The sequence below is a fragment of the Streptomyces sp. NPDC060031 genome, from assembly GCF_042736805.1.
GTDB lineage: Bacteria > Actinomycetota > Actinomycetes > Streptomycetales > Streptomycetaceae > Streptomyces.
Window position 1 is genome coordinate 1 of record NZ_JBHWVM010000009.1, and the last position, 113,156, is coordinate 113,156.

Annotated in this window: 104 protein-coding genes and 2 riboswitches (1 of these 106 running past the window's edge); of the genes, 37 read left to right on the plus strand and 67 right to left on the minus strand. The window is 71.8% G+C overall.

All coding sequences use genetic code 11. The features are described 5' to 3' along the window. Window positions 1-91: 91 nt before the first annotated feature. The 4 genes from ACFWB8_RS05650 to ACFWB8_RS05665 all read right to left on the minus strand — a co-directional run bounded on the left by ACFWB8_RS05650 (window position 92) and on the right by ACFWB8_RS05665 (window position 3,062). Window positions 92-559, minus strand: a complete 468-nt coding sequence (locus ACFWB8_RS05650; RefSeq protein ID WP_385222942.1) for a GNAT family N-acetyltransferase — start codon at window positions 557-559, stop codon at window positions 92-94. Next, window positions 556-1,497, minus strand: coding sequence for an RluA family pseudouridine synthase (locus tag ACFWB8_RS05655; protein ID WP_385222945.1), 942 nt, complete (start codon window positions 1,495-1,497; stop codon window positions 556-558). The genes ACFWB8_RS05650 and ACFWB8_RS05655 overlap by 4 nt, the downstream gene beginning before the upstream one ends. Before the next feature lie 85 nt (window positions 1,498-1,582). Next, window positions 1,583-2,146 carry a signal peptidase II gene (gene lspA, locus ACFWB8_RS05660; RefSeq protein WP_385222948.1) on the minus strand — a complete coding sequence of 188 codons (564 nt, stop codon included), beginning with the start codon at window positions 2,144-2,146 and terminating at the stop codon, window positions 1,583-1,585. 97 nt (window positions 2,147-2,243) lie between these two features. Further along, window positions 2,244-3,062 (minus strand): TraR/DksA family transcriptional regulator, encoded by an 819-nt coding sequence (locus ACFWB8_RS05665; RefSeq protein WP_385222951.1) that lies wholly within the window; start codon window positions 3,060-3,062, stop codon window positions 2,244-2,246. A 562-nt stretch (window positions 3,063-3,624) separates the two neighbouring features. Here ACFWB8_RS05665 and ileS point away from each other — a divergent pair. After that, complete coding sequence (ileS, locus tag ACFWB8_RS05670; protein ID WP_385222954.1) at window positions 3,625-6,783, plus strand: isoleucine--tRNA ligase; 3,159 nt, start codon at window positions 3,625-3,627, stop codon at window positions 6,781-6,783. A 338-nt stretch (window positions 6,784-7,121) separates the two neighbouring features. Here ileS and ACFWB8_RS05675 read toward each other — a convergent pair whose 3' ends face one another. The 16 genes from ACFWB8_RS05675 to rsmH form a co-directional block, all read right to left on the minus strand. Beyond that, window positions 7,122-8,375, minus strand: a complete 1,254-nt coding sequence (locus tag ACFWB8_RS05675) for a DivIVA domain-containing protein (RefSeq protein ID WP_385222957.1) — start codon at window positions 8,373-8,375, stop codon at window positions 7,122-7,124. A gap of 82 nt (window positions 8,376-8,457) precedes the next feature. Next, on the minus strand, window positions 8,458-8,754 hold the full coding sequence (locus ACFWB8_RS05680) for a YggT family protein (protein WP_385222960.1): 297 nt from the start codon (window positions 8,752-8,754) through the stop codon (window positions 8,458-8,460). A 60-nt stretch (window positions 8,755-8,814) separates the two neighbouring features. Continuing rightward, entirely contained in the window at window positions 8,815-9,426 is a 612-nt protein-coding gene (locus tag ACFWB8_RS05685) for a cell division protein SepF (protein WP_365917363.1), read from the minus strand. A 151-nt stretch (window positions 9,427-9,577) separates the two neighbouring features. Beyond that, window positions 9,578-10,297, minus strand: coding sequence for a YggS family pyridoxal phosphate-dependent enzyme (locus tag ACFWB8_RS05690; protein WP_385222963.1), 720 nt, complete (start codon window positions 10,295-10,297; stop codon window positions 9,578-9,580). Window positions 10,298-10,300: 3 nt separating this feature from the next. Then, a complete protein-coding gene (pgeF, locus tag ACFWB8_RS05695) occupies window positions 10,301-11,032 on the minus strand; it encodes a peptidoglycan editing factor PgeF (RefSeq protein WP_385222965.1) in 732 nt (243 codons plus the stop codon). After that, complete coding sequence (ftsZ, locus tag ACFWB8_RS05700) at window positions 11,029-12,225, minus strand: cell division protein FtsZ (protein ID WP_385222968.1); 1,197 nt, start codon at window positions 12,223-12,225, stop codon at window positions 11,029-11,031. The genes pgeF and ftsZ overlap by 4 nt, the downstream gene beginning before the upstream one ends. A 279-nt stretch (window positions 12,226-12,504) precedes the next feature. Beyond that, window positions 12,505-13,353, minus strand: coding sequence for a cell division protein FtsQ/DivIB (locus tag ACFWB8_RS05705; RefSeq protein WP_385222971.1), 849 nt, complete (start codon window positions 13,351-13,353; stop codon window positions 12,505-12,507). Between the two features lie 32 nt (window positions 13,354-13,385). Beyond that, entirely contained in the window at window positions 13,386-14,480 is a 1,095-nt protein-coding gene (gene murG / locus ACFWB8_RS05710) for an undecaprenyldiphospho-muramoylpentapeptide beta-N-acetylglucosaminyltransferase (protein WP_385222973.1), read from the minus strand. A 6-nt stretch (window positions 14,481-14,486) separates the two neighbouring features. Continuing rightward, on the minus strand, window positions 14,487-15,857 hold the full coding sequence (ftsW, locus tag ACFWB8_RS05715) for a putative lipid II flippase FtsW (RefSeq protein WP_385223196.1): 1,371 nt from the start codon (window positions 15,855-15,857) through the stop codon (window positions 14,487-14,489). Between the two features lie 74 nt (window positions 15,858-15,931). Then, window positions 15,932-17,380 carry a UDP-N-acetylmuramoyl-L-alanine--D-glutamate ligase gene (gene murD, locus ACFWB8_RS05720; RefSeq protein WP_385222977.1) on the minus strand — a complete coding sequence of 483 codons (1,449 nt, stop codon included), beginning with the start codon at window positions 17,378-17,380 and terminating at the stop codon, window positions 15,932-15,934. Further along, window positions 17,362-18,432: a phospho-N-acetylmuramoyl-pentapeptide-transferase gene (gene mraY / locus ACFWB8_RS05725; protein WP_385222980.1), complete on the minus strand. Its 1,071-nt coding sequence runs from the start codon at window positions 18,430-18,432 to the stop codon at window positions 17,362-17,364. The genes murD and mraY overlap by 19 nt, the downstream gene beginning before the upstream one ends. Continuing rightward, window positions 18,429-19,853, minus strand: coding sequence for a UDP-N-acetylmuramoyl-tripeptide--D-alanyl-D-alanine ligase (gene murF, locus ACFWB8_RS05730; protein ID WP_385222984.1), 1,425 nt, complete (start codon window positions 19,851-19,853; stop codon window positions 18,429-18,431). The genes mraY and murF overlap by 4 nt, the downstream gene beginning before the upstream one ends. Beyond that, window positions 19,850-21,550 carry a UDP-N-acetylmuramoyl-L-alanyl-D-glutamate--2,6-diaminopimelate ligase gene (locus ACFWB8_RS05735; RefSeq protein ID WP_385222986.1) on the minus strand — a complete coding sequence of 567 codons (1,701 nt, stop codon included), beginning with the start codon at window positions 21,548-21,550 and terminating at the stop codon, window positions 19,850-19,852. Before ACFWB8_RS05735 ends, murF begins: the two co-directional genes overlap by 4 nt. 45 nt (window positions 21,551-21,595) lie before the next feature. Then, window positions 21,596-23,617 (minus strand): peptidoglycan D,D-transpeptidase FtsI family protein, encoded by a 2,022-nt coding sequence (locus ACFWB8_RS05740; RefSeq protein WP_385222988.1) that lies wholly within the window; start codon window positions 23,615-23,617, stop codon window positions 21,596-21,598. Between the two features lie 237 nt (window positions 23,618-23,854). Continuing rightward, complete coding sequence (locus tag ACFWB8_RS05745) at window positions 23,855-24,319, minus strand: hypothetical protein (protein WP_385222991.1); 465 nt, start codon at window positions 24,317-24,319, stop codon at window positions 23,855-23,857. Then, on the minus strand, window positions 24,316-25,245 hold the full coding sequence (gene rsmH / locus ACFWB8_RS05750) for a 16S rRNA (cytosine(1402)-N(4))-methyltransferase RsmH (RefSeq protein WP_385222993.1): 930 nt from the start codon (window positions 25,243-25,245) through the stop codon (window positions 24,316-24,318). Before rsmH ends, ACFWB8_RS05745 begins: the two co-directional genes overlap by 4 nt. Window positions 25,246-25,594: 349 nt before the next feature. Here rsmH and ACFWB8_RS05755 point away from each other — a divergent pair, with 349 nt between their 5' ends. From ACFWB8_RS05755 to ACFWB8_RS05770, 4 genes are all read left to right on the plus strand, one after another. Continuing rightward, window positions 25,595-26,146, plus strand: a complete 552-nt coding sequence (locus ACFWB8_RS05755) for a beta-class carbonic anhydrase (protein WP_385222996.1) — start codon at window positions 25,595-25,597, stop codon at window positions 26,144-26,146. Window positions 26,147-26,281: 135 nt separating this feature from the next. Further along, window positions 26,282-27,292: an AAA family ATPase gene (locus ACFWB8_RS05760; protein ID WP_385222999.1), complete on the plus strand. Its 1,011-nt coding sequence runs from the start codon at window positions 26,282-26,284 to the stop codon at window positions 27,290-27,292. Continuing rightward, on the plus strand, window positions 27,292-28,677 hold the full coding sequence (locus tag ACFWB8_RS05765; RefSeq protein ID WP_385223002.1) for a DUF58 domain-containing protein: 1,386 nt from the start codon (window positions 27,292-27,294) through the stop codon (window positions 28,675-28,677). The genes ACFWB8_RS05760 and ACFWB8_RS05765 overlap by 1 nt, the downstream gene beginning before the upstream one ends. Continuing rightward, the gene (locus ACFWB8_RS05770) at window positions 28,674-31,097 is read left to right on the plus strand and encodes a transglutaminaseTgpA domain-containing protein (protein WP_385223005.1); all 2,424 of its coding nucleotides are present in this window, start codon (window positions 28,674-28,676) and stop codon (window positions 31,095-31,097) included. Before ACFWB8_RS05765 ends, ACFWB8_RS05770 begins: the two co-directional genes overlap by 4 nt. 382 nt (window positions 31,098-31,479) lie before the next feature. On the opposite strand, the gene ACFWB8_RS05775 is transcribed toward ACFWB8_RS05770, so the two are convergent. Genes ACFWB8_RS05775 through ACFWB8_RS05785 form a run of 3 tightly spaced genes read right to left on the minus strand, consistent with a single transcriptional unit; the run spans window position 31,480 to window position 35,067 of the window. Continuing rightward, window positions 31,480-32,130: a TetR/AcrR family transcriptional regulator gene (locus ACFWB8_RS05775; protein ID WP_385223009.1), complete on the minus strand. Its 651-nt coding sequence runs from the start codon at window positions 32,128-32,130 to the stop codon at window positions 31,480-31,482. Window positions 32,131-32,159: 29 nt separating this feature from the next. Beyond that, window positions 32,160-34,247, minus strand: a complete 2,088-nt coding sequence (locus ACFWB8_RS05780) for a YhgE/Pip family protein (RefSeq protein WP_385223012.1) — start codon at window positions 34,245-34,247, stop codon at window positions 32,160-32,162. Further along, complete coding sequence (locus ACFWB8_RS05785; RefSeq protein ID WP_385223015.1) at window positions 34,219-35,067, minus strand: ATP-binding cassette domain-containing protein; 849 nt, start codon at window positions 35,065-35,067, stop codon at window positions 34,219-34,221. Before ACFWB8_RS05785 ends, ACFWB8_RS05780 begins: the two co-directional genes overlap by 29 nt. A 226-nt stretch (window positions 35,068-35,293) precedes the next feature. On the opposite strand from ACFWB8_RS05785, the gene ACFWB8_RS05790 reads away from it, so the two are divergent. The 5 genes from ACFWB8_RS05790 (at window position 35,294) to ACFWB8_RS05810 (ending at window position 39,467) form a co-directional block, all read left to right on the plus strand. Beyond that, window positions 35,294-35,803 (plus strand): SAV_6107 family HEPN domain-containing protein, encoded by a 510-nt coding sequence (locus tag ACFWB8_RS05790; protein WP_385223018.1) that lies wholly within the window; start codon window positions 35,294-35,296, stop codon window positions 35,801-35,803. A gap of 73 nt (window positions 35,804-35,876) precedes the next feature. Further along, entirely contained in the window at window positions 35,877-36,635 is a 759-nt protein-coding gene (locus ACFWB8_RS05795; protein WP_385223021.1) for a class I SAM-dependent methyltransferase, read from the plus strand. Window positions 36,636-36,895: 260 nt separating this feature from the next. Continuing rightward, window positions 36,896-37,297, plus strand: coding sequence for a DUF3040 domain-containing protein (locus tag ACFWB8_RS05800; protein WP_215015059.1), 402 nt, complete (start codon window positions 36,896-36,898; stop codon window positions 37,295-37,297). Window positions 37,298-37,374: 77 nt separating this feature from the next. Then, window positions 37,375-38,010, plus strand: a complete 636-nt coding sequence (locus ACFWB8_RS05805; protein WP_385223024.1) for a DUF4126 domain-containing protein — start codon at window positions 37,375-37,377, stop codon at window positions 38,008-38,010. Between the two features lie 32 nt (window positions 38,011-38,042). Beyond that, window positions 38,043-39,467 (plus strand): phytoene desaturase family protein, encoded by a 1,425-nt coding sequence (locus ACFWB8_RS05810; RefSeq protein ID WP_385223027.1) that lies wholly within the window; start codon window positions 38,043-38,045, stop codon window positions 39,465-39,467. Here the strand turns inward: ACFWB8_RS05810 and ACFWB8_RS05815 are convergent. The 5 genes from ACFWB8_RS05815 to ACFWB8_RS05835 form a co-directional block, all read right to left on the minus strand. After that, entirely contained in the window at window positions 39,461-40,399 is a 939-nt protein-coding gene (locus ACFWB8_RS05815; RefSeq protein ID WP_385223030.1) for a hypothetical protein, read from the minus strand. The genes ACFWB8_RS05810 and ACFWB8_RS05815 overlap by 7 nt on opposite strands. A 51-nt stretch (window positions 40,400-40,450) precedes the next feature. Then, complete coding sequence (gene metF, locus ACFWB8_RS05820; protein WP_385223033.1) at window positions 40,451-41,365, minus strand: methylenetetrahydrofolate reductase [NAD(P)H]; 915 nt, start codon at window positions 41,363-41,365, stop codon at window positions 40,451-40,453. A gap of 69 nt (window positions 41,366-41,434) precedes the next feature. Then, entirely contained in the window at window positions 41,435-42,085 is a 651-nt protein-coding gene (gene thiE / locus ACFWB8_RS05825) for a thiamine phosphate synthase (RefSeq protein ID WP_385223036.1), read from the minus strand. 116 nt (window positions 42,086-42,201) lie between these two features. Then, window positions 42,202-42,567 (minus strand): Rv2175c family DNA-binding protein, encoded by a 366-nt coding sequence (locus ACFWB8_RS05830; protein WP_385223039.1) that lies wholly within the window; start codon window positions 42,565-42,567, stop codon window positions 42,202-42,204. Window positions 42,568-42,681: 114 nt separating this feature from the next. Further along, complete coding sequence (locus tag ACFWB8_RS05835) at window positions 42,682-43,902, minus strand: NAD(P)/FAD-dependent oxidoreductase (RefSeq protein ID WP_385223042.1); 1,221 nt, start codon at window positions 43,900-43,902, stop codon at window positions 42,682-42,684. A gap of 79 nt (window positions 43,903-43,981) precedes the next feature. Then, window positions 43,982-44,094, plus strand: a riboswitch (TPP riboswitch). Between ACFWB8_RS05835 and thiO the strand changes: the two genes are divergently transcribed. The 6 genes from thiO (at window position 44,092) to ACFWB8_RS05865 (ending at window position 49,852) form a co-directional block, all read left to right on the plus strand. Then, on the plus strand, window positions 44,092-45,273 hold the full coding sequence (gene thiO / locus ACFWB8_RS05840) for a glycine oxidase ThiO (protein WP_385223045.1): 1,182 nt from the start codon (window positions 44,092-44,094) through the stop codon (window positions 45,271-45,273). Its footprint overlaps the riboswitch before it by 3 nt. Continuing rightward, on the plus strand, window positions 45,270-45,482 hold the full coding sequence (gene thiS / locus ACFWB8_RS05845) for a sulfur carrier protein ThiS (protein WP_385223049.1): 213 nt from the start codon (window positions 45,270-45,272) through the stop codon (window positions 45,480-45,482). The genes thiO and thiS overlap by 4 nt, the downstream gene beginning before the upstream one ends. Before the next feature lie 5 nt (window positions 45,483-45,487). After that, the gene (locus ACFWB8_RS05850) at window positions 45,488-46,282 is read left to right on the plus strand and encodes a thiazole synthase (RefSeq protein ID WP_385223052.1); all 795 of its coding nucleotides are present in this window, start codon (window positions 45,488-45,490) and stop codon (window positions 46,280-46,282) included. A gap of 216 nt (window positions 46,283-46,498) precedes the next feature. Then, window positions 46,499-48,415 carry a Stk1 family PASTA domain-containing Ser/Thr kinase gene (gene pknB / locus ACFWB8_RS05855; protein ID WP_385223055.1) on the plus strand — a complete coding sequence of 639 codons (1,917 nt, stop codon included), beginning with the start codon at window positions 46,499-46,501 and terminating at the stop codon, window positions 48,413-48,415. An 8-nt stretch (window positions 48,416-48,423) separates the two neighbouring features. Then, a complete protein-coding gene (locus tag ACFWB8_RS05860) occupies window positions 48,424-49,287 on the plus strand; it encodes a deoxyribonuclease IV (protein ID WP_385223198.1) in 864 nt (287 codons plus the stop codon). Window positions 49,288-49,363: 76 nt separating this feature from the next. After that, the gene (locus tag ACFWB8_RS05865) at window positions 49,364-49,852 is read left to right on the plus strand and encodes a DUF4396 domain-containing protein (RefSeq protein WP_385223058.1); all 489 of its coding nucleotides are present in this window, start codon (window positions 49,364-49,366) and stop codon (window positions 49,850-49,852) included. Between the two features lie 19 nt (window positions 49,853-49,871). Here the strand turns inward: ACFWB8_RS05865 and ACFWB8_RS05870 are convergent, their stop codons facing one another. After that, on the minus strand, window positions 49,872-50,504 hold the full coding sequence (locus ACFWB8_RS05870) for a sulfite oxidase-like oxidoreductase (protein WP_385223061.1): 633 nt from the start codon (window positions 50,502-50,504) through the stop codon (window positions 49,872-49,874). Window positions 50,505-50,677: 173 nt separating this feature from the next. Here ACFWB8_RS05870 and bfr point away from each other — a divergent pair, with 173 nt between their 5' ends. Continuing rightward, the gene (gene bfr, locus ACFWB8_RS05875) at window positions 50,678-51,154 is read left to right on the plus strand and encodes a bacterioferritin (RefSeq protein WP_112446344.1); all 477 of its coding nucleotides are present in this window, start codon (window positions 50,678-50,680) and stop codon (window positions 51,152-51,154) included. Between the two features lie 14 nt (window positions 51,155-51,168). Here the strand turns inward: bfr and ACFWB8_RS05880 are convergent, their stop codons facing one another. After that, complete coding sequence (locus tag ACFWB8_RS05880) at window positions 51,169-51,468, minus strand: bacterioferritin-associated ferredoxin (protein ID WP_385223065.1); 300 nt, start codon at window positions 51,466-51,468, stop codon at window positions 51,169-51,171. Window positions 51,469-51,595: 127 nt separating this feature from the next. Beyond that, complete coding sequence (locus ACFWB8_RS05885; RefSeq protein WP_385223068.1) at window positions 51,596-52,960, minus strand: class II 3-deoxy-7-phosphoheptulonate synthase; 1,365 nt, start codon at window positions 52,958-52,960, stop codon at window positions 51,596-51,598. Window positions 52,961-53,289: 329 nt separating this feature from the next. Between ACFWB8_RS05885 and ACFWB8_RS05890 the strand changes: the two genes are divergently transcribed. Next, on the plus strand, window positions 53,290-55,176 hold the full coding sequence (locus ACFWB8_RS05890) for an anthranilate synthase family protein (RefSeq protein ID WP_385223071.1): 1,887 nt from the start codon (window positions 53,290-53,292) through the stop codon (window positions 55,174-55,176). A 63-nt stretch (window positions 55,177-55,239) separates the two neighbouring features. On the opposite strand, the gene ACFWB8_RS05895 is transcribed toward ACFWB8_RS05890, so the two are convergent. The 5 genes from ACFWB8_RS05895 to ACFWB8_RS05915 all read right to left on the minus strand — a co-directional run bounded on the left by ACFWB8_RS05895 (window position 55,240) and on the right by ACFWB8_RS05915 (window position 60,199). Then, window positions 55,240-56,238, minus strand: coding sequence for a 2-hydroxyacid dehydrogenase (locus ACFWB8_RS05895; protein ID WP_385223200.1), 999 nt, complete (start codon window positions 56,236-56,238; stop codon window positions 55,240-55,242). Window positions 56,239-56,318: 80 nt separating this feature from the next. Beyond that, window positions 56,319-57,347: a 6-phosphofructokinase gene (locus ACFWB8_RS05900; protein WP_385223202.1), complete on the minus strand. Its 1,029-nt coding sequence runs from the start codon at window positions 57,345-57,347 to the stop codon at window positions 56,319-56,321. 132 nt (window positions 57,348-57,479) lie between these two features. Beyond that, on the minus strand, window positions 57,480-58,124 hold the full coding sequence (locus tag ACFWB8_RS05905; protein ID WP_385223204.1) for a response regulator: 645 nt from the start codon (window positions 58,122-58,124) through the stop codon (window positions 57,480-57,482). Window positions 58,125-58,183: 59 nt separating this feature from the next. Then, on the minus strand, window positions 58,184-59,392 hold the full coding sequence (gene macS, locus ACFWB8_RS05910; protein WP_385223074.1) for a MacS family sensor histidine kinase: 1,209 nt from the start codon (window positions 59,390-59,392) through the stop codon (window positions 58,184-58,186). 45 nt (window positions 59,393-59,437) lie between these two features. Next, window positions 59,438-60,199 (minus strand): lysophospholipid acyltransferase family protein, encoded by a 762-nt coding sequence (locus ACFWB8_RS05915; protein WP_385223206.1) that lies wholly within the window; start codon window positions 60,197-60,199, stop codon window positions 59,438-59,440. A gap of 167 nt (window positions 60,200-60,366) precedes the next feature. Here ACFWB8_RS05915 and ACFWB8_RS05920 point away from each other — a divergent pair, with 167 nt between their 5' ends. Continuing rightward, window positions 60,367-61,146 carry an alpha/beta hydrolase gene (locus ACFWB8_RS05920; protein ID WP_385223076.1) on the plus strand — a complete coding sequence of 260 codons (780 nt, stop codon included), beginning with the start codon at window positions 60,367-60,369 and terminating at the stop codon, window positions 61,144-61,146. Beyond that, window positions 61,139-61,690: a hypothetical protein gene (locus ACFWB8_RS05925; protein ID WP_385223078.1), complete on the plus strand. Its 552-nt coding sequence runs from the start codon at window positions 61,139-61,141 to the stop codon at window positions 61,688-61,690. Before ACFWB8_RS05920 ends, ACFWB8_RS05925 begins: the two co-directional genes overlap by 8 nt. Before the next feature lie 142 nt (window positions 61,691-61,832). On the opposite strand, the gene ACFWB8_RS05930 is transcribed toward ACFWB8_RS05925, so the two are convergent. The 6 genes from ACFWB8_RS05930 to ACFWB8_RS05955 form a co-directional block, all read right to left on the minus strand. Next, complete coding sequence (locus ACFWB8_RS05930) at window positions 61,833-62,579, minus strand: endonuclease/exonuclease/phosphatase family protein (RefSeq protein ID WP_385223080.1); 747 nt, start codon at window positions 62,577-62,579, stop codon at window positions 61,833-61,835. Between the two features lie 67 nt (window positions 62,580-62,646). After that, on the minus strand, window positions 62,647-63,588 hold the full coding sequence (locus tag ACFWB8_RS05935) for an ROK family glucokinase (RefSeq protein WP_385223082.1): 942 nt from the start codon (window positions 63,586-63,588) through the stop codon (window positions 62,647-62,649). A 61-nt stretch (window positions 63,589-63,649) separates the two neighbouring features. After that, the gene (locus ACFWB8_RS05940; protein WP_385223084.1) at window positions 63,650-64,117 is read right to left on the minus strand and encodes a DUF5304 domain-containing protein; all 468 of its coding nucleotides are present in this window, start codon (window positions 64,115-64,117) and stop codon (window positions 63,650-63,652) included. A gap of 76 nt (window positions 64,118-64,193) precedes the next feature. Further along, window positions 64,194-65,411, minus strand: a complete 1,218-nt coding sequence (locus ACFWB8_RS05945) for an ArsA family ATPase (protein WP_385223086.1) — start codon at window positions 65,409-65,411, stop codon at window positions 64,194-64,196. Between the two features lie 133 nt (window positions 65,412-65,544). Then, entirely contained in the window at window positions 65,545-65,988 is a 444-nt protein-coding gene (locus ACFWB8_RS05950) for an SRPBCC family protein (protein WP_385223088.1), read from the minus strand. A gap of 106 nt (window positions 65,989-66,094) precedes the next feature. Next, on the minus strand, window positions 66,095-66,877 hold the full coding sequence (locus ACFWB8_RS05955; RefSeq protein ID WP_385223090.1) for a metallophosphoesterase: 783 nt from the start codon (window positions 66,875-66,877) through the stop codon (window positions 66,095-66,097). A 228-nt stretch (window positions 66,878-67,105) separates the two neighbouring features. Between ACFWB8_RS05955 and ACFWB8_RS05960 the strand changes: the two genes are divergently transcribed. Further along, window positions 67,106-68,902, plus strand: coding sequence for an AMP-dependent synthetase/ligase (locus tag ACFWB8_RS05960; RefSeq protein ID WP_385223092.1), 1,797 nt, complete (start codon window positions 67,106-67,108; stop codon window positions 68,900-68,902). Between the two features lie 6 nt (window positions 68,903-68,908). Here ACFWB8_RS05960 and ACFWB8_RS05965 read toward each other — a convergent pair whose 3' ends face one another. The 7 genes from ACFWB8_RS05965 to ACFWB8_RS05995 all read right to left on the minus strand — a co-directional run bounded on the left by ACFWB8_RS05965 (window position 68,909) and on the right by ACFWB8_RS05995 (window position 77,241). Continuing rightward, complete coding sequence (locus tag ACFWB8_RS05965) at window positions 68,909-70,525, minus strand: GMC oxidoreductase (RefSeq protein WP_385223094.1); 1,617 nt, start codon at window positions 70,523-70,525, stop codon at window positions 68,909-68,911. A gap of 166 nt (window positions 70,526-70,691) precedes the next feature. Further along, window positions 70,692-71,834 carry a glycosyltransferase family 4 protein gene (locus ACFWB8_RS05970; protein WP_385223096.1) on the minus strand — a complete coding sequence of 381 codons (1,143 nt, stop codon included), beginning with the start codon at window positions 71,832-71,834 and terminating at the stop codon, window positions 70,692-70,694. Window positions 71,835-71,858: 24 nt separating this feature from the next. Next, on the minus strand, window positions 71,859-72,998 hold the full coding sequence (locus ACFWB8_RS05975) for a hypothetical protein (RefSeq protein ID WP_385223098.1): 1,140 nt from the start codon (window positions 72,996-72,998) through the stop codon (window positions 71,859-71,861). 24 nt (window positions 72,999-73,022) lie between these two features. After that, complete coding sequence (locus ACFWB8_RS05980; protein ID WP_385223100.1) at window positions 73,023-74,078, minus strand: NlpC/P60 family protein; 1,056 nt, start codon at window positions 74,076-74,078, stop codon at window positions 73,023-73,025. Window positions 74,079-74,322: 244 nt separating this feature from the next. Next, window positions 74,323-75,345 carry an NlpC/P60 family protein gene (locus tag ACFWB8_RS05985; protein WP_385223102.1) on the minus strand — a complete coding sequence of 341 codons (1,023 nt, stop codon included), beginning with the start codon at window positions 75,343-75,345 and terminating at the stop codon, window positions 74,323-74,325. Between the two features lie 252 nt (window positions 75,346-75,597). Next, on the minus strand, window positions 75,598-76,962 hold the full coding sequence (locus tag ACFWB8_RS05990) for an NYN domain-containing protein (RefSeq protein ID WP_385223208.1): 1,365 nt from the start codon (window positions 76,960-76,962) through the stop codon (window positions 75,598-75,600). A gap of 39 nt (window positions 76,963-77,001) precedes the next feature. Next, window positions 77,002-77,241: a hypothetical protein gene (locus tag ACFWB8_RS05995; RefSeq protein ID WP_215027827.1), complete on the minus strand. Its 240-nt coding sequence runs from the start codon at window positions 77,239-77,241 to the stop codon at window positions 77,002-77,004. A gap of 136 nt (window positions 77,242-77,377) precedes the next feature. On the opposite strand from ACFWB8_RS05995, the gene ACFWB8_RS06000 reads away from it, so the two are divergent. After that, entirely contained in the window at window positions 77,378-78,100 is a 723-nt protein-coding gene (locus ACFWB8_RS06000) for a rhomboid family intramembrane serine protease (RefSeq protein ID WP_385223104.1), read from the plus strand. Continuing rightward, on the plus strand, window positions 78,097-78,378 hold the full coding sequence (locus ACFWB8_RS06005; protein ID WP_365917310.1) for an Lrp/AsnC ligand binding domain-containing protein: 282 nt from the start codon (window positions 78,097-78,099) through the stop codon (window positions 78,376-78,378). Before ACFWB8_RS06000 ends, ACFWB8_RS06005 begins: the two co-directional genes overlap by 4 nt. A gap of 46 nt (window positions 78,379-78,424) precedes the next feature. On the opposite strand, the gene ACFWB8_RS06010 is transcribed toward ACFWB8_RS06005, so the two are convergent. The 6 genes from ACFWB8_RS06010 to ACFWB8_RS06035 all read right to left on the minus strand — a co-directional run bounded on the left by ACFWB8_RS06010 (window position 78,425) and on the right by ACFWB8_RS06035 (window position 85,634). After that, on the minus strand, window positions 78,425-79,807 hold the full coding sequence (locus tag ACFWB8_RS06010; protein ID WP_385223106.1) for an aminotransferase class V-fold PLP-dependent enzyme: 1,383 nt from the start codon (window positions 79,805-79,807) through the stop codon (window positions 78,425-78,427). A 216-nt stretch (window positions 79,808-80,023) separates the two neighbouring features. Next, window positions 80,024-80,141: riboswitch (SAM riboswitch) on the minus strand. Window positions 80,142-80,220: 79 nt separating this feature from the next. Beyond that, window positions 80,221-81,285, minus strand: coding sequence for an anthranilate phosphoribosyltransferase (trpD, locus tag ACFWB8_RS06015; RefSeq protein ID WP_385223108.1), 1,065 nt, complete (start codon window positions 81,283-81,285; stop codon window positions 80,221-80,223). A 165-nt stretch (window positions 81,286-81,450) separates the two neighbouring features. Continuing rightward, window positions 81,451-83,076, minus strand: coding sequence for a cytochrome bc complex cytochrome b subunit (locus tag ACFWB8_RS06020; RefSeq protein WP_385223110.1), 1,626 nt, complete (start codon window positions 83,074-83,076; stop codon window positions 81,451-81,453). Further along, a complete protein-coding gene (locus ACFWB8_RS06025) occupies window positions 83,073-84,131 on the minus strand; it encodes a Rieske 2Fe-2S domain-containing protein (protein WP_385223112.1) in 1,059 nt (352 codons plus the stop codon). The genes ACFWB8_RS06020 and ACFWB8_RS06025 overlap by 4 nt, the downstream gene beginning before the upstream one ends. After that, entirely contained in the window at window positions 84,128-84,937 is an 810-nt protein-coding gene (locus tag ACFWB8_RS06030) for a c-type cytochrome (RefSeq protein ID WP_385223114.1), read from the minus strand. Before ACFWB8_RS06030 ends, ACFWB8_RS06025 begins: the two co-directional genes overlap by 4 nt. Window positions 84,938-85,013: 76 nt before the next feature. Then, window positions 85,014-85,634 carry a heme-copper oxidase subunit III gene (locus ACFWB8_RS06035; protein WP_385223116.1) on the minus strand — a complete coding sequence of 207 codons (621 nt, stop codon included), beginning with the start codon at window positions 85,632-85,634 and terminating at the stop codon, window positions 85,014-85,016. A gap of 176 nt (window positions 85,635-85,810) precedes the next feature. Here ACFWB8_RS06035 and ACFWB8_RS06040 point away from each other — a divergent pair, with 176 nt between their 5' ends. Beyond that, window positions 85,811-86,215 carry a hypothetical protein gene (locus ACFWB8_RS06040; protein ID WP_385223118.1) on the plus strand — a complete coding sequence of 135 codons (405 nt, stop codon included), beginning with the start codon at window positions 85,811-85,813 and terminating at the stop codon, window positions 86,213-86,215. 144 nt (window positions 86,216-86,359) lie between these two features. Here ACFWB8_RS06040 and ACFWB8_RS06045 read toward each other — a convergent pair whose 3' ends face one another. The 4 genes from ACFWB8_RS06045 to coxB form a co-directional block, all read right to left on the minus strand. Then, window positions 86,360-87,604 carry an Ig-like domain-containing protein gene (locus tag ACFWB8_RS06045; protein WP_385223120.1) on the minus strand — a complete coding sequence of 415 codons (1,245 nt, stop codon included), beginning with the start codon at window positions 87,602-87,604 and terminating at the stop codon, window positions 86,360-86,362. Window positions 87,605-87,741: 137 nt separating this feature from the next. Further along, window positions 87,742-88,140: a cytochrome c oxidase subunit 4 gene (locus ACFWB8_RS06050; RefSeq protein ID WP_385223122.1), complete on the minus strand. Its 399-nt coding sequence runs from the start codon at window positions 88,138-88,140 to the stop codon at window positions 87,742-87,744. Further along, window positions 88,137-89,867, minus strand: a complete 1,731-nt coding sequence (gene ctaD, locus ACFWB8_RS06055; RefSeq protein ID WP_385223124.1) for a cytochrome c oxidase subunit I — start codon at window positions 89,865-89,867, stop codon at window positions 88,137-88,139. The genes ACFWB8_RS06050 and ctaD overlap by 4 nt, the downstream gene beginning before the upstream one ends. Then, a complete protein-coding gene (gene coxB / locus ACFWB8_RS06060; protein WP_385223126.1) occupies window positions 89,864-90,838 on the minus strand; it encodes a cytochrome c oxidase subunit II in 975 nt (324 codons plus the stop codon). Before coxB ends, ctaD begins: the two co-directional genes overlap by 4 nt. Before the next feature lie 283 nt (window positions 90,839-91,121). On the opposite strand from coxB, the gene ACFWB8_RS06065 reads away from it, so the two are divergent. Further along, the gene (locus ACFWB8_RS06065) at window positions 91,122-92,501 is read left to right on the plus strand and encodes a cysteine desulfurase/sulfurtransferase TusA family protein (RefSeq protein ID WP_385223128.1); all 1,380 of its coding nucleotides are present in this window, start codon (window positions 91,122-91,124) and stop codon (window positions 92,499-92,501) included. Window positions 92,502-92,545: 44 nt separating this feature from the next. Here ACFWB8_RS06065 and ACFWB8_RS06070 read toward each other — a convergent pair whose 3' ends face one another. Then, window positions 92,546-93,523, minus strand: a complete 978-nt coding sequence (locus tag ACFWB8_RS06070) for a carbohydrate kinase family protein (protein ID WP_385223130.1) — start codon at window positions 93,521-93,523, stop codon at window positions 92,546-92,548. 132 nt (window positions 93,524-93,655) lie between these two features. Here ACFWB8_RS06070 and ACFWB8_RS06075 point away from each other — a divergent pair, with 132 nt between their 5' ends. Both ACFWB8_RS06075 and ACFWB8_RS06080 read left to right on the plus strand, forming a co-directional pair. After that, window positions 93,656-93,871, plus strand: a complete 216-nt coding sequence (locus ACFWB8_RS06075; protein WP_385223132.1) for a hypothetical protein — start codon at window positions 93,656-93,658, stop codon at window positions 93,869-93,871. A gap of 84 nt (window positions 93,872-93,955) precedes the next feature. Beyond that, window positions 93,956-95,461, plus strand: a complete 1,506-nt coding sequence (locus ACFWB8_RS06080) for a hypothetical protein (RefSeq protein WP_385223134.1) — start codon at window positions 93,956-93,958, stop codon at window positions 95,459-95,461. Between the two features lie 93 nt (window positions 95,462-95,554). Here ACFWB8_RS06080 and erpA read toward each other — a convergent pair whose 3' ends face one another. Next, window positions 95,555-95,911, minus strand: a complete 357-nt coding sequence (gene erpA / locus ACFWB8_RS06085) for an iron-sulfur cluster insertion protein ErpA (RefSeq protein WP_214940913.1) — start codon at window positions 95,909-95,911, stop codon at window positions 95,555-95,557. 319 nt (window positions 95,912-96,230) lie between these two features. Here erpA and nadA point away from each other — a divergent pair, with 319 nt between their 5' ends. Both nadA and ACFWB8_RS06095 read left to right on the plus strand, forming a co-directional pair. Then, on the plus strand, window positions 96,231-97,418 hold the full coding sequence (gene nadA, locus ACFWB8_RS06090) for a quinolinate synthase NadA (protein ID WP_385223136.1): 1,188 nt from the start codon (window positions 96,231-96,233) through the stop codon (window positions 97,416-97,418). A gap of 118 nt (window positions 97,419-97,536) precedes the next feature. Then, window positions 97,537-98,178 (plus strand): hypothetical protein, encoded by a 642-nt coding sequence (locus ACFWB8_RS06095; RefSeq protein ID WP_385223138.1) that lies wholly within the window; start codon window positions 97,537-97,539, stop codon window positions 98,176-98,178. Between the two features lie 54 nt (window positions 98,179-98,232). Here the strand turns inward: ACFWB8_RS06095 and ACFWB8_RS06100 are convergent, their stop codons facing one another. From ACFWB8_RS06100 to ACFWB8_RS06110, 3 genes are all read right to left on the minus strand, one after another. Further along, window positions 98,233-101,346 (minus strand): efflux RND transporter permease subunit, encoded by a 3,114-nt coding sequence (locus tag ACFWB8_RS06100; protein WP_385223140.1) that lies wholly within the window; start codon window positions 101,344-101,346, stop codon window positions 98,233-98,235. A gap of 168 nt (window positions 101,347-101,514) precedes the next feature. Beyond that, window positions 101,515-102,216 carry a response regulator gene (locus tag ACFWB8_RS06105; protein WP_385223210.1) on the minus strand — a complete coding sequence of 234 codons (702 nt, stop codon included), beginning with the start codon at window positions 102,214-102,216 and terminating at the stop codon, window positions 101,515-101,517. A gap of 71 nt (window positions 102,217-102,287) precedes the next feature. After that, the gene (locus ACFWB8_RS06110; protein WP_385223142.1) at window positions 102,288-103,109 is read right to left on the minus strand and encodes an adenosylcobinamide-GDP ribazoletransferase; all 822 of its coding nucleotides are present in this window, start codon (window positions 103,107-103,109) and stop codon (window positions 102,288-102,290) included. A gap of 85 nt (window positions 103,110-103,194) precedes the next feature. On the opposite strand from ACFWB8_RS06110, the gene ACFWB8_RS06115 reads away from it, so the two are divergent. Further along, window positions 103,195-103,971 carry a hypothetical protein gene (locus ACFWB8_RS06115; protein ID WP_385223144.1) on the plus strand — a complete coding sequence of 259 codons (777 nt, stop codon included), beginning with the start codon at window positions 103,195-103,197 and terminating at the stop codon, window positions 103,969-103,971. Between the two features lie 55 nt (window positions 103,972-104,026). On the opposite strand, the gene ACFWB8_RS06120 is transcribed toward ACFWB8_RS06115, so the two are convergent. Continuing rightward, on the minus strand, window positions 104,027-104,305 hold the full coding sequence (locus ACFWB8_RS06120) for a hypothetical protein (RefSeq protein ID WP_385223146.1): 279 nt from the start codon (window positions 104,303-104,305) through the stop codon (window positions 104,027-104,029). 14 nt (window positions 104,306-104,319) lie between these two features. Beyond that, on the minus strand, window positions 104,320-105,114 hold the full coding sequence (locus ACFWB8_RS06125) for a PspA/IM30 family protein (protein ID WP_385223148.1): 795 nt from the start codon (window positions 105,112-105,114) through the stop codon (window positions 104,320-104,322). A gap of 209 nt (window positions 105,115-105,323) precedes the next feature. Between ACFWB8_RS06125 and ACFWB8_RS06130 the strand changes: the two genes are divergently transcribed. Continuing rightward, window positions 105,324-105,977, plus strand: coding sequence for a DUF3043 domain-containing protein (locus tag ACFWB8_RS06130; protein ID WP_385223212.1), 654 nt, complete (start codon window positions 105,324-105,326; stop codon window positions 105,975-105,977). Window positions 105,978-106,078: 101 nt separating this feature from the next. After that, window positions 106,079-106,786, plus strand: a complete 708-nt coding sequence (locus ACFWB8_RS06135) for a class I SAM-dependent methyltransferase (RefSeq protein WP_385223150.1) — start codon at window positions 106,079-106,081, stop codon at window positions 106,784-106,786. A 65-nt stretch (window positions 106,787-106,851) separates the two neighbouring features. Here ACFWB8_RS06135 and ACFWB8_RS06140 read toward each other — a convergent pair whose 3' ends face one another. Next, a complete protein-coding gene (locus ACFWB8_RS06140; protein ID WP_385223152.1) occupies window positions 106,852-107,064 on the minus strand; it encodes a hypothetical protein in 213 nt (70 codons plus the stop codon). A gap of 104 nt (window positions 107,065-107,168) precedes the next feature. Here ACFWB8_RS06140 and ACFWB8_RS06145 point away from each other — a divergent pair, with 104 nt between their 5' ends. The 5 genes from ACFWB8_RS06145 to ACFWB8_RS06165 form a co-directional block, all read left to right on the plus strand. Further along, a complete protein-coding gene (locus tag ACFWB8_RS06145) occupies window positions 107,169-108,374 on the plus strand; it encodes a bifunctional adenosylcobinamide kinase/adenosylcobinamide-phosphate guanylyltransferase (RefSeq protein WP_385223154.1) in 1,206 nt (401 codons plus the stop codon). A 90-nt stretch (window positions 108,375-108,464) separates the two neighbouring features. Then, complete coding sequence (cobT, locus tag ACFWB8_RS06150) at window positions 108,465-109,529, plus strand: nicotinate-nucleotide--dimethylbenzimidazole phosphoribosyltransferase (protein WP_385223156.1); 1,065 nt, start codon at window positions 108,465-108,467, stop codon at window positions 109,527-109,529. A gap of 86 nt (window positions 109,530-109,615) precedes the next feature. After that, window positions 109,616-111,484 carry a phosphatidylglycerol lysyltransferase domain-containing protein gene (locus ACFWB8_RS06155; RefSeq protein WP_385223158.1) on the plus strand — a complete coding sequence of 623 codons (1,869 nt, stop codon included), beginning with the start codon at window positions 109,616-109,618 and terminating at the stop codon, window positions 111,482-111,484. After that, the gene (locus ACFWB8_RS06160) at window positions 111,481-112,206 is read left to right on the plus strand and encodes a hypothetical protein (protein ID WP_385223160.1); all 726 of its coding nucleotides are present in this window, start codon (window positions 111,481-111,483) and stop codon (window positions 112,204-112,206) included. Before ACFWB8_RS06155 ends, ACFWB8_RS06160 begins: the two co-directional genes overlap by 4 nt. 29 nt (window positions 112,207-112,235) lie before the next feature. Then, a protein-coding gene (locus ACFWB8_RS06165) for a sensor histidine kinase (RefSeq protein ID WP_385223162.1) crosses the window boundary here: on the plus strand, window positions 112,236-113,156 show its 5' portion. Its footprint extends 309 nt past the window's final position; 921 of the gene's 1,230 nt are visible here — the first part of the coding sequence; it begins with the start codon at window positions 112,236-112,238; its stop codon lies off the right edge, out of view.

The following is a 113,156-nucleotide window of genomic DNA, read 5'->3' on the forward strand; positions in this document are numbered from 1 at the left end:
GGGCTGGATCTTGACTGATGCCGCCTCACAACCAGCCCCGCCGGCGTTTGAGGCGCGGGGTCCGGGGCGGAGCCCCGGGTGTCCGGCCGGGCTACGGCAGGGGGCGGCGCATGGCGCGGTGCGGGATGCCCGCGTCCTGGAACTCGGGGCCGTAGGCCACGTACCCCAGCCGCTCGTAGAAGCCGAGCGCATGCGTCTGCGCCCCCAGCTCGACCGCGCAAAGCCCCCGCTCCGCGGCCTCCGCCTCGAGCGCCCGGACCAGCGCGACCCCCACACCGAGCCCGCGCGCGGCCTTGCGTACCGCCAGCCGCCCCAGCGAGCCGACCGCGAGGTCGCCCGTCTTGCCCAGCGCAGCGGCCCCGTGCAGCAGCCGCCCCGTACCCAGCGCGACCCCGTCCGGCCCCACGGCCAGTACGTGCACCGCGCCCGCGTCGTACGCGTCGTACTCGATCGACGCCGGCACGGACTGCTCGACCACGAACACCTCGGTCCGCACCTCGAAGCAAGCCGCCGTGTCGGTCTCGCCGACAGCCACCCGGACCTCGACCGGCGAGGTCACTCGCTCTCCGCCCGGATCACGTCCAGCGCGCGCTGCAGGTCCGCCGGGTACGTGCTCTCGAACTCCACCCACTGCCCGTCCGACGGGTGCTCGAAGCCCAGCCGCACGGCGTGCAGCCACTGCCGGGTCAGCCCCAGCCGCTTCGCCACCGTCGGGTCGGCCCCGTACGTCAGGTCGCCGACGCAGGGGTGCCGGTGCGCGGCCATGTGCACGCGGATCTGGTGCGTGCGACCGGTCTCCAGCTTGATGTCCAGCAGCGAGGCGGCCCGGAAGGCCTCGATCAGGTCGTAGTGGGTGACGGAGGGCTTGCCCTCCTGGGTCACGGCCCACTTGTAGTCGGCGGTGGGGTGCCGCCCGATCGGCGCGTCGATCGTGCCGCTCATCGGGTCCGGGTGCCCCTGCACCAGCGCGTGGTAGCGCTTGTCCACGATCCGCTCGCGGAACTGGTTCTTCAGCGAGGTGTACGCGCGCTCCGACTTCGCGACCGCCATCAGACCGGAGGTCCCGACGTCGAGGCGGTGCACGATGCCCTGGCGTTCGGCCGCGCCGGAGGTGGAGATCCGGTAGCCGGCGGCGGCGAGGCCGCCGATCACGGTGGTGCCGGTCCAGCCGGGGCTCGGGTGGGCGGCGACGCCCACCGGCTTCATGATGACGACGATGTCGTCGTCGTCATGGACGATCTCCATGCCGGGCACGGGCTCGGCCACGATCTCGACGGGCCGCGGCGGCGCGGGCATCTCGACTTCGAGCCAGGCGCCACCGTGCACGCGCTCGGACTTCCCGACGACGCTGCCGTCGACCGCCACCTTCCCCGCGGCCGCGAGTTCGGCCGCCTTCGTCCGGGAGAAACCGAACATACGGGCGATGGCGGCGTCAACGCGCTCGCCCTCGAGGCCATCGGGAACGGGCAGGGTGCGGATCTCGGGAATCGTACTCACCTGTCGAGTATGCAGGACTCGGCCGACGGGCATTCCCGCGAGCGCCCCGCGCCCGGCCCGCGGCCGCCCTGCGGCAGCCCCGCGATCAGTCCTTGTGGACCGTGCCGTCCGGGTCCAGACCCTTGAACGACAGCAGGACGATCAGGATCCCGCCGCACACGATCGCCGAGTCAGCGAGGTTGAAGACCGCGAAGTGGGCGGGCGCGATGAAGTCGACCACCGCCCCGCGGAACACGCCCGGCGAGCGGAAGATCCGGTCGGTCAGGTTGCCCAGCGCACCACCCAGCAGCAGGCCCAGCGCGATGGCCCACGGCAGGCTGTACAGCTTGCGGGCCAGCCGGACGATCACCACGATCACGGTGGCCGCGATACAGGTGAAGATGATCGTGAAGGCCTCGCCGAAGCCGAAGGCGGCGCCCGGGTTGCGGACGAACTCGAACTTCAGGAGCGTCCCGGCGATCTCGATCGGCTGTTCGTGCTCCAGCTTCGCGACGACCAGCATCTTGCTGCCGAGGTCGAGCAGGTACGCGAGCACCGCCACGACGAGCAGGGCCACGATCCGCCGCCGCCCCTTGGGCTCGGCGGACGCGGGCTGGGCGTCGTCGTCCCCGACCTCCGGCGTACCGATGATGCGCTCCGCCTCTGTCACGTGAGTCCCTCGAACTAGCTCGAACCAGGCTGACGAGAGGAGAGTACGTCAGGGCGCGCGCCGCCCGCCCGGCCGCCCGCCCGCCCGCCCGCCCGCCTCAGTGCCGCCGCTCTTGCTTCTGTTTGCAGTCCACGCACAGCGTCGCCCGCGGGAAGGCCTGCATCCTGGCCTTGCCGATGGGCTTGCCGCAGTTCTCGCAGATGCCGTACGTGCCCGCCTCCAGCCGTTCCAGGGCCCGCTCGGTCTGCTCCAGCATCGAGGTGGCGTTCGCCGCGAGCGCCAGTTCGGACTCCCGGGTGATGTTCTTGGTGCCCGTGTCGGCCTGGTCGTCGCCCGCGCCGTCGCCCGAGTCCCTCATCAGGCCGGAGATGGCCACCTCGGAGGCGTCGAGCTCGGCGCGCAGCCGCAGCACCTCGCTCGTCAGCTCGCTGCGGGCCTCGTCGACCTCTCCTTGCGTCCACGGGTCCTCCCCGGGCCGTACGGCGAGCTCGCCGGGCGTTCGAGCGGCCGTGCCGCGCGCCTTGGGCAGCCCGCTGGTGGCGGCCGCGGCGGTTTTCCTGGCCGTGCCGGTGCTCTTCTTGGCGACCACTGTGCGGGCTCCCGTCTCTAGCGCGGCGTGCGCCGCCCCCTCGGCCCCGGCCGGCTTGGCCGTGGCCTTCTTCGCGGCCGTCTTCTTGACGGCGGTCGCCTTCTTGGCGGGCGCCTTCTTCGCGACGGCCTTCTTGGCGGGCGCCTTCTTGGCGGCCGCCTTCTTCGCAGGTGCCTTTGCGGGCGCCTTCACAGCAGCCTTCTTCGCGGGCGCCGTCCCGGCGGCAGCGGTGGCCTTCCCGGCCGGAGCCCTCTCCTCGGCCTCCGTCGCCTTCCCGGCGGCCTTCTTGGCAGTACTAGTACTCCCGGCGGTCTTCTTCGCCACCATGGCCGCGGCCCCTTCACATACTGTGATCTTTGCTCGCGAATCGTGCCGGAACGATAAATCGGCTCCAGCCCCGCGGCAACGGGGCACGCGTCCATCGAGGTCAACCTGCATCCGTTGTGCCCATCCGGAGCCCCGGTAATCCGCCCCTTGCGCCCCACGAGGCTCCGGACCGGCGCATCGGCCCATTCGGGTCACGCCGACGCCCTCCCCCGCCCCCGGCGCCACGCCCCGTAAACCGGTCTGCCGAGCACGCCCTGGGCCCGTACACTGGGCCCAGCGAAAGGCATGGACGGGGACGAGTAGCGTCGGACGCAGCCAGGAGCGACCCGGGGACGGTGAGAGCCCGGGGGCGAGCGCGATGTGAAGGATCACCCCTGAGCCGCCGGAAGAAAGCCGTACGGATCCCGCCCGGATCCCCGTACGGCGAGTAGAACCGGCTCGCACCCCAATGAGGGGGCCACCGGACCCGTCCGGAGGCCAAGGAGGGTGGTACCGCGGGAGCAGCCAAGCTCTCGTCCCTCCGGACGGAAGTGACACCCCGCCGGAGGAAGAGTTCAGCCTCATGACCACACCGCCCCAGTACCGCCCGGTACCCGCCCAGGTCGACCTGCCTGCCCTCGAGCACGCCGTCCTCGACTTCTGGCGCGAGAGCAAGACCTTCGCCAAGACCCTGGAGCAGTCCGAGGGCCGCCCCGAGTGGGTCTTCTACGAGGGCCCGCCCACCGCGAACGGCATGCCCGGCGCGCACCACATCGAGGCCCGGGTCTTCAAGGACGTCTTCCCCCGCTTCCGCACCATGCGCGGCTACCACGTGGCCCGCAAGGCCGGCTGGGACTGCCACGGCCTGCCCGTCGAGCTCGCCGTCGAGAAGGAGCTCGGCTTCAACGGCAAGCAGGACATCGAGGCGTACGGCATCGCCGAGTTCAACGCCAAGTGCCGCGAGTCCGTGACCCGCCACACCGACGCGTTCACCGAGCTCACGACCCGGATGGGCTACTGGGTCGACCTGGACGACGCGTACCGCACGATGGACCCCGACTACGTCGAGTCCGTGTGGTGGTCGCTCAAGGAGATCTTCAACAAGGGCCTGCTCACCCAGGACCACCGCGTCGCCCCCTGGTGCCCCCGCTGCGGCACCGGCCTCTCGGACCACGAGCTGGCCCAGGGCTACGAGACGGTCGTGGACCCCTCGGTCTTCGTCCGCTTCCCGCTGACCTCCGGCCCGCTCGCGGGCGAGGCGGCGCTGCTGGTCTGGACGACGACCCCCTGGACCCTGGTCTCCAACACCGCCGTCGCCGCGCACCCGGACGTCACCTACGTCGTCGCGCGCCGTGCCGGCGACGAGGACTCCGAGAAGCTCGTCGTCGCCCAGCCGCTGCTGGAGAAGGCCCTCGGCGAGGGCTGGGAGGCCACCGGCGAGTCCTTCACGGGCAAGGAGATGGAGCGCTGGACGTACGAGCGCCCCTTCGGCCTGGTCGAATTCCCGGCGCCCGCCCACTACGTCGTGAACGCCGAGTACGTCACGACCGAGGACGGCACCGGTCTGGTCCACCAGTCCCCCGCCTTCGGCGCCGACGACCTCGCGGTCTGCCGCGCGTACGGCCTGCCGGTCGTGAACCCGGTCCGCCCGGACGGCACCTTCGAGGAGGAGGTCCCGCTGGTCGGCGGCGTCTTCTTCAAGAAGGCCGACGAGAAGCTGACCGCCGACCTCGACGCGCGCGGCCTGCTCTTCAAGCACATCGCCTACGAGCACAGCTACCCGCACTGCTGGCGCTGCCACACGGCGCTGCTGTACTACGCGCAGCCGTCCTGGTACATCCGCACCACCGCCGTCAAGGACGCGATGCTGCGGGAGAACGAGAAGACGAACTGGTTCCCGGACTCGGTCAAGCAGGGCCGCTTCGGCGACTGGCTGAACAACAACATCGACTGGGCGCTGTCCCGCAACCGCTACTGGGGCACCCCGCTGCCGATCTGGCGCTGCGAGGAGAACCACCTCACCTGCGTCGGCTCCCGCGCCGAGCTGACCGAGCTGTCGGGCACCGACCAGTCGAACCTGGACCCGCACCGCCCGTACATCGACGACGTCACCTTCCCCTGTACGGCGGAGGGCTGCTCCCTGACCGCCGTCCGCGTGCCGGAGGTCATCGACGCCTGGTACGACTCGGGGTCGATGCCGTTCGCGCAGTGGGGCTACCCGTACAAGAACAAGGAGATCTTCGAGAAGCGCTACCCGGCGCAGTTCATCTCGGAGGCCATCGACCAGACGCGCGGGTGGTTCTACACCCTGATGGCGGTCGGCACCCTCGTCTTCGACAAGTCCTCCTACGAGAACGTGGTCTGCCTCGGCCACATCCTCGCCGAGGACGGCCGCAAGATGTCCAAGCACCTGGGCAACATCCTCCAGCCGATCCCGCTCATGGACCAGCACGGCGCGGACGCGGTGCGGTGGTTCATGGCGGCCGGCGGCTCCCCGTGGGCGGCGCGGCGCGTGGGCCACGGCACGATCCAGGAGGTGGTCCGCAAGACCCTCCTGACCTACTGGAACACGGTCGCCTTCCAGGCCCTGTACGCCCGTACGTCGAACTGGGCGCCGTCCGCCTCGGACCCGGCCCCGGCGGACCGCACGGTCCTGGACCGCTGGCTGCTCTCCGAACTCCACACCCTCACGGCCGAGGTCACGGAGGCGATGGAGGCGTACGACACCCAGCGCGCCGGCAAGCTGCTGTCCGCGTTCGTCGACGACCTCTCCAACTGGTACGTCCGCCGCTCGCGCCGCCGCTTCTGGCAGGGCGACGCCGCCGCGCTGCGCACCCTGCACGACGTGGTCGAGACGGTCACCCGGCTGATGGCCCCGCTGACCCCCTTCATCACGGAGCGGGTCTGGCAGGACATGATCGTCCCGGTCACCCCGGACGCGCCGGAGTCGGTGCACCTGTCGACGTGGCCGGTGGCGGACGCCGCGCTGGTGGACCCGGTCCTCTCGCAGCAGATGCTGCTGGTACGCCGCCTCGTGGAGCTGGGCCGGGCGACGCGTGCGGAGTCGGGCGTCAAGACCCGCCAGCCGCTGTCGCGGGCGCTGGTGGCGGTCTCGGGCTTCGAGACCCTCTCCCCGGAGCTGCACTCCCAGATCACGGAGGAGCTGAACGTCTCCTCCCTGGCCTCCCTGTCCGAGGTCGGCGGTTCACTGGTGGACACGACGGCCAAGGCGAACTTCCGCGCGCTGGGCAAGCGCTTCGGCAAGGGCGTGCAGGACGTCGCGAAGGCGGTGGCCGCGGCCGACGCGGCGGCCCTGTCGCTGGCCCTGCGGTCCGGCTCCGCCGAGGTCGAGGTGAACGGCTCGCCGGTCGCCCTGACCCCGGAGGAGGTCATCATCACGGAGACCCCGCGCGAGGGGTGGTCGGTGGCGTCCGACTCCGGCGCGACGGTGGCCCTGGACCTGGAGATCACCCCGGAGCTGCGGCTGGCGGGCCTGGCCCGTGACGCGATCCGCCTGATCCAGGAGGCCCGCAAGAACTCCGGTCTCGACGTGGCGGACCGTATCGCCCTGCGCTGGTCCTCGTCGGACCCGGAGGTCGTGACGGCCCTGACGGACCACGCGGCGCTCATCGCGGACGAGGTCCTGTCGACGGACTACGCGTCGGGCGAGGCGGACGCCGCCTTCGGCGACCCCTTCACGGACGAGTCCCTGTCCCTGACCTTCCGCCTCCGCAAGGCCTAGCCCCACCGCAGCGGCCCGTATCCCCGCCGGGGGTACGGGCCGCTTCGCGTTTTCGAGGGCCGGCGGGGCCGAGAGGCCGCATCAGCCCAAATCCAGCCCCGCCGACGTTCGAGACGCGGGGCGCAGGGGCGGATCCCCGATCTCCAACCCCGCCGACGCCTGAGACGCGGGGTCCGGGGCAGGAGCCCCGATCTCCAGCCCCGCCGGCGGTTGAGGCGCGGGGCGCGGGGGCGGAGCCCCGGCAGCGGCACCGCGCGCGAAAACGGGCCGGGCCCGGTTGCCCCCTGAGGGGAACCGGGCCCGGCCCGTGAGACTGCCGACAGACGCGGCGGCGGCGCTTAGTTGTCGTCCTCGTCGATCAGGAAGCCCCGCATGGGAGACGGCGCCTGCTGCATCGGCTGCGGAGCAGCCGGCCGCACCGGAGCCATCGGCTGCGTCATCGCCGGGGACATCTGCTGCTGACCACCGTAGGACGGGGCCATCGGGGAGGGACCGCCCATGGGGGACGGGCCGCCCATCGACGGGCCACCCATGGAGTGCCCCATCGCACCGGCCGGAGCCATCGAAGGCGACGGCGACGGCGGCAGCGCGGGACCGGCGGGGTTGCGCGGCGGGGCCAGGGAGTCGTCGGCCTGGGTCTCGAGCTGGCGCAGCTGCGACTCCAGGTAGGACTTGAGGCGCGTACGGTACTCACGCTCGAAGCCCCGAAGGTCCTCGACCTTGCGCTCCAGCGTGGCGCGGGCGGACTCCAGCGAGCCCATCGCGACGCGGTGCTTCTCCTGCGCGTCCCGCTCCAGCGCGTCGGCCTTGGCACGGGCGTCCCGCTCCAGGCCCTCGGCGCGCGAACGGGCCTCGCCGACGATCTTGTTGGCCTCGGAGCGGGCCTCCGCGATCGCCTGGTCGGCGGTCTGCTGCGCCAGCGACAGGACGCGGGCGGCGCTGTCACCACCGGGGCCCTGCTGCGGGAGCTGCTGCTGCTGGGGCTGGTGCATCTGCTGGCCCATGGGCTGCATCTGCTGCCCCATCTGCTGCATCTGCTGGCCCATCGGCTGGCCGAGCGGGTTCTGGCCGCCCATGGACTGCTGCTGCATGGGCTGGCCCATGCCCTGCTGACCCATGCCCTGCTGACCCATGCCTTGCTGGCCCATGCCCTGCTGGCCCATGCCCTGCTGACCCATGCCCTGCTGGCCGCCCATGGTGTGCTGCATGGGGCCGCCCATCGGGCCCGGACCCTGCGGTCCGTGTCCACCGGGTCCGGCCGGGAGCTGCGGCGGGCCGCCGGGCAGCTGGGGCGGGCCCATCTGCGGCTGCTGCTGCTGCGGCGGGCCGGATATGGCCGCGGGCACGGGGGCGCCGGGGCCACGCTGGTCCTGGGGTTCCGGCTTGCGCATGCCCTGCTGCTGCTGGTTCTGCGCGGCGGCGCGCGTGGCGGCAGCCAGCTTGGCGCGCAGGTCCTCGTTCTCGCGCAGCAGGCGCGTCAGTTCGGACTCGACCTCGTCGAGGAAGGCATCGACCTCGTCCTCGTCATAGCCTTCTCGGAGGCGGACGGTCGTGAACTGCTTGTTCCGCACGTCCTCGGGAGTCAGCGGCATGTCTTCTTCACCTCTACGTAGTCGTCGGCAGTCGGCAAGACCGTATCGGGACTGTCCCCGCGCCTGCGGAGAAGTTCATCGTTCACACGCTTCTCGCAGCGGTGCTCACGAAGCTGATGAGGATGTAAACGATGAGCATCAGAACGAAGAAGGACAGGTCGAGTGCCACGCCCCCGAGACGCAACGGCGGAATGAACCGCCGAAGAAGCTTGAGCGGTGGATCGGTCACAGTGTAGGTGGCCTCCAGAACGACCACCATCGCCTTGCCCGGTGCCCATGAACGTGCGAACTGGAACACGTAGTCCATGACCAGTCGGAAGATCAGCACGATGAGGAAGCACATCAGCACGATGTAGACAACCTGCAGTGCGACGCCCATCCCGTGCTTCCCTCTCCCCTGCTCCCGCTCTGTTCCCGGTCCCGTATCTGACGGATCGGTCTAGCTTTGGTTGAAGAACCCGCCCTCCGCGATGCGGGCCTTGTCCTCCGCCGTGACATCGACGTTAGCAGGCGACAGCAGGAACACCTTCTGTGTCACGCGTTCAATGCTGCCGTGCAAGCCGAACACGAGGCCGGCCGCGAAGTCCACGAGACGCTTCGCATCCGTGTCGTCCATCTCGGTGAGATTCATGATCACCGGAGTGCCCTCACGGAAGTGTTCCCCGATGGTACGGGCCTCGTTGTAGGTCCGGGGGTGCAGCGTCGTGATGCGGTACGGCTCCCGCTCGGAGACGACCTTGGGCATGATCACGGGGGCGTTCTTCTCCAGGTTCGAGCGTTCGGGTGTGATGGATGCCACGGGGGCGATTCGCGCAGGACGTCCGTTTTCTACCGGGATTGGGATGGGTTCCCGCTGCGCCGGGGGCTGTACGACTCGTACCGGTTCGTCCGTTACGGGCGTTTGGTGCGGGGCAGGTTGCTGTCGTCGGCGCTCTCGCTCCGGCTCCGGCTCGGGCTCGAACTCGTCGTCGGGGTCGTACCCCGGGCTGTCGTACCGGTCGTCCTCCACGAGGCCGAGGTAGACCGCCATCTTGCGCATCGCGCCGGCCATTCTCTGAGTCCTCCGCTCTGTGGTGGATCGCCCTGTCGCAGGTGTGCCGCCGTGTCACGAATGTCACCAACTGCCCGCGATCCACGTGGTCTGCCCGCTCATCAGCGGTAATGACCATATTTTCTGCTGTGGTCCGACTTTCTTCGCGACGTTACCCGAGCCGGGGTCTCGCGCCGAGTACCGCAGTGCCGACGCGTACATGTGTCGCACCGGCCGCAACGGCCTGTTCCAGGTCCGCGCTCATCCCGGCCGACACCATCGTGGCAGCCGGATGGTCCGCGCGCAGGCGGGATGACAATTCCACCAGTCGCTCGAAGGCCGCCTGTTCGCGCCCCGCGTACGGCCCGGCCAGCGGGGCAACGGTCATCAGACCGTCGATCCGCAGTCCGGGCGCGGCGGCCACGAGGTCCGCCAACTCGCCGAGCTGTTCGGGTGCCGCGCCGCCCCGGGTGCCGCGCTCCCCCGACTCGGCGTCGAGCGCGATCTGCACGAGGCAGCCGAGCTCGCGCCCCGCGCTCCCGGCGGCCGCCGAGAGGGCGGTCACCAGCTTGGGCCGGTCGACCGACTGCACCACATGCGCGTATCCCGCCACGGAACGGACTTTGTTCGTCTGCAACTGGCCGACGAAGTGCCAGCTGAGCGGCAGATCCGCGCAGGCCGCGGCCTTGGGAGCGGCGTCCTGGTCGCGGTTTTCCGCAACATGACGGACCCCCAGGTCCGCCAGCAGTCGTACGTCGCTCGCCGGGTAGGTCTTGGTGACCACGATGAGGGTCACCTCTTCCCGCGCCCGCCCCGCGGCCGCGCACGCGGACGAGATGCGTTCCTCCACCCACGCGAGGTTCTCGGCCAGCTCGGCCTTACGGTCCGTCATCAATCAGTCCAACCAGACATATCCGGCGAGCCGCCCGGTCACCCGGTCGCGGCGGTACGAGAAGTGGTCCCGCGACTCCAGTGTGCAGACCGGGGACCGGTGGATGTTCACCACCCCCGCCTCGGCCAGCTGCGCGTGCACCCCCGCGACCACGTCCACGGCCGGAGTCCCCCAGCTGGTCTCGGCATAAGCGGACGGCACCGCCTCGGCGACCGCGTCCCGCATCGCTGCGGGCACCTCGTAGCAGTGCCCGCAGACGGCGGGTCCGGTACGGGCGGTCATGCGCGCGGGTTCGGCCCCGAGCGAGACCATCGCCTCGACGGCGGCGGTCACGACCCCGGCGACCAGACCGGGACGCCCGGCGTGGGCGGCTCCCGCGACACCGGCGACGGGGTCGGCCAGCAGGACCGGGGCGCAGTCGGCGGTGAGGACCGCGAGGGCGAGCCCCCGACGGGTGGTCACCAGCGCGTCCACAGCGGGAAGGTCCGAAGCGGAATCCCACGGGGCGTCCACCACGGCCACGTCCCGGCCGTGCACCTGGTTCATCCAGACCACCCGGTCCGGGCCGATGCCCAGGGACTTCGCCGCGGCGGCCCGGTTCGCACGAACGGCGGCCGGGTCGTCTCCGACCGCGCCGCCGAGATTGAGCTCCTCGTACGGAACGGCGCTCACTCCACCCCACCGGTCGGTGAAGGCGAAGTGGGCGCCGCTCTCGCTGTACTGCTCCAGCGTCACTTCAAGAAGTCCGGGACATCCAGCTCTTCGGCCGGGCTGTCCTGGTACGGCCGGGCCGTCGGGACCTGCGGCGCGGGGGACTCGGCCGGGGCCGCCTCGACGGGAGCCGGGGGCTCCTCGCGCGGGGTGACCGAGCCGAGTCCGCCGAACGCCGGGCGGACCGGGTCGGCGGCGCGGACCGGCGCGGGGGCCGGCTCCTCGCGCTTGGACGCGGCGCCGATGACGTTGTCCCGGCGGGCCGGGGGCTGTCCTCCGTCGAAGCCGGCCGCGATGACGGTGACCCGTACTTCGTCGCCCAGCGCGTCGTCGATGACGGCGCCGAAGATGATGTTCGCCTCGGGGTGCGCGGCCTCGCTCACCAGCTGCGCGGCCTCGTTGATCTCGAAGAGACCGAGGTCCGAGCCGCCGGAGATGGAGAGCAGCACGCCGCGGGCGCCGTCGATGGACGCCTCCAGCAGCGGCGAGGAGATCGCCATCTCGGCAGCGGCCACCGCGCGGTCGTCGCCGCGGGCCGAGCCGATGCCCATGAGGGCCGAGCCCGCCTCGGACATCACGGACTTGACGTCGGCGAAGTCGAGGTTGATCAGACCCGGGGTGGTGATCAGGTCGGTGATGCCCTGGACGCCCGAGAGCAGGACCTGGTCGGCCGACTTGAAGGCGTCGAGCACGCTGACCTGGCGGTCCGAGATGGACAGCAGTCGGTCGTTGGGAATGACGATGAGGGTGTCGACCTCTTCGCGGAGCTCGGCGATGCCGTCCTCCGCCTGGTTCGCGCGGCGCCGGCCCTCGAAGGTGAACGGGCGGGTGACCACACCGATCGTCAGGGCGCCGAGCGAGCGCGCGATGTTGGCGACGACGGGTGCGCCGCCGGTGCCGGTGCCGCCGCCTTCACCGGCGGTGACGAAGACCATGTCGGCCCCCTTGAGGACCTCCTCGATCTCCTCGCGGTGGTCCTCTGCCGCCTTGCGACCGACGGCCGGGTTGGCTCCGGCGCCGAGGCCCCGGGTGAGTTCGCGGCCGACGTCGAGCTTGACGTCGGCGTCGCTCATCAACAGCGCCTGGGCGTCCGTGTTGATGGCGATGAACTCGACGCCCTTGAGACCGACCTCGATCATTCGGTTGATGGCATTGACACCACCGCCGCCGACACCGATGACCTTGATGACTGCGAGGTAGTTCTGCGGTGCTGCCACGTCGAAGGCCTCTCGCCTCGAGTTACGTGTCGCCGCCTCGCGGGCCTGCGTTGCGACGACTGATGCCGAAATTGGGACGGTCCGTACACGCCGACCCGAACCCTAACCCTGAAGTTTAGGGTTAAGGGTGTGTCTGTTCCTTGGACTCTTCCGAACAGGACACTAAGTCGACAAGTAGCGCGTGTTCAACGAACACGCCGAACCTCCCGTTTTTCTTTTCACCCTATGTGATCACCCGTATCGCTGGCCAACCAGGGTGCTTCGCTGTTGGAGCCGACGTCAACTCCCGGACACCGAGGGTGCGGTGGGGACGCTCACGTCAAAGTGGTCAGCCTTGGGCGAGGCCTTCAGGAGGGCGGTCAGCGCGCGGCCTTTCGCCTCGCCCTGTTCGCCGCTCCCCCAGACCACGGTCCGGCCCCCGCTCAACTCCAGCAGGACCGAATCGTACGACCGAACCTTGACCTGCACGGTCTCCTTGGCGACGGCCTGCGGGAGGCCGCCGGCGACGCCGACGGCCTCGTGCAGCAGCCGCTCCTCGTCGAAGCGGCGGCCGCTCGGGGACTGCGCGGCGTTCAATTCGAGGACCGGAACGCCCGCGGGTGCTTTCGCCACAGTGTCGAATCGCACACCCGAAGCGTCCACTTCCACGAAGTCGGCGTCCTTTTTGATGAGCAGGACGGGTTTGCGTTCCGTCACTTTCAGCCCGATTCCGTGCGGCCAGGCCCGCACCACATCGACCGAATCGATGCGGGGCAGGCGGCCGCGGAGCCGGCTCGCGATCTCGCCGGTGTCCACGGACACCAAGGGCGTGCCGACGGGCACGGCGGCGGCCGTCAGCACCTGTTGCGGGGTGAGGACCTCGGTGCCGCTGGTGGTCACCTTCTCGATCCGCAGCCAGGAGGAGCCGTAGAGCACCCAGGTGCCGCCGGCGGCCAGCAGCAGCGCGGCGGCGAGGGCGACCACCAGGACGGGGCCCCGGCGCAGGCCCTTCAGGGAAGGGCGCTGCCCGCCGGGGCCTCGCGGGCCGGATCTCCTGGACGGCTTCGGGGGCTTGGGTGGCCGGGCGGAGCCGGGTCCCTTGCGGGCAGCCCCCGAGTTGCCGCGTTCCTCGGTCGTCGCTCCGGCCACGCCTGTGCCTCCTGCGTCCGTGCCTTCCCGCCTCAGCGGTTCCTTTGGGCGGCAATCGCCTCGTACACCATCGCGACCAGCAGCTCGTCGGCGTCCCGGCGCCCGAACTCACCGGCGGCGCGGGACATCTCGTACAGGCGGTGCGGGTCGGCGAGGACCGGGAGGACCTGGCTGAGCACCCACTGGGGCGTCAGTTCCGCGTCGTCCACGAGCAGGCCACCGCCGGCCTTGACCACCGGCTGGGCGTTGAGCCGCTGTTCGCCGTTGCCGATCGGCAGCGGGACGTAGGCGGCGGGGAGCCCGACGGCGGAGAGTTCGGCGACGGTCATCGCACCCGCGCGGCACAGCATCATGTCGGCGGCGGCGTACGCGAGATCCATCCGGTCCACGTACGGTACCGGCACATACGGCGGCATCCCGGGCATGTTGTCGACACGCGGCAGTTCGTTCTTCGGCCCGACCGCGTGCAGGATCTGGATCCCGGAGCGCTGGAGCGTCGGCGCGACCTGCTGGATCACCTCGTTGAGGCGGCGGGCGCCCTGCGAGCCGCCGGAGACCAGCAGGGTCGGCAGGTTGGGGTCCAGGCCGAAGGCGGCACGCGCCTCCGGGCGGACCGCGGCCCGGTCGAGGGTGGAGATGGAGCGCCGCAGCGGGATGCCGACGTAGCGGGCACCGCGCAGCTTGCTGTCGGGCGTGGAGACCGCGACGGCGTGCGCGTACCGGGAGCCGATCTTATTGGCCAGTCCGGGCCGGGCGTTGGCCTCGTGGACGATGATCGGCACCCCGAGCCGCTTGGCGGCGAGGTAGCCGGGCAGGGCCACGTAGCCGCCGAAGCCCACGACGCAGTCGGCCTTGGTGCGCAGGAGGATCTCCTCCGCGGCCTTGATCGTGCCGCGCAGCCGTCCGGGGACGGTGATCAGCTCTGGGGTTGGCTTGCGGGGCAGCGGTACGGCGGGGATCAGTCCCAGCTCGTAGCCGCGCTCCGGCACCAGGCGGGTTTCGAGTCCGCGTTCCGTGCCGAGGGCGGTGATGCCCACGGAAGGGTCCTGCCTACGCAGGGCGTCCGCGAGGGCGAGCGCCGGCTCGATGTGGCCGGCGGTCCCCCCACCGGCGAGTACGACATGCACCGAAATTCACCGCTCTCCGGACGGACGCTTCTTGACGCGCCGTCTCATCGACTTCCATCTCTGCCCGGCCCGCAGCCGCCCGTTCTTCGGCCGCCGCATCGCGAGCGCCGCGCGCGCGGCGGGCTCCTCCCGCGCGAAGGCGATGAGCAGTCCGACCGCGAACATGGTCGGCAGCAGGGCTGACCCTCCGTAGGAGAACAGCGGGAGCGGGACCCCGGCGATCGGCAGCAGACCGAGCACCGCACCGATGTTGATCACGGCTTGCGCCGTGATCCAGGTGGTCACGCCTCCCGCGGCATACCGTACGAAGGGGTCCTCCGTGCGTCCGGCCACGCGGATACCCGCATAGCCTAGGGCCGCGAACAGGGCGAGCACCGACAGCGTCCCCGCCAGACCCAGTTCCTCGCCGGTGATGGCGAAGATGAAGTCGGTGTGGGCCTCTGGCAGTTGCCCCCATTTTTCCACACTGGCACCCAAACCGGAACCGAACCATCCGCCGGAAGCCAGCGCATAGATTCCGTGCACGGCCTGCCAGCACAGATCGTTCCTGCCCGGTTCCGTCGCACCGATGCACGCGAGCCGGTCCATACGGTGCGGGCTGGTCTTGATGAGCAGCGCGACGATCGCACCCGCGAAGGCCAGCACCCCCGCGAACATCCGCGTGGGCGCCCCGGCCAGCCACAACAGGCCGAACAGGATGGCCCCGAGGATCATCGCGGTGCCCATGTCCCCGCCGAGCATGATCAGCCCGAGCAGCGCGAAGGCGACCGGGACCAGCGGCACCAGCAGGTGCTTCCACTGGCTCAGCAGCCCCTTGTCGCCCTTGCGCGCCAGCAGGTCGGCGCCCCACAGGATCAGTGCCAGTTTGCCGAACTCACTGGGCTGGAGCATGAACGGACCGCCAAGGGAGATCCAATTCTGGTTGCCGTTGATCGCCACCCCTATCCCGGGGACCTGGACCAGGACCATCAGGAAGACCGTGCCGGCGAGCACCGGATAGGACAGCGCCCGGTGGAGTTTGACGGGCATCCGGGAGGCGCCCAGCAGCAGTCCGGTGCCGATCAGGGCGGCGAGGAACTGCTTCTTGAAGAAGTACGCGTCTCCCAGGCCGAGCTGGAGCGCCTTGATCATGGAGGCCGAGTAGACCATCACCAGACCGAGCACGGTGATGAGCAGCGAGCTGCCGAAAATCACGTAATACGCTGTGAGCGGCCGGTCCCAGGCCCGGCGCAACTGCTGTTGCGTACGCCGCAGCCCGTCCAGGGGCCCGCGCCCGGCGGGCCGCTTCCCGCCGCCCGCGAGGCGCCCCCCGCCCCGCGGCCTGACGGTCTTCACGGCGGACGGCCGCCGCCCCGGCAGCACTTGCTTGGCCGGCATCTCTGTCATCCCCTCCACTCGTACGCGGCGAGCAGCCGGCCGGCCGGAGGGAACCCGCCCTGGATCGACCGGACCTAGGCGCGCTCGGCGGCCAGTTCGCGCACCGCGTCGGCGAACGCGTCCCCACGCTTGTTGTAGTTCGCGAACATGTCCATCGAGGCACAGGCAGGTGCCAGCAGAACCGTGTCGCCGGGCTCGGCGAGCCGGGCCGCTTCCCGGACCGCTGCGAGCATCGCCCCAGTGTCGGTCCGCTCGAGGTCCACGACCGGGACCTGCGGGGCGTGTCGCGCCAGCGCCTCGGCGATCAGCGCCCGGTCGGCGCCGATCAGCACCACGCCGCGCATCCGTTTCGCGGACTTGCGGACGAGTTCGTCGAAGGTCGCGCCCTTGGCGAGGCCGCCGGCGATCCAGACGACCGGCTCGAAGGCCGCGAGGGAGGCCTCGGCCGCGTGGGTGTTGGTGGCCTTGGAGTCGTCGATGTACGTGACCCCGGCCACCTCGTCCACGTGCGCGACCCGGTGCGCGTCGGGGCGGAAGTCGCGCAGCCCGTCGCGGACCGCGCGCGGCTCCACGCCGAAGGCGCGGGCGAGCGCCGCGGCGGCGAGCGCGTTGGCGATGTTGTGCGGGGCGGGCGGGTTGACGTCCTCGACGTGCGCCAGCTCCTGGGCGTTCTTGTGCCGGTTCTCCACGAAGGCCCGGTCGACGAGGATGCCGTCGACCACGCCGAGCATGGAGGGGCCGGGGGCGCCGAGGGTGAAGCCGATGGCCCGGCAGCCCTCTTCGACGTCGGCCCGCACGACGAGGTCCTCGGTGGCCCGGTCGGCCGCGTTGTAGACGCAGGCGACCTGGTTGCCCTCGTAGATCCGGCCCTTGTCGGCGGCGTACGCCTCCATGGAGCCGTGCCAGTCGAGGTGGTCCGGGGCCAGGTTCAGGACGGCCGCGGAGTGGGCCCGTACCGAGGGCGCCCAGTGCAGTTGGTAGCTGGAGAGCTCGACGGCGAGGACGTCGTAGGTCTCCTCTCCGGTCACCACGTCGATGATCGGCGTGCCGATGTTCCCGACGGCCGCGGTCCGCAGGCCGGCGGCCTTGAGGATCGAGGCGAGCATCTGGGTGGTGGTGGTCTTGCCGTTGGTCCCGGTGATGGCGAGCCAGGGGGCCGCGTCGGGTCCCCGCAGCAGCCAGGCGATCTCGACGTCGCCCACGACGTCCACACCCGCCGCGGCGGCGGCTTCGAACAGCGGGCTGTCGGGCTTCCAGCCCGGCGAGGTGACCACCAGCTCGGTGCCCTCGGGCAGCAGCTCGCCCGCCGGGGTGCCGCCGTCCGGGCGGCCGAGGCGGACCTCGATGCCCTGCCGCGCGAGCTCGGCGGCCCGCGCCCGGTGCGCGTCACCGTCCCCGCTGTCGACGACGGTCACCCTGGCGCCGAGGCCGGCCAGGGCGCGGGCGGCACTGATGCCGCTCACACCGAGGCCGGCGACGGTGATGTTCTTGCCGTGCCAGGAGGTCACTTGTCGGCTGCCCATCCCGCGTAGAAGAGACCGAGACCCACGATCACGCACATGCCCTGGATGATCCAGAAGCGGACCACGACAAGGACCTCGGACCACCCCTTGAGTTCGAAGTGGTGCTGGAGCGGAGCCATCCGGAAGACGCGCTTCCCTGTCAGCTTGAAGGAGCCGACCTGGATGACCACCGACATCGTGATGAGGACGAACAGGCCGCCGAGGAGCGCCATCAGGAACTCCGTGCGGGAGCAGATCGCGAGTCCGGCGAGCGCGCCGCCGAGGGCCAGCGAGCCGGTGTCACCCATGAAGATCTTGGCGGGCGAGGTGTTCCACCACAGGAAGCCGAAGCAGGCGCCCATCAGGGCGGAGGCGACGACCGCGAGGTCCAGCGGGTCGCGCACCTCGAAGCAGGCGGCCGGGTTGGTCAGGGTCTGCGCGTTGACGCAGGACTCCTGGTACTGCCAGACGCCGATGAAGGTGTAGGCGCCGAAGACCATCACGGCGGCGCCGGTGGCCAGGCCGTCCAGACCGTCGGTCAGGTTCACGCCGTTGGACATGGCCAGGATCATGAACAGCGCCCAGACCACGAACAGCACCGGCCCGATCTGCCAGCCGAAGTCCGTGACGAACGACAGCTTGGTGGAGGCCGGGGTCAGGCCGCGCGCGTCCGAGAACTGGAGCGCGAGCACCGCGAAGGCGATGCCGACGATCAGCTGGCCGGCCATCTTCGCCTTGGCCCGCAGACCGAGCGAACGCTGCTTGACGATCTTGATGTAGTCGTCGAGGAAACCGACCAGGCCCATGCCCCCCATCAGGAACAGGACGAGCAGACCAGAGAACGTCGGCTCACTGGACGTGATGACCTTCGTCAGGGCGTACGCGACGAGCGTCGCCAGGATGAAGGAGATGCCACCCATGGTGGGCGTGCCCTTCTTCCCGGCGTGGCCACGGGGGCCGTCGTCGCGGATGAACTGGCCGTAGCCCTTGCGGGCCAGGCCCTTGATCAGCAGCGGGGTGCCGATGAGCGTGAGGAAGAGTCCGATGACTCCCGCGAACAGGATCTGCCTCATCGGCCGGCGACCTCGCCCTCGCGCTCCAGCAACGCCAGCGCGACCCGCTCCAGACCGATCGACCTGGAAGCCTTCACCAGCACGACGTCACCCGGGCGCAGTTCACTGCGCAACAGGTCGACCGCCGCCTGCGCGTCGGACACGAGCACCGACTCCTCACCCCACGAACCCTCGTTATATGCGCCCAGTTGCAGCCAGGACGCTTCCCTGCCCCCGACTGCGACGAGCTTGCTCACGTTGAGCCGGACGGCAAGCCGTCCCACCGCGTCGTGCTCGGCCAACGATGCGTCACCGAGCTCGGCCATCGGGCCGAGCACCGCCCACGTACGTCCCCCCTTCGCCCTGGCGGCGCCGCCCATCGCGGCAAGTGCGCGCAGAGCGGCCCGCATGGACTCGGGATTCGCGTTGTAGGCGTCGTTGACGATCGTCACGCCGTCCGCCCGCTCGGTGACCTCCATCCGCCACCGGGACAAGGTGCCCGCCCCGGAGAGCGCGGTGGCGATCTCGTCGACGGACATGCCCAACACGTGGGCGACGGCGGCCGCGGCGAGCGCGTTCGACACGTGGTGCTCACCGTACAGGCGCAAGGTCACATCACTGCACCCGGTCGGTGTGTGGAGTGTGAAGGAGGGCTGCCCCCCGGCTGTCATCCGCACCTCGGTGGCCCGCACTTCGGCGTCCTCGGCCTCCCCGAAGAGGACCGTACGGGCCTTCGTGCGGGCGGTCATCGCGCGCACCAGGGGGTCGTCGGCGTTCAGTACGGCGATTCCGCCGTCCGCCTCGGCCGGCAGGGCCTCCACCAGCTCGCCCTTGGCCTGCGCGATCTGTTCGCGGCCGCCGAACTCGCCGATGTGGGCGGTCCCGACGTTCAGGACGAGGCCGATCCGCGGCGGGGTCAGGCCGGTGAGGTAGTCGATGTGGCCGATCCCGCGGGCGCCCATCTCCAGCACCAGGTGCCGGGTCTCCTCGGTGGCGCGCAGGGCGGTGAGCGGCAGGCCGATCTCGTTGTTGAGGGAGCCGGGCGTCCACACGGTGGGCGCGTGGGCCTGGAGCACCTGGGCGATGAGGTCCTTGGTGGAGGTCTTTCCGGCGGAGCCGGTCAGGGCCACCACGTCGGTGCCCAGCCGCTCGACGACGGCCCGGGCGAGGGCGCCGAGGGCCTTCTCCACGTCGGGGACGACGATGGCGGGCACGCCGACGGGCCGGGTCGCGAGTACCGCCGCGGCTCCGGCGCCGACCGCGCGCCCGGCATAGTCGTGGCCGTCGACGTGTTCACCCGCGAACGCGGCGAACAGACTGCCGGACTCCACCTGGCGGGAGTCGATGACGACGGGCCCGGTGATGCGGACGGACGGATCGGGTATGTCGTGGGGCCGCCCGCCGGTGATGTCGGCGATCTCGGCGAGGGAAAGGGCGATCACTGGTTCACCTCGGCCTGTCGGTGGCTGTGCTGCGCTGTCTCGATCGCGGCACGCAGTACGGCGCGGTCGTCGAAGGGCCGTACGACGCCCGCGGTGTCCTGGCCCTGCTCGTGGCCCTTGCCGGCCACCAGCACGGTGTCGCCGGGCTCGGCGCGCGCGACGGCGGCGGCGATGGCCGCGGCCCGGTCGGCGTCGACGAGGACGGCGCCCCGCTCGGCGGGCGGCACGGACACGGCGCCTTCGAACATCGAGGCGAGGATCGCGAGGGGGTCCTCGGAGCGCGGGTTGTCGGAGGTCAGGACGGCCGTGTCGGCGAACCGGGCGGCCGCCGCGCCCATCGGGGCGCGCTTGGTGGTGTCGCGGTCGCCGCCGCAGCCGAGCACGATGTGCAGCTTGCCGGTGGTGACCTCGCGCAGTGCGCGGAGCACCGATTCGACGGCGTCCGTCTTGTGCGCGTAGTCGACGACCGCCAGGTAGGGCTGGCCCGCGTCCACCCGCTCCAGGCGGCCCGGGACCCCGGGGACCGCGGCGACGCCGTCGGCGGCGGTCTGCGGGTCGAGGCCGGCGGCGGCGAGGGTGACGATCGCGGCGACGGTGTTCGCGATGTTGAACGGGCCGGGCAGCGGGGCGGTGGCCCGTACGCGCTGTCCGTCCGGCCCGACCAGGGTCAGGGTGGAGTCCATGTGTCCGCAGACCACGTCCTCGGCCCGCCAGTCGGCGGCCGGGTCGCCGGTGGCGGAGAAGGTGACCACCGGGATCGCCGACTCCTTGGCGAGGCGGCGGCCGTACTCGTCGTCGACGTTGACCACGCCGAGGCGGGCGCGGCGCTCGGTGAAGAGCTGCGCCTTGGCCTGGAAGTAGTCCTCCATGTCGGAGTGGAACTCCATGTGTTCCGGGCTCAGGTTGTTGAAGACGGCGACGTCGAAGACGCAGCCGTCGACCCGGCCGAGCACCAGCGCGTGGCTGGAGACCTCCATGGCGACGGCCTCGACCCCGCGTTCGCGCATGACGGCGAAGAGGGCCTGGAGGTCGGTGGCCTCGGGGGTGGTGCGCTCGGACTTGATGCGCTCGTCCGCGATGCGCATCTCGACGGTGCCGATGAGTCCGGTCTTGCGTCCGGCTCCACGCAGTCCGCCCTCGACGAGGTAGGCGGTGGTGGTCTTGCCGGAGGTGCCGGTGATGCCGATCCGCAGGAGGCCCTCACCCGGCCGGCCGTAGATCGTGGCGGCCAGTTCGCCCATCCGGCCGCGCGGGTCGGCGACCGCGAGGACCGGCAGTCCGGTCGCGGCGGCGCGTTCGGCGCCGGCCGGATCGGTCAGCACGGCCGCGGCGCCGAGGGCGGCCGCCTGCGTGGCGAAGTCCGCGCCGTGCAACCGGGCACCGGGCAGGGCCGCGTACAGGTCACCGGGGCGCACGGCACGGGAGTCGTGCGTGATGCCGGTGATCTGCGGCTGTGGTGCGCCCGGGGCTTCGATGTCCAGCAGGGTGGCCAGCTCGCCCAGGGGGATCGGGCGGACGGACGCGGGCCTGGGCGCTCCCGGCGGCGCTGCCGGGGCGTCATTCTGGGCGGTTCTGGGCTGATCAGCGTGGGGCACGGCGGTGAGCGTACCGGGCTCGGCGGGCCGGTCGCGAAGTGAGGGCCCGGCCGCGGAGCCGGGGGCCGGGCGGTTCCCGGGTTTCGGGGTGATCGTTGTCACTGATGGTGCCTCACGCTTTTCTGGCGGGCCGGCCGGGCAGGACGGTCACTGGCCGGGCTGCGGGTTGGGCTGCGCATTGGGCTGGGTACCGGCCTGCGGCCCCGTTTCGTAGGTGACCGGGAGTCCGGCGGGGGCGGTGCCGGTGGGGGCGATCTGGAGGGTCTTGAGGGCGAACTCCATGACCTTCTTGTAGATGGGCCCGCAGATCTGGCCGCCGAAGTAGCTGCCCTTCGTCGGGTTCTGGATGGCGCAGTAGACGGTGATGCGGGGGTTGTCGGCGGGTGCGAAGCCGGCGAACGAGGCGGTGTAGCCCTTGTAGCGGCCGGTGGCCGGATCCACCCGGTTGGAGGTGCCGGTCTTGCCGCCGACCCGGTAGCCGGGGATACGGGCCTTGGTGCCGGTGCCCTCCTGGTCGTCGACCACCGATTCGAGCATGTGCGCGAGGGATGTGGCGGTCTCCGGGCTGACCACGCGGGTCTGCGCGGGAGCCGGGGCGGCGGTGAAGCGGCCGTCGGGGCCCTTGGTTCCGCGGACCAGCGTCGGCTCGATCCGGACCCCGCCGTTGGCGATGGTGGAGTACACGGAGGTCGCCTGCATGGCGTTGAGGGACAGGCCCTGGCCGAAGGGGATCGTGAACTGCTGGGAGGTGGACCAGGCCTCGGGCTTGGCGAGGATGCCGCGGGACTCGCCGGGGTAGTCCAGGCCGGTGGGCCGGCCGATGCCGAACTTGGTCAGGTAGGAGTACAGGACCTTGTTGGCCTCGGACTGGGTGGGCCCGAGCTGGCCGGTGGCCAGGATGGTGCCGATGTTGGAGGACTTGGCGAGCACCCCGTTGAGGGTCAGGTACCAGGTCGGGTGGTCGATGTCGTCCTTGAAGAGCCGGTCGCCGCGGTGCAGCCGGTTGGGGACCTCGACGTGGGTCTCGGGGGTGGCCTTCTTCTCCTCCAGCACGGCGGCCATCGACATCACCTTGGCGGTGGAGCCGGGCTCGTACACGTCCTGGAGCGCCGCGTTGCCCATGGCGGCGGAGCTGGCCTTGGTCAGGTCGTTGGGGTCGAAGCCGGGGGCGTTGGCCATGGCGAGGACCTCGCCGGTGCGGGTGTCCTGGACGACGACGTAGCCGCGGTCGGCCTCCGACTTGGCGACCTGCTCGGTGATGGCGCTCTGCGCGGCCCACTGGATGTCGCGGTCGATGGTCAGCTCGATGTCGTCGCCGGGTACGGCGGGCTTCTCGCTGGAGCCGGCGGTGGGCACGCGGCGGCCGCCGGACTGGGCGTAGGTGAGCTCGCCGTCCTTGCCGGACAGCTTCTTGTCGAGGGAGGACTCCAGACCGCCGCCGCCCTTGCCCTCGGCGTTGACGTAGCCCAGTATCCCGGCGGCGAGGTCCCCGCCCGGGTACACGCGCTTGCTGCTGTCCGCCTTGAACACGCCGGCGAGGACGTTGGCGCCGGGGCCGTTGTTCCTGCGGTCGGCGGCGGCCTTGTCGGCGAAGACCCGCTGGAGGTCCTTGATCTGGTTCCAGACCTGGGGGGTCTGGCGGCGGGCCAGGATGACGTAGCGGGTGTTCTTGGTCTTGAGGCGCCCGGTGAGCTCCTTGGCGTCCTTGCCCAGGATCGGGGCGAGGAGGGCCGCGGCCTGTTCGGGGGCGTCGGGGGCCTTGCTGTCCTGCGGCGTGAACATCTTGGGGTCGGCCGTGATGTCGTACGCGTCCACGCTGGTGGCCAGGGCCACGCCCTTGCGGTCGGTGATCTCCCCGCGCTCCGCGGCCAGGGTGTAGCTGGCGAAACGGTTCTCGGAGGCCTTGGCGGAGTAGGCGGAGGCGTCGACGGCCTGGACCTGCAGGAGCCGTACGACGAAGGCGAGCATGACCAGGGTCAGCCCGACGCTGACCAGGCGCAGCCGGGGCTTGGGCTTGCCGAGGCGGATGGTGTGCGGGGTGCGGGGGGCCGCGGGGCGGCGGGTGGCCGGGCGCGTGGCGGGGCGGGCGGCGGCCCGGCCGCGCTCTGCGCCGGGCCGCGGTCTGCCGGGGCCGGGCACCCGCCGCCGCGGGGGCTCCTGCGGGCTCACGCGGCTGCTCCGCGGGGGTGCGCGTGCGCGGCAGCACTCCTGGGGCTCCGCCCCAGACCCCGCACCTCGAACGCCGGCGGGGCTGGTCTCTGGCTGAAGCCGCCTCTTGGCGTGCCGGATTGCCCGCTGGGCGATTTCAGCGCCGCCCGGCAGAAATCCAGCCCCGCCGGCGTGTGAGGCGCGGGGTACGGGGCGGAGCCCCGGGCTTTGAGTCCCGCAGGGGTCCGGGTCACTGCGTCACCTGCCTGGGGTCGGGTTGGGCTGCGGGGCCGCGTAGCCCGCGGGGACGGGCGGAGCGCCCGACGGGGTCGGGACGGAGACCTGGGAGGCCGGCGGGGACGGCGGCGGGGGCTGCGCCGCCGGGGAGGCCGTGCCGGTGACCTTGCCGTCGGGCCCGATGAAGACCGGGCTGCCGCCCGGCACCAGGCCCAGCTCGTGGGCCCGCCGCTGCAACGCGTCGGGCGCCGAGTGGCCGTCCACGTCGCGCTGCAGGGCCTGTTCCTCGTCCGTCAGCGCGGTGGTCTCCTTCTTCAGCTTGCTCAGCTGGAAGGAGCCCTGGTTCAGCGCCGAGTTCAGCAGCAGCAGGCTGATCAGGCCGCCGCCGAGCAGCGCCACCACCAGCAGGACGAACGGCGTCCGCGCCGCCTGCCCGGCCGGGCTGCCGGCCAGGGCCCGCCCGAGCCGTCCCCCGCGTTTGTTCACAGTCTCGCCTCCCGGATGCGCTCCACCCCTCGGAAGCGGGCCGGCGCCGCCCGCCGGTTCTCCGCGATCTCCTCCTCCGTCGGCAGCTCCGCACCGCGCGTCAGGAGTTTCAGCTTCGGCTGGTACTTCTCCGGCACCACCGGCAGTCCCGGCGGGGCCGTGGAGGTCGCGCCCGCCGCGAAGACCTGCTTGACCAGCCGGTCCTCCAGCGAGTGGTACGACAGCACCGCGATCCGGCCGCCGACGGCGATCCGGTCCACGGCCGCCGGAATGGCCCTCTCCAGGCCGGACAGCTCCCCGTTGACCTCGATCCTCAGCGCCTGGAAGGTCCGCTTGGCCGGGTTGCCGCCGGTCCGCTTCGCCGCCTGCGGCAGGGCGTCGCGGATCAGCTCGACCAGGCGCGCGCTGTTGGAGAAGGGCTCCTTGTCACGCTCGCGGACCACCGCCGACACGATCCGCTTGGCCTGCTTCTCCTCGCCGTACTGGCGCAGGATCCGAACGAGCTCGCCCGGGGCGTACGTGTTGAGGACCTCCGCCGCGCTGATGCCCGTCGTCTGGTCCATCCGCATGTCCAGGGGCGCGTCCTGCGCGTACGCGAATCCGCGGTCGGCCTCGTCCAGCTGCATGGAGGAGACGCCGAGGTCGAAGAGGATGCCCTGCACGGTCGGGATGCGCAGGCTGTCCAGTACCTCCGCCAGGTCGGCGTAGATCGCGTGGACGAGGGTGGCGCGCTCCCCGAAGGGTGCGAGCCGCTCGCCGGAGAGCCGCAGGGCCTCCTTGTCGCGGTCGAGGCCGATCAGGTGCGCCTCGGGGAACCGGGTCAGCAGGGCCTCGCTGTGGCCGCCGAGGCCGAGGGTGCAGTCGACGACGACGGCCCCGGGCCTCTCCAGCGCCGGGGCCAACAGGTCCAGGCACCGCTGGAGCATCACCGGGACATGTCGGGACTCGCTAGTCAAAGCGCCCTCTCAGATAACGGCGCGGCAACCGTACAGAGCCGTACGTACGCGCCGCGCACGCGGTATTTTCCAGGGCCGGGCGGCCCGTCAGGGCCGGGCCCCGGCCGGTTCGCGTCACTTTAGTGCAACGGTCGCCGCGGTCAACGAACCGCCCCGCGCGCGGTGCGCCCCTCTCCCGACGAACCGGCAAATGGTGCGAATCACCCGGACGGCCGCCCCCGCCTCACCCCTGTGGGTTAGCTCACAACATGATTTGTTGCCCTTCTTTGTCCACCCTCACTCGCTGCCTACACGAGCAGTGACCACTACCGTCGTATGCATGACGACTTCCGCACACGTGCCCGCAGACTCCGCGCCCGAGGCCACGCGCGTCCGATCCGTCACCGACCGACTGGTCGAGGCGAATCTCGCGTACGCCGCGAAATTCACCGACCCGGGCATGGACGCCCGCCCCGTCCTCCACGTGGCCGTCGTCGCCTGTATGGACGCCCGCCTCGACCTGCACGCCGCCCTCGGCCTGGAGCTCGGCGACTGCCACACCATCCGCAACGCGGGCGGTGTGGTCACCGACGACACCATCCGCTCCCTCACCATCAGCCAGCGCGCCCTCGGCACCCGCACGGTGATACTCATCCACCACACCGGCTGCGGTCTCGAAAGCCTGACCGAGGACTTCCGGCACGAGCTGGAGGACGAGGTCGGCCAGCGCCCCGCCTGGGCCGTGGAGGCCTTCCGCGACGTGGACCAGGACGTCCGCCAGTCCATGCAGCGGGTCCGGACCAACCCGTTCCTGCCCCACAAGGACGATGTGCGAGGCTTCGTCTTCGACGTGCACACCGGACTGCTCCGGGAGATCGATCCGACCTCGTGAGTGACACAAGGCCGTAACGCCGTCAAGAATGCGGGGAGACGTCGCCCGGAGACCCTCCGGGCCGGTGTCCGTATTTGGGGTGGGCCGGTGATGCGCCATGGGCGTCGGCCCTGAGAAAGGGCCGAGGAGAACCAGGTGACCACGTATGACGACCGAGCGAGCCTCGCGGATCTGACCACCACGGCGGAGCGGGTGCGCCACTCGGTCGAGAGCGTGATCGAGGGCAAGCCCGAGGTCGTCCGCCTCGCGCTGACCGTGCTCCTCGCCGAGGGCCACCTGCTCATCGAGGACGTGCCCGGCGTCGGCAAGACCATGCTGGCCAAGACGCTCGCCAAGTCCATCGACTGCTCGGTGCAGCGCATCCAGTTCACCCCGGACCTGCTGCCCTCCGACATCACCGGCGTCAGCATCTACGACCAGCAGCGCCGCGAGTTCGAGTTCAAGCCGGGCGCGATCTTCGCGCAGATCGTCATCGGCGACGAGATCAACCGCGCCTCCCCCAAGACCCAGTCCGCCCTGCTGGAGTCGATGGAGGAGCGCCAGGTCACCATAGACGGCACCACGTACACCCTCCCCAGCCCCTTCATGGTGGTCGCCACCCAGAACCCGGTGGAGATGGAGGGCACCTACCCCCTCCCGGAGGCCCAGCGCGACCGCTTCATGGCCCGCGTATCCGTCGGCTACCCCAGCCCCGAAGCCGAGCTCCAGATGCTCGACGTGCACGGCGGGACCTCCCCGCTCGACGACCTCACGGCCGTCGCGCACGCCCACGACATCGTCAAGCTCATCGAGGCCGTGCGCGAGGTGTACGTCGCCGAGCCCGTCCGGCGCTACGTCGTCGACCTGGTCTCCGCCACCCGCAGCCACCCGGACCTGCGCCTGGGCGCCTCCCCCCGCGCCACCCTGCACCTGCTGCGCGCCGTGAAGGCCTCCGCCGCCCTGGCCGGCCGGGACTACGTCCTGCCCGACGACGTCCAGGCGCTGGCCGCCCCCGTCCTCGCACACCGCCTGCTGCCCACCGCGCAGGCCCAGCTGGGCCGGCGCACCGCCGAGCAGGTCGTCGCCGACATCCTGCAGCGCACCCCCGTCCCCGCCGCGCACGCGCGCGGCGAGATCCCGCCCGGCGCGGGCGTCCGGGGCTTCTGATGAGCGCCGGTGCCCCGCACGGCGCCGGCGGCCAGGGCGGTGGCGGGTTCGGCGGGCTGCGGGCCTCGCTGTCCGGGCTGACCACCCGCGGCCGGTCCTTCCTCGCCGCCGGGATCGCCGCCGCCGTGTGCGCGTACATGCTCGGCCAGGGCGAACTGCTCCGGGTCGGGCTGCTGCTCGCCGCCCTGCCCCTGATCTGCGTCTACGCCCTGCACCGCACCCGGCACCGGGTCACCGGCAGCCGTCGGCTGACCCCGATGCGGGTGGCCGCCGGCGCCGAGGCCCGCGTACAGCTGCGCATGGACAACGTCTCCCGCATGCCCACCGGGCTGCTCATGCTCCAGGACCGGGTGCCGTACGTCCTCGGGCCCCGGCCCCGCTTCGTCCTGGACCGGGTCGAGCCCGGCGGCCGGCGCGAGGTGTCCTACCGGGTCCGCTCCGACCTGCGCGGCCGCTACCCGCTGGGCCCGCTCCAGCTGCGCCTCACCGACCCCTTCGGGCTGGTCGAGCTGACCCGTTCCTTCAGCACGTACGACGTCCTCACCGTCATCCCGCGCACCGAGGTGCTGGCGCCGGTCCGGCTGACCGGCGAGTCCTCCGGCTACGGCGACGGCAGCCGGCGCTCGCTGGCCCTGGCCGGCGACGACGACGTGATCCCGCGCGGCTACCGGCGCGGGGACGACCTGCGCCGCGTGCACTGGCGCTCCACGGCCCGCTACGGCGAGCTGATGGTGCGCCGCGAGGAGCAGCCGCAGCGCAGCAGGGCCACCGTCCTGCTGGACACCCGCCGCCTCGCCTACGAGGGCGCCGGGCCCGACTCGGCCTTCGAGTGGGCCGTGTCGGCGGCCGCCTCCACCCTGGTGCACCTGCTCGAGCAGGGGTTCTCCGTACGGCTGCTGACCGACACCGGGGACTGCGTGCCCGGCGAGGGCGGCGGCTTCTCCTCCGGCGGCCAGGAGTCCGCCGAGGCGGCCGGGCTGCTGATGGACACCCTCGCGGTGGTCGGGCACTCCGACGGCGCCGGGCTCTCGCGGGCGTACGACGCGGTGCGCGGCGGCGGCCCGGGCGGCGGCGGTTTCGGCGGAGCGGGCGGTGACGGACTCCTCGTCGCCTTCCTCGGGGACCTGGACGAGGCGCAGGCCGAGCTGGCGGCCAGGCTGCGCCAGCGCAGCGCGGCCGCGGTGGCCTTCGTGCTGGACTCCGCGGCCTGGTCCGGCCGGCCCCCGGTCGGCGCGGCCGGCCCGAACGGCGCGGAGCCGGTGAGCCGGCTGCGCGACGCGGGCTGGACGGCACTGGCCGTCCCGCCCGGGGTGGCCTACGGGGAGCTGTGGCAACAGGCCGGGAACGCCCCGCTCGGCACCGGCACTGCGGGGGGTTGGGGATGAGCGGGCGGGCGAGACTGACGCTGTTCGCGGCACTGGCGACGCTGCTCACCTCGTGGTCGCTGGTCGGGCTGGTGGACACGGCGAGCTGGATGCCGCAGGCGGCGCTGCTGCTGTGCGTGCAGAGCGCGGTGGGCGCCGGGGCGCGGCGGGTGCCGCTGGCCCGCTCGCTGACCGTGACCTCGCAGGCGCTCGTGTCGCTGCTGCTGCTCGCGTTCGTGTTCGCGGGGAAGGGCGAGTCCACCGGGAACGGGCCGCTGGCCTACCTGGTGACGGACTTCGGAGCGCTGTTCCGCCAGGGCGTCCAGGACGTGGGCGAGTTCGCGATCCCCGCGCCGCTCACCGACGGCATCCGGCTGCTGCTGATGTCCGGGGTGCTGCTGATCGGGCTGCTGGTGGACGTGCTGGCGGTCACGGCTCGCAGCGCCGCGGCGGCCGGGCTGCCGCTGCTCGCGCTGTACTCGGTGGCCGCGGGGCTGTCGGGCGGCGGCGAGTCCTCCTGGTTCACGTTCCTGCTGGCGGGCAGCGGCTACCTGTTGCTGCTGCTGGCCGAGGGCCGCGACCGGCTGGCCCAGTGGGGCCGGGTGTTCGGCGCGGCCCCGAGCGAGCGGGTGTCCGCCGCCTCGGCATACGGCGGCGGACCGGGCGGCGGCCAGGCCGTCTCCCCCGTACGCACCGGCCGGCGGCTCGGCGCGGTGGCCCTGGGTCTGGCACTGGCCGTCCCCGCGGTGCTGCCGGCGCTCGGCAGCGGGCTGCTGGGCGGGGCGGGCGAGGGCGAGGGCGGAAGCGGCCCGGGCGGCGGGCAGATCCAGGCGGTCAACCCGCTGGTCTCGCTCCAGAGCAGCCTGAACGCGCAGGACAACCGGGTGGTGCTGAAGTACCGCACGGACAGCCCGCAGCTCGGCGAGCAGTACCTGCGGATCCTGGCGCTCGACGAGTTCAACGGCGTCAAGTGGGAGGCGTCCGGGCGCGCCCTGACCGAGGTGCCGGCCAGGATGCCGAACCCGCCGGGGCTCGGCGACGAGGTGCGCGCCGACGCGGTCGAGGTGCGGACGAGCGTCTCGTCCTCCGAGACGTACGCGCAGCGCTACCTGCCGATGCCGTACCCGGCGACGGGCGTGGACATCGGCGGGAAGTGGCGGTTCGAGCCGGCCGGGCGCACGCTGGTCGGCGACCAGCTGGCCAAGGACAAGTTCCAGAACGTCCAGGGGGCGCAGTACACCGTACGGAGCCTGCTGCTGCGGCCGACGGCCGAGCAGCTGCAGACGGCGCCGAAACCGAACCCGTTGATCGAGTCGGAGTACACGCGGCTGCCGGACAACCTGCCGCCGGTGGTCGCCGAGACGGCCCGCCGGGTCACGCAGGGTGCGAAGGACGACTACACGCGTGCGGTGAAGCTCCAGGACTACTTCGCGGTGAACGGCGGATTCCGCTACGACACCAAGGTGTCCTCGGGGACCGGTTCGCAGGCCATCGCCCGCTTCCTGGCGGACAAGGAGGGCTTCTGCATCCACTTCGCGTTCTCGATGGCCTCCATGTCCCGCTCGCTCGGAATCCCGGCGCGGGTGGCGGTCGGCTTCACGCCCGGGGCGAAGCAGTCCGACGGCAGTGTGAACGTCTCGATGCGCGATGCCCACGCGTGGCCCGAGCTGTACTTCGAGGGCGTGGGCTGGACCCGGTTCGAGCCGACGCCGCGCTCGGGCATCACCGTGCCGGACTACAGCCGGCCCGAGGCCCCGCAGACCCAGCCGACGGCTCCGACGGCGGCGCCGTCGAAGAGCGCTTCCGAGCCGTCGGCGGCTCCGTCGAAGGCGGACGACTGCCCGCCGGACATGAAGAAGCTGGGCGAGTGCGGGGGGCCGGCGCTGCGGCAGGACACCGGTTCGGGCGGCGGCCCGTCGCTGCGGGCCGTGCTCACCTGGACGGCGGTCGGCCTGGCCGCGCTCGTCCTGCCCTTCCTGCCGCTGCTGTGGCGGGGCCGGGTGCGCGCCCGGCGGCTGGGGTCGCGCGAGGTGCTGGCGGCCTGGCGGGAGCTGGGCGACGCGGCCTGGGACGTCGGGATCACCCCCGACGAGGCCCGGTCCCCGCGCGGCGCGGCGGCGCGGATGGTGGAGCTGGGGCGGCTGGAGCCCGAGGCGGCGGAGGCCGCCGCGCGGATCGCGGGAGCGGTGGAGCGGGTGCTGTACGCGCCGCCGGGCGCCGGCGCGGGCTCGTACGCGGGGCTGTCCTCGGACGTGCTGGTGGTCCGGGCGGGCCTGCTGGCGGGCGTCTCCCGCGGTGCCCGGCTGCGCGCCCTGCTGCTCCCCCGCTCGGCGGCCCGGCTGCAGTGGTCGGCCGCGGCCCGCTGGTCGGCGCTGACCTCGGCGGCCTCGGCCCGCCTGGCGGCCGTACGCCTGCGCCTGCCCCTGCGCGGCCGCGGCTGAGCCCGGCGCGGCTCACACGCCGGCGAGGCTGAAGAACGCAGGCGACGGCAGCCGAAATCCCGCCTCGCCGGCGTGTGAGGCGCGGGGTCTGGGGCGGAGCCCCGGCGGGGAGCCGGACAGCGGCGGGGACGGCGATGCGGCGAGGCTCGATCCCCCCGAGCCCCGCCGCATCGTCGTTCCACCCCCACCCGGCAGAGATCACCGGCCCGCTCCGCAGCCCCGTGTCGGCGGTGCGGGCCGGGTCCCTGTCCGTTGCCCCCAGTCTGGCGTCCGCGCAGGTGGGGGCCATCCGCGCGCGTACTCATTTCGCGCCTGGGTACGGATACTCAGCCAGTTCTACGCCGCTGCGCAGCCGCACGGCACCGCCGATCGGGGTACGGCGTCAGCGTGTCCCGCTGACCCGCCCCCGCAGCAGCAGCGACAACGCCGAGTGCACGTCGTCCAGGGACCGCTCGCTCTGGAACGACTGCCAGTCGAGGGCGGCCACGAGCACCATCCCCACCAGCGCGGCCGCGGTCAGCGGCACGTCGATCTCCGCGCTCAGCTCACCGCGCTCGACGCCCTCCCGCAGCACCGTCTCCACGACGGCCACCGCCTCCCGGCGTACCACCATCAGCGTGGACTGCCAGGTCCGGTTGGTCCGCCACAGCTCGGCGACGTACAACTGGGTGAAGGCCGGGTAGCGGTCGATGAAGACGAGGCCGGCCCGGATCATCGCGTCCAGCGCCTCGACGCGGCTGCCGCCGCGTGCCTGCGTCTCCTGTTCGGCCGTCCGCAGGGACGCCGTGAGCAGGCCGACGCCGTGCCGCAGCAGTTCCTCGAAGAGGTCGTTCTTGCTGGCGAAGTTGTAGTAGACGGTGCCCTTGGCGACGCCCGCCCGCTCGGCGATCTCCTCGACCGTCGTCGCGGAGAAGCCCTTCTCCGCGATGAGGGTGACGGCCGCTTCGTAGAGCTTCTGCCTGGTGGCCTGCCGGCGGCCGCCGCCGCTGCCGCTGCTCGCGGCGGCCGCCGTACCGGTGCTGCTGCTTTCCATGGCGCTGATTCTCACAGGTCAACAGGTCCTTACAGGCTCAGTTCCGGGTGCAGCCGGTCCATCGTCCACACCTGCTTGCCGCGGGCGGCGAGCGCGGTGAGCGCCAGGGCGCCCACCGTGAAGGCCGTCAGGACGGCGCAGCCCTGCCAGACCGGGGTGAGGTCGCCGCCGGTGATGAGGCGGCGCAGGCTCTCCACGATGTACGACATCGGCAGGTACGGGTGGATGGCGTTGAAGAAGCCGGGGCTGGTCTCTACGGGGTACGTGCCGCCCGCCGAGGTCAGCTGGAGCATCAGGACGGCCAGGACCAGGATCCGCCCGGCCGCGCCGAACTTGGCGTTGAGCCACTGGACGATGGCCGCGAAGCAGCCGGTGACCAGCATCAGGAAGCCGATGGTGAGGGCCGGGCGGGCCATCTCCAGGCCGAGGCCCCAGTGCAGTACGGACATCAGCGCGCCCACCTGGAGGATGCCGAGGCCCGCCACGGGAAGCCAGCCGGCGAAGGCGATCCGCCAGGGCGAGGCGCCCGCGGCCAGGGCCCGCCGGTTCAGCGGGGCGATCAGCATGTAGGCGACCATCGCGCCGACCCACAGGGAGAGCGGGATGAAGTACGGGGCGAAGCCGGTGCCGTAGTTGGGCGCCTTGTGCAGGGACTGGTTGGCGAGCTGGACCGGGTCGGCCATGACCTGGGTGCGGGCCTCGCGCTGCTGCTGGTCGTAGTCGGGGATCTTGCCGACGCCGTCGTGCAGGCCGTCGGCGAGGTCGCGGTTGCCGTCGACGAGCTTGTACATGCCGCCGTCGAGGCGGTGCGCGCCGTCGCCGAGCTTGCCGACGCCGTCGCCGAGGGCGGCGGAGCCGGAGGAGGCGGAGCCGATCCCGGCGTGCAGCTGGACCATGCCGGTGGCGACCTTGTGGGCACCGGTGTTGAGGGCGTTGGCCTGGGTGACGGCCGATTCGAGGTCGCCGGAGAGGCCGGGTGCCATGGCGGCGAGCTTGCGGGCGTCCTTCTCCAGTTCGGTGAGCTGCTCCTTGAGCCTGGCCAGGTCGCCGCCGGAGTCCTTGACCAGGGCCTCGACGTCACCGGAGAGCTCGGCGGCCTCGGCGGTGGCGTCCTTGATCTTCTTCAGGTCGGGGCAGGTCGCGGGCAGCGGCTTGGTGGCGGGGGTGACGCAGGTGCGGGTGTGGACGTCGGCGGCCAGGGCCGCGGCCTGCTTGCTGACCCGGGCGGCGGCCGGGGCCTTCTTGGCGAAGGTGTCGAGGTGGTTGTTGACGACCTTGGCGGTGTCGGCGACCAGCTCGGCGCTGTCGGCGATTTGCCTGGGGTTGTCGACGAGGGGCTTGGCCTTGGCGGCGGCGCGGTTGACCACGTCGGCGACGATCTGGGTGCCGTTGGCGACGCCCCTCGTCCCGCTCTCCAGCTGTCCGGCGGCCGAGTTGAGCTTCTTGAGCCCGCCGGTGAGCTCGCCGTTCTTCTCCTCGGCCGTGTCGAGGCCGTCGGCGAGGGCCTCGGCGCCCTGCTGGGCCTCGCCGGCGCCGTCCTTGAGCTTGTCGGCGCCGTCGGCGGCCTCGGCGGTCTTGTCGTGCAGGTCGGAGAAGGAGACGAAGATCTTGTCGAGGAAGCCGCGGGAGGCGTTGGTGGACGCCGCCGAGCGGACCTCGGAGAAGACGGTGCGCGAGATCGAGCCGACGATGTAGTTGTTCGCGTCGTTGGTGCGGACCTGGAGGGCTCCGGTGGCGGGGTCCGCGCCGGAGCTGGAGGCGATCTTCGCGCTGAAGTCGGCGGGCATGGTGAGGGACAGGTAGTACGTGCCGTCCTCCAGCCCCTTCGCCGCCTCCTCGGCGCTCACCTCGCGCCAGTCGAAGGTCTTGCTGGCGTGGAGCTTGCGGGTGATCTCATCGCCGGCGTCGATCTTCTTGCCGTCCACGGTGGCGCCCTGGTCGGAGTTGACGAGGGCGACGGGGACCTTGTCGAGGCGGCTGTACGGGTCCCAGAAGGACCACAGGTACAGCGCTCCGTAGAGCAGCGGCAGCAGGAGCAGCGCGACGAGAGCGGCCCGGGGCAGCTTCCCCCGCCCGAACCGCTTCAGCTCAAGCGCGGCCAGCTTCGGCGAGCGCATCGTCCGCCCCCTTCGTGTCTTCGTCAGTGGTGGTGTCGTCGGCTTCGTTCTTCTCGCCCGCGTCCGCGTCCGCTGCGGCTTCCGCTCCCGCTCCCGCTCCCGCTTCGGCTTCGGCTTCGGCGTCCGCGGGAGCCGTCCGCAGGACCGTCACGTCCTCGGGGGCCTCGCTGCACACCGCGAGGACGGTGGTCCCGGCGGCGGCGATGGAGCGGAGCAGGGCCCAGGCCTCGGCGCGCTCGGCGTCCGACAGCTTGAGATCGAGGTCGTCGACGGCCAGCAGCCGGGGCGACCCCAGCAGGGCGATGGCCACCGACAGCCGTACGGATTCCAGGCGCTCCAGGTCCCGTACGGAGGTGCGCGGGCCCTTGGGCAGGGTGGCCAGGTCCAGTCCGGCGGCGGCCAGCGCGGCGTCGATCCGGGCCTCGCCGGCGGCGCGGCGCTCGGTGCGCCGGCCCAGCAGGGCGCGGAACGGGCCGTCGTAGCGGCGCTGGAGCAGCGCGCCCTCGCGCAGCTGCTCGGCGACGGTGAGGGCCTGGTCGAGGTCGTTGACCCCGGGGACCGGACCGAGTGCGCTGATGCGACGTGCCGCGGCCATCTTCTTCGGCAGCGGGTGGCGGCCGATCTCGGCGCGGCCCTCGGTGGGCTTCATCCGCCCGGTGAGGGCGAGGAGGAGGCAGGTCCGGCCGCTGCCGGAGGGGCCTTCGACCGCGATGATCGAGCCGGGCGCCGCGTCGATCCCGACGCCCCGGAAGACCCAGCCGCGCGGGCCCTTGAGTCCGAAGTCCGCGGCTTTGACGGACGCGCCGTGCGGGCTGTCCACGCCATCCCCCTTCTTTTTGAACTGACCGGTCAGTTCAAAAACTAGCACCTTCAGAGACATCCGGCGCGCGCAGGGGGGAAGTTGTCTCAAATGCGCAGGTCAGCGCGATTGTCAGTGGGTCCCGTCACGATGAATGCACGGACCGGCACAGCGCCGGGCCGCACGGACACCGCACCGCCACCGCACCACGCAGGAGCGCCTCGCGCGCATCGACAGGAGGTTCGTCATGGCCACACCGTCCCCGTCCCCTGTCCACCCCGTCCCGCGGAAGTCGGCGGCCCCTCCGGCCGCCCTCGACCTGCTCGCCAAGGCCCGCAGCGGCCTGGCCGAAGCCGCCCGGCTGACCCGGCCCAACGAGCAGTACGCCACCGCCCATCTCGCCGCCCTGCGCACCGCCGCGGCCGTACTCGCCGCGCGCGGGCGCCCCGAGCCGGTGAGCCCGCGGCGGCGGCCCCGGATCCGCAGCGCGTGGGAGGTGCTCCCGGAGATAGCGCCCGAACTGGCCGAGTGGAGCGCGCTCTTCGCCTCCGGCGCGGCCCGCCGGGCCCGGGCCGAGGCGGGCATAGCGGATGCGGCGACCGCGCGGGACGCGGACGATCTGGTGCGGGCCGTTTCGATGTTCCTGCGCCTGGTGGAGCGGATGCTGGAACTCCACCCGCCCGCCGCTCAGGGTCTGCCGCAGACCCTGCCGCAGGTCCCGCCACAGTCGCGCCCGGAGCACCCGGACGCGGGATGAGCTGCCCGGCGGCCCGAGGCAATAGGGTGGGGCGAAGACCGCTTTCCCGTACCGCGCCGAGGAGCCAACAGTCGTGTCGGACACTTCCCGCCCCCGTGCCTCCCTTCGCACCGCCGTGGTGTGGGAGGTCCTCAAGGAGGCGCTCGACCGCCGGGTGAAGGCGACCGGGCGGGATGTGCTGGACGTGCTCGACACCGGCGGCGGCACCGGCAACTTCGCCGTGCCGGTGGCCCGCCTGGGCCACCGGGTCACCGTGGTCGACCCCAGCCCGAACGCGCTGTTCGGGCTGGAGCGCCGGGTCTCCGAGGCCGGTGTGGCCGACCTGGTGCGCGGCGTACAGGGCGATGCCCAGGGCCTGCTCGATGTCGTCGAGCGCGAGTCGTACGACGTGGTGCTCTGCCACGGCGTGCTGGAGTACGTGGACGAACCGGCCGAGGGCGTGGCCAACGCGGTGGCAGCCCTGCGCCCCGGCGGCATCCTCAGCCTGCTGGGCGCCGGGCTCGGCGGGGCCGTGCTGGCGCGCGCGCTGGCCGGGCACTTCGTCGAGGCCCGTACGGCGCTCACCGACCCGGCGGGCCGCTGGGGCTCCGGCGACCCGGTGCCCCGCCGCTTCACCGCCGAACAGCTCGGCGAGCTGGTCGGCGGAGCGGGCCTGGCGGTCGGCGCGGTGCACGGCGTGCGGATCTTCGCCGACCTGGTCCCCGGGGGCCTGGTGGACACCGAGCCGGGCGCGGTCGAGGCCCTGCTCCGCCTGGAGGAGGCCGCCGCCGAGCTGCCCGCTTTCCACGCGGTCGCCACTCAGCTGCACGTCCTGGGCGAGAAGCCCGCCTGATCTGCGGAGCTTCCCGGCACGGGGTGGGCCACTCCCCCTCCGAACCGCCGCCCGGCCCCGTATGATCGGGAGCAGTGACCGGCATGCCGGACGGATCATTGGGGAATAACGCCCCAGCGACCGCTCGCACGGCGGTACGGTTTCGCGCAGCGATTGATGAAAGTGGCGTAGAGGGCGGGTATCACGGGGGCGATTCCCCGCCTATCCTGAAGGGGACCCCTGGTCGCTACCCCCGCGACCGACGGATGAGGAGGACTCCCGTGCCGCTCTCGGAGCACGAGCAGCGCATGCTCGAGCAGATGGAGCGAGCGCTGTACGCCGAAGATCCCAAGTTCGCGACAGCGCTTGAGGGAAGCGGACTGCGTACGTACACCCGGCGACGGGTCTACCAGGCAGTCGCGGGCATTGTGGTGGGTATCGCGCTCCTCATGACCGGTGTGATCGTGCCGAACGTGCTCTGGATCAGCGTGGTGGGTTTCCTCGTCATGCTGGGCTGCACCGTTCTCGTGGTCACCGGTTGGCGCAAGGCACCCAAGCCCGGTGAGCAGCCCGCCTCCGGCAGTGCAGGCGGTTCGGCCCACGGCCAGAACCGGCAGCGTCGGTCGATGATGACCCGCATCGAGGAGCGGTGGCAGCGCCGCCGCGACGAACAGGGGCAGTAGACCCCGCTCGGATACACAGGTGAGGGGATGACCGCCGGATGGCGGTCATCCCCTCACTTTTCCGTCATGATGAGCCGGTGAGTGTGCTCCCCCTGGTCTTCACCAGCGGCTGGGCCAGCGGGATCAACGCCTATGCCGTGGTCCTGCTGCTCGGCATCTTCGGCGCGACCGGTGTGACCGACGAGGTCCCGGCATCCCTGCAACGCACCGACGTGCTGATCGTCGCGGGCGTGCTGTTCCTCTGCGAGGCGGTGGCCGACAAGATCCCGTACGTGGACTCGCTCTGGGACGGCGTCCACACCGTGATCCGCCCGGTGGCCGGCGCGGTGATCGGCGCACTGCTGGCCGGGCAGAGCGGCTCGCTCTCCGACATCGCCGCCGGCGCCGTCGGCGGCTCCACCGCCCTGGCCAGCCATTTCGTCAAGGCCGGCACCCGGATGGCGATCAACACCTCGCCCGAGCCCTTCACCAACATCGCGATGAGCACCGCCGAGGACCTCGGGGTGGCCGGGATCGTCACCTTCGCGATATTCAACCCGCAGGCCGCCGCGATCATCGCTGCCGTGCTGCTGGCCATCGGCCTGGCGCTGCTGATCTACCTGTGGAGCAGGATCCGCCGCTTCCTGCGCCGGCGTGCCCAGCGCCGCGAGGAGAAACGGCTGTCCTCCGAGGCGCGGGCGGCCGCCGACGCCGCCGGGGCACCGCCCCGCTGAGCTGCCCGTCAGCTCTCGATAGGCTCAGCCGCATGGCACGAATTGCGGTGATCGGCGCCGGCATGGGCGCGATGGCGACGGCGGCCCGGCTGGCCGTGGCGGGGCACCGGGTGACGGTGTACGAGCGCGGGACGACGTACGGGGGCGCGGTCGGCCGCTTCGAGCGCGACGGCTTCGCCTTCGACACCGGTCCCGGACTGCTGCACCTGCCCGCCGTCTACCGCGACCTGTTCGTCAAGACCGGCAAGCGGCCCCTGGAGGACTGCGCCGAGCTGGTCCAGGTGGACCCGGCCGTCCGGCACGTCCTCGCCGACGGCCGCGAGGTCACCCTCCCCAACGCCTCGCGCGGCGCCGCCGCCGCCGTCCTCGACCAGGCCTTCGGACCCGGCGCCGGGGAGCGGTGGAGCGGGGTGCTGGGCCGCGCCCGGGACGCCTGGGACGCCACCCGCCGCCCCCTGCTGGAGGAGCCGCTGCGGCCCGACTGGCAGGTTCTGGGCCGCGACCCGTACCCCGCGGTGCGCAGGAGCGGTCTGCTGCGCAGGCGGCCGCCCACGCTGGCCGAGGTGGCCGGGCGCGAGCTGGGCGGTGACGGCCTCGGAGAGCTGCTGACCGGCCGCGTCCGCGCGTACGGGGTCGATCCGGCGACCGCGCCGGCCGCGGCGGCCGTGCTCCCGTACATGGAGCAGACCTTCGGCAGCTGGTACGTGCGCGGCGGGCTGCGGGCGCTGGCCACCGCCGTGTACGAGCGGTGCCTGGAGCGGAAGGTCGCCTTCGTCTTCGGCGCGGACGGGGACGTACGGGAGGTCCTCGCGCGCGGCGGCCGGGCGGCCGGGCTGCGGCTGGCCGACGGCACCGAGGCGGAGGCCGACTTCGTGGTCTGCGGCGTGGACCCCAGGCAGCTGGGGGTGGAGTCGGCGCCCGGCGGCGTCCCGGCCCGCGGGGCCGACACGGCGAGCCGGGTCACCCTGTTCCTCGCCCTGCGCGGCGCCCGCCCCGCGGACGCCGTACACCGGACGCTGGTGCACTCCCCCGGGCCGCTGGTCACCGTACTGCGCCCCGACGACCCGGCGACCAGGCCCGACGCGGACCACGAGGCGGTCACCGTGAGCGCCGTCTGCGCCCCCGGGCGGGTGGCCGGCGGCCCCGGGGCCGGGGAGCTGCTGGACCTCGCCGAGCGGGCCGTACCGGGGCTGCGGGAGCGGCTGCTGTGGCACGAGGTGCGCACCCCCGCCGACGTCGAGGCGGCCACGGGCGCGCTCGGCGGTGCGGTCCCCCCGCCGGCCCTCGCGGGGGCCGACGGCCGCGGCCTCTACCCCTCCAACTCCACGGCCCTGCCCGGGCTGTACCTCGCGGGCGGCTGGGCGCACCCCGGCGGCGGGCTGGCGCACGCCGGGATGACGGGGGCCCTGGTGTCCGGGCTGATCGTGGAGGGCGCGGAGTTCCGCGGCTCTCAGTAGCGGTACTGCTCGTACTCGCCGGTGTACGGGTACCCCTGCTGCGGCTGCCGGCCAGGCTCCTGCTCGGGGTAGGGCCGGCCGTACTCGTCGGTGGACCGCTGCTGCGGGACCCAGACCCCGCCGGGCGGGGTGTCCATGGAGTACTGCTGTTGCTGCGCGGCCGCGTACGGGTCGGGGGTGTACTCGGCGTAGGGGGCGTAGTCGTACGGCTGCTGCGGGGCGACGCCGCCGCCGGTGCCGATGTACGGGTCCGAGTAGGCGGCGTAGACCTGCTGTTCGCCGCCCGTCTGGTAGCCGGAGTCGTAGTCGTACCCGCCGGAGCCGCCCTGCCCCTGGGGGTCGTAGTACGCGGCGTACTGGTGGGAGTCCTGCTCGGCCGTGGTGAACGGCGAGGCGAAGGCCGCCGTGTCGGCGGCGGGCGCGAAGCTCTGGATCCCGTACGACCCGGTGTCCTCGGGCAGTGGCTGCGGGCTGTAGAACTCCCCGGCCCCGGCGGACGGGGCGTCCGAGGGGTTCGGGGCGTCCGAGACGTCGGAGGCCTGCTGCTCGGCCGCGGATCCGTCCTGGTCCGTGTCCTCGGGCCCGTACTCGAGCGCGGTGACCCGCAGCGCGGGCTGGGGGCGCGGACCGCCCGCCGCCCGGCGGCGCCGGGTCGGCGGCTGCACTACGGGCACACCGCCGCGGCGCAGCGCCCAGCCGGCCTCGAAGCCCTTGCGGAAGGAGAGCGTCACCAGGATCTGGCCCACGGCGAACGCGGCCGCGCCGGCCGCGATGACGAGCACGGACGGCAGCACCACGCCCGCGACCACGCCGAGGAAGCCGGCGAAGGCGAGCAGGCGCCAGCGCAGCCGGGCCTTGTACTGCATCAGGACCTCGGCAAGCAGCCACAACGCGACGAACCCGAACGCGGTGTAGAGGACCGTCATTCCCATGCATGGCCCCTCTCGGTACGGCTGACCGCCCAGGAAACGGGGGCCGGCCGATCAGGCCCGCTGGTGCAGACCCAGATTCTCGTAGATCTCGAGAGTCGCCGTGGAATTGTTCAGCGTGATGAAGTGCAGTCCCGGGACACCCTCGGACAGCAGCCGCGCGCAGAACTCCGTGGCGAACTCGATGCCAATGGAGCGTACAGCGGCCGGATCGTCCTTGACGGCGAGCATGCGTTCTTTCACATCTGCGGGGAAGACCGCGTTACTGAGTTGCGGCAGCCGGTCGAGCTGCTTGATCGCCACAACAGGCATGACCTCGGGGATGATCGGGGTTTCGCAGCCCGCCTTTTCGACGCCGTCGCGCAGCCGCAGATAATTCTGCGGATCGAAGAACATCTGGGTGATCGCATAGTCGGCGCCCGCACGGCACTTGTCCACGAAGTGCCGGATGTCCGTGTCCCAGTCGTCGGAGCGCGGGTGCATCTCGGGGAAGGCCGCGACGCCGACGCAGAAGTCACCCGACTCCTTGACCAGACGGACCAGGTCGGCGGCGTAGTGGACACCCTCGGGGTGCGCCACCCACGCGCCCATCGGGTCGCCCGGCGGGTCTCCGCGCACGACGAGCATGTTCCGGATGCCGGCGTCGGCGAACTGGCCGATCACATTGCGCAGCTCGGCGACCGAGTGGTCCACGGCGGTGAGGTGCGCGACCGGGGTCAGGGTGGTGTCGGAGGCGATCTGCTCGGTCGCCCGGACGGTGCCGCCGCGGGTGGAGCCGCCGGCTCCGTACGTGACGGAGACGAAGCTCGGGGATACCGCCTCGACCCGGCGCAGCGCGTTCCAGAGGTTGCGCTCGCCCTTCTCCGTCTTCGGGGCCCAGAACTCGAAGGAGTAGGAGCGCCCGGACGCGAGGAGGTCGCGGACCGTGTGTGCGCGATCCGACCAGGTGGAGGAGGTACCAAGGGCCATACGGGCAGGTTAGACGCGGCCCGGCGGACACCGAAGCCCGGTCCATCCCTTGGACACGTTTTTGGACACTCAGCCGCTTGCGCGGGCGCGGACCCGCTTGGCGAGGTCGGCCGCGGCCGCGCCCGGGTCTGAGGCCTCGGTGAGGGCGCGGACGACGACGACACGGGTGGCGCCGGCGTCGAGGACCTCGTCCAGATTCGTACCGTCGATCCCGCCGATGGCGAACCAGGGCCGGTCCTGCGCCAGCGAGGCGGCGTACCGGACGAGGCCGAGGCCGGGGGCGTGCCGTCCGGGCTTGGTGGGGGTCGGCCAGCAGGGGCCGGTGCAGAAGTAGTCCACCCCCGGCTCGGCGACGGCGGCATCGACCTCGGACTCCGCGTGGCAGGACCGGCCGATCAGCACGCCCGGGCCGAGGACGGCGCGGGCGGCGGGGACGGGGATGTCGCCCTGGCCGAGGTGCAGTACGTCGGAGTCGATGGCGTGCGCGACGTCGGCGCGGTCGTTGACCGCGAGCAGCCTGCCGTGCCGGCGGGCCGCGTCCGCGAAGACCTGGAGGTGCTCCAGCTCCTCGCCGGCCTCCATGCCCTTGTCCCGGAGCTGGACGATGTCCACGCCGCCGGCGAGGACCGCGTCGAGGAACTCGGGGAGGTCGCCCTGCCGCTTGCGGGCGTCCGTGCACAGATAGAGCCGGGCGTCGGACAGCTGGGCGTTCGCGGACATGGGTACCCCCGGGTGGTAAGCGGTGCAAGCAGTGCGCGGTGTACGGGGGGACGGCGCGGCCGCCCCGCCCGTACACCGCGGTTGGATCGTGTCTCAGCTCGGAGCGCTCGGAGCGCTCAGAGGGCGAGCGCCTGAGCGCGGCGCTTCACCTCCGTGCCGCGATTCTCGCTCAGCGCCTGGGCGGGGGTGCCGGGCAGGGTCGGGTCCGCGGTGAACATCCACTCCAGGATCTCCGCGTCGGAGAAGCCGTCGTCGCGGAGCACGGTCAGCAGGCCGACCAGGCCCTTGACGACCTTGTCGCCGTCGATGAAGGGAGCGGGTACCTGCAGGGAGCGGTTCTCGCCGCGGCGCACGGCGAGCAGCTGACCTTCCTTGACCATCTGGCGGACCCGGGTCACTTCGATGTCGAGCATCTCCGCGATGTCGGGGAGGTAGAGCCAGGCGGGGACAAGGGCGTCGATCTTTGCGTCAATCTCGGTCACGGGCACAAGCCTGCCATCTCGGACTCGCCCCCGGTACCCGAGCCGCCCCGTCCGGGTTCCCCCGGCTCTGTCCCGGCCCTCTCGCGGCCCCCCCTCGCGGCTCCTTCCGGGTGACTACGCGGTCGCCGCCTTGAGGGGGACGGCGGGGTCGGCGACCTTGGCCGGGTCGACCGGGGTCGCCGATCCGATCAGCTTGCGGCCCTGGGCCAGGTCGCGCGGGCGGCCCACCGCCAGCACCGCCACCAGCGCGCCGTCCCGTACCCAGCACACCGACCAGGTCGGCTCCGCCGGATCGCCGCGCCACAGCATCGCGTCGGCCCCGCCGTGGTGGCCGGCGTACTGCACGAACCGCCCGAACTGCTCCGACCAGAAGTACGGCACCGGGTCGTAGACCCGTACGGGCTCCCCGGCCAGGATGTTCGCCGCGACGACCCGGGGGCCCTGCAGCGCGTTGTCCCAGTGGTGCACGAGCAGCCGGGCCCCGTACCGCCCCGACGGGAAGGACGCGCAGTCGCCGACCGCGTACACCCCGGGCAGGGAGGTCCCGAGGTGGGCGTCCGCCGTCACCGAGCCGTCCGCGCCCCGCTCGATCCCCGTCCCCGCCAGCCAGGCCGTCGCCGGCCGGGCGCCGATGCCCACGACCACCGCGCCGGCCGCCAGCTCCCGGCCGTCCGCGAGCAGCACCCGGCCGGACTCCACCGAGGCCACCTTCGCGCCGGTGACCAGTTCGGCCCCGGCCTGCGCGTACCAGTGCGCCATCGGGGCCGCGACCTCGGCCGGCAGCGCTCCCGCGAGGACCCGGTCGGCCGCCTCCACCACGGTCACGGCGCAGCCCGCCTCGCACGCGGCCGTGGCGAACTCGGCGCCGATCCAGCCCGCCCCGACGACGACGATCGCCGGCGCCGAGGCCAGTACGGGCCCCAGCCGCGCCGCGTCGTCCAGGGTGCGCAGCAGGTGCACCCCGGGGACGCCCTCCGAGCCGGGCAGGGTCACCGGTTCGGCGCCCGTCGCCAGCACGAGCACCCCGTACGGGACGGGGCCCGCCTCGGTGTCGAGCAGGCGCTCGGCGGCCCGCAGCCCGGTGACCGTCGTCCCCAGCCGCAGCTCGATGCCGAGCGCCTCGAAGTCGATGTCGAACGCCGAGTCCTCGGCCTTGCCGAGCAGCACCGCCTTGGAGAGCGGGGGGCGGTCGTAGGGCTGGTGGGGCTCGGCGCCCAGCAGGGTGACGGGTCCGGTGAAGCCCTGTTCGCGCAGGGCAACCGCCGTCTGCACCCCCGCCATTCCGGCGCCCACTATGACGACGCCGCTGTCAGTCTCTTCCGTCTGGTCGCTCACGCCGCCCACATTAGGGGGTGTCGGGTGAGACGCGGAGGCAGGCTTACCCGGCCGTCGGCGGCGGGGTTAGTCTGGCCACCGTACCTATCGCGGGAGTCCGGGCGCACCGGGCTGAGAGGGAGGCTGGCCGGCCTCCGACCGTACGAACCTGATCCGGGTCATGCCGGCGAAGGGAGGGGCTGGACGCCCATGCACTCATCTCGTAGAAGTCCGGGAGCGGGATACGACGTCCTCGTCATCGGGGGCGGGATCATCGGCCTGGTCACGGCCTGGCGGGCGGCCCGTGCGGGTCTGCGCACCGCGCTCGCCGATCCGGCGCCCGGCGGCGGCGCCGCCCAGGTCGCGGCGGGCATGCTCGCCGCCGTGACCGAGCTCCACTACGGCGAGGAGACCCTGCTCGGGCTGAACCTCGCCTCGGCCGCCCGCTATCCGCAGTTCGCCGCCGAGCTCGCCGACGCGAGCGGCGGGCTGGACATCGGCTACCGGGCCTGCGGCACCCTCGCCGTGGCGCTCGACGCGGACGACCGCCTCCACCTGCGCGAGCTGCACGCCCTGCAGCGTCGCTGCGGCCTGGAGTCACAGTGGCTGACCGGGCGCGAGTGCCGCCGCCTGGAGCCGATGCTGGCCCCCGGTGTCCGCGGCGGACTGCGCGTGGACGGGGACCACCAGGTGGACCCCCGCCGGCTGGCGGCGGCGCTGCTGGCCGCCTGTGAGCGGGCCGGCGTGAGCATCCACCGGGCGGCCGCGGAGCGGCTGCTCGTCACCGCCGACCGGGCCCGGGGGGCGCGGCTGGACGACGGTACGGAGCTGCTCGCCGACCAGGTGGTGCTGGCCGCGGGGTCGCTCAGCGGCCGGCTGGCGGGCGTACCGCCGCAGGTGGTGGCTCCCGTACGGCCGGTCAAGGGCCAGGTGCTGCGCCTGACCGTGCCGGCCGCCTGCGCGCCGTTCCTGTCGCGGACCGTACGGGCCGTCGTGCGGGGCAGCCACGTCTACCTGGTCCCGCGCGAGAACGGCGAGCTGGTCATCGGCGCCACCAGCGAGGAGCTCGGCTGGGACACCACCGTCACCGCCGGCGGGGTCTACGAGCTCCTGCGCGACGCCCACGAGCTGGTGCCCGGCATCACCGAACTCCCGCTCACCGAAACCCGGGCGGGGCTGCGGCCGGGCTCGCCCGACAACGCGCCGCTGCTCGGCCCGACCGAACTGCCGGGCCTGCACCTGGCCACCGGGCACTACCGCAACGGGGTGCTGCTGACCCCGCTCACCGGGGACGTCATGGCGGAGCTGCTGACCACCGGCGAACTCCCGGAGATCGCACGCCCCTTCACCCCGCGCCGTTTCGCCCTCACGCCTCAGGAGTCCTGCGCATGACCGTCTCCGTCTCCGTCTCGGTCAACGGCGAGGCGCGCGAGGTCGCCGCCGGGACCACCCTCGACACGGTGGTCGCCGCGCTGACCACCGCCCCGGCCGGGGTCGCGGCCGCGCTCAACGAGACCGTGGTGCCGCGCGGGCAGTGGCCCGCCACGCCGGTGGGCGACGGCGACCGGGTCGAGATCCTCACCGCGGTCCAGGGGGGTTGAGCGGCATGGCTGACGACGCTTTCCTGCTGGGCGGCCGCACCTTCTCCTCCCGCCTGATCATGGGTACGGGCGGGGCCCCGAGCCTGGACGTGCTGGAGCGGGCGCTGATCGCGTCCGGTACGGAGCTGACGACGGTGGCCATGCGCCGCCTGGACCCCACGGTCCAGGGATCCGTCCTCTCCGTCCTCGCGAAGCTGGACATCGCGGTCCTGCCGAACACCGCGGGCTGCTTCACGGCGGGCGAGGCCGTGCTGACGGCTCGGCTGGCGCGGGAGGCGCTGGGTACGGACTGGGTCAAACTGGAAGTCGTCGCGGACGAGCGGACGCTCCTGCCGGACGGGGTCGAGCTGCTGGACGCGGCGGAGGTCCTGGTCGACGAGGGCTTCACGGTGCTGCCGTACACGAACGACGACCCGGTCCTCGCACGCAAGCTGGAGGACGTGGGCTGCGCGGCGATCATGCCGCTCGGGTCCCCCATCGGCTCGGGAATGGGGATCCGCAATCCGCACAACTTCGAGCTGATCGTGGAGCGGGCCGGTGTTCCGGTGATCCTGGACGCCGGGGCCGGGACGGCGTCGGACGCCGCCCTCGCGATGGAGCTGGGGTGTGCGGGCGTCATGCTGGCCTCGGCCGTCACCCGGGCCCAGGTCCCCGCGCTGATGGCGGCGGCCATGCGGGACGCCGTCTCGGCGGGGCGGCTGGCGCACCGCGCGGGCCGCATCCCGCAACGGCGCTTCGCGGCCGCCTCCTCCCCGGCGGAGGGCCGCGCCACCCTCGACCCGGAACGCCCGGCTTTCTGACCCGGCGGCGGCGCGGGCATCAGCCACATCAGGCCCCGCCTTGCAATTGAGGCGCGGGTCCGGGCGGAGCCCGCGGCGCAGCCCGCTGCGCAGCCCGCGGCGCAGCCCGCGGCGCAGCCCGCTGCGGGGCCCGCCGTGGGGCCCGGACGTCACAGCTGGGCTCCAAGCCGCACCGCCCGGACCGAGCCGGCGCGACGCGCTCGTAGAATCGGCCGGGTGGATACGACCCTGGATGACCCCATCGTCGGGCGCGTGCTCGACGGCCGCTACCGCATCGACGCCCGCATCGCGGCCGGCGGCATGGCCACGGTCTACCGGGCCGTCGACACCCGCCTGGACCGCGTCCTCGCCCTGAAGGTCATGCATCCGGCCCTCGCCGCCGACGCCGCCTTCGTCGACCGGTTCATCCGCGAGGCCAAGTCCGTCGCGCGCCTCGCCCACCCCAACGTCGTGGCCGTCTTCGACCAGGGCACGGACGGCCCGTACACGTACCTCGCCATGGAGTACGTCTCCGGCTGCACCCTGCGCGACGTGCTCCGCGAGCGCGGCGCGCTCCAGCCGCGCGCCGCGCTCGACATCCTCGAACCCGTCCTCGCCGCGCTCGGCGCCGCGCACCGGGCCGGGTTCGTGCACCGGGACATGAAGCCCGAGAACGTCCTGATCGGCGACGACGGCCGCGTCAAGGTGGCCGACTTCGGGCTGGTCCGGTCCGTGGACTCCGTCACCCACACCACCGGCTCCGTCCTCGGCACCGTCTCCTACCTCGCCCCCGAGCAGATCGAGAACGGCGTCACCGACACCCGCGTGGACGTCTACGCCTGCGGTGTCGTGCTGTACGAGATGCTGACGGGCACCAAGCCGCACACCGGCGGCTCCCCCGCCCAGGTGCTCTTCCAGCACCTCAACGAGGACGTCCCGCCCCCGTCGGCCGCCGTCCCCGGGCTGCCCGTCGCCCTCGATCAGCTCGTCGCGACCGCGACCGCACGCAAGCCCGAGCTGCGCCCGTACGACGCCGCCGCCCTCCTCGGCCTGGCCATCGACGCCCGCGCGCAGCTCAGCGACGCCGAGCTGGACGCCGTACCGCCGCAGGCGCGGGCCGAGGAGCGGACGGCCACCGAGGACCGCACCAGTGTGATCCCCCGCACGGTGGCGGACCGGCACCAGCCCGTGCACCACACGTCCCGGCTGGCGATGCCGCCGGCCCAGGACCGGCCGCAGGCCCCGGCCTCGCGGCGGCAGCGCCGCCCCCGCCGCGGCACGCTGCTCGTCATCGCGGGCGTCCTGCTCGCCCTCGGTCTCGGCACGGGCGTCTGGTACATCAGTGCCGGTCAGTTCACCAAGGTCCCCAACCTGCTCGGCAAGACCGAGGAGCAGGCCAAGGCCCAGCTGTCCGCCTCGGGCCTGGGCGTCAAGCGGGTCGACCGGAAGTTCAGCGACGCCTTCGACCGCGGGACGGTGATGAACACCGATCCCCCGGGCGGCAGGCGCATCCGCGGCAACGGTGCGGTGGTGCTCACCATCTCCCGCGGTCCCCAGGTCATCTCGGTGCCCGATCTCAAGGGCAAGCCGCTGGAGGCGGCCAAGGCCGAGCTGACGGCGGCCGGGCTGGCCCCCGGGATTGTCACGCAGGCCTTCAGCCAGGACGTCGCCCAGGGCTCGGTGATCGGCTCCGACCCGGCGGGCGGCCAGAAGCGCGCCCCCGACACCGCGGTCTCGCTCGTGGTCAGCAAGGGCCGGCCGGTGCCGGTCCCGAACGTGACCGGCAGGCCCGTGGACCAGGCCCGCGCGGCCCTGGAGGGTCTCGGCCTGAAGGTGGCCACGGCCCCCGAGCAGGTCAATTCCCCCTCCCCGGCGGGTACGGTCGCGGGCCAGTCGGTCGGCTCCGGTACCCAGGCCGCCGCCGGTGACACGGTGACGCTCACCGTGTCCAAGGGCCCGCGCCAGCTGCCGGTGCCGGACGTGACCGGCCAGGACGTGGACACGGCCCGCAAGGCACTGGAGGCGGCGGGCTTCAAGGTGAAGGTGGACCGGCCCTTCCTCTCCTTCAGCAACACCGTGGACTCCCAGTCGGTACCGGGCGGCCAGAACGCCCCCGAGGGCGGCACCATCGTCATCAGGACCAAGGGGCTGTAAGCGCAGTGATACGCAATCCAGTGGGCGGGCACGTCCCCGTCGCGGGCGGCCTCGCCTCGGTCGGGCTGACGTACGCCCGCGAGATGGGCGCCGAGGCCGTGCAGGTCTTCGTCGCCAATCCGCGCGGCTGGGCCACCCCGGTCGGCAATCCGGCGCAGGACGAGCTGTTCCGCGAGCAGTGCGCGGCCGGGTCGGTGCCGGCGTACGTGCACGCCCCGTACCTGATCAACTTCGCCTCGCACACCGAGGCGACGGTGGAGAAGTCGGTGGAGTCGCTGCGGCACTCGCTGCGCCGGGGCCGGGAGATCGGGGCGCGCGGGGTGGTCGTGCACACCGGCTCGGCGACCGGCGGCCGACCGCGCGAGGTGGCGTACGCACAGGTCCGGGAGCACATGCTGCCGCTGCTGGACGAGCTGACGCACGAGGACGACCCGTTCCTGCTGCTGGAGTCCACGGCCGGGCAGGGGTCCTCGCTGTGCTCGCGGACCTGGGACTTCGGCCCCTACTTCGAGGCGCTCGACCACCACCCGAAGCTCGGGATCTGCCTGGACACGTGCCACATCTTCGCGGCGGGGCACGACCTGGCGGAGCCGGGCGGGGCGAAGCAGACGCTGGACCTGCTGGTGGAGACGGTGGGCGAGGGCCGGCTGAAGCTGGTGCACGCGAACGACTCCAAGGAGGGCGTGGGCGCCCACAAGGACCGGCACGCGAACATCGGCCAGGGTCACATCGGGCGGGAGGCCTTCGCCGAGCTGTTCACGCATCCCTCGATGGAGGGCGTCCCGCTGATCATCGAGACACCGGGCGGCAAGGAAGGACACGCGGCGGACGTGGCCCTGCTGAAGGAGCTGCGCGACCTCCGGCGACCCTGAGGAATACCCCAGGGGGGTATATGGTTACGTCAAGTCGACGGAACCGCCCTCCGGCGTTTCCCCTCAGGGGGTAGTCATGGATCACGAACACCACACACACCACGAGCAGCACGGGCACGGCACCGCCGAGGTCAGCTGGGCCACGGCCGCGCGGGCCACCCTGCACTGCCTCACCGGGTGCGCCATCGGCGAGGTGCTCGGCATGATCGTCGGCACCGCGCTGGGCTGGGGGAACCTGCCGACGATGATCCTCGCGATCGTCCTGGCGTTCCTCTTCGGTTACGCCCTCACCCTGCGCGGGATCCTGGCGGCCGGGGTGGACTTCCGTGCGGCCGTCCGGGTGGCGCTGGCGGCGGACACTCTTTCGATCGCCGTCATGGAGCTGATCGACAACGGCGTGATCGCCGCATGGCCGGGCGCGATGGACGCGCACCTCTCGGAGCCGCTGTTCTGGATCGCGCTCGCGGTCTCGCTCGCGCTCGCGTTCGTCGTCACGACCCCGGTCAACAAGTGGATGATCGGCCGCGGCAAGGGCCACGCGGTCGTCCACCGGTACCACCACTGAGATCGGACGAGCCGAGGGCTCAGAGCTCGGGGCCCTCCCCCGGCTCCTCCTGGTACGAGTAGCGCTGCTCGCGCCAGGGGTCGCCGATGTTGTGGTAGCCCCGCTCTTCCCAGAAGCCCCGCCGGTCGGCGGTCATGTACTCGATGCCGCGGACCCACTTGGGGCCCTTCCAGGCGTACAGGTGGGGGACCACGAGCCGCAGCGGGAAACCGTGCTCGGCGGTGAGCAGTTCACCGCCCTGATGGGTGGCGAAGAGGGCCCGCCCGGAAGCGAAGTCGGCCAGCCGCATGTTGGAGCTGAAGCCGTACTCGGCCCAGACCATCACATGGGTGGCCTGCGGGGACGGCGGTGCGAGGTCGAGGATCCTGTGGGTGAGCACACCGCCCCACTCGGCACCCGTCATGCTGAACTTCGTCACGCAGTGCAGGTCCGCCACGACCGAGTCGAACGGCAGGGCCGCGAACTCCTCGTGGTTCCAGCAGTGCTTCTCACCGTCGGCCGTCGCGCCGAAGACCCGGAACTCCCAGCGGTCCGGCTTGAACTTGGGTACGGGCCCGTAGTGGGTGACCGGCCAGCCTCTCTGCAGCCGCTGCCCGGGAGGGAGCTCCAGCTGCTCTGACCCCGGAGATTCCCGGCTTTCCGGCTGACCCATGACTCCATGGTGACAGACGTGCCGGGGTGGTCATGACCAGCTTCGGACCGATTCGGGCAAGTCACGGCAACTCCCACTAAGGAGGCACTTACTGGACTGTCACTGGCGGCGGTGCGAGGATGCGCGCAATCTGCCCCGTCACTAGCTGACACTGCCTGGAAGGAGCCTCTGCGATGCAGGGCGACCCCGAGGTCCTTGAGTTTTTGAACGAGCAGCTGACCGGCGAACTCACGGCGATCAACCAGTACTGGCTCCACTACCGGATCCAGGACAACAAGGGCTGGACCAAGCTCGCCAAGTACACGCGTGAAGAGTCCATTGACGAGATGAAGCACGCGGACAAGATCACCGAGCGCATCCTGATGCTCGACGGTCTGCCGAACTACCAGCGCCTCTTCCACGTGCGCGTCGGCCAGACCCTGACGGAGATGTTCCAGGCGGACCGGCAGGTCGAGGTCGAGGCGATCGACCGCCTCAAGCGGGGCATCGAGGTCATGCGCGGCAAGGGTGACGTCACCTCGGCGCGGCTGTTCGAGGAGATCCTGGAGGACGAGGAGCACCACATCGACTACCTCGACACCCAGCTGGAACTCATCGAGAGCATCGGCGAGGCCCTCTACATCGCGCAGCTCATCGAGCAGCCCAGCTAGCGGGGGCCGACGGGCTAGGCGGCCTCGGCGAGCGCCGGCTCCGGCTCCGCGGCCAGCGGGTCGGCGGCGAGCACGGCCGCCGCATTGCCCTTCTCCAGCAGTTCCCGGCGGGGGCAGGCCCCGCGGCCGAGGAGGCCCTGGATGGTGCGCACGCAGGAGCCGCAGTCGGTTCCGGCCTTGGTGGCCGAGGCGATCTGCCGGGGGGTGCAGGCCCCGGCGGCCGCGTGGTCCTTGACCTGCTTGTCGGTGATCCCGAAGCAAGAGCAGACGTACACGCGGTTCACCTCCCTGAGCGGAATGGTCGTGCGAGCCATCCCCTATTCGGTGAGGCTTACCTAACCGTACCCAAACTTAGGGTTCCCTAAAAGACCCGGATACGACAGTGGGGCGCGGATCACATCGATCCGCGCCCCATCGCCGTATGAACGTACTGACTGATCCCTACTGGTCGCGGTACATCTCGGCGACCAGGAACGCCAGGTCCAGGGACTGGCTGCGGTTGAGCCGCGGGTCGCAGGCCGTCTCGTAGCGCTGGTGCAGGTCGTCGACGAAGATCTCGTCGCCGCCGCCCACGCACTCGGTGACGTCGTCACCGGTGAGCTCGACGTGGATGCCGCCCGGGTGCGTGCCCAGCTCCTTGTGGACCTCGAAGAAGCCCTTGACCTCGTCGAGCACGTCGTCGAAACGACGCGTCTTGTGGCCGGAGGCCGCCTCGAAGGTGTTGCCGTGCATCGGGTCGGTGACCCAGACGACGGTCGCGCCCGAAGCGGTGACCTTCTCGACGAGCTCGGGGAGCTTGTCGCGGACCTTGTCGGCGCCCATGCGGACGACGAAGGTCAGCCGGCCCGGCTCCCGCTCGGGGTCCAGGCGGTCGATGTACGTGAGCGCCTCGTCCACCGTGGTGGTCGGGCCGAGCTTGACGCCGATCGGGTTGGCGATCTGCGCGCAGAACTCGATGTGCGCGTGGTCCAGCTGGCGGGTGCGCTCACCGATCCAGACCATGTGGCCGGAAGTGTCGTACAGCCGGCCGGTACGCGAGTCCGTGCGGGTCAGCGCGCCCTCGTAGTCGAGCAGCAGCGCCTCGTGCGAGGCGTAGAACTCGACGGCCTTGAACTCGGCCGGGTCGGTGCCGCAGGCCTTCATGAAGTTCAGCGCGTTGTCGATCTCGCGGGCCAGCTGCTCGTAGCGCTGTCCGGAGGGCGACGACTTCACGAAGTCCTGGTTCCAGGCGTGCACCTGGCGCAGGTCGGCGTAGCCACCGGTGGTGAAGGCGCGCACCAGGTTCAGCGTCGAGGCCGACGCGTGGTACATGCGCTTCAGCCGCTCGGGGTCCGGGATCCGGGCCTCTTCGGTGAAGGGGAAGCCGTTGACCGAGTCACCGCGGTAGGTCGGCAGGGTGATGCCGTCGCGGGTCTCGGTGTCCTTGGAGCGGGGCTTGGAGTACTGGCCGGCGATGCGGCCGACCTTGACGACGGGCACGGAGGCCGCGTACGTCAGGACGGCGCTCATCTGGAGCAGCGTCTTCAGCTTCGCCCGGATGTGCTCGGCGGACACGGCGTCGAAGGCCTCGGCACAGTCGCCGCCCTGCAGCAGGAACGCCTCGCCCTTGGCGACGGCTCCCAGGCGGGCGCGCAGCTGGTCACACTCGCCCGCGAAGACGAGCGGCGGATACGACTCGAGGTCCGCGACGACAGCGCGCAGAGCCTCGGTATCGGGGTACGAAGGCTGCTGCGCCGCGGGAAGGTCTCGCCAGGTCGCCTTGGCGGCGGGGGCTTGGGTCTCAGCGTTCACGGTCACCCCATACACATTACGGCGTAACAGGGCCCCTCAGACCAGCCGCCCACTACGTGAGACGAAGATCCCTCGAAGGGTGCGGGGCCCCCGGATGAACGGAATCCAAGGTTCAGGGACCGGTATGGGTTCAGTACAGCGTGATGGGGCCGACTTGGACTAGGGTGCGGTGCATGTACTCGCAAGCGAACCTGAACTGGTGGTGGACCGCTCCCGGCGGCCCACCTCTCGCGCGTACACACTGACAGCGACGCGAAGGCCGCCCCGAGGGGCGGCCTTCGGCGTTTGCGCGCCGAGTCCCCGGGCCGTCCCTCCCACCTCCACCGGAAGGACGCCCCACCCCCATGCGACTCAGCCCACTCAGCCGACTGCTCGACGACTCCTGCCCGCCGTTCGCCCTGCTGCGCCGGCGTACCCCGGGCCGGGACCACGACACCGTCGAGCTCCTGATCGGACCGGTGCACGAGGCCGAGCGGCTCGCCGACCTCCCCGTGCGCGAGCTGCCCACCCTCGCCCTCGTTCCCTTCCGGCAGATCCGGGAGCGCGGGTTCGACGTACGCGACGACGGCACGCCGCTGAGCGTCCTGGCCGCCGAGGAGGCCTACGAGATCCCGCTCGCCGAGGTTCTGGCCGCGCTGCCCGCGCACGAGGTACGGGTCGAGGACGGCGGCTTCGACGTCGCCGACGAGGAGTACGCGGCCACCGTCGAGCGCGTCATCGAGGACGAGATCGGCCGGGGCGAGGGCGCGAACTTCGTCATCCGGCGCACCTACGAGGGCCGGATCGACGGCTTCGGCCGGGCCGATGCCCTCGCGCTGTTCCGGCGGCTGCTGGAGGGCGAGCGGGGCGCGTACTGGACGTACGTCGTCCACACCGCGGAGCGCACGCTCGTCGGGGCCAGCCCCGAGGTGCACGTGCGGATGTCCGGCGGCACCGTCGTGATGAACCCCATCAGCGGCACCTACCGCTATCCGGCCGGGGGCCCGACCGCCGAATCGCTCCTCGCCTTCCTCGGCGACCGCAAGGAGACCGAGGAGCTGTCGATGGTGGTCGACGAGGAACTGAAGATGATGTGCACCGTCGGCGACCGCGGCGGGGTCGTCGTCGGGCCGCGCCTGAAGGAGATGGCGCACCTCGCGCACACCGAGTACGAGCTGCGCGGCCGGTCCTCGCTGGACGCGCGGGAAGTGCTGCGCGAGACGATGTTCGCGGCGACGGTGACCGGCTCGCCCGTGCAGAACGCCTGCCGGGTGATCGAGCGGTACGAGTCCGGCGGCCGCGGCTACTACGCGGGCGCGCTGGCGCTGCTGCAGCTGGACTCCTCCGGGGGCCAGACGGTCGACTCGCCGATCCTGATCCGCACCGCCGACATCGCCGCCGACGGGACCCTGCGGGTGCCGGTCGGCGCGACGCTGGTACGCCACTCCGACCCCGCGGGCGAGGTGGCGGAGACCCACGCCAAGGCGGCCGGGGTGCTGGCGGCCCTCGGCGTCCGGCCCGCGGCCCCGCGGCCGGCCTTCGGCGGGGTGCGCCTGGCGGACGACCCCCGGGTCCAGGCGGCCCTCGCGGCGCGCCGGCAGGACCTGGCGCCGTTCTGGCTCCGGATGCAGGAACAGCCGGTTGCGGTGACGGGGCACGCGCTGGTGGTGGACGGCGAGGACACCTTCACGGCGATGCTGGGCCACGTGCTGCGGGTGGCCGGGCTGGACGTGACCGTACGCCGCTACGACGACCCGGGGCTGCGCGCGGCCGCGCTGGCCTGGGACGGCCCGATCGTGCTGGGCCCCGGCCCGGGCAACCCCGCGCAGACGCAGGACCCGAAGATGCGGCTGCTGCGCGGGCTGGCGGCGGAGCTGCTGGCCTCGCACCGGGGCGGGATCCTCGGCGTCTGCCTCGGGCACGAGCTGCTGGCGGCGGAGCTGGGCCTGCCGCTGATCCGCAAGGCGGAGCCGGCGCAGGGGGCGCAGACCCGGATCGACCTGTTCGGGGCGCAGGAGGTCGTCGGGTTCTACAACACCTTCACCGCGCACTGCGACGACGCGGCGGAGGCCCGGCTGGCGCTGTCGGGGGTGGAGATCTCCCGGGACCCGGCGACGGGCGAGGTCCACGCCCTTCGCTCGGCGTCGGGCTTCGCGGGGGTCCAGTTCCACCCGGAGTCGGTCCTCACCCTGCGCGGCACGGACCTGGTCCGCGACCTCCTGACGGGCGTGCGGACCCCCGCCCAGGCCTAGCCGGCCCGCAGCGGGTGTGCGCCCGATCGCCGGCGGGACCGGATCGCCCGCCGGCGATCGACGTCAGGAAGGGGAGGGAACCAGCGTGTTCTGCGAGCGGCGGCCCGCCACGTAGTCGGCGACGTTCTGCACGGTGGTGTCGATGATCTGGCCCACCGCCTCGTGCGTGTAGTACGCCTGGTGCGAGGTGACCACCACGTTCGGGAAGGTGACCAGGCGGGCCAGGGTGTCGTCCTCCACCGCCTCCAGGGACTTGTCCAGGAAGAACAGCCCGGCCTCCGCCTCGTACACGTCCAGGCCGACGCCCGCGAAGCGGCCGGCCCGCAGTTCCGTCACCAGCGCGTCGGTGTCCACCAGGCCGCCCCGGCTGGAGTTCACCAGCAGCGCGTCGTCCTTCATCGCCTTCAGCGCCGCCGAGTCGATGATGTGGTGCGTCGACTCCAGCAGCGGCACGTGCAGGCTGAGCAGGTCCGCCGACGCGAACAGCTCGTCCTTGTCCACGTACTTCATGCCCAGCTCCACGCACGCCGGGTTCTGCGCGACGTCCCATCCCAGCAGGTTCATCCCGAAGCCGTGCGCGATCCGCGTGAACGCCTCGCCGATCTTGCCGGTGCCGAGCACGCCCACCGTGCGGCCGCGCATGTCCCGGCCCATGAGCCCGTTCAGCCGGAAGTCGAAGTCGCGCGTCCGGTTCGAGGCCCGGACGATCCGCCGGTTCACGGCCATGGCCAGGGTCCAGGCGAACTCGGCCACCGAGTAAGGGGAGTAGTACGACACCCGGCTGACCGTCATGCCCAGCTGCCGGGCGACGTCCAGGTCGATGTTGTTGAAGCCGGTGGAGCGCTGGGCGATCATCCGCGTCCCGCCCGCCGCCAGCGTCCGCACCACCCGGCCGTTCAGGTCGGCGTTCACGCTGGACGAGACGATCTCGTACCCGGCGGCGATGGGCGCGGTGTCCTCGCTCAGGAAGACGTCGAGGCAGCGGACCTCGTGCTGCCCCTCGAAGGCGCGCTCCAGGAGCGGCTTCTCGTCGGCCGTCACGCCGAATGCCAGGATCTGCACGCTCTGCTCCCGTACGTCGGACCATGGGTCGTTTGTCACCTTGCGACCCATGATCCCATGATCCGCCCTCGCGCCCCGGCTCAGCCGAAGAAGACCCCGACCTCCTGGTACAGCGCCGGATCCACCGTCTTCAGCTTCGCCGTCGCCTCCGCGATCGGCACCCGCACGATGTCCGTCCCCTTCAGCGCGACCATCTTCCCGAAGTCCCCGTCCCGCACCGCGTCGATCGCGTGCAGCCCGAACCGGGTCGCCAGCCACCGGTCGAACGCGCTCGGCGTACCGCCCCGCTGGATGTGCCCGAGCACCGTCGTACGGGCCTCCTTGCCGGTCCGGGCCTCGATCTCCTTGGCCAGCCACTCGCCGACGCCCGACAGCCGTACGTGCCCGAAGGAGTCCTTGGTGGCGTCCTTGAGGACCATCTCGCCGTCCTTGGGCATCGCACCCTCCGCGACCACCACGATCGGCGCGTAGCTCGCCTTGAACCGCGAGGTCACCCAGGCGCACACCTGGTCCATGTCGAAGCGCTGCTCCGGGATGAGGATGACGTTGGCGCCGCCCGCCAGCCCCGAGTGCAGGGCGATCCAGCCGGCGTGCCGGCCCATCACCTCGACGACCAGCACCCGCATGTGCGACTCCGCCGTGGTGTGCAGCCGGTCGATGGCTTCGGTCGCGATGCCGACGGCCGTGTCGAAGCCGAAGGTGTAGTCCGTGGCCGACAGGTCGTTGTCGATCGTCTTGGGGACGCCGACGCACGGGATGCCGTACTCCCCGTACAGCCTGGCGGCCACGCCCAGGGTGTCCTCGCCGCCGATCGCGACGAGGGCGTCCACGTCGTACTTCGCGAGGTTCTCCTTGATCTGACGCACCCCGTTCTCCTGCTTGAACGGGTTGGTGCGCGAGGACCCGAGGACGGTCCCGCCGCGCGGCAGGATCCCGCGGACGGCGGGGATGTCGAGCGGCACGGTGTCCCCCTCGACCGGGCCGCGCCAGCCGTCCTTGAACCCGATGAACCCGTACCCGTACTCCTGGACGCCCTTGCGGACCACGGCCCTGATCACCGCGTTGAGCCCGGGGCAGTCGCCGCCGCCGGTCAGCACTCCGACCTTCATGGAATCTCCCTTCACCATGACGGTCACGCTAGTGGTGACTCAGGTCACAGCAAGGGCGCCGGATGGGTCAATTCCGGTGGAATCACGAGGCGTTGCGTACACACGTTCACTCGGACGAGGAAGTAAGTACGACTACGCGTCGTCGAGGCCGCGCTCGATCGCGTACCGGACGAGCTCGACCCGGTTGTGCAACTGGAGTTTGCCCAGGGTGTTCTGCACGTGGTTCTGCACCGTGCGGTGGGAGATGACCAGGCGTTCCGCGATCTGCTTGTACGAGAGCCCCTTGGCCACCAGCCGCAGCACCTCGGTCTCGCGGTCGGTCAGTTGCGGGGCCTTCGGCACGTCGGCGGCGGCCGGCGCGGGGTCGGTGGCCAGGCGCCGGTACTCGCCGAGGACGAGGCCGGCCAGGCCCGGGGTGAACACCGGGTCGCCGGCCGCCGTGCGGCGCACCGCGTCGATGAGCTCCTGGGCTCCGGCGGACTTCAGCAGGTAGCCGGTCGCGCCGGACTTCACCGCCTCCAGGACGTCGGCGTGCTCCCCGCTCGCGGACAGGACGAGGACCCGCAGGGCGGGGTTGGCGCCGACGAGCTCCTTGCAGACCTGGACCCCGGGCATGCCGGGCAGGTTGAGGTCGAGGACCAGCACGTGCGGGGTGGCCGCGGGGGCCCGGCGCAGCGCCTCGGGGCCGTCGCCGGCGGTGGCCACGATGTCGTAGCCCGCGGCGGCGAGGTCGCGGGCGACCGCGTCCCGCCACATGGGGTGGTCGTCGACGACCATCACCTTGATGTCGCCCGGCTGGGTCGGGTGGTTCGGGTGGTTCGGGTGGTTCGGCTCGTTCACTGGGTTCTCCCCCTCGGTACTTTCAGTTCCACTTCGGTGCCCTGCCCGGGGACGGACACCAGCTCGGCGCTGCCGCCGAGGTCCCGCAGCCGGCCGCGGATGGACAGGGCCACCCCCATGCGGCCCTCGCCCTCCGCCTGGTCGAGCCGGCCGGCCGGGATGCCCGGACCGTCGTCGCGGACGGTCACGATCACCTCGTCACCCCAGTCCTCGACCAGGATCCAGGCCCTGGCCCCCTCGCCGGCGTGCTTGCGCACGTTGTCCAGGGCGGCGCCGACGGCCGCGGCCAGCTCCCGCGCGGCGGGCGCCGGCAGTGGCACCGGAGTGCCCGGTTCCGCGAAGGTCACCCGCGAGCCGGCGTACGGGGCGAGGAGGGTGCGCAGGTCCCGCTCGCCCTCGTCGGCGCCCGGCTCCTCCACCTCGTACGCGGCCACCAGCGCGCCCCGCGACTCGTCGCGGGAGACCCGCGAGGCGGGCAGCAGCCCGCTGGAGACGAGCGTGCGCAGCGCGACCTCCTGCTCCCCGGCCATCCGGCCGAGCTCGGCGGCCTCCCCGCCCAGGTCGGTACCGCGCCGCTGGACCATGGCCAGCACCTGGAGGACCCCGTCGTGGATGTCGCGGGCCAGGCGCTCGCGCTCCCGGGTGGCGGCCTCGATCTCCAGGGCGCGGGCGAGGGTGGCCTCACTGGCCCGGGCGACCTCGACGACGTAGCCGATGGCGACGGAGGCGACCCAGACCAGCAGGACGTTGTGCAGGGTGTCCCGGGTGGGGGCGCCGCGCTGGACGATGTTGACGGCGGCGACGAAGGTGGAGGCGAAGCAGGCCCAGCGCCAGCCGCCCTTGATGGCGAAGGCGAGGACGGAGCCGGCGGTCCAGATCGTGGGCAGGGTCGGGCCGCCGGCGGCGATCCGCTCGTGGGTGTCGGCGAGCGGGGTGAGCAGGATCCCGACGCAGGCGACGGTGAGGTCGGCGCACAGGAACCGCTTGGTGCAGCTGGCGGCGTTCGCCACCTTGGGGAGGGTGAGCAGCGTCCAGACCGCGAGGCCGGCGAGGTAGCCGATCGCGATCCGGGGCCGGTCGAACTCCTTGTACGCGGAGGCGAAGAGCAGCACCGCGTAGACCATGGTGAGCAGCCGGTAGGCGGTCAGCGCCCGCCAGAGCGGCTGCTCGACCGACATGCGTACGACGCGCTCGCGTTTGGCCATCTCCCCCACCCACCCCGGGCCCTGCGGGCGGTAGCGCCCGTACCGCTACTCCGCGGTCGTGTCGGCGGCGGCCTTGTCGGCGGCCGCCTTTTCCGCGGCCGCCTTTTCCGCGGCCTTCTCGCTCTTGGCGGCCTTCTCGGCGTCGGCCATCTGGCGCTTGGCCGCCGCGGCGTAGATGTCCACGTACTCCTGGCCGGACAGCTTCATGATCTCGTACATGACCTCGTCGGTCACCGAGCGGAGGATGAAGCGGTCGCCGTCCATGCCGTGGTAGCGGCTGAAGTCCAGCGGCTTGCCGATCCGGATGCCCGGGCGCATCAGCTTGGGGACCACCTTGCCGGGCGGCTGGATCTTCTCCGTGTCGATCATCGCGACGGGGATCACGGGCGCGCCGGTGGCCAGGGCCACGCGGGCCAGACCGCCGGGCTTGCCGCGGTAGAGGCGGCCGTCGGGTGAACGCGTGCCCTCGGGGTAAATACCGAACAGCTCCCCGCGCTCGATGACCTCGATGCCGCTCTTGATCGCGGCCTCGCCGGCCCCGCGCGCACCGGAGCGGTCCACCGGGAGCTGGCCGACGCCCTTGAAGAAGGCGGCCGTCAGCTTGCCCTTGACGCCCGGGGAGGTGAAGTACTCCGCCTTCGCGATGAAGGTCACCTTCCGGTCCAGCACGGCCGGGAGGAAGAAGGAGTCGGAGAAGGACAGGTGGTTGCTCGCGAGGATCGCCGGCCCCTCCGCGGGAATGTTCTCGAGGCCCTCCACCCACGGCCTGAAGGCGAGCTTCAGGGAACCGCCGATGGAGAACTTCATTGCGCCGTAGATCAACTCGAAAGCCTTCCTGTGTCTGTCGAACAGACCTTATCCCCTGGCTCCGCCCGGAGGGGCCCGACGACCCTGGTCGGTGTCATCCCGGTCGCGTACGGTGAAGTCACACAGAGCAACGCCCCCGCCAACCCCTCATGATCTAGGAGATCCTGGTGCCCGTCCTCCCTGGAGCCGAGCCGTTCCGCCACGAGGGCGGAGAGGTCGGCGTCCTCCTCTGCCACGGCTTCACCGGTTCCCCGCAGTCCCTGCGTCCCTGGGCCGAGTATCTGGCCGGGCGGGGGCTGACGGTGTCCCTGCCGCTGCTCCCCGGACACGGGACGCGATGGCAGGACATGCAGCTCACGGGCTGGCAGGACTGGTACGCCGAGGTCGACCGCGCGCTGCGGGAGCTGCTGGAGCGCTGCGAGCAGGTCTTCGTCTTCGGGCTGTCGATGGGCGGAGCGCTCACGCTGCGGCTGGCGGCCAAGCACGGGGAGTCGATCAGCGGGCTCGTCCTGGTCAACCCTGCCAACAAGGTGCACGACCCGATGGCCTTCGCCCTGCCGGTGGCCCAGCACTTCATCCGCTCCACGGCGGGCATCGCCAGCGACATCGCGAAGCCGGGCTCGGAAGAGGTCGGCTACGACCGGGTCCCGACCCGTGCCGCGCACTCGCTGCGGAAGTTCCTCCAGCTGGTGGACGCCGAGCTGCCGCAGGTGACGCAGCCGGTGCTGCTGCTGCACAGCCCGCAGGACCATGTCGTACCGCCGGTCGACTCGGCGCGGATCCTGGCGCGGATCTCCTCGGCGGACGTCACCGAGACCCTGCTGGAACAGAGCTACCACGTCGCGACGTTGGACCATGACGCGGAGCGGATCTTCGCGGACAGCTATGCGTTCGTCGGCCGACTGGCGGAGAGCGTGGGCAGGGAGGGGGCGGAGGCGGGTGGCTGAGCACGAGGAGCAGTCGGGCGGTGTTCCGCCGCTGGACGAGGAAGCGGCGTGGGCGGCGATCGTCGCCGGGTACGGGCAGGAACCGCCGGACCCGCCGGGGGCGCGGCCGTACAAGCCGATCGAGAACCTGCTGCTGCCGGAGGAGGACGTGAAGCCGGAGCCGCCGGTTCCGCCGCCGCCGGCGGCGGCGCTGGGGAGCTCGGTGGTGTTCGCCCCGGGCGTGGGCCTGAGCGGCCCCCGGGACCACTCGCTGGTAGAGCCGAAGGACGAGGACCTGACCCCGGCCGACCGGGCGGAGGAGGGTCACTTCGTCCCCCCGGAGCCGGAGCTGCCGCCGGCGGACGCGACGTCGAAGTTCGCGTGGCTTGCGGTGGTGGGCGGGCCGGTGCTGTTGCTCCTGGCCGTCGTCTTCCAGTGGGAGATGACGTGGTGGCTGACGACGCTGGGCATCGGCGGCTTCCTGGGCGGTTTCGCGACGCTGGTGGCCCGCATGTCGCAGGGCGACGACGACGAGGACGACCCGGGCCGCGGCGCGGTGGTCTGACCCGGCGAGGCTGGGTGGTGCCGCGGCGCGGCAATCCAGTGGCATCGGCCGGATACGGCCTCGCCTGGGGCCCCCGGACGGAGTCTGGGGGAGTTTGAGCGCGGGGGTCCGGGGGCGGAGCCCCCGCAGCGGTGCCGCACGCTCAGGGGGCCGCGGGCACGCGGAGGGCCGCCAGGACCGGGAGGTGGTCCGTGGCCGAGGAGAAGTCGGCGGGGGTCAGCCCCGGCAGCCCCGCAGGGACACCACAGGCCAGCACCTCCACCCCCGGCGTGGCGAAGACGGCGTCGATCCGCCGCTCCGGCGCCCGCGAGGGGAACGTGGACTCCCCGCCCCAGGGGGCGACGGCCCGGCAGTCCTGCAGCACACCGGCGAGCCGGGTGAACGAGGGCCCGGCCGGGCCCTCGTTGATGTCGCCCGCCGCGATCCCGTGCGGGGCGCCCATCGCCGCGAGCCGGTCCAGGAGCAGCTCCGCCTGGGCCCGACGCTCCGCCGCGTCGAGCGACAGGTGCGCGCTGACCACACCCACCCGCGCCGCACCGAAGCGGACCACGGCCGTCGCGAAGCCCCGCCGGTGCCGGCCGGGCGTCAGCGGGAGCAGTACGTCCTCGGTGCGCTCCACGAAGGCCCGTAGCGAGCACAGCAGCAGCGGCCCGGCGGCGGTGGCACCGCCCGACAGCACCACCAGTTCGGACTTCGCGGCGAGCCGCGCCGCGTGCTTGCGCCACCGGAAGAACCGCGGCGCCTCCTGTACGAACACCAGGTCGGGCGCGCACGCCCGGATCACCCGGACCAGCGCCTCCTCGTCGTCGCGCAGCGAGCGGATGTTGTAGCTGAGCACCCGGATCACGGCAGAACCATCAGTGGCGGTGTGGGAGTTCGGCAAATCCATAGGGGCAACATAGCCAGACTGCCCGCCGCTCCCCAGGGGGCGCGGCGGGCAGTTCGAGTCGTACGGGTCAGCCCTGGCGGGCCAGGTCCGCGGCGCCGACCAGACCGGCCTCGCCGCCGAGCTGCGCGGCGAGCACCTGCGCGTGCGGCCGCCACTGCCCGCCGATCAGCCAGCGTCGGAACGACTTGCGGATCGGGTCGAGGACGAGCTCGCCCTCGTCGGAGACCCCGCCGCCGACGATGAACGCCGACGGGTCGAAGAGGGAGGCCAGGTCCGCGAGGCCCGCGCCGGCCCAGCGGGCCAGTTCGCGGAAGGAGTCCACCGCCACGGGGTCGCCCTGTCGGGCGGCCGCGCTGATGTGCTTGCCCTCGATCCCCTCGACCGTGCCGTCACCGAGCGCGAGGAGGATCTGCGCCCGCTCCGGGGTCGCGTTGGCGCGCTGCTTCGCGTACCGGACGAGCGCGCGACCGGAGGCGTACTGCTCCCAGCAGCCCTGGCTGCCGCACCCGCACAGCAGGCCGTCGGGGACGACCCGGATGTGGCCGAACTCGGCGGCGACTCCGAAGCGTCCGCGCCGCAGCTTGTTGCCGATGATGATGCCGCCGCCCAGGCCGGTGCCGAGCGTGATGCAGATGACGTCGTCGTGGCCCTGGCCGGCGCCGAAGCGGTACTCGCCCCAGGCCGCGCAGTTCGCGTCGTTCTCGACGACGACGGGCAGGCCGATGCGCTGCTCGACCTTGTCCTTCAGCGGCTCGTGCCGCCAGTCGATGTTCGGCGCGAAGAGTACGGTCGCGCGCTTGTCGTCCACGTATCCGGCGGCGCCGATGCCGACGGCGTCGATGGTGTGGTTGCTGCTGACTTCGGAGACGGCGGCGCAGATCGCGTCCGTCACTCCGTCCGCGGTCGGCGGGGTGGGCACCTTGTACGTCTCAAGGATGGTGCCCTCTTCGTCGACCACGCCGGCCGCGATCTTCGTGCCGCCGATGTCGACGCCGATGGTGAGTCCCATTAGTCCCTCGGTTTCCGGTCAAACCCCGCCGTCGTCAACGGTACCCGAGTGAACAGCAGGATCAGTCGAGATCGATCCGCTCGCCGCCGCCGCCCTCGTCACGGGGGTCGGCGCGGGGGTCGTCGCGCGGATCCGCGGCGCTGCCGCGGGCGGGCTCGCCGCGGGTCCAGCGGCGCTCGTGCCCCTCGACCGCCGAGCGGTAGGCGGCGAGGAGCTCGGAGCCGGCCGCGGCGAGGTGGTCGAAGACCTCGGGGTTGCGCTCGATGACGGGTTTGGCGGCGTTCTTCGCCTGGTCCACGAACTGGCGTACAGCGCCCTGGGCGGCGACGCCGAGCAGCGGATTGTTGAGTGCGGAGACCTTGTCGGCGACGGCCTCGAAGAGTTTGAACAGCTCCTCGGCGGCGGTCCCCGTGGCCCCCGCGCCGGCGCCCTGCTCCGTGCGGAGCCGCTCCTTCTCCGCGGCCAGGTCCTCCGCGCAGGCCTTGGCCCAGGCGTCTTCGTCGGTGGGGCGGTCGGTGGCCTCGCTCATGGCGGACTCTCCTGCGGCGGCTGCTGGGCGTGCGGTACGGGCTACCTTCGACGTTACCCGAATGGTGGTACGACGTTCAGTGCGTCCGTGGCCAGAGGTCGGGGTCCGGGGTGAAGCGGATGCGGAGCCGGTCGTCGGCGAGGGCGGCGCCGGAGACCGTGCAGCGGCGCAGCGCCGCCGGCAGCGAAACGATCCTGCGGTACGGGCCGACCGCGAGCAGCAGCTCGTCGCCGCGGCGGATCAGGTCGAGGTCGCGCTTCTCGGCCCGGGGCAGCGGTACCGCCCAGACGAGCACCCCGTCCTCGGCGAGCCGGTCCTCGACGGGCCAGGCGGGCCGGGGCCCGGCGGCGGCGGCCGCCCCGTCCGGCCGGGCCGGCTCCAGCGACTCGGCCAGTTCCGCCAGGTCGGCGAGGCCGCGCGGGTCCCGCCCGAGGTGGGCGAGCTCCCGCAGCGGGACGTCGAGGCACCACTCGTCGGCGAAGGCGCGCTGCTGGGCCGCGAGGGAGGCGAGCCAGGGTTCGGGGGAGTCCTTCGGCACCAGCCGGTTGACGACGAGGTCGCCGATCCGGACCTGGTGCAGGGCCAGCCCGAGCACCCCCGTCCGCAGCGCCGCGGCGGCGGCCGGCCCGGGCTCGGCGACGAGCCGTACCTCGGTGGTGGCGTCCTCCACGACGGCCTGCACGGCGGCCAGCTCCTCGTCCCAGCGCGCGGCGGCCTCGTACAGCCACTGCGCGGGCATCGGCACCCCGGCCAGCTGGGCCAGTACGGGACGCAGGGCGCGGGCCGCCTGCCGCTCCGCGGGCAGCAGCCGGGCGAGGTAGCGGCGCAGCTGTGCGGGGAGTGCGAGGGTGGTCACCGTCTGGTGCAGCGGGGGCATGTCCACCACGACGAGGTCGAAGGCGGGCGCGGCGGCGGCCCTCCTCAGGGCGCGCAGCAGAGCGAACTGCTCGGCGCCGGGCAGCTCGGTGAGCTCGTCGGCCCCGAGCGGGCGGGCGCCGACCATGCCGAGGAGGGTGGAGCCGCGTTCCTGGAGGGCGACCAGCTCTTGGCGGAACTCCTCGCCGGAGTCGATCCGGCCGACCCACAGGTTCGCCGCCACGGGTGCGGCGCGCAGCCCCGCCACGAGCTCGGCGGGCTCCTCCGTCGGCGCGCCGGTCAGCGCGGCGAGCGGGTCCCCGGGGTCGCCGGAGAGCACCAGCACGCGCTGTCCGTCGCGTGCCGCGGCGAGTGCGGTGGCGGCGGCGACGGTGCTCCGCCCCGACCCTCCGGGGCCGGTGATCAGCAGAATGCGCATGGTGCGGGTGCTCCGGGTTCGGTTGGTGCGCGGCGGCACTGCTGGGGCTCCGCCCCAGACCCCCGCGCCTCAAACGCCGGCGGGGCTGGAGCGTGGCTGATGCCGCCTTTCTGCAGCGCCGCCCGGAAACGGGTCAGGCGCCGGACTCGACGCGCTTCTTCAGGCCGGCCAGGGCGCGGTCGATGATGACCTTCTCCGCCTTGCGCTTGATCATGCCCAGCATCGGGATCTTGACGTCCACGGTCAGCTGGTAGGTGACCTCGGTCCGCTTGCCGCCGTCCAGCGGCGCCAGCAGGTACGAGCCGTCGAGCTGCCGGAGCATCTGGGACTTGTCCAGGGTCCAGCTGACCTCGTCCGCACCCTTCCAGGTGTAGTTGAGGGTGTGGTCGTCCTTGATCGCGCCGGCGTCGAGCAGCAGCCGGACCTTCTCGGCCCGGCCCTCGGCGTCGGCGGCCAGCACCTCGGCCTCCTTCACCTCGCCGGTCCACTCGGGGTAGCGGGCGAAGTCGGCGATCACGGACATGACGTCGGCCGGGGCCGCCTCGATCGTGATGCTCGAGCTGGTGTGTTCCGCCATCGCGGTCGCTCCTCCGTGGGTGTACCTCCCAGCGGTGGCTGGGGGAGAGTATTCGAGGAATTGTGCGGCCTGCGCCGCCGCGTGAAGGCTATCGCGCGCGCAGACCTCACCACTCCAGGGCCCACGGCCGCCCGGTCGCCGCGAAGTGCCCGACGTTCACGCACTCCGTGCCGCCGATCCGCATCCGCCGGGCCAGCGGCTGGTGCACGTGCCCGAAGAGCGCGTACCGGGGCCGGGTCCGGCGGATCGCGGCCAGCAGCGCCTCGCTCCCCCGCTCGAACCGGCGCGCGACCGTGTCGTAGCAGAGCTCCGGAACCTCCGGCGGGATGTGCGAGCACAGCACGTCGACCTGGCCCAGGGCCTCGACCTTGGCGGCGTACTCCTCCTCCGCCACCTCGTACGGGGTGCGCATCGGCGAGGGCAGGCCGCCGCCGACGAAGCCGAAGACCAGGCCGCCGATCTCCGCCCGCTGGCCGTCGAGCACGGTCAGGCCCGGACCCGCGTACTCCTGCCAGAGGGCGGGGACGTCGACATTGCCGTAGGTGGCGTACGTGGGTCTGGGGAAGGCGGCGAACATCTCGGCGTACTGGCGGCGCACCGCGCCCTCGATCAGCCGCTCCCGGTCCAGCCCGTCCCACAGCCGACGGCCGAATTCGCGCGCTTCCTCGAAGCGGCGGGCCGTGCGCAGCTCGACGATCCGGTCCGCGTTCTCGACTCCGAAGAGGTCGGGGAAGATGCCGCGCGAGTGGTCGGCGTAGTCGAGGAAGAGCACCAGGTCACCGAGGCAGATCAGTGCGTCGGCGCCGTCGCCGGCCCGGGCGAGGGCCTGCGCGTTGCCGTGGACGTCGCTGACGACGTGGATCCGTGTGCTGCTTTTCCTGCCACCCATGCCGCCACCCTAGGGGCGCTTGGCCACGGCGGGTAGTGGCACCGGCTCAGGCGGCCGGACCTGCGGTTACTTCCGAGTCCAGAACGGGGTCGACTACTGTCGGCTCGGTACCGGCGCGTCGTGTGACGCACGGAACATCTGGCCGGTTCCCTCTATCGGGAACCCACTACCGGTGGGTAACGTCCGGTCGGTCCACACGTGGCGATGGCGCCCAGAGGAGCAGCAGTCTTGCGCGAGTTCAGCCTTCCGGCCCTGTACGAGGTCCCGTCGGACGGGAACCTGACGGATCTCATCCGCCGCAATGCCGCTCAGCATCCAGACACCGCCGTGATGGCGCGCAAGGTCGACGGCCACTGGCAGGACGTGACCGCGACCGAGTTCCTCGCCGAGGTGCGTGCCGCGGCCAAGGGCCTGATCGCCTCCGGCGTCCGCCCCGGCGACCGGGTCGCGCTGATCTCCCGCACCCGCTACGAGTGGGTGCTGTTCGACTTCGCGATCTGGAGCGCGGGCGGCGTCACCGTCCCCGTGTACGAGACCAGCTCTCCCGAGCAGATCCAGTGGATCCTCGGCGACTCCGGCGCCGTCGCGGTCGTCGTGGAGTCCCCCGGGCACAGCGCGTCCGTGGCCGCCCTGCGCGACCGGCTGCCCGACCTGCGCGAGGTCTGGGAGATCGAGCAGGGTGCGCTGGAGACCCTCAAGGCCGCCGGCGCCGGGGTCACCGACGCCGAGGTGGACGAGCGCAGCAGCCTCGCCGGCGCCGACGACGCCGCCACCATCGTCTACACCTCGGGCACCACCGGCCGCCCCAAGGGCTGCGTGCTGACCCACCGCAACTTCTTCGCCGAGTGCGGCAACGTGGTGGAGCGCCTGAGCCCGCTCTTCCGCACCGGTGAGTGCTCGGTGCTGCTCTTCCTGCCGGCCGCGCACGTCTTCGGGCGCCTGGTGGAGGTGGCGGCCGTGCTGGCGCCGATCCGGCTGGGCTGCGTACCGGACATCAAGAACCTGACCGACGAGCTCCAGTCGTTCCGGCCGACGCTGATCCTGGGCGTCCCGCGCGTCTTCGAGAAGGTCTACAACTCGGCGCGCGCCAAGGCGCAGGCCGACGGCAAGGGCAGGATCTTCGACGCGGCGGCCGAGACGGCGATCGCGTACAGCCGCGCGCTGGACGCCCCGGGCGGCCCGTCCTTCGGGCTGAAGCTCAAGCACAAGCTGTTCACGAAGCTGGTCTACAGCAAGCTGCACGGGGTCCTCGGCGGGCGCGGCGAGTACGCGATCTCCGGCGGCGCCCCGCTGGGCGAGCGGCTCGGACACTTCTTCCGCGGCATCGGCTTCACGGTGCTGGAGGGCTACGGCCTGACCGAGTCCTGCGCGGCCACGGCCTTCAACCCGTGGGACCGCCAGAAGATCGGTACGGTCGGCCAGCCGCTGCCGGGCTCGGTGGTGCGGATCGCCGACGACGGCGAGGTGCTGCTGCACGGCGAGCACATCTTCAAGGAGTACTGGAAGAACGAGACGGCGACCGCCGAGGCGCTGACCGACGGCTGGTTCCACACCGGCGACGTCGGCACCCTCGACGAGGACGGCTACCTCGCGATCACCGGCCGCAAGAAGGAGCTCATCGTCACGGCGGGCGGCAAGAACGTCGCTCCCGCAGTGATCGAGGACCGGATCCGGGCACACGCGCTGGTCGCGGAGTGCATGGTGGTGGGCGACGCGCGGCCGTTCGTGGCGGCGCTGGTCACCATCGACGAGGAGTTCCTGGGCCGTTGGGCCGCGGAGAACGGCAAGCCGGCCGGGGTGACGGCGGCGGAGCTGCGCGAGGACGCGGAGCTGATCGCCGCCGTCCAGAAGGCCGTCGACGACGGCAACGCGGCGGTTTCCAAGGCGGAATCGGTGCGGAAATTCCGCATTCTTCCCTCCCAGTTCACGGAGGAGTCGGGCCACATCACGCCGTCGCTGAAGCTGAAGCGCAATGTGGTGGCGAAGGACTTCGCGGACGAGATCGAGGCGCTGTACCGGGGCTAGTTCCCCTTACCGGGGGTCCTCGGCGAGGATCCGGGCCATGTTCCGTTCGGCGAGAGCGGTGATGGTCACGAACGGATTGACGCCGAGCGACCCGGGGATCAGGGAGCTGTCGACGACGTACAGCCCCTGGTACCCCTTGGCGCGGCCGTAGTCGTCGGTCGCGGCGCCCAGCACGCAGCCGCCGAGCGGGTGGTAGGTGAAGTTGTCGGCGAAGGCCCTGTTGTCGCCGAACAGGTCGTACCGGTAGATGGTGAAGTTCTTCCGGTTGATGCGGTCGAAGAGGTTCTTCGCCGCGTTGACCGAGGGCGTGTTCTGGCCCCGGGTCCAGTTCAGGCGCGCCGAGTCACTGGCCGCGTCGTACGTGAAGTGCCCGCGCTCGGGGTTCTTGGTGATGGCCAGGTACATCGAGATCCAGTGCTCGATCCCCATGGGCAGCGGGGCGATCTCGGCGAAGACCGGGTTCGAGGCGTTGTCCCAGTCGTCGATGCCCAGGGCGGGCATGGTGGCCTGGTTGGCGCCGACGGTGTCCCACAGGTGGTTGGCGCGGGCGGTCATGACGTTGCCGTTGTGGCCCCAGCCGAGCCCGACCTTGTCGTTCAGCGCCGGGAGGGTTCCGGTTTCGCGGGCCCGGAGGAGGATCTCCGTGGTGCCCAGGCTCCCGGCCCCGAGGAAGAGCTGCCCGCAGCCGAGTTCGCGTACCTGGACGACCCTTCCCGTGACGTCGCTGGTCTGCACGGTCAGTACGTATCCCCCGGCGGGGTCCTGGCGGACGCCGACCACGCGCTGCATGGTCTCGATGGTGACGTTGCCGGTGCCGAGGGCCGCCGCGAGGTAGGTCTTGTCGACGCTCTTCTTGCCGTGGTTGTTGCCGTAGATGACCTCGCCGGCGAGCGCGGACCTGGTCGCGGTGCCGGCGGCCTCGCGCTTCATGTACTCGAAGTCGTAGACGTTGGGGACGAAGGTGGTCTTCAGGCCGGTGTTCTGGGCGTGCTTGCGGGAGATCCGGGCGAAGCGGTACCACTCCGTGGACTCGAACCAGGCGGGGTCGATGTCGTTGACGCCGAGCATGGCGCGGGCGCGGGGGTAGTAGGTGCCGTACATCTCGTCGGCGTCGACCTGCGGGAGCACCTCGGAGAAGTACGACCGCTTCGGGGTGGGTGCCATCCCGCCGTTGACCAGTGATCCCCCGCCGACGCCCCGTCCCACGTACACGGACATGTCGCCGTAGTTCACGCGGTCGAGGACGCCGGGGTACGGGCTGATGTTGCGGTTGACGACGTCCAGCCAGAGGAACTGCGCGAGGGGGGCCTCGGTGCGGGTGCGGTACCACATGGAGCGCTGGTCGGGCGCGGACGTGGAGGGGAAGACCTTGCCGTCGGGGCCGGGGGTGTCCCAGAGCCGTCCCATTTCCAGGACGACGGTCCGCACGCCCGCCTGTCCGAGGCGCAGGGCGGCGACGGCGGATCCGTAACCGGAGCCGACGACGATGGCGGGGGCGTAGTGGGCCGCGCCCGGCTCGACGGCGGAGGCGGAGGCCGGGCCGATCCGTGTGAAGCCGAGGGCGGCGGCCGTCTGGAGGGCGCCGATCCCCAGAAGGTGACGACGCGTCAGGTTTGGTGTCATGGGCGCATCATGGGCGGAATCCGGCCTTCCAGCTAGACGCCGCCTTGACAGGCATCTGAGAGACAGTCAGACATGGCGCCGCCCCCCGAAAAAACAGGCCTCGCCAGCGTTTGAGGCGCGGGGATCCGGGGGCGGAGCCCCCCGCAGCGGGGCCGCGGACGGGCGGCTACAGCAGCTCGCGCAGGCGCTCCGCCAGGAGGTCCCAGCGCCACTTCTCCTCGACCCACGCCCGCCCGGCCGCGCCCATGCGCGCCCGCAGGGCCGGGTCCTGGAGGAGGGCGACGATCCGCTCCGCCGCATCCGCAGGGTCACCGCCCCGGACGACCCACCCCGTCTCCCCGTCCAGCACCGCGTCCGGCGCGCCGCCCGAGTCCCCCGCCACCACCGGCAGGCCCGTCGCCGACGCCTCCAGGTACACGATGCCGAGCCCCTCCACGTCCAGGCCGCCCCGCCGGGTCCGGCACGGCATCGCGAAGACGTCCCCCGCGCCGTAGTGGGCGGGCAGTTCGGACCAGGGGACCGCCCCCGTGAACACCACCGAGCCGGCGACCCCGGCAGAGACGGCCAGCGCCCGCAGGTCCGCCTCGTACGGCCCGCCGCCGACCACCAGCAGCACCGCGTCCGGCACCGCCGCCAGGATCCGCGGCATCGCCTCGATCAGCGTGTCCTGCCCCTTGCGCGGCACCAGCCGGGACACGCACACCACCACCGGCCGCTCCGTGAGCCCCAGCCGGGCCCGCACCTGCGCGCCGCCCGACCCGGGGTGGAAGGTCTTCTCGTCGACCCCCGGCGGGAGTTGCACCATGCGCGCCGCCGCCCGCCCCGTCACCGCCGAGGCGATCCGCGAGCGCGTGTACTCCCCCAGGTACGTCAGCGTGTCCGTGCCCTCACCGATCCGCCGCAGCAACTGCCGCGCGGCCGGCAACTGCGCCCAGCCCGCCTCGTGCCCGTGCGTGGTCGCCACGATCCGCCGCGCGCCCGCCCGCCGCAGCGCCGGACCCATCAGCCCGAGCGGGGCCGCCGCGCCGAACCACACCGACTCGCAGCCGTGTTCGCGCAGCAGGCCCACCGCCCGCCGGGTCACCCGCGGTGTCGGCAGCAGCATCGTCGAGCGGTCGCGCACGACCTGGAAGGGCTGCTCCGCGTCGAAGGCCGCGGTGGCCTCGCGGCCCTCCGCGCCGTGCTTCCAGGTGGAGGCGTAGACGACGATCCGGTCCGGATCCAGCCGCAGCGCCATGTTGTGCAGGAAGGCCTGGATGCCGCCCGGTCGCGGCGGGAAGTCGTTGGTCACGATCAGCGTCTTGTGCATCGCCTGCCGACACTACCCGAGCAGCTACCGGCGCAGCTCCCGGCGCAGGTCCTCCTGCCAGGCCCGGGTCAGTCCCGCCTGGTCCGTCCCGAGGGTCTCCTGGAGCGCCGTGGCCGGCGACTCGCGCCCCGCCTTCCCGTACAGCGCGACCAGCGCCGCGTCACCCCACCGGTCCGCGATCAGCCGGCAGGCCAGCCACGCGCCCTCGTACGCCCGCGCCAGCGCGTCCGCGTCCCCGCCGAAGGCGAACGCCTCGTTCGCCGGGAGCGCGCCCGGCAGCTCACCCGCCCGCACCGCCCGGCCGAGCGTCGGCGCGGCCTGCGCCGGGGCGCTGCCGCTCCCCCGGTACGCCGCCCAGTCCGCGAAGCCCTCGGAGAGCCACAGCGGGGTCGTCGCGGTGGTCGCCGCGCGGGTGGCCACGTGCGTGGTCTCGTGGGTCAGGATGATCCGCCGCCCCTCGGCGGTGAGCTGCCCGTACCCCTCCGGGTTGACGACGACCCTGTCCGCGGCGGCCGGGGCGCCGCCCACCCGCCCCACGGTGACCGCGCCCAGCCCCCGGTACTCGTCGGCCGGCCGGCCCAGCAGCTGCGCCATCCGCTCCAGCGAGCCGGGGACCAGCACCACGACCCGCCCCGCCCAGGGCCCGGGCCAGGCGGCGCTCACCGCCGGGACCGCCCGGTCGGCTTCGGCGGCGACGGCGGACAGGGTCTCGGGGCTCTGGCCGGCGCCGCCCAGCACCAGTGCGTGCGCGCCCCGCTCCACCGTGACGGGCCCCTGGTCCCACAGTTGCGGCAGGGCGCCCGGCGCGGGCCGGTCGGCGGTGACCCGCCACCCGCCGTCGGCCCCGGCCACCAGCTCGACCTCGCGGGCCGATCCGGCGGGGGCCGCGTCGTAGCCGGTGAGCCGGTAGTGCAGCTCCGCCCGCGCGAAGGCCCGTACGCCGTCCTCCCGGACGGAGGTGACCTCGTACGACCACCCCTCCAGCGGGATCCCGGCGAGCCGCTCGGGCGGGGCCGCGGACCATTCGGCCACGGCCCGCCGTACCTCGCGCCCGGCGGTGTCGGCCGGCCGCGCCCCGGACCCGCACCCGGCCAGCAGCGCGCACAGCAGCATCGGCAGGGCTCGTACGGCGGTACGACGGAGGGGGTGGTGCGCCGGCAGCATCAGCCGATCGTACGCACGGCAGGCTCAGGGGCGGGTCACCGAGGACACCGGCATCATCCCGACGGGGTCGTACCGCACCCGGGCCCCGGGGTACGGGGCGTGCACCACCTGGCCGTTGCCGACGTACATGCCGACGTGGCTGGCGTCCGAGCGGTACGTCACCAGGTCGCCCGGCTGCGCCTGTGAGAGCGGGACGCGGCGGCCGGCGTACCGCTGGGCCTGCGAGGTGCGCGGCAGGGAGACGCCCGCCTGGCGGTACGACCACACCATCAGCCCGGAGCAGTCGAAGCCGGAGGGCCCGGTGGAGCCCCACACGTACGGGCGGCCGACCGCGGACCGGGCCGCCATCACGGCGGTCGCGGCGCGCCCCGAGGAGGGGCCGAGCGAGGGCAGGTCGGGCAGCGCCTCGGGGCGGCCGCCGGAGCGCGAGGCGTGCTCGAAGTCGGCGCGCTCCTGCGTGGGCATCGCGTTCAGCAGCCGGCGGGCCGCGGCGAGCTTCGCCGTGACCACCCGCTTCTGTCTGGCCACGTCCGCGCGTACGACGTCCAGTTCGGCGAGCTTGCGGGAGGCCTCCTCGCGCTGCCGGCCGAGTCGGCGCTGCTCGGAGCGCAGTTCGTCGAGGCGGCGGGCCTGGACTCCGGTCAGCCGGTCGAGGGCGGTGGCCTTCTCCAGGTAGTCGTCCGGGTTCTCGGACAGCATCAGCTCGACGGCGGGATCGATGCCGCCGGAGCGGTACTGGGCCCCGGCGAAGGCGCCGAGGATGCCCCGCATGGTGTTGATGCGGTCCTGGCCGCGGGCCACCGCGTCCTGGGTCCGGTTGACCTCGGCGCGGAGCTTGTCGGCCTTCTCCCCCGCCTCGTTGAACTCCTCGGTGGCCTGCTCGGCCTCCTCCAAGAGCCGGTCGACCTGGGCCCGGGCGCCGGTCTTGCCCCCTCCGACCGGTTCGTGGGGCAGGCCGGGGGCCGCGCTCGCGGACGCGGCCGTCATGGCGACCACGGCTCCTGCCGCGGCGGCGGTGAGGACGGAGACCTTCGTGTTCCGGTCGAGGGCACTGAGCCCGGGCCGGCGATGGGACGCCACGTGAAACCGCTCCCTTCCGCTGCGCGGGGCCCGGGTCCGCCCCCCGTGGACGGCCGTGTGCCGGGTTCCGCGCTGGCAGACAGTAGCCGCGCGGACACGCACCGGCCAACGGCCGTCGACAGGCGCACACAGCGACGCCCCGCCGGAGACGCAGGTCACCGGCGGGGCGTGTGGTCAGAGCGGGGCCCCGGAATTCGCCCGGATGGGCGGTGTACGGGGCGCCTTGAGGGGGTGTCCGGGGGCGTCAGCCGCCGACGCGGACTCCGTACGCGAATCCGCTGAGGGATCCGTACAGGATGCCGGCGCTCGGGTTGGCGGCATGGAAGACCTTGCCGTTGCCCGCGAACAACCCGACGTGCTGGAGGTTCGAGTAGAAGACCAGGTCTCCGGGCTGGAGCTCGCTCAGGCTGACCTTCCGGCCATCCTTGACCTGGTCGAAGGTGGTGCGGCCGATGGTGATCCCGGCCTGCTTGTAGGCCCACTGCGTGAGGCCGGAGCAGTCGAACGCGTTCGGGCCGGTGCCGCCGCGGACGTAGGACCCGCCGTTCTTGGTCACGGCGGCCCGCAGCGCGTCCGCGGCCCGGCCGGAACCCTTCACGTTGCTGAGCTCGGCCTGCTCGGCCGCGCTGCCGCCCGCCTTCTTGGCCTCGTCCTTGAGCTGCGCGCGCTCCTGCGAGGTCAGGGTGTTGAGGAGGGCCTGGGCCTCGGCGAGCTTGTCCGTCGAGATCTTCTTCTTCTCGGCCAGCTCCTTGCGGGTGGCGTCGAGGTCGGCGAGCTTGCCGGCGGCCTCCTGGCGCTGCTGCGCGAGGCTGCGCTGCTTGGCCTGGATCTTCTGGACCGCCTCGACCTGCTTGCCGCTCAACTGCTCCAGCGTGGAGGCCTTGTCCAGGTAGTTGTCGGGGTCGGCGGAGAGGAAGAGCGCGAGGGACTGGTCTATGCCGCCGGTGCGGTACTGGGCGTTGGCCATCGAACCGATGGCGCCGCGCAGGGTGTTGAGCTCGTCCTGGCCGCGGGCGACCTGGTCCTGGAGCTGCCCGATCTCCTTCTCGAGGCCGTCCTGGCGCGTCTGGGCCCCGTTGAGCTTCTCGGTGGCCTGCTCCGCCTCTTCGTAGAGGGCGTCGACCTGGGTCTTGACCTCGTCCTTGCTCGGCTTCGCCGGAGCGGCGGAGGCGCCCTGGGCGGAGAGGGCCACGGCCGCGGCCGCGGTGACGGTGAGCACGGTCACGCGAGTGCGGGTCGGCTGCTTGGGTCGACGGTGGGACGCCACGAAGGCGAGCTCCTTCTTCCTAGAGCCGCCGAAGAACGCAGCTCGGCGACACCTTCGCTGTCACCCCGAATGGGTGATCTACCGCACGAAGGTTTGAGGTGACCCTAGTGACCCTTCTGTGATCAGTTCAAATCCTGCAAGGAAAAATTTCGCTCGCCGACCAGCTTCTTTACCTAGGGAGCACGCTCTGTGCAGACCACTTGACGGTACGTTCCCTCGGAGTCCTGCCAATTCCGGCATTCGACCCAGCAGTTATGAAACGCGCGAAAGCCGCTTCAGCAGCAATGCGGACGCCACCGGCCGTGCACCGGCCTTGGCCACCCCGTCGGCGACCTCGCGGTCGGTGGAGACCACGACCACCGGCCGGCCCGGCGGCTCGGCGCGCACCAGTTGACGGATGAGCTCGTCCGCCGTCACCCCGGCCTTGGAGAACAGCACGCGAACCCCGCGCGGCGGCGCGAGCAGCACCGGGGCCGCCAGCTCCGCGCCGTCGAAGACACAGGTCATCTCCGCGCCCGTCTGCGCGGCCAGCATCGACAGCCCGCCCAGCAGCCGCAGCCGCTGCTTCTCCAGCGGCATCGTCGGATAGCCGGTCTTGGTCACGTTGTAGCCGTCGACCACCAGATGGGCCTGAGGCAGCGCCAACAACTGGTCCAGCAGCGCCGGATCGGTCTCCGACAGGGCGCGCGCCGCGATGTCCTTGGGAGTCATCAGGCCCGGCTCCACCGCGTCCACGGTGTCCGCCGGCCGCGTGGACACCGGCGGCAGCGCCAGCTCGCGGCGCAGCCCCGCCGCCGCGTCCAGCACGGTGTCGAGCAGCAGGCGCAGCCGCATGTCCTCGATGCTGCGGCCCTCGCGGGTGGCCCTGCGCGAGGTCTCCAGCGCCGTCTCCACCTCGGCGAGGCGGGACTTGAGCCGCCGGCTCTCGCTCTCGGCGGCGGCCACCTGGGCGGCCGCCTCACCGCGCATGCCGTCGATCTCGGCGTTCACCTTGCGCAGGGCCGCCTCGCCCCGCTTGACGTCGCTGAGGGCGCTGCGCAGCTTGCGCTGAAGCGATTCCGCTTCCTTGCGGGCCGCGTCCAGCTCGACCCGCACCAGTTCGCCGCCGGTGCGCTGCAGCTCCCGTACGTGGGCCAGTTCCTCGCGGAGGCGGTCCAGCTCCCGCCGGGTCTCCTCGCCGACCCGCTCGGCGTCGGCGCGCTGCGCCTCCTCGCCCGCGGCGGCCACCAGCTTCACCCAGCCGGCCGGCCGCAGCACGTACGCGGCCGCCGCCACGTCCAGCGGATCGGCGGCGGCGGGCGGGGCTCCGGACTCCAGCGCCCCGGCGAGGTCGGCCTGCGCCTCGCGGAGCTTCTCGGCGACCCGGCCGCGGAAGACGGCGTCGGTCTCGACGGCCGACGCCATGGCGTTGCCGGCGAACTTGGCGCGGCGGGTCGGGGTGAAGCGGGCGTACTGGCGCAGCTGCGCCGGGAGGTCCGCGACCGTCAGACCGCCGAAGGCGTCCGAGACGAGCGCGACGACCCGGCGCCGCACGCCTTCCGGCAGCGGGCGGTCGAGCACCTCCGCGGCGTCGCCGGCCGCGTCGGCCGGCTCAGCGCCGCTTTCTGGCTCCACAATCCGTCACCCCTACCGTATGTACGTGTGGGCACGGCTCCGTCAGGAGTCCGCGCCCGGCCTGTCCACGAGTTCGATCTGGTCCACCGCGTTGCACCAGCGGCAGCGGACCGACTCGATGGTCTCATTGACCACCTCGCGCTCCTCGACCTTCGGCTCCCCGGCGAGGTCCAGGTGGACGTATTCCACGACCTTCGACGAACGGGTGACGTCGAACCGCGTGAGGTTGCCGCACAGGGTGCAGCGCCACCGGGTGGTGTCGGTCGGCTGGGGAACCGTCATCAGGCCGCTCTCTCCTTCAAGGCTCATTCAATTCATTCAATCAAAGCCGCCCGCGCGTGCGTGGCGGACGGCGCAGCTCGTAACCCTACGGCCTGCCACCGCCCCAAGTGGGTCGGCTTGGGTCATGCTCGGTCGCATGATCGTAAGGTGGCAGGCCCTGCGCGAGGCCGCCCGGGGCCCGGTGGTCACCCACACGCTGATCGCCGCGTGCTGCGCGGTGTTCCTCCTCGGCCCGGCATCGGGCCTGAACCCGGGCTACGGGACGGGCGAGGAACTGCTGGTCTCGGGGACGGCGTACTTCCGGCGCTGGGGCGTGGTCCCGGACGAGCTGTTCACGGGGGACCGCCGGGCGCTGCTGACTCCGCTGACGGCGCTGTTCATCCACGGCAGCTGGCTGCACCTGCTGGGGAACATGCTCTTCCTCCACGTCTTCGGCGCGATGACGGAGCGGCGGATGGGCCGGGCGGAGTTCCTCTGCTTCTACGTCTGTACGGGCTACCTGGCCCTGGCCGTGTACGCGGCGGCGAACGCCTCCTCGGACCAGACGCTGGTCGGTGCGTCCGGGGCGATCTCGGCGGTGCTGGGGGCCTTCCTGTGCCTGTTCCCCAGGGCCCGGGTGACGAGCCTGTTCCCGTTCCTGTTCTTCCTGCCGCTGCGTTTCCCGGCGTGGATCGTCCTGCTCTTCTGGTTCGCGCTCCAGTGGCTGGCGGCGCACCGCGCGGGCAGCGGTCCGGGGGTCGCCTATCTGGCCCACGTGGTGGGCTTCTCGCTCGGCTTCCTCTACGCGTGGGTCCGCTACCGGCGTACGACTAGAGTGAGGCGACCAGCGACGGCCAGCGAGGGAGACAGTCAACCGTGATCACCGCGATCGTGCTCATCAAGACCAGCGTGGACCGGATCCCCGAGATCGCCGAGTCCATCGCCGCGCTGGACAGCGTCAGCGAGGTCTACTCCGTCACGGGTACGTACGACCTGATCGCGCTCGTCCGCGTCGCCCGCCACGAGACCCTGGCGGACATCATCCCGGGCCGCATCAGCAAGATCCCGGGCGTGGAGGTGACGGACACGCACGTGGCGTTCCGCACGTACTCCCAGCACGACCTGGAAGCCGCCTTCGCCATCGGTCTGGACGCCTGACACCTCCGGCGGGGTGAGCGGCCTCGCCGCTTCCCCACCCGGGCCGTCAGACGGCGGGGACGCAGCGGCCCTCTTGCGTGCGGTACTCCCACTTCGCGCCGTCCTCGACCAGCTCGCGCACGGCGCGGACGAAGCGCTCCACGTGCTCGTCCGGGGTGCCGGCGCCGAAGCTGACACGGATGGCGTTCAGCGAGCGCTCGCCCGGGGCGGCCTCCGGGGCTCCGCATTCGCCCTGGGCCTGGGGCTCGCTGCCCAGCAGGGTGCGGACCAGCGGGTGGGCGCAGAACAGACCGTCGCGCACGCCGATCCCGTACTCCGCGGACAGGGCCGCCGCGAAGTGGGAGCTGTTCCAGCCGTCCACCACGAACGAGATGACCCCGACCCGCGGCGCGTCGTCGCCGAAGAGGGACAGGACCCGCACCGCCGGGACCTCGGCCAGGCCCGCGCGGACCTCGGCGATGAGCTCCTGCTCCCGGGCCACCAGGGTGTCGAAGCCCGCCTCGGTGAGGGCGCGGCAGGCGGAGGCGATCGAGTACACGCCGATGACGTTCGGGGAGCCGGCCTCGTGCCGCGCGGCGGTGGTGTGCCACTCCACGTCCACGCCGCCGTCCTCGCGCCGGGCGACCTTGCGGGAGGCGCCGCCGCCGGCCAGGTACGGCTCGGCCCGCTGGAGCCAGTCCGCGCGGCCGGCCAGCACGCCCGAGCCGAAGGGGGCGTACAGCTTGTGCCCCGAGAAGGCGACCCAGTCCACGTCGAGGTCCTGCACCGAGACGGGGTGGTGCGGGGCCAGCTGGGCGGCGTCCAGCACGATGCGCGCGCCGTGGGCGTGCGCGGCCGCCGCGAGCTCCTTGACGGGCCACAGCTCACCGGTGACGTTGGAGGCGCCGGTGACGCAGACCAGGGCCGGGCCGTAGGGGTCGCGGTCGGCCAGCGCGCGCTCCAGGGTGGCGACGGCCTCGTCCGGGGTGCGCGGCGCGTTGAGGTACGTGACCTGCGCGTTCACCCACGGCAGCAGCGAGGCGTGGTGCTCGGTCTCGAAGACGAAGACCTGGCAGCCGGCCGGGAGCACGGCGGCGAGCAGGTTCAGCGAGTCGGTGGTGGACCGGGTGAAGATCACCTGGTCGGCGGGCCGGCAGTCGAGGAACTCGGCGACCGTGACCCGGCTCTGCTCGAAGAGGTCGGTGGAGAGCTGCGAGAGGTAGCCGGCGCCGCGGTGCACGCTGCCGTAGTACGGGGCGTACGCGGCCACGTCGTCCCAGACGCGCTGCAGGGCCGGGGCGCTGGCCGCGTAGTCGAGGGCGGCGTAGGTGACCTCGCCGCCGGTGACGAGCGGGACGGTGACGTCGCGGCCGAGGACCGGCAGCGGCCCGGCACAGGCGGGGTCGACGGGGGCGGTCGCGGGGGCGGCGGCGTTCGGGTACGTGGACATGACGGTATCTCCCGGCAGGACAGGCGCAATGGCTTCGGATGGCCCGTACGTGGGTGCACGGATGCGCGGGCGCACACGTGCAGTGGTACGGGAGTTGCCTCGACGCACGGACGACTGAGGGCCGCACGGAGGGTGAAGAAGGGGCGGACTCGCCCTATCGCATTCGCTTGCTCACGGAAAACGCTCCTCGAGAGACCAGGACCCCTGGTGTCGAGGGATCCGCGCTTGCCGTAGGCCTTTGTGCCTACGACCTGGTCATCACCCGGGGCACCCCGCCACGGAAGGAGGGTTGCCGGACAGCAAGCCGGGGCCTTAAACGCTGTCACTCGTGACCTGCCGAGCATCCTGCCACAAGATCCCTCCGGCGCAAGACCCCGGTCCACATTCCGGACCGGGATCTTGGCCGAAAATGATCAGCGGTTGCTGGCCTGCACCCACCGGGCCAGCGACGCGCGGGCCGCGCCCGAGTCGATGGACTGCGCCGCGCGGGCGATGCCGGCCCGCAGCTGCTCCTCCAGCGTGCCCGAGCCGGGGTCCAGGGCCACCAGCGCGGCGGCCGAGTTCAGCAGCACCGCGTCGCGGACCGGGCCCGTCTCGCCGGCCAGCAGGCGCTGGGCGATGTCCGCGTTGTACGAGGCGTCCGCGCCGCGCAGCGCGGACACGTCGACGAGGTCGATGCCGACGTCGCGGGGGTCGAAGGGCTGCTCCTCGACCTTGCCGTCACGCACCCACCACACCCGCGAGGTCGCGGTCGTGGTCAGCTCGTCCAGGCCGTCGTCGCCCCGGAAGACCAGTGCGGAGGAGCCCCGCTCGGCGAGCACGCCCGCCACGATGGGGGCGATCCGGGCATCGGCCACACCGGTCGCCTGCGCCCGCACCCGGGCCGGATTGGTCAGCGGGCCCAGGAAGTTGAAGGTGGTCCGGATCCCCAGCTCCTTGCGGGCCGCCGCCACGTGCCGCAGCGCCGGGTGGAACTTCACGGCGAAGCAGAACGTGATCCCGGCCTCCTCCACGACCTCCACCACCCGCCGGGGGGTGAGGTCGAGGTTCACGCCGAGCTTCTCCAGGACGTCGGAGGACCCGCTCGCGGAGGATGCGGCCCGGTTGCCGTGCTTGACCACCTTGGCGCCGGTACCGGCCACCACGATCGCCGACATCGTGGAGATGTTCACCGTCTGGGCGCCGTCGCCGCCGGTGCCGACGATGTCCACCGTCCGGCCCGGTACCTCGATCAGGTTGGCGTGTTCGTACATGGTGCGCACCAGGCCGTTGATCTCCGCGACCGTCTCGCCCTTGGCCCGCAGGGCGACCGCGAAGCCGGCGATCTGGGCGTCGGTGGCCTCCCCGCGCATGATCCTGTCCATGGCCCAGGCCGTGTCGTCCGCGCCCAGGTCCCGGCCGCTCAGCAGGGCGTCGAGGACGCCCGGCCAGCTGGAGGCCGCCACGCTGTCGCCGCCTGCCGGGGTCACAACGGTCATGGTCCGCTCCTGCTGCCAGTGGGGATTCCACGTCGAATGGGAAGGTCCTCAGCCTATCCAGCACAGGTGAACGGCAAAGAGCCCCGTCCAATGATTGGACGGGGCTCTCGCCGTGGCGACACCAGGACTGACCGAAATCAGTCCCTCATGCGGGGATCACGGGGATCAGTGGTGGCCGTGGCCGCTCTGGATCTCCTTGTACTCCTCCACCGTGGGCTTCGGAATCTGGTTGTTCTCGCCGTAGTAGCCCTTGCTCAGCTTCGCGCGGAGCTTCTCGGTGAGCTTCACCTTGCGCTCGACACCGTTCTCGTCGACCGTCGGGCCGATCTCGACCGGCTTGTACTGCTCGTACGAGGTGAGCGTGTGCAGCTTGCCCTGCGAGAGCGGCTCGTGGATCTCGACGAACTCACCGTGCGGCAGGCGCTTGATGATGCCGGTCTCGCGACCGTGCAGCACCTTGTCCCGGTCCCGGCGCTGGAGGCCGAGGCAGATCCGCTTGGTGATGATGAAGGCGATGGGCGGAAGGACGAAGAAGCCGATCCGGGCGAACCAGGTGATCGAGTTGATCGACAGGTGGAAGTACTGCGCGAACATGTCGTTTCCACCGGCGATCAGCAGGATGACGTACCACGTCAGCCAGGCCACACCGAAACCCGTCCGGGTCGGGACGTTGCGCGGGCGGTCCAGGATGTGGTGCTCGCGCTTGTCCCCGGTGACCCAGGACTCGATGAACGGGTAGACCGCGATCGCGACCAGGACCAGCGGGAAGATGATCAGCGGGATGAACACACCCAGGACGAGGGTGTGGCCCCACAGGTTGATCTCCCAGCCGGGCATGGCACGGATGAGGCCCTCGGAGAAGCCCATGTACCAGTCGGGCTGCGCACCGGTGGACACGTGGTCCGGGCGGTACGGGCCGAGCGCCCAGATCGGGTTGATCGAGGCGATGGCCGAGATGGCCGCGATGACACCGAAGACCAGGAAGAAGAAGCCTCCGGCCTTGGCCATGTAGACCGGCAGCAGCGGCATGCCGACGACGTTCTTCTCGGTCTTGCCGGGACCCGCGTACTGGGTGTGCTTGTGGTACACGACGAGGATCAGGTGGGCCACGATCAGGCCCATCATGATGCCCGGCAGCAGCAGGATGTGCACCGAGTAGAAGCGTGCGACGAAGTCGCCGCCCGGGAACTCGCCGCCGAAGAGGAAGAACGACAGGTACGTGCCGACGACCGGCACGGACAGGATCGCGCCCTCCATGAAGCGGACACCGGTGCCCGAGAGCAGGTCGTCCGGCAGGGAGTAACCGGTGAAGCCGGTGAACATGCCGAGGACCAGCAGCAGGAAGCCGAAGATCCAGTTGACCTCGCGCGGCTTGCGGAAGGCGCCGGTGAAGAAGACGCGCATCATGTGCACGAGCATCGCGGCGATGAAGATCAGCGCCGACCAGTGGTGGATCTGCCGGATGAGCAGACCGCCGCGGACGTCGAAGCTGATGTGGAGCGTCGAGGCGAAGGCCTCGGACATCATGACGCCCTGCAGCGGCACGTACGAGCCGTCGTACGTGACCTCGTTCATGCTCGGGTGGAAGAACAGCGTCAGGTACACACCCGTGAGGATGAGGATCGTGAAGCTGTAGAGGCAGATCTCGCCCAGCATGAAGGACCAGTGGTCCGGGAAGATCTTGCGCATGTTCGCCTTGGCGAGGGCGTAGATGCCCAGGCGGCCGTCCGCCCAGTCGGCTACGCGCTCGCCGGCAGGCGCTTTGCGTTCGGTTTCAGTGGCAGTGCTCATCCGCGCTCCCAGAAAGCAGGACCGACGGGCTCTTCGAAGTCGCCGAGCGCCTCGAGGAAACCTTCGTCATTGACGCCGATCCGCAGCTGCGGAAGCGCGTGACCAGCCGGGCCGAAGATGACTCGGGCGCCGTCGGAGAGGTCGAAGGTGGACTGGTGGCACGGGCAGAGCACGTGGTGCGTCTGCTGCTCGTACAGGCTGATCGGGCAGCCGACGTGGGTGCAGATCTTGGAGTAGGCCACGATGCCGTCGTGGGACCACTCCAGCTCCTGCTTGTCCTTGATGTCCTCCGGCTTGATCCGGACGATCATCAGGGCAGCCTTGGCGATCTGGACCTGGAAGTCGTGCTGCTCCTCCTCCAGGCCTTCCGGCATGGCGAAGGTCAGCGAACCGGTGATGACGTCCTCGGGACGCAGCGGCTCCATCGTGTTCTGGTTGATGAGCAGCTTGCCCTTGGCCCAGATGGTCTTGCGGAGCTTGTCCTCGGGCAGCGGGCCCAGGTCGCGCAGGATCACGACGGCGGACAGCGGCAGCAGGGCCAGCGCGCCGAGCATCGTGTTGCGCAGGAGCGGACGACGGGCGATGGCGGACTCGTTCGTGCCATCGGCGAAGTCCTGCATGACCTTGGCCCGGACGTCGGCCGGAGCCGCGATCTCGTGGCGCTCGTCGGCGATCTCCTCGTCGGACATCAGGGTGCGGGCCCAGTGGACCGCCCCCGCGCCGATGCAGAAGAGGGCCGTGCCCAGGGTCATGCCCAGGGCGAAGTTGAGCGCGCTCACCCTCCCGATCGGGAAGATGAAGACGATCTTTTCGACCGGGATGCTCACGTAGGCGGCGATGAAGCCGATCGTGGCCAGCATCGACAGCGTGAACAGCATCGCGACCGTGCGCTCGGAGCGCTTGGCCGCCGCCTCGTCGATGTCCTGGATGCGCGGCTTGTGGACCGGCAGGCCCGGGTCGGCGAACGGGTCGTCCGCGACCGCCACGCCACCGTGGTGCGCGTCGCCCTGCTCGCTCGGCAGGTGCTTCTCTTCGGGAATGTCTTGGCTACTCATGACTTCTTGGCCTTAGCGGTGTGGGCCGCGACCCAGACGGCGACAGCGATCAGCGCACCCAGACCGAAGATCCAGCCGAACAGACCCTCGGAGACGGGGCCGAGGCCACCGAGCTTGAGGCCACCGGGGCTGGTCGACTTCTCGCCGTTCACGGTCTGGAGGTACGCGATGATGTCCTTCTTCTGCTTCTCCGGCATGGTGCTGTCCGGGAAGGAGGGCATGTTCTGCGGGCCGGTGAGCATGGCCTCGTAGATGTGCTTCGGCTCGACGCCCTCAAGGTTGGGGGCGTACTTGCCGTTCGTCAGCGCGCCGCCCTCACCGGTGAAGTTGTGGCACTGCGCGCAGTTGTTGCGGAACAGCTCACCACCATTGGCGATGTCGGCACCCGCCGGGTCGTACTGCTTCTCGTGCGGCGTGATGGGGCCCGCGCCGAGGGAGGCGATGTACGCGGCGAGCTGGTCGATCTGCGCCTGGGTGTAGATGACGGGCTTCTTCGGCACCTGGGCGCCGGGCTGCTGGGCGGGCATGCGGCCCGTGCTCACCTGGAAGTCGACGGCCGCGGAGCCGACGCCGACCAGGCTGGGGCCGTCAGAGGAACCCTGACCGCCGGTTCCGTGGCAGCTTGCGCAGCCCACGGCGTAGAGCTTCTTGCCCTCCTCGATGGCGAGGGACTGGGCGGTTTCATCGGCCTGCGCCTTGCCCGCGGGGGCGAAGGCGGCGTAAAGCCCCCCAGTGGCCGCCAGCGCGAGGAGTAGAACGACGACCGCCGCCAGCGGATGGCGTCGTCGTGCGGAGAGCTTTTTCACGGATTACCCCGGTGTCAGGATCTTCTGCGTCGGTGTTTCTGGATGGAGTGCCGGGTCGGGCCCGGCGACGTGTTCGCTACTTGATCAGGTAGATCGTTGCGAAGAGGCCGATCCAGACGACATCGACGAAGTGCCAGTAGTAGGACACGACGATGGCCGACGTGGCCTGTTCGTGGGTGAACCTCTTGGCCGCGTACGTCCGGCCGAGGACCAGCAGGAAGGCGATGAGACCGCCCGTCACGTGCAGACCGTGGAAGCCGGTGGTCAGGTAGAAGACCGAGCCGTACGGACCTGACGAGAGGGAGATGCCCTCGTGCTTGACCAGCTCGGTGTACTCGAACACCTGGCCGCCAATGAAGATCGCACCCATGACGAACGTGATGATGAACCACGTCCTGAGCTTCTTCACGTCACCGCGCTCGGCGGCGAATACGCCGAGCTGGCAGGTGAGCGAGGAGAGCACCAGGATCGTTGTGTTCGTCGCCGAGAAGGGCAGATTCAGGAACGATGCCTGTTCTGTCCAGTACTCGGCGCCTGTCACGGATCGCAGGGTGAAGTACATCGCGAAGAGGGCCGCGAAGAACATCAGCTCGGAACTCAACCAGATGATGGTTCCGACGCTGACGAGGTTCGGCCGGTTGACCGTCGGGTGCGCGTGCCCGGTATCTACTGTCGTTGCTGTCGCCACGACCGACATTATGTCGGTCGCTTATCCCGCCCTCACCCCGGGGGGTGCCGTTCGGAGTGTCAGGGGCGTGTGCAAGGCCCGAACGGCCCATCAGAGATGCTGTCCGAACCGATGTTGACACCAGGTCGGACGGAGTAGCATCCCGCGCATCATCAGCGTTTTTCGCGGATACGTGGAGGAACGAAATGCGGGCGACTGCGCGGGTTCTGGTCTACAGCGACGACGCGGGCACCCGGGAGCAGGTGCGGCTGGCGGCCGGGCGCAGGCCCGCCGCGGACCTGCCGCCCGTGGAGTTCCTGGAGTGCGCCACGCTGCCGGCCGTCCTGACGGAGCTGGATGCGGGCGGCATCGACGTCTGCGTGCTGGACGGCGAGGCGGCGCCCGCCGGGGGCATGGGCGTGGCCCGGCAGATCAAGGACGAGATCTTCAACTGCCCGCCGGTGCTGCTGCTCATGGGGCGCCCCCAGGACGCCTGGCTGGCCACCTGGAGCCGCGCGGACGCCGCCGTCACCCTTCCGGTGGATCCTGTGGAGTTCGCGGCCGCCCTGGCGGGTCTGCTGCGCGCGCGGCTGTCCTCCTCGGCCGCGTAGGCGCGCCTGCCGCGCCTGCGTACGCGTACCGGCGCGCCGCAGTCCCTGGGGACTCCGGCGCGCCGGTAGGGGGCCGTACGGGCCTGCACGGCCCCGTCCGGGGCCTGTTGGGCCCCCGGGCGTGTCCGCCCGGCGGACGCGGCCTCAGACCTGCGGGCGCAGGCGCGCCTGGTCGACGGGGCTGCGGCCCTCCTGGGTGCCCTTGAGGAGGGCGCTGCCCTCGCGCCACTCCTTCCAGTCGAGGTTCCAGTCGCCGTAGCCGTTGCCGAAGTTGTCCATGTCGTCGCCGATGCTGTTGATCACCTTGACGATGTCACCCTCGGTGATGTTCTCGTAGAACCAGGCGGCGTTGCCGGTGCTCATGCCGGTGCAGCCGTGGCTGACGTTCTCGTAGCCCTGGGAGCCGACGGACCACGGCGCGGCGTGGACGTATTCACCACTCCAGGTGACACGGGTCGCGTAGTAGACGGGCAGGTTGTAGTACTCGCTGCCGCCGATGCCGACCGTGTCGCCGCGCATTTGGACGTAGTACTGCTTGCCGAGCACCACCTTGATGCCGTTGCGGGTGGAGAAGCCCGGCTTTCCGGTGGTCACCGGGATGGTGTTGATCACTTCTCCGTTGCGCTTGAACGTGAGGTAGTGCGAGGAGGCGTCGGTGGTGACCTCGACGCGGTCGCCGATCTCCAGCTTGAGCGGCTTCGCGGCGACCCCGTGGAAGTCGTCGGAGATCTTGACGCCCTCCAGGTTGCTCCGTACGGAGACCTCGGTGTTGGCGGGCCAGTAGTCCTTGGGCCGGTAGTGGAGGGTCTTGTCGTCCACCCAGTACCAGGCGCCCTCGACCCCGGCCGGGACGTCGACGATCAGGCCCCGCTCGATGACCGCTCGGGCGGCCTTGTCCTTCACCGGCTCGTTGAGCTCGGCCGTGATGGGCTGTCCGACGCCGTATTTGCCCGCGTCAGGGCCGAATTCGACCTTGAGGACCTTCTTGGCCGGGGTGGTGTCGAAAGTCAGCGTGCGCTGCCCTGGAGCGCCTCGTTGGTCCTCCGTGCTCACGATGACCGTGTAGCGCACGCCCGCGGCCATCGGGGCGGTGCTGTGCCAGCGGTCGCCGGTGGCGGACAGTTCGCCCGCCAGGCGGCGGCCGTGGTTGTCCACGGCGGTCACGTCGGTGATCCGGCCGTCGCCGCTCTTGGCGGTCACCTCGAGGGGCTTGTCGGGGTCGACGGGGCGGCTGCCGGAGGACTGGTTGAAGGCGACTTGATCGCCCGCGTCGTACGGGCGGGCTGACAGCGGGTTGTCGCCGGACCCGCATGCGGTGGCGCCGGCCCCGAGGGACGCGACCAGCAGGGAGCAGCTGAGTACCGTCCAAAGACGCGGTGAGTGCTTCATGGAGCCAACGCTATGAAGAGATGACAATTACGGCGCGCGGGGTGACTGCAAACGAGGGGCCCGGACCCCTCCATCGGAGGTGTCCGGGCCCCAAGTGCCTGGCTGCGCCGCCGCTCGGTGCGCGGCGCGTGGTGCGGCTACTGGTTCTGGTTCTCGCCGCGGTAGTACTCGTACACCCAGCCCCACAGGCCGACCAGGATGACGGGAGCGGAGAAGTACATCAGCCACCAGCCGAAGATGACTCCGCTGAAGGCGAGTGCGCCACCGATGGCCAGCGAGAGCGGCTGCCAGCTGTGCGGGGCGAAGAACCCCAGCTCGCCCGCCTCGTCGGCGACGTCGGCCTCCTTGTTGTCCTGGGCCATCTCGTCCACGCGCTTGGCCGTGAAGGCCAGGTAGTAGCCGATCATGACGCTCAGGCCGAAGGCCAGGAAGAGCGCGGTGGTACCGACGGGCTCCTTCGACCACACGCCGTACACGACGGCCATGATCAGGATGAAGAAGGAGAGCCAGAGGAACATCTTGCCCTGGATCTTCACTTGTCGGCCTCCTTGCCACCGGTGACGGCCTTGGCGGCGGCGCTGTGGTCCTCGAGGTGGTCGAGGGCCGCGATCTCCGGGTGGTGCAGGTCGAACGCCGGGGACTCGGAACGGATCCGCGGCAGGGTGAGGAAGTTGTGCCGCGGCGGCGGGCAGGAAGTCGCCCACTCCAGCGAACGGCCGTAACCCCACGGGTCGTCGACCTCGACCTTCTTGCCGTACTTGGCGGTCTTCCACACGTTGTACATGAACGGAAGCATCGACAGGCCGAGCAGGAACGAGCTGATCGTCGAGATCGTGTTCAGCAGGGTGAAGCCGTCGGCCGCGAGGTAGTCCGCGTAACGACGCGGCATGCCCTCGGCGCCCAGCCAGTGCTGCACCAGGAACGTGCCGTGGAAGCCCACGAACAGCGTCCAGAAGGTGATCTTGCCGAGACGCTCGTCCAGCATCTTGCCCGTGAACTTCGGCCACCAGAAGTGGAAGCCGGAGAACATCGCGAAGACCACGGTGCCGAAGATGACGTAGTGGAAGTGCGCGACGACGAAGTACGAGTCGGAGACGTGGAAGTCCATCGGGGGCGAGGCCAGGATGACGCCGGTCAGGCCACCGAAGGTGAAGGTGACCAGGAAGCCGACGGCCCAGAGCATCGGGGTCTCGAAGGACAGCGAGCCCTTCCACATGGTGCCGATCCAGTTGAAGAACTTCACACCGGTCGGTACCGCGATCAGGAAGGTCATGAAGGAGAAGAACGGCAGCAGCACACCGCCGGTGACGTACATGTGGTGGGCCCACACCGTCACCGAGAGACCGGCGATCGAGATCGTCGCGGCGATCAGGCCGATGTAACCGAACATCGGCTTGCGGGAGAAGACCGGGATGACCTCGGAAATGATTCCGAAGAACGGCAGCGCGATGATGTACACCTCTGGGTGTCCGAAGAACCAGAAGAGGTGTTGCCACAGCAAGGCGCCGCCATTGGCCGCGTCGAACACATGCGCACCGAACTTCCGGTCGGCCTCCAGCGCGAAGAGCGCGGCGGCCAGCACCGGGAAGGCGAGCAGGACCAGAACACCGGTCAGCAGCACGTTCCAGGTGAAGATCGGCATGCGGAACATCGTCATGCCGGGGGCGCGCATGCAGATGATCGTGGTGATGAAGTTGACCGAGCCGAGGATCGTGCCGAAGCCGGAGAAGGCCAGACCCATGATCCACATGTCGGCGCCGATGCCCGGCGAACGGACGGCGTCCGACAGCGGGGAGTAGGCGAACCAGCCGAAGTCGGCGGCACCCGAGGGGGTGACGAAGCCGGCCACCGCGATGGTCGAGCCGAAGAGGTACAGCCAGTACGCGAACATGTTCAGCCGCGGGAACGCCACGTCGGGCGCGCCGATCTGCAGCGGCATGATCCAGTTCGCGAATCCGGCGAACAGCGGCGTCGCGAACATCAGCAGCATGATCGTGCCGTGCATCGTGAACGCCTGGTTGAACTGCTCGTTCGACATGATCTGCGTACCCGGACGGGCCAGCTCGGCGCGCATGAAGAGCGCCATGATCCCGCCGATGATGAAGAACACGAACGAGGTGACCAGGTACATCGTGCCGATGGTCTTGTGGTCGGTAGTGGTCATCCACTTCACGACGACATTGCCCGGCTGCTTGCGCCGCACCGGCAGCTCGTTCTCATACGAGTCGGCGGCGGCACCCTGAGATTCGTTGAGGATGCTCACAGTTTGTTCACTTCCGCATTCCGGGCCGGGTCGGTCTGCTTGATGCCGGCCGGGAGGTAGCCGGTCTGCCCCTTCTCGGCCAGCTCCTTGAGGTGAGCGCGGTACTCCTCCGGCGAGACGACCTTCACGTTGAAGAGCATCCGGGAGTGGTCCACGCCGCAGAGCTCGGCGCACTTGCCCATGAAGACGCCTTCTTCGCTCGGGGTGACCTCGAAGACGTTGGTGTGGCCCGGGATGACGTCCTGCTTGAACAGGAAGGGGACCACCCAGAAGGAGTGGATGACGTCGTTGGACGACAGGATGAAGCGGACCTTCTCACCCTTGGGCAGGTAGAGGGTCGGACCGGGCCACCCCGTCTCCGCGTTCCGGTCACCGGGGACGCCCTTGGTGTAGACGCCCTCGGCGCCCGCGGGGAAGTCCTTGGTGAAACGGTCCGGGATGGAGGCGAGCTCCTTGGGAACCTCGCCGGCCTTGGGGGTCGCGGCGTCCCCGTCCACGTTCTCGATGTAGTTGAAGCCCCAGCTCCACTGGTAGCCGACCACGTTGATCGTGTGGGGCGGCTTGGGGGTGAGGGCGAGCAGCTTCGACTCGTCACGCGCGGTGAAGTAGAAGAGCACCGAGACGATGATGAGCGGGACCACGGTGTACAGCGCCTCGATGGGCATGTTGTACCGGGTCTGCGGGGGAACCTCGACCTTGGTCCGGCTGCGCCGGTGGAAGATGACGCTCCACAGGATCAGGCCCCACACGAGGATGCCGGTGATCAGAGCGGCAGCCCACGACCCCTGCCACAGGGAGAGGATGCGAGGCGCCTCCTCCGTGACCGGATAGGGCAATCCGAGGCGGGGGAAATCTTCCCAGTTGTACGAGCAACCAGTGGCGGTCGCCAGGACCACGCCCGCAGTCAGCGCCTGCAGCAGCTTCCGCCGCATCGGGCGCCGCGGCGAGCGGTCGGAGCCGTAGGGACTCACGTAGCGCCTTCCCGAGAGTCTCGGCCCGCGCGGCCGGCCGCGGCCGCATTCGGGTCGGTCGCCGGCCCTGACGCAGGCAGGGGTTTGGATGTTTATGCGGACCAAACCCTACTGGACGCTATTTGGGGTCGCGCGGGGAGGGTGCCCAACGCGCCGCTACTGCCCCCGAAGGGATGGATCCGCCGTACGGGGGACGGCCGCGACGCCCCCGAATGGCGGGCTCCGGAACGCATCTGACGGCCCCTGACCTCGGACGGGCCGGGCCGGCGGCTAGCGTGACCGGATGCCGTACTTCGACACCGCGTCCGCCGCCCCCCTGCACCCCGTGGCCCGGCAGGCGCTGCAGGCCTCCCTCGACGAGGGCTGGGCCGACCCGGCCCGGCTGTACCGGGAGGGGCGGCGGGCCCGGCTGCTGTTGGACGCGGCGCGGGAGGCGGCGGCGGAGGCGGTGGGCTGCCGGCCCGACGAGCTGGTGTTCACCCCTTCGGGGACGCACGCGGTTCACACCGGCATCGCCGGGGCCCTCGCCGGGCGGCGGCGCGTCGGCGGGCATCTGGTCGTATCGGCCGTCGAGCACAGTTCCGTTCTGCACGCGGCGGAGCTCCACCGGGGGGGCGGCGGGACCGTCACCGAGGTCGGTGTGGACCGGCTCGGCGCGGTCTCCGCCGCCGGGTACGCGGACGCGGTGGGCCCCGCCACCGCGCTGGCGTGCCTGCAGTCGGCCAATCACGAGGTGGGCACGGTGCAGCCGGTGGCGGAGGTGGCCGAGGTCTGCGCGGCGGCCGGGGTGCCGTTGCTGGTCGACGCGGCGCAATCGCTGGGCTGGGGCCCGGTGGAGGGGGCCTGGTCGGTGCTGGCCGCCAGTGCGCACAAGTGGGGCGGGCCGGCGGGGGTCGGGCTGCTGGCGGTGCGCAAGGGGGTGCGCTTCTCGCCCCAAGGCCCCGCCGACGAAAGGGAGTCGGGCCGCTCCCCCGGTTTCGTCAACCTGCCCGCGGTCGTCGCGGCGGCGGCCTCGCTGCGTGCGGTGCGCGCCGAGGCGGACGCGGAGGCGGCCCGGCTGCGGGTCCTGGTGGACCGGCTCCGGCGGCGGGTGGCGCGGCTGGTGCCGGACGTCGAGGTGGTCGGGGACCCGGACCGGCGGCTGCCGCACCTGGCCACCTTCTCCTGCCTCTACGTCGACGGGGAGACGCTGTTGCACGAGCTGGACCGGGCGGGCTACTCGGTCTCCTCCGGATCCTCCTGCACCAGCTCGACCCTGACGCCGTCGCACGTGCTGCGGGCGATGGGGGTGCTGTCGGAGGGGAACGTACGCGTGTCCCTGCCGGCCGGGACGACGGCGGCGGAGGTCAACGGCTTCCTGGAGGTGCTGCCGGGTGTGGTGGCCGGGGTGCGGGAGCGGCTGGGGGTCACGGAGCCGTCGCCGGTGGCGCCGGTGGCGGACTCCCTGGACCTGGACGCGCTGGGCCTGCGCTGCCCCCAGCCGGTGATCGAGCTGGCCCGGGCGATCGGCCGGGTGCCGGTCGGCGGTACGGTCACCGTCCTCTCGGACGACGAGGTGGCCCGGCTGGACATCCCCGCCTGGTGCGCGATGCGGGGCCACGCCTACCTGGGCGAGGCCCCGCGCCCGGCGGGCACGGCCTACACGGTCCGCCGCCTGCGCTGACGGGGCTTGATCCCGGCTGATGCGCCTGCCGGCGGGGCCGGCGGCTACGCCGCGAGGTGGGACTTGACCTCCGCGGCCGCGGTTTCGCCGTAGGCCTTGGTGAAGCGCTCCATGAAGTGCGCGCGGCCCAGCGTGTACTCCTGCGTACCCAGGGTCTCGATGACCAGCGTCGCGAGCATGCAGCCCAGCTGCGCGGCCCGCTCCAGGCCGACGCCCCAGCCCAGCCCCGTCAGGAACCCGGCCCGGAAGGCGTCGCCGACACCCGTCGGGTCCACCTTCGCGGTCTCCTCCGGGCACCCGACGACGACCGGCTCCTCGCCGGCCCGCTCGATGCGCACGCCCCGCGAGCCCAGCGTGGTCACGCGCGTTCCGACCTTGCCGAGGATCTCCTCGTCGGTCCAGCCGGACTTCGACTCGATCAGGCCCTTCTCGTACTCGTTCGAGAAGAGGTACGTCGCACCCTCCATCAGGGTGCGGATGTTATCGCCGTCCATCCGGGCGATCTGCTGCGAGAAGTCGGCGGCGAAGGGGATCCCCCGCGTCCGGCACTCCTCCGTGTGGCGCAGCATCGCCTCCGGGTCGTCCGCGCCGATCAGGACGAGGTCGAGGCCGCCCACGCGGTCGGCGACCGACTTCAGTTCGATCAGCCGGGCCTCGCTCATCGCGCCCGTGTAGAAGGAGCCGATCTGGTTGTGGTCGGAGTCCGTCGTGCAGACGAAGCGCGCGGTGTGCAGCACCTCGGAGATCCGGACGGACTCGGTGTCGACGCCGTGCCGGTCGAGCCAGGCGCGGTACTCGTCGAAGTCGGAGCCGGCCGCGCCGACCAGGACCGGGCGGGTGCCGAGCTGCCCCATGCCGAAGCAGATGTTCGGGCCGACCCCGCCCCGGCGTACGTCGAGGTTGTCGACGAGGAAGGAGAGGGAGACCGTGTGCAGCTGGTCCGCGACCAGCTGGTCGGCGAAGCGGCCGGGGAAGGTCATGAGGTGGTCGGTGGCGATGGAGCCGGTGACTGCGATACGCACGGCGTGGATGCTCCTGCGAAGGACGGCGAGGGGACAATCCAAACTACCCGGTCGGCGGCCCGCATCCGACCGGCCGAAACTACCCCGTAGTAGCTCTTTCTTACCGCCCCCCGCCGTGCCTACCGTGCCCCCATGACCTATACCGATGGCTTCGGGTACGCCGAACACGCCGCCGACGCGCGGCCCGGCTTCGCACGGCTCCTGGGCGACTGCGCCAGGATGGCCCCGCACTGGGCGGTCCCGGCGGACCCCCGTCCGGACCGGGTGGCGCCCTCACAGATCCACGGGATCAGCGTCCCTCCGGCCTCGGCCCGCCTGATCGCCTCCACCGCCGCGTACGGCGACTAGCCGGACCGCGGAACCGGATCCGCGTCTGTTCCGTCCCACCGGCACCATCAAGACGTAGGCCGGTACGGGCAAAGGAGCGATGCGGTGACCAGCGAACAACCCGACACCGACACACCCGACACATCACGGGCCACACGACGGCGGCCGGCCTGGGCCGTCGGCTCGATCGCCGCCGCCGTCCTGCTCGCCGGCGGCGGCACCGCGTACTGGGCGTCCACCGCCTACGGCGACGCCTCGCCGGGCCGTGAGCGTACGGGTGACAGCGCGGCCTCCGCCCCCCGCGTCGCCCCCTCCCCGTCGGGCCCCGGCATCGCCCCAGGCGAGCCGGACCCGTCCGGCGGCGGGGTGACCTACAAGGCGGACGTCGCGCTCCCGGAGGCCCCGGCCGGGGCGCCCTCCTTCGCCGCGAGCGGCGAGGTGACCGCCGACGAGGTGGCGCGGCTCGCGACGGCCCTCGGCCTCGCCGGCGCCCCGCGGCTCAGCGGGGACGTCTGGGTGGCCGGGGAGAGCGGGGACGGCTCCGGCCCCCGGCTCACGGTGGCCCGTACCGCGCCGGGCACCTGGAACTTCTCCCGCTTCCAGGGGAACGGCAACGGCACGGGCAACGGCGCCGGGGACGACTGCGTGCGCGGCAAGGACACCTGCGGCCCGGCCACCCTCCCGCAGAGCGACCAGGGTGCCCAGGGCGACGAAGGCGGTCAGGGCGCCCGGAGCGCCGCGGGCGGCGCCGGCAAGCCGGTGACCGAGGAGGCGGCCAAGACCGCCTCGGCGCCCGTGCTGGCGGCGGCCGGTCAGAGCGGCGCCAAGCTGGACGCGCGCCTCACCCAGGGCGCGATCCGCGTGGTGAGCGCCGACCCGGTGATCGGCGGGCTGCCCACGCAGGGCTGGACCACCAAGGTCAGCGTCGGCGCGGACTCCCAGGTGGTGGCGGGCAGCGGCGAGCTGAAGGCCCCGGTGCGGGCGGCCGAGCAGCAGGTGGTCGGCGCCGTCGAGGCGCTGGCCCGGCTGAACGCGGCGTCCTCGGGCTCCGACGGCACGGGTCCCGGCCCGAGCGGCTGCGCGACCACCGTCCCGCTGTCCCCGGACACCCCGGTCGGGCCCACGGACACGCTGCCGTGCAATCCCGAACCGCGCCCGATGAAGCCCCCGCGGACGGAGTCGGTACGGGGAGCCGCGCTCGGGCTGGTTCCCGGGACGGTCGACGGTGCGCGGGGCCTGGTCCCGGCCTGGCTGTTCGAGGTGGCGGGCAAGGACGGCGGCCCCGGCCACACCGTGGCCCAGCCCGCGGCGGCGGCTCAGGACCCCGGCCCGACGCCCGCGAAGGGACGTACCGTGCCCGGATTCTCGTACGCGGCGCCCGACCGGAAGCTGACCGTGAACTTCTGGGGCGGGGTGTGCAGTACGTACGGCCTGGAGGTCCGGGAGGAGTCCGCGTCCGTCATGGTCAAGATCACGGACACCCCGCAGAAACCGGGCCAGGCCTGCATCATGATCGCCAAGGAGATGTCGCTGACGGCCTCGCTCCAGCAGCCGCTCGGCGACCGGAAGGTGGTCGACGCGACGACGGGCAAGCCGCTGCCCCGGCAGTAGCCGCTCCCGCTCGCGGCCACGGGCGTGCCGCACGTGCGCGAGGGGGCCACCGGTCGAATCCGACCGGTGGCCCCCTCGCGTTGTCCTACAGGCTTAGCTGAAGGAGTCGCCGCAGGCGCAGGAGCCCGTGGCGTTCGGGTTGTCGATCGTGAAGCCCTGCTTCTCGATGGTGTCGACGAAGTCGATCGAGGCCCCGTGGAGGTAGGGGGAGCTCATGCGGTCGGTGACGACCTTGACTCCGTCGAAGTCCTTCACGACGTCGCCGTCGAGGGAGCGCTCGTCGAAGAAGAGCTGGTAGCGCAGGCCGGAGCAGCCGCCGGGCTGGACGGCGACGCGCAGCGCCAGGTCATCGCGGCCTTCCTGCTCCAGCAGGGTCCTGACCTTGTCGGCGGCGGCGTCGGACAGGAGGATGCCGTCGCTCACGGTGGTCTTGTCGTCCTGTACGGACATCTGCATTCACTCCCGAAGTGGGCGGCCCCCGCGCGGGGCAGGGAAACGTCGGACTCTTGCCGTCGGTGGCAACGAGCGGGACCGCGGATTCATTCCGGGGCCCGATGCTCGTTTCAGATATTCATGCTCGCACACCCTCGCGGACGGGTCGGTCCGTGGACGAGCGGCCGCCGGGACGCCCGGCCGCGGGCGCGAATTCGTCACATCGACACTATCGGCATCGTCAAAGTGACGTGAAGCAGTTATGATAGATAGCGTCAAATAGACGAGAAGTCGAAGCGATGTCTCCCCAGTAGTCCTTGTCGCAGAAACAGAAAGGGTGCGTGTCGTGACCACCGCCCAGCCCTTGGACGTCCAGCCGACGCCCCTTGCCCTGCTGCTGCTCGGCCGTGAGGCCGACCCCAAGAGCGAGCGCGGGGTGGAGTGCCCCGGCGACCTGCCCTCGCCGTCGGACCCGAACCTGGTGGCCCGCGCCCGCGCGGCCAAGGAGAAGCTCGGGGACAAGGTCTTCATCCTCGGCCACCACTACCAGCGCGACGAGGTCATCGAGTTCGCCGACGTCACCGGCGACTCCTTCAAGCTGGCCAAGGACGCGGCCGCCAAGCCGGAGGCCGAGTACATCGTCTTCTGCGGTGTCCACTTCATGGCCGAGTCCGCGGACATCCTGACCTCGGACGACCAGAAGGTCGTCCTGCCCGACCTGGCGGCCGGCTGCTCGATGGCCGACATGGCCACCGCCGAGCAGGTCGCGGAGTGCTGGGACGTGCTGACCGAAGCCGGCGTCGCCGGGACGACGGTCCCCGTCTCTTACATGAACTCCTCCGCCGACATCAAGGCCTTCACCGGCAAGCACGGCGGCACCATCTGTACTTCGTCCAACGCGAAGAAGGCCCTGGAGTGGGCCTTCGAGCAGGGCGAGAAGGTGCTGTTCCTGCCGGACCAGCACCTGGGGCGCAACACCGCCGTCCGCGACATGGGCATGTCCCTGGACGACTGCGTCCTCTACAACCCGCACAAGCCGAACGGCGGCCTGACCGTCGAGCAGCTGCGGAACGCCAAGATGATCCTGTGGCGCGGCCACTGCTCGGTCCACGGCCGCTTCTCGGTGGACTCGGTCAACGACGTGCGCGCCCGCATCCCCGGGGTGAACGTCCTCGTCCACCCCGAGTGCAAGCACGAGGTCGTGGCGGCCGCGGACTACGTCGGCTCGACGGAGTACATCATCAAGGCGCTGGAGGCGGCCCCGGCCGGCTCCAAGTGGGCCATCGGCACCGAGCTGAACCTGGTCCGCCGCCTGGCGAATCGATTTGCCGCGCAGGACAAGGAGGTCGTCTTCCTCGACAAGACGGTCTGCTTCTGCTCGACGATGAACCGCATCGACCTCCCCCACCTGGTGTGGACCCTGGAATCCCTGGCCGAGGGCAACCTCGTCAACCAGATCCGGGTCGACAAGGAGACGGAGAGCTTCGCGAAGCTCGCGCTGGAGCGGATGCTCGCGCTGCCGTAGCCGTAGCCGTACGGTCGAAAAGGGGGCGCCCGGCACTTGCCGGGCGCCCCCTTTCGCGCTCCCCCGGCCGGCTCAGGCGGACGGGCGGCGGGCGGCGGCCCGCCGCAGGCTGGGTGCCATGGCGGATGGCATGCGGCACGAGTTCCGTACGGTGCACAGCTGGGTCGCGACCATTGCGTCCGTGGCCGCCCTGGGCGTCTCGGGCTACAACCTCGCCCAGCTCCACGAGAGCCCGAAGACCGACGTCACCCTGCCCGTCTCCCTGAAGATGTCGTCGGACGAAACCGGAACCTCCGTCTTCATCCAGCCGACCGTGTTCACCCGGTTCGACACCGAAGACGTGGAGATGGTCACCGACGTCCAGCTGCGGCTGCGGCCCGAGAGCGCGAAGCCCCCCTGGCCGGACTTCTACTGGCGGCGGAACGTGAAGTGGTCCTTGAGGCACGACATCAAGGCCGACGACCAGACCAGTACCTGGTGGGAGTACAACTCGGACCCCTCGCCGTTCACCGTCACGCAGGCAACGCCCCAAATGCCTTCGATCCAGTTCAGGACGAACAACTGGGCCCTCGCCCCCGGACGCTACGTCGGAAGCCTGACCCTTCATCGGGCGAGCACGCGCCACCCGGTCGAGCGGCCCCTGTGCCTCGTGCTGCGCCCCCAGGACATCACGGAACTCAAGAAGGGTGAGAGCTGGTACGAGCTCCGCAAGGACATTCCCGGAAAGCATCAGGGCGGCTGCTACCACTGGTACGAGTAGGGCCCCGGGCGCCACCGGGTGCGGTGGCGTCCGGGGCCCGTGGAGCCGGTCCGGTCAGACCTTGGCCGGAGTCTCCTCGTCGGCCGGCTGCGACGGGACCACCGTCAGGCGGGCCCGCTTCTTCTCGCGGCGGCGCTCCTTGCGGAGCTCGACCATCGTGTAGAGCGTCGGCACCAGCAGCAGCGTCAGCACCGTGGAGCTGATCAGGCCGCCGATGACCACGACCGCCAGCGGCTGCGAGATGAAGCCGCCCTCGCCCGTGACGCCCAGCGCCATGGGCAGCAGCGCGAAGATCGTCGCCAGGGCCGTCATCAGGATCGGGCGCAGCCGGTGCCGGCCGCCCTCGATGACCGCCTCGACGACGCCCAGGCCCTGGGCGCGGTACTGGTTGACCAGGTCGATCAGGACGATCGCGTTGGTCACCACGATGCCGATGAGCATCAGCATGCCGATCATCGCCGGGACGCCCATCGGGGTGCCGGTGAGGATGAGCAGGCCGAGCGCGCCGGTCGCCGCGAAGGGGATGGAGACCAGCAGGATCAGCGGCTGGACCAGCGAGCGGAAGGTCGCGACCAGCAGCATGAACACGATCGCGACGGCCGCGAGCATGGCCAGGGCCAGCGAGCTCTGGGCCTCGGACTGGTCGGAGGAGACACCGCCGATGGTGGCCGTGGCCCCCTCGGGCAGGTCCAGCGCCTTGATCTTGGTCTGGAGCGCGCCGCTGACGGCGCCGGTGTTGTCGCCGACCGGACGCGCCGTGATGGTCGCGGCGCGGGCGCCGTCGATCCGGGTCATCGCGACGGGCCCGGGGACCTCCTGGACGTCGGCGATGTCGCCGAGCTTGACCGGGCCGACGGGGAGGTCCCGCAGCTGCGCCAGGGTGGTGGCGGGCTGCGCGGACTTGATGACGATGTCCCGCTCGGTGTCGTCGAGTACGGCCTTGCCGGCCGGGTTGCCCCGTATGGCCTGGGCGACGATCGCACCGAGCGCGGCCTGGTTCAGGCCCGCGTCGGCGGCCTTGGCGGTGGCGGTCACCGAGATCCGGGGCACCGACTGGGACAGGTCGCTCTGGACGTCGGTGACGTCCTTCAGCCCCGCGACCTCGGCGCGGACCTGCTCGGCGGCCTTGGCGAGGACCTCGCCGTCGCCGGCCTTGACGACCACGCTGAGGTTCTGGCTGCCGAAGCCGTCGCCCGCGGCGATGGTCGTGTCGCCGATGCCGTCGAGCTCGGCCAGCTCGGCCTCGATGGACTTCTTCACGGACTCCGCGTCGCCCGCGTCCTTCAGGCCGACCTGGTACGAGGCCTGGTTGGAGCCGGTGCCGCCGCCGAAGGCGGCCATGAAGCCGGAGGAGCCGACGGTGACCTGGTAGCTCTTGACGCCCTCGGTGGCGGCCAGCACCTTCTCGATCTTGCGGCTGGCCTCGTCGGAAGCGGCGAGCGAGGTGCCGGGTGCCAGGTGCTGCTTGACCGTCAGGACCTCCTGCTCGCCCTGGTCGAAGAAGTTGGTCTTCAGCAGCGGGGTCATCCCGAAGGTGCCGAAGAGCACGGCGACCGCGATGCCCACACTGGTCAGGCGGCGCCGGGTGGCGAAGCCGAGGACCCGTACGTACATCAGCTGGAGCCTGCTGCGGGACTCCTTCTCCTCGGCCTCGCGCCGCGCCCGGTCCGGATCGGCCGCCGCGCCCTCGGGCGTCCGCAGGAACCAGTACGAGAGCACCGGCACGACCGTCAGGGAGACGATCAGCGAGGCCAGCAGGGCGGCGGTGACGGTGATCGAGAAGGGGGAGAACAGCTCGCCGATCATGCCGCCGACGAGACCGATCGGCAGGAAGACGGCGACGGTGGTGAGCGTGGAGGAGGTGACCGCGCCCGCGACCTCCTTGACCGCCGTGATGATGGCGGCCTCGCGCTCCTCGCCGTAACCGAGGTGGCGCTTGATGTTCTCCAGGACCACGATCGAGTCGTCGACGACCCGGCCGACGGCGATGGTGAGCGCGCCGAGCGTCAGCATGTTGAGCGACAGGTCCCGGGTCCACAGCACGATCAGCGCGAGGACGACGGACAGGGGGATGGAGACCGCGGTGACCAGGGTCGAGCGCACCGACGCCAGGAAGACCAGGATCACGATCACCGCGAAGACCAGACCGAGCAGGCCCTCGGTGGTCAGGCTGGAGATGGACTTGGCGACGGCCGGACCCTGGTCGCTGACCACGGTCAGCTCGGCGCCGGAGCCGAGGGTCGAACGCAGCCCGGGCAGCTTGTCCTTGACGGCGTCCGAGATGGCCACGGCGCTGCCGTCCTTGTCCATGGTCAGGACGAGGGAGAGGCTGGGCTTGCCGTTGGTACGGGTGATCGAGTCGGCCTTGGCGGACTCCTGCTTCACCGCGGCCACGTCACCGAGGCGGACGGCGGGCTTGCCGGGGCCGGGGCTCAGCCGCAGGTCCTCCAGCTGGGCGAGCGAGGTGAAGCCCGAACCGACCCGTACGGTGCGGTTCTTGCCCGCCTCGTCGAAGGAGCCGGCGGGGACGGTCGCGCCGCCCGCCTGGAGGCCCTGGGCGAGCGAGGCTCCGTCCAGGCCGGCCGCCGCGAGCTTCGCGTTGTCCGGGGTGACGGTGACCTGGAGGTCCTGGACGCCGTTGACGCTGACCTGGCCGATGCCCGCGATGTCCTCCAGGACGGGGACGACGGAGCGGTCCAACTGGTCGGCGAGGGCCTGCTGGTCCTTGTCGGAGGTGATGGCGAGGACGACGGTCGGCATGTCGTCGGTGGAACCGGCGACCACCTGCGGGTCCACGTCGGCGGGCAGCCGCACGCGGGCCCGGTTGACGGCCTGCTGGACGTCGGCGACGAGCTGCTTGGTGCCGCTGTCGCCGTAGTCGAAGGTCGCCATGACGAGGGCGTTGCCCTCGCTGGCGGTGGAGGTGATGCCGGTGATGCCGTCGATGCCCTTGAGGGTGGCCTCGATCGGTTCGACGACCTGCTTCTCCACCACGTCGGGCGAGGCGCCCTGGTACGGCGCGAGCACGGACACCATCGGCAGTTCGATGGACGGCAGCAGCTGCTGCTTGAGCTGCGGGATGGCTATGGCGCCGAAGAGGAGCGCGACGAGCGACACGAGGCCGATCAACGCCCTTTGGGCCAGGCTGAAGCGGGACAGCCGGAACATGGGTATGGGGATCTCTCTGCAGTGGCGTGTGCGAGGGCGCTTCAGCCTCTCGTACGCCGCGCCCGCGCCACGTCGCTCCCAGGTCCCGTCCTTATGTGCGGCATACCGCGTCCGCAGTACGCCGCCGTACTGCGCGGCCGCACCACCGGCCCGTACCGGGAAGCACGGCTACTCGGCGCGCGGCCGGACCAGTCCCGATTCGTACGCGATGACCACCAATTGCGCCCGGTCGCGGGCGCCGAGCTTGGCCATGGCCCGGTTCACGTGCGTCTTGACGGTGAGCGGGCTGACCGCCAGCCGTCCCGCGATCCCGTCGTTCGAGAGTCCCGCCGCGACGTGTACGAGGACCTCGCGCTCCCGGCCGGTCAGCGCGGCGAGCCGCTCGGCGTGCACCGCGGAGGGCTCGGCCGGACCGGCGCCGCCGCCCTGGGCGAGGAAGGTGGCGATGAGCCCTTTGGTGGCGGCCGGGGAGAGCAGGGCCTCCCCCGCCGCGGCGACCCGGATGGCGTTGAGCAGTTCCTCGGGCTCCGCGCCCTTGCCGAGGAACCCGGAGGCGCCGGCCCGCAGGGAGGCGGCGACGTACTCGTCCACCTCGAAGGTCGTCAGCATCACCACCCGTACGTCGGCGAGTTCCGGGTCGGCGGTGATCAGCCGGGTCGCGGCGAGCCCGTCGGTGCCGGGCATCCGGATGTCCATGAGGACGACGTCGGGCCGCGCGGCCCGCGCGACGGCGAAGGCCTGCGCCCCGTCGCAGGCCTCCCCGACGACCTCCATGTCGGGCTCGGAGTCGACCAGCACCTTGAACGCGCTGCGCAGCAGCGCCTGGTCGTCGGCGAGCAGCACCCTGATGGGCCGGGGCGTCTGGGTCATGTCCACGCCCCGACCCTACGCGCTCCCGGCATCGGCCCCCGCGAGCCGGGTGACGTCCACCGAAGCCGGGCCTAGCCGAGGGCCAGGACCACCAGGGCCGTGGTGGCGGAGACCTCGGCCAGGGCTCCGAAGACGTCCCCCGTGACCCCGTCGAAGCGGCGTACGCAGCGGCGCAGCAGCAGTTCCGCGACCAGCAGGGCCGCCACGACCGCGGCGGCCTGCCGACCGGCGGCCGGCAGGCCGAGCGGCAGCGCGGCCGCGGCCGACGCGAGTACGGCCAGCGCCGAGAGCGCGGCGGCGGCGGCGCGCGGGACCACACCGGCGACCGCCGCGCCCAGGCCCTCGGGGCGGGCCGGCGGGACCCCGTCACGGGAGGCCAGGGTCATGGCGAGCCGGGCGGTGACGGCGGCGACCACGGTGGCGAGGGCCCCGCGGAGCCAGCCGTCGGCGTACGCGTTCGACAGTGCCGCGACCTGGATCAGCAGGGCGAACAGCAGGGTGACGACGCCGAAGGGCCCGATGTCGGACTGCTTCATGATGCGCAGCGCCTCGCCGGCCGGTTTGGCGCTGCCGAGCCCGTCCGCGGTGTCGGCGAGGCCGTCCAGGTGCAGGCCGCGGGTCAGGGCGGCCGGGACGGCGACGGTGACGACGGCGGCGAGCAGCGGGCCGCCGCCGAGGAGCAGCAGGGGCACCCCCGCCGCGGCGGCGAGCAGGCCCACGACCAGCCCGGCGAGCGGGGCGCAGGCCATGCCGGTGCGTGCGGCCGGGCGGTCCCAGCGGGTGATGCGGGCGGGCAGGACGGTGAGCGTGCCGAACGCGAAGCGGAGCCCGTCGCACAGCGAAGCGCGGTCCGGGGGCGGCGTCAGCGGCGGACCGTAGGAGGAATCAGTCATCCGCGCGAACGCTACCTGCTCACGCCGGGCGGTAAGTTACCCATTACGTGCCAAATGGGGAGCTGCCGAGCAGGGAGTCTGCGGTATGGGTCACTGGTGGTATCGGAACATCGTCGAACCGGGGAAGCTGCCACTGCTGCTCGCCCTGCTCGCGTTCGTGACGTCGTTCCTGGTCACCCGTGTGATCACCCGGCTGATCCGGGCCGGCAAGGGCCCCTTCAAGAACGTCACCCCGGGCGGGGTGCACGTCCACCACGTGGTGCCCGGCGTGATCCTCGTGATCATCGGCGGATTCGGAGCGGTCGGCAGCGGCCGGCACGGCTTCGGCGCGGGGCTCTCCGCCGTGGTCTTCGGGCTGGGCGCGGGGCTGGTACTGGACGAGTTCGCGCTGATCCTGCACCTGGACGACGTCTACTGGAGCGAGCAGGGCCGCAAGAGCGTGGAGATCGTGGTCCTGACGGCCGCGCTGGTGGCGCTGGTGCTGGGCGGCTTCCTGCCCTTCGGGGTCAACGACCTGAGCGCCGACGAGCGGCACAGCCGCGGGCTCGTCGTCATAAACACCGCGACCAATTTCTTCCTGGCCCTGATCGCGCTGTGGAAGGGCAAACCGCGCACCGCCTTCTTCGGCACGGTCGTGCCGTTCGTGGCGCTGATCGGCGCGGTCCGTCTGGCCCGGCCGGGTTCCCCGTATGCGAAGCGGTTCTACGCGAAACGCCCGCGGGCCCGGGCCAGGTCCGGGCTGCGCGCCTTCCACCACGACCGCCGCTGGGCGGCGCCGCGCCGGAGGTTCGAGAACTTCATCGGGGGGACCCCGGACCCGGAGCGGATCCCCATCGGCGGCGAGAAGCCCCCCAGGCCCTGACCCGGGACCTGCCCGGGGACCTGAACGGGGCCCCGGACCGGGTCCTGACCCGGGCTCAGCCCGGGATCAGCCCGTCGTCGCTGAGCATCTCCTTGACCTCGTCCAGACTCGCGTCGGGACCGGGCAGGATCAGCTCGGACGGCTCCAGCGCGTCGTCGGGCAGCGGTTCGCCGAGCCTCCGTACGGCTTCGAGCAGCTCGCCCAGCGTGCGCCGGAAGCCCTCCTCGTCGCCGCTCTCCATCTCCGCGAGCAGGTCGTCATCCAGCTTGTTGAGCTCGGTGAAGTGGCTGTCGGCCAACTTCACCTGCCCTTCCCCCATGATGCGGACGATCATGACGGGCCCCGCCTCTACTGCTTGTCGAACCGGTGCTGGGCCTGCGACTGCCGGTCGGTGCCGGGGGCACCGCCCTCGATGGCCGGCTGCTGGGCGGACGGACCGCCCGCCAGCTCGGCCTTCATGCGCTGGAGCTCCAGCTCCACGTCCGTACCGCCGGAGAGGCGGTCGAGCTCGGCCTGGATGTCGTCCTTGGAGCCGAGGCCGCTCTGGTCGTCGAGCGCGCCGGAGGCCAGCAGCTCGTCGATCGCTCCGGCCCGGGCCTGCAGCTGCGCGGTCTTGTCCTCGGCCCGCTGGATGGCCAGGCCGACGTCGCTCATCTCCTCGGAGATGCCGGAGAAGGACTCCGCGATCCGGGTCTGCGCCTGGGCCGCGGTGTAGGTGGCCTTGATGGTCTCCTTCTTGGTGCGGAAGGCGTCCACCTTGGCCTGCAGGCGCTGCGCGGCGAGGGTGAGCTTCTCCTCCTCGCCCTGGAGGGTCTGGTGCTGCACCTCCAGGTCGCTGACCTGCTGCTGCAACGAGGCGCGGCGGGACAGGGCCTCGCGGGCCAGGTCCTCGCGGCCCAGGGCGAGGGCCTTGCGGCCCTGGTCCTCCAGCTTGGAGGACTGGCCCTGGAGCTGGTTCAGCTGCAGTTCCAGGCGCTTGCGGGAGGTCGCCACGTCGGCGACGCCGCGGCGCACCTTCTGCAGCAGCTCAAGCTGCTTCTGGTACGAGTAGTCAAGGGTCTCGCGCGGGTCCTCGGCCCGGTCAAGGGCCTTGTTCGCCTTCGCGCGGAAGATCATCCCCATACGCTTCATGACACCGCTCATGGGCTTCGCGCGCCCCCTTCTAGACGGACTTCGCTCCAGGTCACCAACAGGACCCACAGTACGGGGCCTGTCTCTATTACCGCACTGTTCGAGTGCGGATGCGCTCCTCCTCCAGGACGACTACGCACCGTCCGTGTCAGGCGTAAGGAGTAGGTGCTTCCCCGACGGGCGTGAACACCTCGCACAGGGAAGACGCCCGCCGTTGCCGGATCGTTCCCCGCCGGGGTGGGGCCCATGCCGACGACCACGTACCCTTGGGTTTTGTGTTTGGTAGCCGCTCCTCCAAGGAAGAGAAGGCCGCCGCCGCCGACAAGGTGAGCGCCGACCTCTCGCAGCCCCGTGACCCGCAGGCCCCGAAGGGCCGCCCGACGCCGAAGCGTGCTGTGGCCCAGTCGCAGCGCAAGGCCGTGGTGGCCTCGACCGGCAATCGCAAGGAGGATGCCAAGCGAGCCCGTGAGCGCCGCCGTGAAGAGATGGCGAAGCAGCGCGTGGCACTCGCCAATGGCGACGAGCGTTATCTGCCCGCCCGTGACAAGGGTCCCGTACGCAAGTTCGTGCGCGACTTCGTGGACTCCCGCTTCTCCGTCGCCGAGATGTTCCTGCCGCTGGCAGTGATCATCCTGGTGCTCAGCATGGTCCGCGTGCAGTCGATCCAGTCCATCGCGCTGATGCTGTGGCTCGGCGTGATCGTCCTGATCATCCTGGACTCCATCGGCCTGGTGTTCCGCCTCCGCAAGGCACTCACCGAGCGCTTCCCGGACGAGCCGCGCCGCGGAGCCATCGCCTACGGCCTGATGCGCACCCTCCAGATGCGTCGGCTTCGTCTCCCGAAGCCGCAGGTCAAGCGCGGGGAACGGCCCTGAGCCGAAGGACGCCCGGAGCGTCGGGGGAAGGCTTCTCGGAGGGAGCCCGGCTGTGGCTCGAGGGACTCGGCGGACTGCGCAACGCCGTCCGCCAGGAACTCGTGGGCCGGCAGGTCGACGAGCAGATCGCGCACCGCTTCCCGGTCGGGCAGCGGCTGCGCGTCCTCGACGTCGGCATGGGCCAGGGCACGCAGGCACTGCGCCTCGCCCGCGCCGGGCACAAGGTGACGGGCCTGGAGCAGGACCCCGGCATGCTGGAGGTCGCCCGTGAGGCGCTGGCCGAAGAGCCGGCCGGGATCCGCGACCGGGTCCGCCTGATGGAGGGCGACGGCCGCGAGACCGGCGCCCACTTCCTGCCGGGCAGTTTCGACGTGGTGCTGTGCCACGGGGTGCTGATGTATGTCCCCGAGCCGGACGCCATGCTCGCCGGGCTGGCCCGGATGCTCGCCCCCGGCGGGCTGCTGTCCCTGCTCGTGCGCAACGGCGACGCGCTCGCCATGCGGCCGGGCCTGGGCGCCGACTGGCAGGCCGCGCTGGCCGCCTTCGACAGCATCGACTACACGAACCGGCTGGGCCTGGACGTCCGGGCCGACCGGCTGGCCGGGCTGACGGCCACGCTGTCCGGGATCGGGGCCCCGCTCCAGGCCTGGTACGGCGTACGCGTCTTCACCGACGGGACCGAGGCCGGCGAGCAGCTCCCCCCGGACGAGGAGCTGGAGCTGCTGCTGGCCGCCGAGGACCGGGCCGGGCGGACCGACCCCTACCGCGGCGTGGCGGCCCTCCTGCACCTGTGCGGCGTACGGGGCTGATCCCGGACACACGAAAGCCCGGACCCCGGTGGGGGCCCGGGCTTCTCCGCGGGCGCCGTCGGCCGTCAGGCCTCCAGGGCCGCGCGCAGGCTCATCGTGTAGAGCTCGACGCCGCTGTCGTCGGACAGCTTCACCTGCTCGGTGCCGCCCTCCAGGAGGTCCTTCCAGTACTCACCGACCCAGGACTCGGCGTCCCCCTGCGTGGTGAACTCTTCCGGTACCACCGACGGGGTCGTCTCGCTGCCATCGGCCGCCTCGAACCGCCACGTCCACGCCATGTCCGCCTCCGTTGCTCGTCAGCTGCTCGCACGCTTCTCGCCTTGAGTCTGCCCGCAGAGTAGCCGGGCGCGCACCACTCTCGGCGACGCGGGAGGATCATCCTGTGGAACTCACTCTGCTCGGCACCGGCACACCCGAAGGACTGCCCCGCCCCGGCTGTCCCTGCGCCGCCTGCGCCGTATCCGTCGGCGCCCGGACCCGCGCCGCGACCTCGGTCCTCGTGGACGGGGCGCTGCTGCTCGACCTGACCCCGGGGGCGGTGCTGGCGGGCGCCCGCGCGGGGCACTCGCTGGCCGGCGTACGGCAGGTCCTGCTGACCCACCCGCACGACGGTCCGCCGGTGGAGCTGCCGCCGGGGCTGCCGGCCGCCGGGCGGGTACCGGACGGCCGGGAGCTGTCGGTGATCTCCGGGCACCGGGTGCGGGCGGTGGCCATGGACGCGCCGGGCACCGGGTACGAGGTGACGGGCCCGGACGGCGGCCGGCTGCTGTACCTGCCGCCGGGCGGGGCGCCGGCCGGGACGAACGGGGTCCCGCAGCGCCCGTACGACATGGTCCTCGCGGACGTCCTGGGCCGGCCCGAGGCGCTGGCGCGGCTGCGGGCGAACGGTGCGGTCGGCCCGGCCACGGACGTGGTCGCCGTGCACCTGGACCACGACACCCCGCCGGGCGCCGAGCTGGAGCGGCGCTGCGCGGCGGCGGGGGCCCGCGTCGTGCCGGACGGGACCACGGTGGTGGTGGGCGCGTACCACCCGGCGCCGGACGTGCCGCGCCGGACGCTGGTGCTGGGCGGGGCCCGGTCGGGGAAGTCGTACGAGGCCGAGCGGCGGCTGGAGTCCTTCCCGGAGGTGGTCTACGTCGCCACGAGCGGCACCCGCGAGGGGGACCCGGAGTGGGCCCAGCGGGTCGGCCAGCACCGGGAGCGGCGGCCGGGCGCCTGGCGGACGGTGGAGACCTGCGAGCTGGCTCCGCTGCTGGCGGACGCGGCGGGACCGCCGCTGCTGATCGACTGTCTGGCGCTGTGGCTGACCGACGCGATGGACCGGGCCGGGGCCTGGGACGACGCCGTCTGGGCGGGCGGCGGCCGCAAGGAGCTGGCCGAGCGCACCGCATCGCTCGTGGCGGCGGTACGGGCGACCCGGCGCACGGTGGTGCTGGTGAGTAACGAGGTGGGCGCGGGAGTGGTCCCGGCGACCGCCTCGGGCCGGCGCTTCCGCGACGAACTGGGCCGGCTGAACGCGTCCGTGGCCGCCGAGTGCGAGCACGTCCTGCTCCTGGTGGCGGGCCAGGCGGTGCCGCTGAAGGGCTGACCGCCCGGGTCGCGGAGCGGGGCTCCGCCCCCGACACCGCGCCCCGGGGCCGGGCTTGGGGAGGGCCTTACCGGCTGTACGCTCTGGCAGATGACCACGCTGAATCTCGACGACTTCTCCGATCTGATCGAGCGCCCCGACGGGGGCGTCCGTCGTGATGCCGAGGAACGCCGTGAGCGGCTGGCCGTGCCGACCGGGGCGCTGGGGCGGCTCGACGAACTCGCGGAGTGGCTCGCCGCCGCGCAGGGACGGGTGCCGGTCACGCCGATCGGGCGCCCCCGCGTCGTGCTGTTCGCCGCCGACCACGGGATCGCCTCCGAGGGGGTTTCCGCCCGGGCCGCCGGCAGCGCGCACGAGCTGGTCCGGAGCGTGCTCGACGGGACCAGTCCCGTCGCCATCCTGGCCGGCCGGCTCGGCGCCACCGTACGGATCGTCGACGCCGGTCTGGACTGCGAACCGGGGCTGCTCCCCGAAGACATCACCCGCCACCGCGTCCGGCGCGGCAGCGGGCGGATCGACGTCGAGGACGCGCTGACGGCCGAGGAGGCCGAGGCCGCGCTGCGCCTCGGGATGCGGATCGCCGACGAGGAGGCCGACTCGGGCACGGACCTCGTCGTCCTCGGGGACCTCAGCGTCGGCGGGACCACGGTCGCGGCGACGCTGGTGGCCGCCCTGTGCGGAACGGACGCCTCCGTCGTCACCGGCCGCGGCGGCGTACCCATCGACGACCTGGCCTGGATGCGCAAGTGCGCGGCGATCCGCGACTCGCTGCGCCGGGCCCGGCCGGTGCTCGGCGACCAGGTCGCCCTGCTGGCGGCCGTCGGCGGCGCCGACGTCGCCGCGATCACCGGCTTCCTGCTCCAGTGCGCGGTGCGCCGCACCCCGGTCATCCTCGACGGCATCGTCTCGGCGGCCTGCGGACTGGTGGCCCAGCGGGCCGCGTTCCGGGCTCCGGACTGGTGGCTGGCCGGGCAGGCCAGCGGCGAGCCGGGCCAGGCGAAGGCCCTGGACCGGATGGCACTCAACCCTGTGCTCGACCACGGCGTCACTGTGGGAGAAGGAACCGGGGCATTGCTGGCACTCCCCCTGGTCCAGGCAGCCGCCGCACTCGCGGCGGAACTGCCGGAGCGGGCGGCGGACGAGCTGACGGAATGAGCCACCGGGGCGCGCGGTCCTGACCGGGCTGTGGTCCCCCCGGACAGGCCCACCATGGACGGCGACGCCCCATATCATCGCTTTTCATGGGAGAGGTCCGTTTGACCAGCGTAGAGACCGACCGGAAGACCGACCGCACGGCCGGTGGGGCACCGAACGGCAGGAAAGAGACCGGCGGCGACGCCGGCAAGGCGGGGGGCGGCCGGGAGACCGGCGGGGAGAGCCCCCGGTCGAGGCGCGCGGCCGCCTTCGCGGTCTGGTACCTCCGCGCCGTCACCTTCGTCAACTTCCTCAGCGCGGTGTGGGTTTCGCTGGGGCAGGACCTGCGCAGCCACAACACCGGTGACTTCTACACCCCGTACCTGCTCGCGCCCGGCTTCGCCCCCGGGCTGTTCTCGCTGCTGCTCGCGGTCACCATGCGCCGCCGCAAGCGCGCCGCGTGGGTCCTGAACACGGTGCTGAGCGGCATGACGCTCGCCGTGTTCGTGTACGCCTTCAGCAACCCGGACTACCCGGAGATGCGGGAGCACGCGCAGAACTGGGTCTCGCTCGGCATGACCGCGGCCTTCGTCGGCGCCCTGCTGCTGGGCCGCCGCGCGTTCTACGCCAAGGGCGACCGCTCCAACCCGGCGCTCGCCACCGCCGTCGCCTCCATCGGCCTGCTGGTCACCTCGCTGACCGCGGCCCTGCTCGTCGGGGCTTCGAACATCGACCCCAACCGCGCCGAGGCCACCTTCCTGGCCCGCTGGCGGTACGGCGTGATGCGGCTGATCACCCTGGCCCCCGACGAGAAGATCAGCAGCGCGATCACCACGCCCGGCTGGGTGGACGTCTTCATCAACGTCATGTCGACGCTGCTGCTGATCGCCGTGCTGTTCGCGGCCTTCCGCTCGCGGCGCGCCGTGGACCCCCTCACCGAGGACGACGAGGACCGCCTGCGGGCGCTGCTCGCCAAGCAGGGCGACCGCGACTCGCTCGGCTACTTCGCGCTGCGCCGCGAGAAGTCCGTGATCTGGTCCCCCACCGGCAAGGCCGCCGTCACCTACCGCGTCGTCGGCGGGGTCTCGCTGGCCTCCGGCGACCCCATCGGCGACCCCGAGGCCTGGCCCGGCGCCATCGAGCCGTGGCTGGCCGAGGCCCGCGAGCACGGCTGGGTGCCGGCCGTGATGGGCGCGAGCGAGGAGGCCGGGCAGATCTACGCCCGGCACGGCCTGGACGCGCTGGAGCTCGGCGACGAAGCGATCGTGGAGACCGCGGAGTTCACGCTGGAGGGCCGCGCCATGCGCACCGTCCGGCAGGCGTACAACCGCGTCAAGCGCGCCGGGTACACGGTCCGGATCCGCCGGCACGCCGACATCCCGTCCGAGGAGATGGACGTACTCCTCAAGCGGGCCGACGACTGGCGCGACGGTGCGACCGAGCGCGGCTTCTCGATGGCACTGGGCCGACTGGGCGATCCCGGCGACGGCCAGTGCGTGATGCTGGAGTGCACCGACGGCAAGGGCGATCTGCGCGCCGTGCTGTCCTTCGTGCCGTGGGGACCCAAGGGCCTGTCGCTCGATCTGATGCGCCGTGACCGGAATTCCGAGAACGGCCTGATGGAGTTCATGGTCATCGAACTCCTGGAACGCGCCAAGGAGATCGGCGTCACACAGGTCTCGCTCAACTTCGCGATGTTCCGCTCCGTCTTCGAACGTGGGTCGAAGCTCGGTGCCGGTCCGGTGCTGCGGATGTGGCGCTCGCTGCTGAGCTTCTTCTCGCGCTGGTGGCAGATCGAGTCCCTCTACCGGGCCAACGCCAAATACCGGCCGATCTGGGAACCGCGGTTCATGCTCTTCGAGAAGAGTTCGGACCTGTTGCGGATCGGTATCGCGGCGGGCCGGGCCGAGGGGTTCCTGGAAGCTCCCGGCCTGCCGAAGTGGATGCACCGCAGACATCTGGAGAGCAAGCGTTGACGACTGCCTCACTGCGGCGGTTCGCCCGCCGCGAGTGGGGGCCCCTGTTCTGGACCGTTCGGGACGCGCTCGTCCACGAGAAGTGGCGGGCGGTCCCGATGACCCTCGGCGCGGTCTGCCTGACCTCGGTCTTCCAGATCGTGCAGAACACGTCATGGGGCTTCCAGCCGGTCCAGAACCTCGGGTCCGTCAAAGCCGTCGACCCCCTCTGGCTGGCCCTGCTGCGAACCCCCCTGTCGCTGTTCGTGCCGGCGCTCGACCTGCCGGTGTGGGGGGCGCTCGCGCAGATCCTGCTCGTCTTCGGCATCTCGGAGATCTGCATCGGCTGGTGGCGCACGCTGCTCATCGGCTACGTCGCCACCCTGGCCGGGACGACGTACGCGCGGATCGGGCTCTCGCTCGGCGCCGACCACCCCTTCGGCCTGCCGCTGTCGGACCGGGTCGTCAACGACACCGGGCCCTCAGCGGCCGTCGTGGGCCTCGCCATCTACGTGTGCTGGCGGTACCGGGCCTACCTGACCGGGTCCGTGGTGATCGTGGTGATGATCGGAGAGCTGCTGTTCAAGGACAATCTGGCGGGCAAGGAACACCTCGCGGCCATCGCCGCGGTCATGGCGGTGTGCTTCGTCCGCGCCAAGTGGGGGCCGGAGCGCTCCCGCACCCCGCTCGGCCGGCGGCCGCCGCCCGCGACCGCCCCGCTGCCGCCGCCTCGGCGGGACTGAGCCCTTCCGCGGGGCCGTACCGTATCCGGGTGACGACACACCTCGGGCCGCTGGCCCCCACGCGGCAGTGGCTGCGGGCCCATCCGCTCGCCACCGACGCCGTGCTCGCGCTCGGGGCGCTCGTCTCCATGGTCGTCGGCTCCTTCGCCGACCCGCACGGGCCGCACGGCCCCGCCTTCGGCACCCGCACCCCCGAACCGTTCTCCCTGCTGCTGATGCTCCTGGGCGCGGGCGCGCTGGTGTTCCGGCGCCTCCGGCCTCGCACCGTGCTCGCCGCGACCTGCGCACTGTCCCTGGCGGAGCTGACCACCGGCGAGCCGCGGGCGCCCGTCGCCATGTGCGCGGTGATGGCCCTGTACACGGTGGCCGCGCGCACCGACCGGCCCACCACCTGGCGGATCGGCCTGCTCACGATGGCCGGGCTGACGGGCGTCGCCATGCTGGCCGGACCGCTGCCCTGGTACGCGCAGGAGAACATCGGCATCTTCGCCTGGACCGGCATGGCCGCGGCGGCCGGGGACGCGGTGCGCAGCCGGCGGGCCTTCGTCGACGCCATCCGGGAGCGGGCCGAGCGCGCCGAGCGGACCCGGGAGGAGGAGGCCCGGCGGCGGGTCGCCGAGGAGCGGCTGCGGATCGCCCGGGACCTGCACGACGTGGTGGCCCATCACATCGCCCTGGTCAACGTGCAGGCGGGGGTCGCGGCACACGTCATGGACAAACGCCCGGACCAGGCCAAGGAAGCCCTGGCCCACGTACGGGACGCCAGCCGCTCGGCGCTGAACGAGCTGCGCGCCACCGTCGGGCTGCTCCGCCAGTCCGGTGACCCGGAGGCGCCGACCGAACCCGCGCCGGGGCTGGCCGTACTGGACGAGCTGGTGGACACCTTCCGGCACGCCGGGCTGCCGGTCCAGGTCATCGTCCAACTGGGCCGGGACCGCGATCCGCTGCCC

Bases quoted from the DNA above. Each gene is read 5' to 3' on its own strand.
- ACFWB8_RS05665 (WP_385222951.1), bottom strand. From the start codon at position 3,062: ATGGTGGCGAAGAAGACCGCCGGGAGTACTAGTACTGCCAAGAAGGCC.
- ileS (WP_385222954.1), top strand. From the start codon at position 3,625: ATGACCACACCGCCCCAGTACCGCCCGGTACCCGCCCAGGTCGACCTG.
- ACFWB8_RS05675 (WP_385222957.1), bottom strand. From the start codon at position 8,375: ATGCCGCTGACTCCCGAGGACGTGCGGAACAAGCAGTTCACGACCGTC.
- ACFWB8_RS05680 (WP_385222960.1), bottom strand. From the start codon at position 8,754: ATGGGCGTCGCACTGCAGGTTGTCTACATCGTGCTGATGTGCTTCCTC.
- ACFWB8_RS05685 (WP_365917363.1), bottom strand. From the start codon at position 9,426: ATGGCCGGCGCGATGCGCAAGATGGCGGTCTACCTCGGCCTCGTGGAG.
- ACFWB8_RS05690 (WP_385222963.1), bottom strand. From the start codon at position 10,297: ATGACGGACCGTAAGGCCGAGCTGGCCGAGAACCTCGCGTGGGTGGAG.
- ftsW (WP_385223196.1), bottom strand. From the start codon at position 15,857: ATGCCGGCCAAGCAAGTGCTGCCGGGGCGGCGGCCGTCCGCCGTGAAG.
- murD (WP_385222977.1), bottom strand. From the start codon at position 17,380: ATGGGCAGCCGACAAGTGACCTCCTGGCACGGCAAGAACATCACCGTC.
- mraY (WP_385222980.1), bottom strand. From the start codon at position 18,432: ATGAGGCAGATCCTGTTCGCGGGAGTCATCGGACTCTTCCTCACGCTC.
- rsmH (WP_385222993.1), bottom strand. From the start codon at position 25,245: ATGCTCCAGCGGTGCCTGGACCTGTTGGCCCCGGCGCTGGAGAGGCCC.
- ACFWB8_RS05755 (WP_385222996.1), top strand. From the start codon at position 25,595: ATGACGACTTCCGCACACGTGCCCGCAGACTCCGCGCCCGAGGCCACG.
- ACFWB8_RS05765 (WP_385223002.1), top strand. From the start codon at position 27,292: ATGAGCGCCGGTGCCCCGCACGGCGCCGGCGGCCAGGGCGGTGGCGGG.
- ACFWB8_RS05770 (WP_385223005.1), top strand. From the start codon at position 28,674: ATGAGCGGGCGGGCGAGACTGACGCTGTTCGCGGCACTGGCGACGCTG.
- ACFWB8_RS05775 (WP_385223009.1), bottom strand. From the start codon at position 32,130: ATGGAAAGCAGCAGCACCGGTACGGCGGCCGCCGCGAGCAGCGGCAGC.
- ACFWB8_RS05780 (WP_385223012.1), bottom strand. From the start codon at position 34,247: ATGCGCTCGCCGAAGCTGGCCGCGCTTGAGCTGAAGCGGTTCGGGCGG.
- ACFWB8_RS05790 (WP_385223018.1), top strand. From the start codon at position 35,294: ATGGCCACACCGTCCCCGTCCCCTGTCCACCCCGTCCCGCGGAAGTCG.
- ACFWB8_RS05810 (WP_385223027.1), top strand. From the start codon at position 38,043: ATGGCACGAATTGCGGTGATCGGCGCCGGCATGGGCGCGATGGCGACG.
- ACFWB8_RS05815 (WP_385223030.1), bottom strand. From the start codon at position 40,399: ATGGGAATGACGGTCCTCTACACCGCGTTCGGGTTCGTCGCGTTGTGG.
- metF (WP_385223033.1), bottom strand. From the start codon at position 41,365: ATGGCCCTTGGTACCTCCTCCACCTGGTCGGATCGCGCACACACGGTC.
- thiE (WP_385223036.1), bottom strand. From the start codon at position 42,085: ATGTCCGCGAACGCCCAGCTGTCCGACGCCCGGCTCTATCTGTGCACG.
- thiO (WP_385223045.1), top strand. From the start codon at position 44,092: ATGCACTCATCTCGTAGAAGTCCGGGAGCGGGATACGACGTCCTCGTC.
- thiS (WP_385223049.1), top strand. From the start codon at position 45,270: ATGACCGTCTCCGTCTCCGTCTCGGTCAACGGCGAGGCGCGCGAGGTC.
- ACFWB8_RS05850 (WP_385223052.1), top strand. From the start codon at position 45,488: ATGGCTGACGACGCTTTCCTGCTGGGCGGCCGCACCTTCTCCTCCCGC.
- ACFWB8_RS05865 (WP_385223058.1), top strand. From the start codon at position 49,364: ATGGATCACGAACACCACACACACCACGAGCAGCACGGGCACGGCACC.
- ACFWB8_RS05870 (WP_385223061.1), bottom strand. From the start codon at position 50,504: ATGGGTCAGCCGGAAAGCCGGGAATCTCCGGGGTCAGAGCAGCTGGAG.
- bfr (WP_112446344.1), top strand. From the start codon at position 50,678: ATGCAGGGCGACCCCGAGGTCCTTGAGTTTTTGAACGAGCAGCTGACC.
- ACFWB8_RS05880 (WP_385223065.1), bottom strand. From the start codon at position 51,468: ATGGCTCGCACGACCATTCCGCTCAGGGAGGTGAACCGCGTGTACGTC.
- ACFWB8_RS05890 (WP_385223071.1), top strand. From the start codon at position 53,290: ATGCGACTCAGCCCACTCAGCCGACTGCTCGACGACTCCTGCCCGCCG.
- ACFWB8_RS05900 (WP_385223202.1), bottom strand. From the start codon at position 57,347: ATGAAGGTCGGAGTGCTGACCGGCGGCGGCGACTGCCCCGGGCTCAAC.
- ACFWB8_RS05905 (WP_385223204.1), bottom strand. From the start codon at position 58,124: ATGGTCGTCGACGACCACCCCATGTGGCGGGACGCGGTCGCCCGCGAC.
- macS (WP_385223074.1), bottom strand. From the start codon at position 59,392: ATGGCCAAACGCGAGCGCGTCGTACGCATGTCGGTCGAGCAGCCGCTC.
- ACFWB8_RS05915 (WP_385223206.1), bottom strand. From the start codon at position 60,199: ATGAAGTTCTCCATCGGCGGTTCCCTGAAGCTCGCCTTCAGGCCGTGG.
- ACFWB8_RS05930 (WP_385223080.1), bottom strand. From the start codon at position 62,579: ATGGATTTGCCGAACTCCCACACCGCCACTGATGGTTCTGCCGTGATC.
- ACFWB8_RS05935 (WP_385223082.1), bottom strand. From the start codon at position 63,588: ATGGGACTCACCATCGGCGTCGACATCGGCGGCACGAAGATCGCGGCC.
- ACFWB8_RS05940 (WP_385223084.1), bottom strand. From the start codon at position 64,117: ATGAGCGAGGCCACCGACCGCCCCACCGACGAAGACGCCTGGGCCAAG.
- ACFWB8_RS05945 (WP_385223086.1), bottom strand. From the start codon at position 65,411: ATGCGCATTCTGCTGATCACCGGCCCCGGAGGGTCGGGGCGGAGCACC.
- ACFWB8_RS05950 (WP_385223088.1), bottom strand. From the start codon at position 65,988: ATGGCGGAACACACCAGCTCGAGCATCACGATCGAGGCGGCCCCGGCC.
- ACFWB8_RS05955 (WP_385223090.1), bottom strand. From the start codon at position 66,877: ATGGGTGGCAGGAAAAGCAGCACACGGATCCACGTCGTCAGCGACGTC.
- ACFWB8_RS05965 (WP_385223094.1), bottom strand. From the start codon at position 70,525: ATGACACCAAACCTGACGCGTCGTCACCTTCTGGGGATCGGCGCCCTC.
- ACFWB8_RS05970 (WP_385223096.1), bottom strand. From the start codon at position 71,834: ATGCACAAGACGCTGATCGTGACCAACGACTTCCCGCCGCGACCGGGC.
- ACFWB8_RS05975 (WP_385223098.1), bottom strand. From the start codon at position 72,998: ATGCTGCCGGCGCACCACCCCCTCCGTCGTACCGCCGTACGAGCCCTG.
- ACFWB8_RS05995 (WP_215027827.1), bottom strand. From the start codon at position 77,241: ATGACGGTTCCCCAGCCGACCGACACCACCCGGTGGCGCTGCACCCTG.
- ACFWB8_RS06000 (WP_385223104.1), top strand. From the start codon at position 77,378: ATGATCGTAAGGTGGCAGGCCCTGCGCGAGGCCGCCCGGGGCCCGGTG.
- ACFWB8_RS06010 (WP_385223106.1), bottom strand. From the start codon at position 79,807: ATGTCCACGTACCCGAACGCCGCCGCCCCCGCGACCGCCCCCGTCGAC.
- trpD (WP_385223108.1), bottom strand. From the start codon at position 81,285: ATGACCGTTGTGACCCCGGCAGGCGGCGACAGCGTGGCGGCCTCCAGC.
- ACFWB8_RS06020 (WP_385223110.1), bottom strand. From the start codon at position 83,076: ATGAGCACTGCCACTGAAACCGAACGCAAAGCGCCTGCCGGCGAGCGC.
- ACFWB8_RS06025 (WP_385223112.1), bottom strand. From the start codon at position 84,131: ATGAGTAGCCAAGACATTCCCGAAGAGAAGCACCTGCCGAGCGAGCAG.
- ACFWB8_RS06035 (WP_385223116.1), bottom strand. From the start codon at position 85,634: ATGTCGGTCGTGGCGACAGCAACGACAGTAGATACCGGGCACGCGCAC.
- ACFWB8_RS06040 (WP_385223118.1), top strand. From the start codon at position 85,811: ATGCGGGCGACTGCGCGGGTTCTGGTCTACAGCGACGACGCGGGCACC.
- ACFWB8_RS06045 (WP_385223120.1), bottom strand. From the start codon at position 87,604: ATGAAGCACTCACCGCGTCTTTGGACGGTACTCAGCTGCTCCCTGCTG.
- ACFWB8_RS06065 (WP_385223128.1), top strand. From the start codon at position 91,122: ATGCCGTACTTCGACACCGCGTCCGCCGCCCCCCTGCACCCCGTGGCC.
- ACFWB8_RS06075 (WP_385223132.1), top strand. From the start codon at position 93,656: ATGACCTATACCGATGGCTTCGGGTACGCCGAACACGCCGCCGACGCG.
- erpA (WP_214940913.1), bottom strand. From the start codon at position 95,911: ATGTCCGTACAGGACGACAAGACCACCGTGAGCGACGGCATCCTCCTG.
- ACFWB8_RS06095 (WP_385223138.1), top strand. From the start codon at position 97,537: ATGGCGGATGGCATGCGGCACGAGTTCCGTACGGTGCACAGCTGGGTC.
- ACFWB8_RS06100 (WP_385223140.1), bottom strand. From the start codon at position 101,346: ATGTTCCGGCTGTCCCGCTTCAGCCTGGCCCAAAGGGCGTTGATCGGC.
- ACFWB8_RS06105 (WP_385223210.1), bottom strand. From the start codon at position 102,216: ATGACCCAGACGCCCCGGCCCATCAGGGTGCTGCTCGCCGACGACCAG.
- ACFWB8_RS06110 (WP_385223142.1), bottom strand. From the start codon at position 103,109: ATGACTGATTCCTCCTACGGTCCGCCGCTGACGCCGCCCCCGGACCGC.
- ACFWB8_RS06115 (WP_385223144.1), top strand. From the start codon at position 103,195: ATGGGTCACTGGTGGTATCGGAACATCGTCGAACCGGGGAAGCTGCCA.
- ACFWB8_RS06120 (WP_385223146.1), bottom strand. From the start codon at position 104,305: ATGATCGTCCGCATCATGGGGGAAGGGCAGGTGAAGTTGGCCGACAGC.
- ACFWB8_RS06125 (WP_385223148.1), bottom strand. From the start codon at position 105,114: ATGAGCGGTGTCATGAAGCGTATGGGGATGATCTTCCGCGCGAAGGCG.
- ACFWB8_RS06140 (WP_385223152.1), bottom strand. From the start codon at position 107,064: ATGGCGTGGACGTGGCGGTTCGAGGCGGCCGATGGCAGCGAGACGACC.
- cobT (WP_385223156.1), top strand. From the start codon at position 108,465: ATGACCACGCTGAATCTCGACGACTTCTCCGATCTGATCGAGCGCCCC.
- ACFWB8_RS06155 (WP_385223158.1), top strand. From the start codon at position 109,616: ATGGGAGAGGTCCGTTTGACCAGCGTAGAGACCGACCGGAAGACCGAC.